This is a genomic window from Bacteroidota bacterium (assembly GCA_008933805.1).
Lineage (GTDB): Bacteria > Bacteroidota > Bacteroidia > UBA8524 > UBA8524 > SB11.
Genome location: WBUH01000006.1, coordinates 1 through 115,343 on the forward strand (window position 1 = coordinate 1; position 115,343 = coordinate 115,343).

A 115,343-nucleotide genomic window follows, 5' to 3' on the forward strand; every position below is an offset into this window, starting at 1 on the left:
CGTTTACACAAGGAGTACTGGTGCGAAGGGTCAAAAACAAACGGTTTCTGCCCGGTTGCATACGGATGGTGTCTTTCTTTTTAGTGCTCGAAGCAATGGTAGCATCGGTACTGTCTTTTACCGACCAGGTATGAGTCAAACCGGGGTAGTTGTTTTTAGCAGGGGTGTAATCTATTGCAACTTTACCGCAGGTTAGTTTTGTTGCTTGAATAGTACCTTTAGGGCTCTCACGCACCGTGATACTGAACGAACGGATAGCCTGACCGGGACGGGGGCAAGCGTCGTCTTTAGCGGTGATGGTAAAGGTATAAGGAATGTTACTTACATCGCTCTCGGCAGGAGTCCAGCATACGGAACCGCCCGCACGTTTGGTAGCACCGTTGTTGTTGCTGAAGGTAGCACGGGGAATACCGCGGTTCCATGAGATACGCACCGTATCATCAGCATCGGCATCGTCGGTAGTTACCGTTACGCACACTTGCTGACCTGAACAGGCTGTTTGGCTTTGTCCGCTGATTTTAGGAACTTTATTATCCGGACAGGGAGTTACGATAATCTGCATATCCCGTCGGGTTACCCCTACAACCGTAGGTGTGCCGTTAATGGTACGCCATTCGGTTACTTCAATTACCATTACGGTAACTTCGTTTTGTTTGGTAGGACGGAAGCTCAAGTCACCGGTAACACTATCCAAACGGAAACCGGCTGGGAAACCCAAACTTGCATTAGGGAAACCTAGGAAGGTAATAGGTTTTTGAGCACTCCATGAACCGCTGTAGGCAATGGTTGTACCTTCAGCACTTAGCGGAGTAATCAATTTATACGACAATGAGTCGCCCACATCAATAGTATCAGAAGCACCGTTGTTAAACACAAAATCCTGACCTACGCAAATAATACCGGCAGGAGAAGATGTGAACTTGGGTGAACTGTTACAAGGAGTAACACATTTGTTGATTTTTGCACTGGTATAAAAGTTTGCACCTGACGCACCGGTGGTAATCGCACCGTTACGGCAACATTGCTCCCAACCAAGGATAACCTCGCAGCAGTTTAGTGAGTTAAGGTTAATAACGCCTTCCCAAACGTGCTCTTCAATACCGTAGGTATAACTACCGCTGCAACGGCTTTGAGTAGGGCAGTTTGAACCGATACCCGTTACATCCGTTACTTTGATTTTGGTAAGGTTGAAAGACGTTGAACCAGAGCCTGAGGCACATTTTGCAGTTAAAGGAGAACTGCTCAACTGAATACCGTTGCAATCGCGGTAAACTGTAACTGTAACCTTGTATAGGCCATTACCCAAGCACTCATAGGTAATATCGCTACCCATTACGTGGGAAGCATCTGCCTCCTTAACAGAAAATAATGCAATGAGTAAAAAAGTTAATAGTAAAAGTTTTTTCATTCCTAATCAGTTTTTTAGAATAGAGAACAATGTTAATTAATTTGTTGCCTCGATTTCCTTTTTTGTGTTTGAATTATACCAAACCCCGAAAATAGAATTTAAAACCCAAAAAAACAACATATTAACATTAATTCCACACCTGAGTCCCCTCAGTGCAATTTTTGCAGATATCTATGTTTTGGCGGCCGCCAAGAATTTGATTTCTAAACTGATGATACTTTTCACCCCTCCATATCTCACTGAAAGTGTTATACTTAAGATCACCTAAACGGTGTGTTGCATCTTTATCAAAGCAACAGGGCACTATCAAGCCATCCCAAGTAATCACGCAACTGTGCCATAACTTCCAGCAATGGTTTATTAATTTATTCTTAATAGAAAACCGTGAGCCCTCTTTTTTATAACGACTGTATTCTTCGTTTTGAGGTATTAAATCATGACCATTTTCGTAGTCATAAATCTGGGCTGTTTTAATACCTAATTCGTCAACGCCGTATTCTTTTGCCAGTCGTTTCACCTCGGGTATCTCGTGTTCGTTGTGGCTAAACACAATAAACTGCCAGATAATGTGCGGGGTGGGACTGTTCAACTCTTTTTTGGCTTTGGCAAGATTGCGCGTACCTTCTAAAACTTTGTCCAACTTACCTCCAATACGGTACTTTTTATACGTTTCTTCTGTTACCCCATCAATCGAAATGATGATGCGATCAAGACCGCTTTCAACTGTTTTGCGGGCGTTTTCTTCGGTTAGATAGTGGGCATTGGTGCTGGTGGCCGTGTAAATGTTTTTATCGTGAGCATACTTTACCATGTTTAAAAAATCAGGGTTCAAGTAAGGCTCGCCTTGAAAGTAAAGAATAAGATACGTAAGGTCTTTGCCCAAATCGTCTAAAATGCCTTTGTACAAATCGCCCTGCAACATTCCCGTAGGGCGACTGAACGAACGCAGTCCGCTGGGGCATTGCGGGCAACGCAAGTTACACGATGTAGTAGGCTCTACCGATATGCTGATGGGGTTGCCCCAGTGCACGGGGCGCTTAGTAATTTTAGCGACAAAATACGAGGCTACAATTTTAGCAGCGTTCCAAAGTCTCCGTAGGGTGAGCTTTGATACAAAGTTTAATCCGTCTCTAACGCTGCGATTCATTCTTAATTAGTCGTATAGTTCAAAGTTAATCTGCTTGCGGCCATAGCCCATCTCTTTCAAACTGTTTTTGGCTTCGCGCACCATATTGCTCCAGCCGCAAATGTAAAAGGTTGCGGGCCTAACATCGGCAAATAATTGTTTGTATATAGGGTGCACATACCCTTTAGCCCCTTTCCAGTCTGCACTTTCCTCTCTTGATAATACAGGGTGAAAATGAAAATCTGAATGTTTGGCGGCCAGTTGCTCAAACTCGCTGCGGTACAAAATATCCTGTTGCGTACGGTTACCAAACACAAGGTGCAGGTTTTTGTGCGGCAGGTTGTTATCGTAAATATATTTCACCATGCTGCGCAATGGCGCTACGCCTGTGCCTGTGGCTATAAAGCAAACGTCGGTATCAATCGTTTCGTTCAGCACAAAACGGCCTTGTGCGGGAGAAACCTGCAAAACACTACCCTCTTTAATATCTTTAAACAAGTACGGTGTGCCTGCGCCATCTTCTTTAAGCACCACGCACAACTCTATCAGGTTACTGCCGTCGGGTGCCGAAGCAATGGAATAACTGCGCGTGGTAAACTCATGCCTGATGGGCAGGTTAAGCATTACAAATTGCCCGGGGGCATAGGTAAAGGATTCTTCACCCTCAAACAGCAAAAAATATCTTTTTACAATGGGGGATTCGTTTACGATACGAACTACGCGGGCTGAAAGAAAGTCATCGGCCATAGCGGGCACAAAGATAGCTACCCAAGTGTATAAAAACCGTGTATTGCACAAGTACTGTTAATATTGTTCTTAAAACGCATTGTGTAAAGGGCTAAATTTGTAAAAAATTTCTTTATTTATGAAAACACGCATTTTACTCCCCGCCCTTGTTTTGCTATTAGTTCTATCCTCTTGCTCAAATATGCGTTTTGGTCATGTACCTAAAGTAAAAGCAAAGAAACAAGAAACTGTAGCCCAAAAACCGACTAAAAAGCAAAAGGTTGCCCAATTGCCGGCCCTTGACGTTAAGCAAGACGGTTTACAAGCAGTTGAACCTGATTACAGCATACAACACCCTGTTGTGGCTTCGCCAATGACTGTTTCTCCTGAAAAAACAACTACGGTGACTACTGAACAAGCCCCCGTAAAGAGCGACAATACAACAACCGTACTTTCGCCCAAAATTCAAAAGAAAATAAAGAAGATTGAAAGCCTAACTGCTACCAAAAAAGTAGAAAAAGGCAGCTGGTTGTGGTTTGTAATTGTGGGTCTTGTGCTGGTACTGCTTGGGGTAATAATACCTTGGGTACTTGGCTGGCTGTTTTATGTAATAGGCGTCATCTGCATCATTTATGGTTTGCTGATGTTCCTGGGCGTCTTCTAACGTTCCTGGGCGTCTTCTAACGATAGTAATAATACAACGTAACCAATAAAAACTGCTCATCAAAGTAATCGGCGGTTTCTAACAACCCCTTTTCATTGTACTTAAACATGGTGAGCAGTTTGCTATTGGGCGTGTCTTTACTTTTTTGTGTAAGGTTACCCTTTTCATCGTAAAAGTACTTTCCCGTCTCTACAATTTTATCGGTAGTATCCTGCTCGTTCCAATATTCGCCAACCTCGGCATCTCGTTGTCCTTTTGCATTGTACACCGTTGTTATTAAATACTTGTATTCGCCGCCTGTATAATCAACGCCCACTTGCGCGGTAATCCTTCCGTGTTTATCCCTTTCATATTCCGCAGTGTACAATATCAACTCACTTGAGTTTCGGTTCACCACCTTTTGCAACACACCACCCTTAAAATAAATCTCATCCAAAAACGATAACGACTCTGATATTAGCAAGCGTTCTTCGTCGGCTTTATAAACCACTGTTTTTGCCAAAATATACTCGCTGGTATTGGTTATTGCCGTTATCCTCCCCTTTTTATCGTACTTAATCAGCAGTTTCATCAGCACATTGCCTTCGTTTATCTGCGTTTCGGTGTATTCAATCACACGGTCTTTATCGTCGTATTTATACTGCAATTTTTGGCCTGCTGTAAACTCATAATGCTCAACCAATCTGCCTTTATCATCAAATGTTTTTACGTCTTCAAGGCAATTTGCCGAGTCTCCGGGCTGCAAGGTCACAAGGTCGCAAGTCATTACCACTACCGTTTTTTGTGGCGAGTTTTTAAGCATTGCCCCTTCACCGTTTCGGTTAGGGTCAAACACTTTAAAATAATTACGCGCTTGGGCTTGGGCGGCAACGGTTACTACAAACAGTAACAGGGTGGCAAGAATGTGTTTCATAAAGTATTGCACCAAATATAAAAAACCTGAATGCCCTAACAAGCAAAAAAGTAAAAGGGCTACTTTTGTTGTATGATTATTAGCCTGATTGCCGCTGCGGGATTGAACAATGAAATTGGCCGAGATAATGACCTACCGTGGAATATGCCCAACGACATGAAGTTTTTTAAAGAAACTACTACAGGGCACTGGGTGCTGATGGGGCGCAATACGTTTGAATCGTTTGGGAAACGACCGCTTAAAAACAGGACTAATATTGTGGTAACCCGCCAAAACGGTTATGTGGCCGAAGGTTGCACCGTGGTAGCTACTATTGAAGCTGGTATTGAGCTGGCAAAACAAGCGGGAGAAACCGAGTTGTTTGTAATTGGAGGCGGTGAGATATACAAACACGCTATACATTTAGCCAACAGGGTGTACCTTACCCGAATTTACCACTCGTTTGATGCTACGGTGCATTTTCCTGCAATGAATGAAACTGAGTGGAAAGTGGTGCATGAGGATAAGAGAGCGGCTGATGAACGCCACGCCTACGATTATACATTTTATACGTTTGACAGAGTAACCGTTTAATGCGGTTTTAATTGATACCCTATGATGGTTTTTACCCGTTTAACCGCTGTTTTTATTTTGATGTTGGCCGCTTTGGGCGGACAAGCTCAAACTTGGCAAACCATAACTACGGATGCCGTCGGCGACGGTGCATCGAACACCACATTGGATGCTACGTTGTTTGAACACGCTTACGATAGTATTGTTGATTCTGTTTATTTCAGGCTGACGGTGAACGAAATGCCCGAAAATCAACAGCAAAACTTTGGGGTACACGTAATGATACGCATGGCAGGCAAACCTGAGTTTACGTTTTGGGGTAATGAAAACAACCTGCGATGGACAAAACTGATAACCGTTAGGGTGAGCGGCACGCCGCCCTCAAACTATGCAGGTACTATAGGCATTTCAGACATTATAGGCATCAATAACAGCGATTACCAAAACCTAAGCAGTAATAAGATAAACATTACTGTAGACACTACTGCTAAAACCATTACCCTTAGCATGAAGCGGGTGGAGTTGGTAACTGATGTTGAAATGTGGGCAGGTTCATCCATGAATATGAAAGTGGCTGCGGCTGTGGGTTCAAGCTCATCATGGAACGATGATATTTTTGATACCACCAAAACCATCACCTTGCGCAAAGTATTGGTTTCTGTGGCTGAGCAAACGAAAAACGCAGTTAATGTATATCCTAACCCTGCCGCTACTGATTTGATTATAGAATTACCCGAAGGCAGGGAAGAAATTACTGCGATAACCCTTATTAATCCTATAGGACAACAAGTAACTATCCCCGTTGTTAGGGAAGGTAATATCGCCCGACTGAACGTAGCAGGACTACCCGAAGGTGTTTATACCGTTTCGGCTGGCGAAATGGGCTACAAACGAGTAGTAATAGCCCGATAATCCTACAATTTTTCTTAAAACTGCGACCCCGGCAAACGTATGGGGCTACTATCCAATAACCTTACCCCGTTGTAATAATAGGCCGTTCCTGACGGTCTTGCCCCTTTTATTGAAGGGGTACTGCCGTCTGTGCTTAAAATCCCCGGTTTCATATTGGCCGTGCGATGAACATCAGCATAGGGCTTATTCTCTCGGTAATACGGGGTTACATGGTTATTGTTTACCTCTTCTTGCGGTAAAGTACAGGTAGGACAAAATGGATTGACCCTTCCTGTATCATACGCGGGTGATTTTGCAACCACCGTTGTATCAGGTGAGACGGCTTGTTTTGCAAGGGTATCGGTTTGCAGAGTTTGGGCAATACTGGTGGTATGCACCAACAACACCCATACTGCGATTGATATGTAATGGGCTGCTTTCATACTATAAAGTTACACCTTATAGTGTTTTGAAAATCAACCCATTGCCAAATTTCGACCAATGTTTGCATACAGGCTACTAACCCGTAAATCACTCATACAAATTCTCTTACGTCTCCATCGTAATCACAACGCCTTCGCTATGGCTGATGGATTAATTATGGTATTAATAGTAACTCAACAATAAACACAGTAAGCCAAACGAATTTTTCATTTTGCCGCAAAGGCACGAAGCCGCTACTATGTTTTGCGACTTCGCGCCTTTGTAGCATTAAATCTTACGTTTTACGGTTCCACGGTAATCACAACGCCTTCGCTGTGGCTGATAGATTAATTTTCCGATTAATAGTAACTCAACAATAAACAAAGTAAGCCAAACGAGTTTTTCATTTTGCCGCAAAGGCACTGAGCCGCTACTATGTTTTGCGTCTTCGTGCCTTTGTAGCATTTACTCTTATGTTTTTACGGTGCTACCGTAATTATAACACCTTCGCTGTGGCTGGTGTATTCAGGAGCGTACATACTTTGCACGGTCGCAATTCCGTTTTGGAAAGTACCTGCTTGCGATACACGTAAGCTGTACTCAAACATCCACTGGCCTTTGGGCAAACGGTCGAAGAAGAAATTCATGCTGGCATCGCGGATGCTTTGGTAATATCCTACCCCGTTTTGCCATTGGTAGCCCGATATAGCCGTAACAGGCTCAAGAGCCGCCGCACGCATATCTTTCAAATACACGTACTCCATATCGTTGTTTGCCTTTAAGAAAATACGAACGGTAAGTTTATCCCCTGCTTTTAATACCGTACCTGCAACAAGCGGAATTTGCACCACACCGCTATCGGTATTTTTTTCAATAAACAGTTGTTTAATCAGCGATAACGGAGTTTGTGCGCGGGTAATTTTATCCAGTTTTTCAAAGTATTGCCAATACAAACCTCCCCAGGCCATCGGCAGGTTTTGGCCTGCTTGAGGTGCTACGGTTACCTTACCCATATCAGCAGTAATTTCATCACCTGTGAACGACTTTTTAAAGTAGCCTGTACCTGCCTCTGTCTTTATTTCCGGGTCGTTTTCAGTATCCAGCGTTTTAGAACCTATTTGTATTGCAGGTGCTTGCGTTTCTTCCAGCCACTCGCTGCCTTTAATCAGCAGGGCATAGCAAGCATCGGCGGTAGAGCGGGTTGTACCCCAGTCGTTCAGTTGTTTTTGCTTTAATAACCATTTTTGGGTTTGCAACAACGCAAAGGTGTCGTTGCCAATATTGCTAAACGCTTCAATAATCAATGACTGGGTTTCGATAGGAGCATCAGTCCAGCCGTAACCGCCCGTCATTTCTTTCCAGTACATTCCGTTGTCTTTGTTCACCAGTGCATTTTGGCGCAAGGCATACAAAATTTTAAACGGCACAACGTCTTCCCCCAAACGATAAAGGGCAAGAGCAATCATCGCTTGTTCCATGCGGCTGCGACCTTTCCAGTATTTGGTAGCTTGCTCGCGCCAGTAATCAAAAGTAGCTTCATAATCAGCCCTGTTTTCGTCCTCGTCCACATCAAAAAAGCTCGTGGCGTATAAATACTGTACTTGGGTAAAACCAAGCTGGTTCTTGCTAAGGTCGGCTTTGTTGCGCACCAGCATATCATAATCGTTTTTAGCCTCACGGTGCAGGTAGGCCAACGAAGGTTGAATTTCTAATTCATACAATTGGTCCCAACTGCCCGTAACAGTTTTTAGCTTACCCATCCCCGCTACAATGTATTGGGTAATGTTGCGATTGGGGTTCATTCCGCCAAACCACGGATATGCACCGTTTTCTTTACGCATGGTCAGCAACTTTTCCCGCGCCTGCTTTTGCGAGTTTGCCATCGTGTTTTCATCAAACAAAAGACCTAACCGTTGTTTGCGCGCGGTTTCGTCTTTGCCTTCGCTCAACCAAGGACTTTCTGTCAACAGAAGAGATTTTAATTCTTCGTTCTTCTCAAGGTTAGACACAAAAGAGCCTTCCTCGCCTTGAGCCGCCGCATTTTTCCACGATTCAAATACATCTTTTATCAGCGGGTTACTGTTGGCTATGTGGCTGGCTAATGCGTTAGCGTAATAACGGTTAAACAATTGCTCTGCACACTCGTGCGGAAACTCCATCATATAAGGTAATGCTTGTATGGCATACCAAGCGGGGTTGCCTGTGAACTCAAAAGTAAGTTTATGGTTTTTAAGGGTGGTTGAAGGTTTGCTTTGCACCAATTTCTTCAACTCGTAGGTTTGTGGGGTACTGCCGCTAAACGCAATGGGCAATGCTTCGGTTACCAAAATCTCGTCGCTCAATACGGGTAAGGTATTGGCTTCGGCATCGCTGTAATTACCGTCGTAGGCTTTTATAATCACTTTTAAAGCACCGTACCCTGAGGGTACGGTTACCTTCCATTTAACCGCCTCGGTACTGCCTGCTGCCATTTGAGTTATTTGTAGGGCATTTATATTGTTAAACTCTTTTATGTTTTTACCGGTGGTAGCATCGTAAACCTCTAGCACAGCGGTTGGATTAAGCGCTTTATCCGAAAGGTTTACCACTTTTGCCGAAATGTATATTTCATCCCCCTGACGCAAGAAACGGGGCATATTGGTTTGCACCATCAGTGGTTTTTGGGTGATGGATGAAAGAGTTACCATACCGCTTTGGGCATCTTCAGTGTGTGCAAACGCTCTGAAATTCCAACCTGTAAGGGCTTCGGGGGCAACAAACTTAACTATTACTGCGCCGCTATCGTCGGTTTGGAAGTGAGGGTAAAAGAACGCCATTTCGCTAAGGTTACGGCGTATTTTTACAAATTGGGGTGCCGTCATACTATTTGCCATAGCCTGCGTAGTGGTCATGTCTTCAGCTTTTTCGACAGCTGCTGCAGGGGCTGCCATATCAAACGCCATGGGGCTTTCTTTGGCCGATGCGTCGCCAAAAGCATAATTTGTTTTGTTACTTCTAAACTCGTAAACGCCGCCACTTCCGCCTGAGCCACCGCCACCGGAACCATATCCTGAGCCTCCTAAACCATGTCCAGAGCCAAAGCCATCTCCGTCCATCCAACCAAACTCACCGTATGTAGTTAAGGGGTCGACAATCCATTTAAAGAATCGCAAACTACCGGGTTTAATGGTTGAAAAAGTTCCGCTGTAAGAAGGGAATAGTTTGAGGTCGATTGAGCTTTGTATATTAGTACTACGTGATGATGGGGACACGTAATTGGGTAGCATATAGTAATTGTTACCCATAAAACTATGCCATGTGTTATCTGTAAATGCATCCAGTGAAGCATCATACATGGATGCCACTACCTCAGCCGATACTTTTTGAGCGTTAGGCCCCGTAATTTTCAGCACCCATTCTTCTTTGCTGCCGGGTATCATTTTATCGCGGTAACTGCTTATTTGTATATCCAGTTCCTTTTTCTCGTAAGGCACCTGTATGTATCTTCTTGCCGAATAAAAACGGTTGTTATGAACAGCGGCGGCAATAATATACATACCACCCCTGTCTGTTTCGACAACAGGTATCTTCACCCTTAACAAACTATTGTTCAGCTTCTCCCACTGCACTTCGGTGGTTTTTCCGCCGCGTTCGATAAAATAGGCCACGTGGGTTTGGGGCATTCGGCAGCTTATCAGTACCTCTATGGTTTCACCGGGTTTTGCAAAGGGTTTCCTAAATTCAATCTCAAGGTTTTTGTGTAAAAAGGCTTTCTTGCCTTTCGGGTCAGCCACCGATAGGATTCTTTCTTCCCTGTACACAATACCTTTTTTATCTGCATACTCAAACAAAACTTGGTATTGACCTTGTTTTAGTTTGGCCGTGTTCCATTGTATCGTTTCTTCGCCTTTGGCAATATTTATTTGTGCTGAGTACACCTCCTGCCCTTTTTGCGGTGCGGAATAGCTGTATGGATATTTACGGTTTGAGAAATAACGTTTTAGTGTTTTGGCATCAATCAGTTGGGTATCGGGCTTGTCCCATAGCATTTCGGTAATAAACTCCGACTCACTTATCTGTTCTGTAATCGTAAGCTTGCCTTGCAGCGGTATGTCAATACCGTTGGCATTTCTTGCAAAAACAGTAATGGTGGCCGGTTCATCAGTATAGGCAACTGAAGGAGTTGTAAGGGTAGCATATACGTTGCGCGGCCCCACGGTTATGGCTTGATATGTGGCTTGGGTTTCACCGGCAATATCGGTTACTGCAATATTTACCGTAAATGAGTAATTACTGTTTGTATCATTATCAGGTATTGCAGCAAACTTTATGGTAAAGTTCCCTTCATCGTCCAACGTTAGCTTGCCTGATGCAAAGGTTTCTTCCTGTGTCCTTTCTTTCCACCAGTAATCGTAGTAAAAATAATCTTGCTGGCGCAATACCGAATATTCAAGGGTTGCCCCGCTGATGGCGTTTCCGGCATACGCCGTTGCATTGCCTGTAACCGTAATTGTGTCGTAAAAGTCAAACGAGGTTTTAATGGTATCGGTTTGTACTTTAAACTTAGGTCGCTTGTATTCTTCTACCAAAAAGCCGAAGTCCCCGTATTGGTCGTGCAGGGTATAATAGCCGGTAAGCCTTCCGTAAGGAATTACAAAGCTGCCCGAGAATGTTCCGTATTGGTTGGTAGTATATTCCTGCGATGCAATTTCTTCGCCGTTGGCATCGTCAAATTTTACAGTGGCTGCTGAGTTTTTAAGTATTTCCGTACGCCCTTCTTTGGGGTACTCTTTTACGCGGTAGCCTTTAAAATAAACGGTTTGGCCGGGGCGGTAGATGCTCCTGTCGGTAACAAAGCGGGTTTGGGGCAATACTTGTGCCGTGCCCTCTTCAAAATAATACATCCCTGCATAAAACGAGTAGCTGCTGCTAATCAGCTGTTCATCGTTTTTGTAGGCGTCAATCTCAATTCCGTAGGAGGTTTCAGAAAGTGTTATTTCAATACTTCCCGTATTATCGGTAATTCCCTCACCTATTATTTTTTTGTTGAGGATTGTAGAACGATCGTTATATGTAGGGGTACTTGCTACCAGTTTCACTCCTTTTACAGGCTTTCCGGTCAGCATATCCGTAATAAAAAAACGATGTGTTTTAGGCCCTGTAGGAGTGGTGTACAACGCATAATCAGTTGACCAAAATGCTACATAGCCTGCCACGTTAGTATCAGCATCAAAGTTTTCGTTGGCTGAGTACAGCAACACATAATGCCCTGCCGCCAGCCCTTTGTGGTACCACTCGGTGCGGTGCTGCATAAAGTTGGTATCAATGGGCAAACTAACGGTTTGGGGGTCTATGTAAGGTTGTTTCAGCAACTCACGCAGTTTGTATATTTGCGCACTATCAGTATTGCTGTATTTGTGGTTGTTAATTGCCTCTAAGGCTTCTTGGCCAATAGGTATATAGCGCAGGTATAATTTCCCGGTATTTTTATAATTGATGCTGAACCTGAACGGCTGTTTCGACTTTACACTATACTCTGTATATACACGAAGAGATTGACTAAGTATTTCGCTTTTTAGCTGACGGCAGTTTATGGTTGCATTTTCCTTGGGATATTTTTCAATGGCCGCATTTAGGTATCGTATAGCTTCAGCGTTTTGGCACAGTTGATTATCCCAACCTACGCCATAGCTGTAATTGTCTGTACAACTCAATAGCTTTGCCAACTTATAAACCGCCTCGTTTACAATGGGGTAATTGCCGTACAGTGCTAATTGGTTTTTGTACCAGTTTATGTGTAATTGCTTATCATACACATCGCCGTATGCAATGGCCGCAAATTCTATCCGCTCAATATCGGTTAGTAGCTGGGCTTCTTTTTTTCCTGTATTAATAAAGCGTTGCAGTAATAATTTAAGGGTATTAAGCCCCTTTAATCGATATGCATATTCGTTATCGGTAAGCAACGGAGTATTCACAAAAATAGTAGCATCAGCAAACAAGGTTTCCGCCTCAAGTACGTCAGTATCTTTTGCAATATTTATTGAGTAATAATTATTGTAGAAACTGTACAAACGCCACATAAGCACATCATACAATGCAGGAAAGTACTCAGCACTCTTTTTTGAAGCATATACCAGTGCCGTATAGTTGCCGATGGGGCTACCGGTAAGTATCTCTGTATTTTGTACTGAAGCTAAAAAATAGCTTTCCGCACGTTTCAAAATAAGGTCTTCGGGCCAAAAAACAGGGTCGTTAGTATCGGGCTCTTCTTCGCCGTCGTAGTAATAACTTTTTTGGTTCAATACCTCCAGCCATGCACTACCGGCTATGCTTTGCAACACGCTTTTATGCGGCTCAGGCATCACTGCTATTTCAGCATCTATTTTCTTTAATTGTTGCCACAGGTTAGTTTCGGCAAGCTGCTTTTCAAGGGTAAGCTTGCGTATTATCACCTTTATTACCTGCGAATGATTTTTGTGTTTTCGTGCCAGCGTTTCAATACTATTCAATTGTTCATTGGCATCTTGGGTAAGCTCTTCGTTTAGCAAGCTGTCTGCTTTTAGCCAAAGTGCCTTGTAACTGGTATCTTTATCCATCGACGAAAACGGGAAGTCTCCCAAATCGAGCCAGCTACTCCAAGAAGTGGTGTCTTGCGCCGCAGCACTTTTAAGACCCAACAAAGCAAACAAAACAATAAGCAGTTTAATTTTCATAATCACAGGCACAAATTAAAAGTTGTAAGATAACCAATTTATCAAAGGTCAAAGTTAGGATAAAGGGCATTTTTCCTTATCCAAATGTTGCATACCCTGGTAAGAAAAAAAGTAAACGGTTAGCCGCTATTTTTTCAAAAAAATATTTCGCGCTAAACCAAATGGCGAAGTTTCATCTCCGCAAGCAGTTTCTCTGGAATGGGCCTGCATGAGCAATGCTCCCTGTGTTCAAGGTGCCATTGTATGCGTTGTTCCGAGGTGGGGTTTTTAGGCATGGGGTGCGCCTCGTGCCATTGCGCATTTAATTTTGAAACCTTTTTAGTCATACTCCAAAGTTAGGGAGTTATTAGGTTTCGGCTGCCGTTTACAATCAAAAATCGGGTACCTTTGCAAAAACGTTTAAACAGAAAATGAACCCTCTTTTCACTTCGCCCCAGTGTATTGATTTTATAAAACACAGCTTGCAGGAAGACATAGGCAGCGGCGACCACTCGTCGTTGGCTTCTATCCCGCAAGGAACAATGGGCAAAGCACGTTTGCTGATAAAAGACGACGGCATTATTGCCGGACTGGATTTAGCCCGTGTTATTTTTAACGAAGTGGATAGCTCCTTGAAGGTAGAAGTATTGCTGGCAGACGGCGACCGTGTGAAAAAAGGAGATGTGGGATTGATAGTTGAAGGCAGTGTACATAGTATTTTGAAATCTGAGCGATTAGTGTTAAATTGTATGCAACGTTTTAGCGGTATTGCCACCACTACTAATAGTATGGTAAAGCTGCTTGAGGGGCTGAACACAAAAATTTTAGATACGCGCAAAACCACACCCGGCTTGCGTTTTCTTGAAAAGTGGGCAGTTACCGTTGGCGGCGGTTACAACCATAGGATAGGTTTATACGATATGATTATGCTGAAAGATAATCATGTGGACTATGCGGGGGGGATTTTAGCAGCAGTTGAACGAACCAAAAAGTATCTTGCTGATAATGAGCTTGATTTGAAAATTGAGGTAGAAACCCGCAACCTTGACGAAGTAAAGCAAGTCCTAGATGCAGGCGGAGTGCACCGGGTGATGTTTGATAACTTTACCCCGCAACTGATGAAAGAAGCGGTAGAATTAGTAGCTGGAAGGATGGAAACAGAAGCATCGGGCGGCATTACCATGGAAACGGTGAGGACGTATGCAGAAACGGGTGTTGATTACATTTCCGTAGGGGCGTTAACCCACTCGGTAAAAAGTTTAGATATCAGTTTAAAAGAATTTGCCTGATATTTGCACGATTTTTGCGGTTGTTTCACAATCCACTGATTTAAAAAGAATTTGACATGAAAAAATATATACTTACCCTTGTAACTATTGCCCTAGTAACTGCACTACAAGCGCAGTTTACAGTAAGCCCGTCAACCAAACACGTTTACGGCCCATCTTCTGATTTTGAATTGATAGGCAAATCATACGTTAAAAATACAGGTTCTAGCAACAAAACATTTGTATGGCGCATGACTGTTGGTAACACTCCTAACGGATGGACCGCTGCTTTGTGTGACAAAAACCTTTGCTGGGATGTAACCGTAACCCGCGCTACGTTTGAATTAGCCCCCGGCGATTCAGGCAATTTGGATGTACACCTTTACCCTGCAAGCAAAGGCGGCGCAGGTAATGTAGATATGTATGTTTTTGAAGAAGGCGATAGCGTAAACGGAAAAACTGCTGCTTTTACTTTTGATGCCTGGACACTTAGCAACGGCAAAGTAGCTAACAGAAGCAACAGCATGGAGATTTATCCAAACCCTGCTACCACCAAGCTTAACATTTCGTTAGAAACTACTAAGCCTGTGAGCATTGAAGTTTACAACGTATTGGGTCAAGTAAAAATGACTCACGTACACAACGGCGGCACCAGCACTTTAGATTTATCAGAGTTGCCTGCCGGTATTTACTTTGTTCGCTATACCAACAGCAACAACCAAATAGTATCAAAACAATTTAAGAAAATACAATAAGCGGCACATTGCCCCTATATAAAAAGCCTTGCTGACTATTCAGCAAGGCTTTTTTATTGTTTTTTAATTGACTTTCAATTACTAAAACTCTTACATTTACAAAAATAATACCCGCAAGTACAACGAATGAAAATTGCCGTATTCAAGGAAACGCGCCCCGCCGAAACCCGCGTTGCCCTTACACCACAGGTAGCCCAACAATACATAAAACAAGGACACGAAATACTGGTGGAAACCGGTGCAGGATTATCCTCATTTTTTAGTGACGAGGCTTATACACAAGCCGGCGCACTGGTTACCGATAAAACTCAACTGGCAAATGCTGATATTTTCTTAAAAGTAAACCAACCCACCGACGATGAAATAGCCTTGATACCGCAAGGCAAGGTGTTGGTTAGCTTTTTATACGCCACCCACAACCGTGAGCTGGCCGAAAAAATTGCAGCAAAAGGCATCAGCTGTTTTGCTATGGATGCTATACCGCGAATCTCACGCGCACAAAACATGGATGCACTAAGCTCACAAAGCAATTTGGCCGGTTACAAAGCCGTGCTGATGGGTGCCAATGCCATGGGCAAAATATTCCCGATGCTGATGACAGCTGCCGGAACGGTTACCCCCTCTAAAGTGTTAATTTTTGGAGTGGGTGTAGCAGGTTTGCAAGCCATTGCTACCGCCAAACGTTTGGGTGCAGTTGTAGAGGCTACAGACGTTCGTCCTGAAACCAAAGAACAGGTAGAATCGTTGGGGGGTAAGTTTGTAATGGTAGATGGTGGAGATGCGGTGAAAACTGAAGGCGGTTATGCCAAAGAGGTAAGCGAAGACTACCTGCGCCGCCAAAAAGAAACATTGCTTAAACACATTTCACAGGCTGATTTAGTAATTACCACCGCACTGGTAATGGGTAAAAAAGCCCCGATATTGATAACTGAAGAAATGGTGAAAGCCATGAAGTTTGGCAGCGTGATAGTGGACATGGCCGTTGAACAAGGCGGTAACTGTGAAATGAGCGAGCTGGACCAAACAGTGGTGAAAAACGGGGTGAAAATTATAGGCCAAAGCAATATACCCGCTTTGCTGCCCCAAAACGCCAGCGATTTATATGCTAAGAATATTTATAACCTGCTTACCCATTTGGCCACCAAAGACGGCCTGAAATGGGAAATGGAGGAGGAAATTACTGCGGGTACATTGGTAGTGCATGAGAATAAAGTATTAAAGTAATTTATTAATTTTTTGACTTGTGGACTTGTTGATTTATGGATGCTGAGGTTCTAAAAAAACGCACAAAACAGTTTGCACTCCGAAATATTCGACTTTTTCGGTCATTACCAAAAACCGAAGAAGCCAGAGTAATTGGCAAACAACTGTTACGTTCAGCTACATCTGTTGGGGCAAATTACAGAGCCGCTTGTCGTGCAAGGTCAAACGAAGAGTTTTATTCAAAACTAAGCATCGTAGTAGAAGAAGCAGACGAAACTTTATTTTGGATGGAATTACTTATCGAAGCTGAAATTATTAAACATGAAAAGATAAAAGACTTAATGAATGAAAATATTGAAATACTGTCAATAATGGCAGCCTCAAGAAAAACGGCTAAAAGGGTAACTAAGCAAGCAATAAAATCAACAAGTCTACAAGTCAATAAATCATAATAATATGGATTCTATACTGAATTTTATTTCCGAAAACCAGCAAATGATATACATGGTTATCCTGATGATATTTGTTGGGATAGAGCTGATAGGTAAAGTACCCACCATATTGCACACCCCGCTGATGTCGGGTGCAAACGCAATACACGGGGTGGTAATTATCGGGGCCATTATTGTAATGGGCGAAGCCGATACTATGGGAGCTAAAGTATTAGGCTTTTTAGCCGTGCTTTTAGGCACCCTGAACGTAGTGGGCGGTTTTGTAGTAACCGACCGTATGCTGCAAATGTTTAAGAAGAAAAAATAAAGTCATTCCGAACTTGTTTCGGGATCTCACTTACAAATATACTGATGAGATACTGAAACAAGTTCAGCATAACGTAACCATATTACAACGCATAAGATGGAAAACAACTTATTAGTTTTAAGCTATTTAATAGGCTCAATAACCTTTATCGTAGGGTTAAAAATGCTGGGCAAACCCGATAGTGCCCGCAAGGGAAACCTTGTGGCCGCCTTTGGTATGGCCGTAGCCATATTCGGTACTATATTTTTATATAAAACCACAGACGGCAAACACCTGCACAACCTTGAATGGATTTTCGGCGGGCTTCTTTTAGGCTCGGTAATAGGTACATTGGCCGCAAAGCGCGTACAAATGACGGCGATGCCCCAAATGGTTTCGCTGTTCAACGGTATGGGTGGAGCGTGTGCCATGCTTATCTCAATCATAGAGTTTGGGCATTTGGGCGAAATATTGAACGCAGCAAACACCCCAACCCAAGAAATTATGGGCGGTGCCATGAATGAGCTTGTACAAACCATTCAAGCGGCTTTAATGGCCTCTATGCGCATCAAACTGCTTATCATTTTTGCAGGATTGATAATCGGTGCTATTTCGTTTGCAGGAAGTATGATTGCCTGGGGCAAATTGGATGGCAAAGTAAAAGACTACGTATTACCTGCCCAGCAGGTAGTCAACATCGGCTTATTGCTGGTGATATTAGTATTGGCAGGGCTGTTTATAGCAGGTACCCTTAGCGGTGCATGGGTATTCTACCTTGTGTTGGCGCTCTCGTTACTATACGGGGTTTTGTTTGTACTCCCCATCGGTGGCGCAGATATGCCCGTGGTAATCTCACTATTAAACTCATTTACTGGCGTTGCAGCCGCTTGCGGCGGTTTCTTGTACGATAACCAAGTAATGTTGTTGGGTGGTATTCTGGTGGGCTCGGCAGGTACAATTCTTACCGTAGTAATGTGTAAGGCCATGAACCGCTCCCTAACCAACGTATTGATTGGCAACTTTGGCGGCAACAAAACAAGTGGCGGCGGTGATGCTAAAACAGCACAGGGTACTATAAAAGAAGTTAATGCTGCTGATGCGGCCATGCTGATGAAATACAGCAAAAAAGTAATTATTGTGCCCGGTTACGGCCTTGCGGTTGCCCAAGCCCAACACACCTGCCACGAGCTGGAAGAATTGCTTGAAAAGGAAGGTGTGGAGGTGAAATATGCTATACATCCCGTTGCAGGACGTATGCCCGGCCACATGAACGTATTGCTGGCCGAAAGTAATGTGCCCTACGACAAGTTGCTGGAAATGGAGGAAATTAACCCTGAATTTTCCACTACAGATGTGGTGCTGGTAATTGGCGCGAACGATGTGGTAAACCCTGCCGCACGCACGGACAAGGACAGCCCGATATACGGTATGCCTATTTTGGACGTTGATAATGCCCAGCATATTATTGTGATGAAACGCGGGATGAATGCCGGCTATGCGGGCATTGAAAACGAACTGTTTTTTGACCCTAAAACCAGTATGTTGTTTGGTGATGCCAAGAAAACCCTACTGGCTTTGGTAAGCGAAATGAAAAATAGTTAATCTCAGTTCAGGGTACTAATAGAGAATATAATCGAATCAATGTGTGGTTGAGAGTCATTCTCAACTTGGTTGGGAATCTGTGCATTGAAAAGAATGAATAAGTTGCAAGCTTATATTCTCAGAGCACGACCTGCGCGACAGACTTGTGGGAGCAAGAGGGTAATATATTGTTGTAACTACACTCTAAATATTATGAGAATAAAAATATTATTTTTAATTCTTTCATGTATATGTTTTTCTTGTACAAAGTATGGAGAAATAACACGAATAGTGATTGCGGATTTAGAATCAAATGCATTTGAAATTAATGATCCAGACTCAATTTTAAATTTAAGGCGTATAATGGATAATCGGTCAAGTACAAAGCGTGTTCCGCTCCGTAATAAAGGACGGGTTGATATCTACCTTTATGATTCATCCGGTAATTATATAATGTGGTTATTTTGTAACACTCCACAATACGGACCATTATTGGTAAAAGAGAATAGTAACAGCACAATATATAAAAATGCGGGATTGGATTCTTTCTTCAAAGAATTTAGAAAGCAAAATCCTACTTTTAATTATTGGTAAGGACGTGGAAAGTGGCTTAAAGGAGTAGTGTTACAATTATCCCTGCCACTCACCGTATACTACAGATTTGCAAGAGTGGGCAGAAGTTAAGTCAACAGCTACTCAAATTATTAATAAATATGAATAATAGCATTAAGAAACTAAATATTATTCTTTTAATTTTACTTCCATATGTGCTTAATGCTCAAATAAGTCGAGATTCTATTTGTCGAGCAATTGATATTGACCTTGAGTGTGCAAGTAAACTTGAATCAATAAAGCTAAAAGAGTATGCTTCTTTTGTCAAAAGGGATGGAGATAGTTTGACACTTACAGAGGGGGGATATGAGAAAATAAAATTAATAAATAATAATAGTGACAATATAGATAGTACTATTTTGTATTACTTCTTAAGTTTTATTGCGTCTAAACATATGTTTATGGTTTATTCCCAGTCTTATGAAGGGAGCTGTGTAATGCTAATAAAATCAGATAATAAAAAGACAATAACTCTTCCTTCACTACCAATATTTTCACAGGATAGTTCGCTTATTGTGGCTTTTAATTTGGGCTTAGGAAATCTAAATGATGTGAACCAAATTGAAATATGGAGAGTATCGGAGACAAAGTGGTTAAATGAGTTTAGCTATTCTAACACTAGCGATGTTGGACCTTTAAGTGTTAAGTGGGTTAATAATAAAACAATTGAAGTAGAGTTGGGAAAATATAATGAGCAGCAATCCGAAGTCGTTTTTTTTAAGACATCAAAAATTATCAAAAGCAATGAGAAGTGGGTTTGGTATTGGTAGCGTTCAAATTATCCCCGCAACTCAACATACACTAAAGACTTGCGAGAGAGCGGGAGCACTGAGAATAACTTAGCAACTACTTATCAAAAAATTAGAAAATGAGGAAAAATAGTATATTATTATTACTTGTTACATCACTGTCACTTTACAGTTGTTCTAATAAGAAAAACAAAGAAGACATCTATCTTGATGAAAGTGTTTTACGCACTCATATTAGACAATCACTTGGTGAAGATAGTACGGATTTATATTTTCTTATATTGAAATCCGATACACTTGAAATTACAAGTAATTTTGAATGGAGCTTTTTTCCATTTGGGATAAAAGAGTTTTCTATTAACAAAATTCAAGATATAAATCATTTTATTTTTCATATATCTTCAGCCACAAGTCAAAGAGGCATGATAACACATCGAATGACATTTAATGAGTCTTATCTTGATGTGGCTGAATTAAGTGATAGTGTAGTAAATGGAGGGTTTGAGAAGTTAGCAGAACATAATTACTCTAAACCTGACAAGTTTTATTTAAGCTCTGCTTTGATTAAGGATAGCCAGATTAAACTAGCATCGAATGTTAAGATTGGAATTAATAAGAGTGATTTTTTCCGAAAAACAATAAAACACTATGATAAAACGATGGATAGTATTAGGGTTTTTATTAACAATGATGTTTTAGGTACAGAGTATGTTCAGGTCTTTATATTCGATGGAGATATTTTGAGCAATGTTTTGATATTCTATCCAGTAGAGTAGTTCACCAATTGTTATTGCACTACGTTATCCACTACAGATTTGCGAGAACGGGGGAACACGAAATATTTAAATTATGAATATGCAGGATAGAAAAATAGAAGTTTTGACAAAGAAGAGACTAAAAAATACCCAAAAATAAGTACATATTTTTATGAATCAAAACACTTATTTATTAACCATTTGGGGTATACTTATTACACCTTTATTTGGGTGCAATTGTTTCCAACAGAAAGATGCACCGCCAAATACTATGAGTGTAGAAATCAACTCCGCTGATAAAAAGGACACGTTGAATAGCGCTGCTCTCATTTCTTCATTGTCAGAATTTGTTTCTGAATATGGACCAGCTGTTTTTGGATACTCTAGAAATCGTGCTAAATTTATTCGACCTTATTGTTCGTCAAAATATGCCCATGACACATTAATAGTTACAACATTGCAAGCAGTAAATGAATGCGGGACTGAAATAGGAAAAATTGAATTCTCAAACGATTCGTTATTTTTATTAACTGAATTTGTAGACAGCGTTGGTTGCTCTTCTGAGGTTTTAAAAAAGTACACTTACTTTATTGTAAAGGAAGATATAAAAAAATATCATATTGTATATTAGAGTCGTGCTCCAAATTATCACCTTTGTATAAAAAAGTTATGGAAGTGCCCCGCTCTCGCAAATCTGTCGAATACTTAGTTCGGTAGGAACTTATGAGAGCAAATATCCTAAGTTTGTAGTTTATTATGAATTCTCACAAGTCGCTGCCACACAACCTGCGCCACAGACTTGCGAGAGCGGGGGCAAAGACTTGCAGGAAGGGGGAAAGAAGAAATTACAAGAAGTATTAGATGTTTTGAAGCCACCACCGCCAAAAAAATAGTTATGTTATCAGATATAAATAATTTAAGAGAATTTTTTAAAAACCTGAAAGAGGCAAGGAAGCCTGACAATGGGCATGAGCTACTTAGTATGTGGCTTGGTGATTATACGGAATTTACTGATACTTATGAAACTGGAGCTGTAATTTTATTTTTTACGAGTATTCAATCCAATTTAATAATTGAATTTTGGTTTTATAACAATGAGCTACAAACTATTAAGATAGATTTCTCAGCTATTGATAAAACCAAGACTACATTGCTTGTAAATCATAATATCGATGAGTTGAAGTTGAATAAACTAATTGATTATTCTTTTTACTCTAAACAGGAATTAACTATTGAGTCAAGAGATCCTAATGCTTTCCAGGTTACCCTTAATAGTAAATATATTTCGATACTATTTAATATTGATTATAATGATTGTGTAAAAATTCATTACTTATATATCAGAATGGTTGAGTGGTAGTGTTCCAATTATCACCTGAACGGTCGTGTTCCAAATTATCACCTTTGTATAAAAAAGTTGTTGAAGAGCCCCTCGTTCTCAAATCTGTCGAATACTTGGTTCGGCAGGAACTTATGAGAGCAAATATCCTAAGTTTGTAGTTTATTATGAATTCTCACAAGTCGCTGCCACACAACCTACGCTACAGACTTGCGAGAGGGAGGACCCGCAAATAATCTTGAGAATCGATAGCTAACACTTCTTCAAAATAGCTTTGTGCCTTTAAACAGAAGGTAAAAAGAGAAAGGAAAATCGCAATCAATAATTTATTTTCATATAGTTTTAGTGTTTTATGATTTTTTGTCGATACGTAAGCTTTGTCTCATCCATAATTTCAATAAGATACCACCCTGACTTGTATTCAGACATTGAGATGTAAAGACTGTTTTCGTCTATACAAACTTGTTCATAAATAACTTTTCCGTATAGATCAATTATTTTTATTTCATACCGCGATGCGTCATTAGTAATAATAAGGGTATTGCTTATAGGAACAAAATACAGGCTTGGGTTACTAAATTCTGGCTTTTGTACAGATAACGCAGTATCAAAATCACACGGAAAAGTATATATCAGAGTGTCACCCCTCATAACTTTTCCAATCCCAAAAAAATGGGGCTCACGTTTTATATTGTTAGGGAATCCAAAAGGAAATAGCTTAGCTGAAATAATATTGTTTAAAACCCCAACACTACTTCCTAAGCCGTCAACCCAATTTACAATGTGTTTTTTAAATTTCACCGAATTATTAAAGGTATAATTACAGCAAACATTGGTTCTTTTCCTCCTACCCGGAATATTGAGAAAAACATAATCGACAGCAACAAAAAGATTATTACTACTATCTATATAATCGATCCACAGTGTATCTCCGGTAGTAGGGTCCGGAAATGAATAATCATACATCAAATATGCTGACGTATCACCGGAATAGAATCCATAAGCTACTTTTTTTGTACTATCCTCTTTTAATCCTCCCATAACAAAAGTGTCTACTGCTGTGTAGGCCATTAGTATCCTAAAGGTATCGTTTTTAAATACCGTGTCTTTATTAGAAAACCTGTACGTGATTGGTTTACCAGTTGATTTGCCGTTTTTGATGTAGTTAAAACATCCTTCCCATTCAAGCGTAGTATCAATCATTGGTATATATGATTGTGAAAATGATTGAAATGGAATGATATAAAACAACAACACAATGATAAGGTTCTTCATACTGTAAAATTATTTGTTTAAAGCTAGCTTGTAAGTTAAATCTTTTTGTTTTCGATTAACTACAAGACTAAATATACTACTTTAAAAACCTGTTATTTAAGGGCCAACGCTATAAATTTAGTTAATGTTAGAGCACTTAATTTGGAGTGAGTGGTGCTTATTTGGGTATAACCAGTAAAAAACCCAATCTTCCGATTGAGCTCTGAATAAAAATTACTCCTTTGCTCCATTGGTCGTGTCCCAAATTATCCCCTTTGTATAAAAAAGTTATGGAAGTGCCCCGCTCTCGCAAATCTGTCGAATACTTGGTTCGGTAGGAACTTATGAGAGCAAATATCCTAAGTCTGTAGTTTATTATGAATTCTCACAAGTCGCTGCCACACAACCTACGCTACAGACTTGCGAGAGCGGGGGGAGCTTCCGAAGGATTTAGTATAGGTCCGTTCGGTCATTCTGAGTCTTTTAATGCAGATAGAGAGGTAAATTATTCTACGACAGATATTGTCTTTGGTCTTGGAGGAAAATCAATAGCACCATTAAATTATGGTAGGTCTGTAACTACTCCTACTTGGAGATTTATAAATTTAGAGGATTAATTATGAATAGGAAATTTTATTTACGTGCACTTATAATTTTTGCATGTTTAACCAGTGCTTGCGAGCGTCATGAAGAATATTGTTATTTGACTGAAGATGACGAAATAAGAAATTTAACACTTGAATTTAAGGGTGTTTTTTTGAAAAAATTTAAAGACAAAAACAATAGAGGTCTGTTGAGTATGGAAATACTAAATGGATCAAAGAAATTCATATTTACTCAATCATATTATTTAGATAGAGCTATTTATGAAGAAATTCAAAGCGGCGACTCTATATTTAAACACAGAGGGAGTATGAATATTCTCTTAAAGAAAAAGGACACACTAAAAGTTTATGAAAACTATTGCGATAAGTTTAGATACAAGTTTGTAAACGGCAGACTAGTTAATATTAAGACTGGAGATACATTGCGGGATAGGTGGTAGGGGTGGTGGGTCGTGTTCCAAATTATCACCTGCGCATAAAAAAGTTATGGAAGTCCCGAGAAATCGGGACTTTTTTGTTTAGCGAGCAGCTACAGCCACTTTCCTGTTCAAATACCTACTGAAAATGGTTACTCCCCATCACTAAAAGTGGAGGTAATATTACCCTCTGCTATTTTTATTAGCGTATCCACCCCAACAGGGCTGCCTTCCAGCGTCCATTCAAAGAGCATCCGCACAATACCGCCCGCAACCATCTGTGCCTTATAATTCAGTATTCTTTTTTGCTCCGTAGTTTTTGAATAATACTTTTTATTGTGCGTGATAATTTTATCGGCTATTATTTCGGTTAATAAGTTCCTCAAATCATAACCTATTTTTAACCCGTTCAATTCTTTTGCAATTGCGTAATATTCAACAAGGTGGTTAAACAAGTATTGCAAATTAATCCCGTAAATAAAACCTTCAGCATCACTCTTAAATTCCACCAAATGTTGCTGAAAATTAATATTGTACAAACAAAGCTCGTCTTTACTCTCATAATGGGCATAAAATGTACTCCTGCCCACGTTTGCCCTGTCGGTTATATCCTGCACCGTTATCGCTTCATACCCTTTCTCAACAATCAACTCTGAAAGCGCCTGTGCCAGCGCTCGCTTAGTCCTTATAATTCGTCTGTCATCCTTTCGTAGTTCTCCCATAATTCTGAACTTTTTTGCGGTTTTGTCCAATAACAGTCAAAGCCCCTTTCTGTGGCTTTTTTTAGAAAATACAGTCCCGATACTTTTGCAAAACAAATATCTGTATGTTTTTGAACAGGCGTTCAGCAATTATAATCAATCTATGAAAAAGTACATGAAAAACTCGCTGCTGGCAGCATTAGCACTCTTACTACTTACCATATTTCACCATGTGTATGGCGCACGAATTTTTGCAACACCGTGGCGCTTGCACATCATTACCCCATCGTTAATCACCTTGTCGGTAATAACACTGTTATACTACTTGTTTCTGCGCACCAAAAACAAAGTGTTCTTCACCTTGTACACCCTAAGCGTGGGAATAACCTTCGGAGTGCTTTTGGGCGGCTTTGAAGGCTTTTACAATCACTTAATCAAAAATCTGCTGTTTTTTTCAGGCACTGAAGAATCGACGATGGAAGTACTCTTCCCCCCTCCTGCCTATGAAATGCCCAGCGACTTCATTTTTGAATTTACAGGAATCATGCAGGCCATTCCGGGGGCCATTATCATTTACTCGCTTTGGAAGGCCGTTAAAATATTCCGTAAGAACACCAATGAGGTTGAACAAAACGGATAAGTATCTTTTCACAACCTGCCTCTGCTTGCTGAAAAGTGAACCGGAATTATGCACCGCTAAGACAAATAATGCGATAGCTAAATGAAACCAACAGGAATCAGCCGACTTTTAACGATTGTAAATGAAGCCTTTAAATTAGATAAAGCTATCACAAAACTCCAAAAAAGTAAATCCCTCAAAATGCTTATTTTTGCGGCATGGTAACAGCGCAAATGGCTGAGGAAACCCTTGCAGCATATAAGCAAGAGGTGATTAATGATTACAAAGTGGCTTTTCAAAGCCGTCAGGCCAGCTTAATTGGCCGGAAGGAAGTGCTAACAGGCAAGGCCAAGTTTGGCATCTTTGGCGACGGTAAGGAAGTAGCCCAACTGGCTATGGCCAAAGCCTTTAAGAAAGGTGATTTCCGTAGCGGTTACTACCGCGACCAAACGTTTATGTTTGCTTTGGGTATGAGTAATGTGCGCGAGTTTTTTGCGCAACTATATGCACACACCAGTGTTGAGGCTGAACCCTGCTCGGCAGGACGCAGTATGAACGGGCACTTTGGTACCCGTTTGTTAAACCCTGACGGAAGCTGGAAAAGCCAAACCGACCGCTATAATTCTTCTGCCGATATATCGCCAACGGGCGGGCAAATGCCCCGTTTGTTGGGCTTGGCAATGGCCTCAAAAGTATATCGCGAGAACAAAGAGTTACAATCGCATACTGATTTCTCTATCAACGGAAACGAAGTTGCCTTTGGTACAATTGGAAACGCCAGTACCAGTGAAGGTATGTTTTGGGAAGCCATCAACGCTGCTTGTGTAATGCAAGTACCGATGGCAATGTCTATTTGGGACGACCAGTACGGCATTTCGGTACCCGCCAAATATCAAACTGCCAAAGAAAACCTTAGCAGCATATTAAGCGGTTTCCAAACCGATGAACACGGCAAAGGCTTGCAGCTATTTACGGCCAAAGGATGGGATTATGCAGAACTGTGCCTAACCTACCAAAAAGCGGTGGCTGTTTGCCGCGAAGAACATACACCCGTTGTAATACACGTAACCGAAGTTACCCAACCGCAAGGGCACTCAACTTCAGGCTCTCACGAGCGCTACAAAAGCAAGGAGCGTTTGGAGTGGGAACAAGAGTTTGATTGTATCAAAAAGATGCGCGAGTGGATGGAAGCCAATGCTATTGCTACGGCTGAGGAACTTGACACGCTTGAAAACGACTGGAAAAAAGAAGTTAATGCTGAGAAAAAAGCAGCATGGGAAGCCTATTTAGGCGATATAAAAGCCGATGTGGCCGAAGCAGGGGTATTGCTTGACGACCTTGCTGCACAAAGCAGCAACGGTGCTGCCATTGCCGAAGTGGCCGCCAATCTTCGCGCAATTAGCGAGCCTATGCGCAAAGATGTAGGCGTGGCTTTAAATACTGCTCTTCGTCTTACTTTGCACGAAAACGGGCCTGCCCGCCAAGCCGTTGCAGAGCATAAAAAACAGTTTACTGCCGATAATTACGAACGTTACAGCACTTATTTGCACAGTGAATCGGAATGGAATGCGTTGAAGGTGCAAGAGGTGAAACCTATATACGGTGCCGATGCGAAGATGATGGACGGCCGCGAGGTTTTGCAAGCTTATTTTGACAGCGCCATCACCCGCGACCCCCGCGTATTTGCCTTTGGTGAAGACGTAGGAAAAATTGGTGATGTGAACCAAGGTTTTGCCGGATTGCAGGAAAAACATGGTGAAAACCGCGTGTTTGATACCGGTATCCGTGAGTGTACCATTATTGGGCAAGGTATTGGTGCAGCAATGCGCGGACTGCGTCCCATTGCTGAGATACAATACCTTGATTACCTATTGTACGCTATACAAATTATGAGCGACGACCTTGCTACCGTGCAGTGGCGTACCAAAGGCGGCCAAAAAGCCCCGCTTATTGTGCGTACACGCGGCCACAGGCTGGAAGGTATATGGCACAGCGGCTCGCCCATGGGTATGATTATTAACTCGCTGCGCGGAATGTATGTGTGCGTACCCCGCAATATGACACAAGCCGCAGGCATGTACAATACCTTGTTGCAAAGCGATGAACCCGGTTTGATAGTGGAATGTTTGAACGGTTACCGCTTGAAAGAGCAAATGCCTGATAACATTGCCGATATTACCGTGCCGTTGGGCGTGCCTGAAACCCTAATTGAGGGCGACGATGTAACGTTGGTTACTTATGGCTCTAGCACACGCATTGCGGAAGATGCCATTAAACAACTGAACGAAGTGGGCATTAGTGTAGAGCTGATTGACGTGCAAACCTTGTTGCCGTTTGATATTCACCATAAAATCATTGAATCGGTTAAGAAAACCAACCGTGTTGTTTTCTTGGACGAAGACGTACCCGGTGGTGCTTCGGCCTATATGTTCCAACAAGTAATGGAAGGCCAACAAGCCTTTAAGTGGTTGGATAGTGAGCCCCGCACCATTAGTGCACAGCCTCACCGTCCCGCTTACGGAACCGATGGTGATTATTTTAGCAAACCCGGTGCTGAAACCGTGTTTGAAGTAATTTATGAAATGATGCACGAGGTTGACCCCGGCAGCTATCCTAAGTTTGCTTGATACACCCCCCTTCGACAAACTCAGAGGAAGCTCAGGGCTTATCGAAGAAAACTATAAACAGTAAGGCTCAAAATAACTAAAAGTATTAGTTATTTTGAGCCTTACTTGCTTTATAAAATCTTGTATGAAAACCGTAAAACCTGTGGGCAATCTTTCACCAAAAGCAAACAGATTGCTTCAAAACTCAAAAGCAGTTTTTAGCAATGACGAATTAAGTAGTTTTATTTAGTTAAGCTTTCTGCGTTTCAATTCGCGCTCAATCAATGTCAATTCACGGCCTGCTTGTCCTGCTACCGATGAGTTTTCTTGTGCACGGCGGGTAAGGTATGGCAATACCGCTTTCACAGGACCATAGGGCACGTATTTAGCCACATTATACCCTGCATTAGAAAGGTTGAAGCTAATATGGTCGCTCATACCTAATAATTGCGAGAAATAGATACGCTCGTCGCTTGGAGCTATCTCGTTGGCTTCCATCAAACGGGCAAGGTAGTAGCAGCTCTCCTCGTTGTGAGTTCCTGCACAAATGCTCACACGGTCAATATGCTCCATGCAAATTTTCAGCGCAGCATTGTAATCTTTGTCCGCCGACTCTTTATCCGGCTGTATAGGTGATAAATACCCTTTTTCTTGGGCACGTTTGCGCTCTTTTTCCATATAAGCACCACGCACCAGTTTAAAACCTGCATGGCAATCGTGCCCAATGGCATTGGCAATACTGCGTTTCAAAAACTCCACACGATCGTGGCGGTATAGTTGCAGTGTGTTGTAAATTATTGCTCGCTCTTTGTTGTACTTGCACATTGCATCCATTGTCATACGGTCAATGGCTTCTTGTATCCACGTTTCCTCAGCATCTACCAGCAAGCGCACCCCTTTTTCGTAGGCATGGGCGCATATTTTATCAAATCGTGCCTCAACACGTTGTTTTTCTGCCACTTCGTCAGGTGTCAAAGGGCGGCTAAAGTTAAGTTTCTCCAACAAAGCAAAACGCCCTATGCCTGTAACCTTAAACACACTGAACGATATATTTTCAGACTCAGCAGCCTTGTCAATCGTTTTTATAATTTCAGTAGCCGTTTGGTCAAACACAGCTTCCTCTTCCGCCCCTTCTACCGAATAATCCAAAATAGTGCTCACGTGTTGCTTCCACAATTGGTCGCTGGCATGTTTGCATTCATCGATATTCTCACCGCCGCAAAACTGAGCAAAAATGGTATTTTTGATAAGGGGTTTTATGGGCAGCCTAAGTGCAAAAGCCGCACTAGTTAGTATCGGTCCGGCAGCAATCAGCCATTTAAAACCAAAAAACCTGAACAATAAATGAGCTTTTTTAAGCTCGGCATCACTTTTAAGCTTAAAAGCAATTTGGGTGTCATCAAATGAAAAGGGCAGGGTTTTTGTCTCTGGCGATGGGTGCGTACTCATATTAAAGGCTAACCGTTTTTATATAACGTTGTTTTTTTAAACTACAGCATTAAACACAACCCTGCAAAAGTAAATAACTGCTACATGCAAACAAACATCCTTCTTTTCCGCCTGCAATTAATTGGTATCCTGCTGGCAGTACTGCTTATAATCGATTTATACAGTTGGCGGGGCTTGCGGGCATTGCTAAAGAAAATGTCGCCCAAAAAAGTACGTGTAATAAAGTATGTTTTTTTTGGGTTGAGTGTAGTAGTACTACTGCAAGTGATTGCCGTTATGATGTTTCCCCAACTTGAGGAAATGCGCAGACTAAGAGCATTTTTCAGCACCTTTATGATTGCTGTAATTAGTGCAAAAGCCAGCTTCTTGTTGTTTGTGGTGATTGAAGACCTATTGCATACCGTACAATGGGTAATCCGCAAAATATGGGGCAAAAAACAACAATTAAAGCCCGCTCCGGTAACTGAAGAAAACACTGACGAGGCTCCCAAGGCTAAAACCATGAGCCGCGCCAAATTCATCTACCAATCGGGATTGGTGGTGGCGGCATCACCCATTTATTTTTTCTCGCGCGGGGCGATGAAAGACGCATACAATTACAAAGTACACCGTATAAAACTTCCCTCGGCCAACTTACCCGATGCGTTTGACGGGCTAAAAATCGTGCAGGTTTCTGATATCCACTCGGGCTCATTTTTTGATAAAGATGCAGTGTACAAGGGGGTGAAAATGATTGTGGACGAAAAACCGGATGTATTCTTTTTTACGGGCGACATGGTGAATGTGTTTGCCCGCGAAATGAACGACTACAAAGACATTTTCTCGCCGATTAAAGCCACCATGGGTAGTTATTCAACATTGGGCAACCACGATTACGGCGATTACGCTCCTACTTGGAAAAGCAAGGAGGAAAAAGCCCAAAACATGGAGCTTTTATACAGCCACCACAAAGATTTGGGATGGAACTTGCTTCGCAACGAACACGTGGTGCTTGACCATAAGGGACAAAAGTTGGGAGTAATTGGAGTAGAAAATTGGGGCAGCAAGGCACGTTTCCCTAAATACGGCGATTTGGACAAGGCTCGTGCCGGTATGCCTGATACACCATTTAAAATACTGTTATCGCACGACCCTTCCCATTGGGACAGCAAGGTGCGCCCTGAACACGGCGACATAGACCTTACGCTTTCAGGTCATACACACGGTATGCAGTTTGGTATTGAAAACAGTCTGATAAAATTTAGTCCTGTGCAATGGATGTACAAACAATGGGCAGGTTTATATACTGAAGGCAACCAACATTTGTACGTGAACAGGGGTTACGGCTTCTTGGGCTATCCCGGCCGCGTGGGCATTTTACCCGAAATTACAGTAATAGAGTTGGTAAAGGCTTAGTGCTGTATGCGGGTAGAGATACTGAAAAGAGTTTGGTAATACTTGCTTATCGCTTCATTAGTTTGGTAAATCGCCGTATATCTTTCGTTTGAATGTCTACAATATAAACCCCATCATTTATGGCACTAATATCATATCCTACTGCATTTTCGGCAGCCTGATAAGAATGTATTAGTTGCCCGGTTAAGTTGTAAATATTAATTACATCAATCGGTTCTTGAGATTGAATGTAAAAGAAGTTGGCCGTGGGATTGGGATAGATAGTAAAGTCAGAGTTTCCCAATGGCAGTTCTTTGGCACTTGTGAGTAAATTGTCCGTTTTAGCTAAAAAGAAACCTTCAGCATTTGTAATAGAGTCGTTTCCAAAAAGGGCATAATCGTATAAAATTCCTGCAATGAGTAAATTACCCTGTGGCAGTAGTTTCATTTCGCTAATATCCGCACCTTTTTCTCCGCTTGGTATCACGCTTAGGCCTGATAAACTTCCATCGTCACCAATACTTCCTAAAAAGATATTCGGAGTATTAACAGCATCTCTTTTTATGTAAGGATAGATGATTTGGTTCTCAACTCGTAAAGAAGTATAAAATATTCCACTAATTATGAGCCTTCCATCGGGTGTGAAACTAACATTTTTTATACCCCCCACACCTGAATAGCGAATGTTCTTTGCCGAAATAAAATCTCCATTTTCTCTAAGTTTTATTATCAAATAACCGTAATTATCAAACACAACAGAGTCAAACTTTATGGAGCCTCCATAATCTCCAAAGAGGTAAACATTATCATCAGCATCTTGCCCTACAGAAGTAAATCTCCCTGTGCCATTTAAGTTTATTGTGCTTTTTATCCATAGTGTGTTACCACTTCTATCAAACTTTACGATATACCCCAAGTTATTTCCGTTATTGTTGAATACAAGAGAGCCGCTTATTAAAGAATCGTAGTACCCGCCACATATATAGATGTTGCCTTTTCTTTCAACAACTATGCTGCTTACTACGCAGCCCACTTTTCTACTCCAACTGATGTTACCATTCTTGTCATATTTCGCTAAAAATCCGGCTGGGCTTTTTTGAAAGTTCAGATTTCTAAGTGTATCAGCCCCAAAAGAGATTTTATTCCCGTTAAAATGTCCTCCAATATATATACCCCCAAGGTGATCTACCTTAATCGTTTCCAGTAGTATTGACCCATCATAACTTTCGGCTGTAGCCCATAACAAGTCTCCGTTAGTATTATATTTTGCAATAAACAGGCCTTTACTGGCAAAGCCATTAGCAATGAGTGTTTTGGGTCCAAATTTTAAATACTTACCAAAAGTTCCCGCGATGTAAACATTTCCCGAAGAGTCTGTACAAAGGGCCTTTGTTTCACTGTGACTGTCCGAACTATCAGCTGCCCTGCCCCACAGTATATCACCATTGGGGCTGTATTTTGCCACGTATAAATGTGAAGTTCCGGAGTATGGTTTTTTCAACGTATCATTTCTCAATATTAATGCGCCATCAGAAAAGCACCCCCCCAGATAAATATTATCCGAAGCATCGGTATCCATTGTCGGGTATGCAAAGTTTGATGTTTGCACTTGTGTAGGAATTTCCTTAGCCCATGCCCATGTAAGAGGTTGAGCCTTTGCAAACGATGAAATACAACAGAAAAGAAAAAGGATTAGTAAGTTTCTCACAGGTCTTTAGTTAAACATCTATTACTAATGTTAATACGTTTATATCTTTAAGAGGGTTGGGGCTGTTTAGAGTATTTCTCTTTTATCTATAACGCGATGTAAGGAATATAGGGACAATTAAACTGAACTTGTTTTTAGGGCTAATAGCGTAATCCAGAAGTTATTAATGTGTAGGAATAATTCAAGATAACTCTTCTAATCCTATCCTGCCTGCTCTTTGCAGAAATTTTCTAGCAAAAACGATTTGATTTTAAACGAAAACACCGGAACAAAAACCGCAAGAAGTAAAACTCGTCTATCTTTAAACATCGACTGAGGGATACAAATGAATGTTTTGTATGCGTAGAAAGCACTTGGTAATCCTACTAGGAATATTATTAGCGGTAGTATAGGCGAAATATTCAAATGAATTTCACCAAAAGGTAAAAACAAACACCCAATAATTTGGAAAACAAACAAATAATTGTATTCATTAGACCCCACTACATTAACATAAATCAAGTAATGATAAAATAATCCAAAAGGTAATAGGAGATAATTAAAAATAGTAGGCTCTAAAAATTTAGATACTATAAAAATAATGCTAAATAACCAAACTCCTATATTGTTCTTAACAACCTTACAGAATATAAATTTCAAATCAACTCCCATTTATTTAAAGTGCCGTTTAGCCTAACTTCTCATTATTCTTGTGGCGTTCGCTGTCGCGGCGGGTTTTCTTTTCCATGTTTTTTGCAAATGCCTCGGTTAGGTTCACTCCTGTTTGATTGGCAAGGCAAATAAGCACCCACATCACATCGGCCATTTCATCGGCAAGGTCTTTATCCTTTTCGCTTTCTTTAAAGCTTTGCTCACCGTATTTGCGAGCCATGATGCGGGCCAGCTCGCCTACCTCTTCCATCAAAATGGCAGTATTGGTAAGCTCATTAAAATATCGCACTCCTGTGGTAGTAATCCATTGGTGCACCTGTTGCTGGGCTTCTTCAATTGTCATACAACAAAGGTATGAATTTATGCCTCGAAGGAATGAAACCATCGTTGGTGATGGAACATTAAACAATCTATCCATACTGGTCTTCCAAAACCTCAACCAGATTATCACTTAGCCCGACGTTCCCAAAATCTCACTACTCCAAAAGGGAAGGGAAATGGGTCCCGTCCAACATCCCGTCATTCCCAACTTGATTGGGAATGACAGGGTGCTTGCAGTGCATCAACTTTCACTTACCCTATTGTGGAGGGTAAGTGCCGGAGCATTGAGCCAATAAACAATCAGGTAAGGGTCTTTCAACAAGCTTAAGAAGCTTGGGGGGTATGTCCGTTTGGTTTGTATAGTACTATAAACCAACACTATGAAACCTTTTTTACTAACCGCAGCATTGCTGGGGGTAATTGCTGCGACTGCACAAAAAGACACTGCGCGCATGCAATTACTGCCCGAGCCCTCAAAGGCTGATTTTAGCATCAGCCCTGATTTTCCCACCCTTCGCATGAGCCTTTTTGACAGTCGCTGGTACAATATGCTGGGCGGTAACGTGCCTTTAGTTAGCTATAAAACCCCTTGGGGTGATGCCTGTGCAGCTACTTCGGGGTATATAGAGCTTCACGATGTGGCACAGCAACAGTTTATGTCGTGGCAGTTGTGGCGGGGTAATTTCGGCCTCGATGTGTATTTCCTGCCTACGTTTGAAAGCACCCGTCATAGTCTTCGGTTAGGTATTAGTGCCCACCACGAAAGCCAGCACGCTACTGATTTTGAATCCTTTTCGGCGTATTGTCTTAAACAACCCGATACTGCTTTCGATAATGGTTCGGCACGGTCGTTTGAATATTACGGATTGGAGGCTCGTGATGAATATACTACGCTAAACGAGGGTTTGATTTTTTATAACCGTGCGCAGTTGCGCTACTTTACTGAGCCGTTGCTATACAATGCCATCCGCCAGCAAACATGGGCTTTTGCGCTTGAGTGCGGCATACGTTTTAGGGTTGCTGAAGAGGACGGGGTTTGGATTTACGCACAAGGGTTTTATGAAGCTATTTATAACAATTTTGTAGGTAAAAACAGCCTGTATAAAAGTAATAGAAATAAAGAACCCTTTAAATACCTGATGTGTGAAGCGGGTTTGTGGTTACGTCCCAAGGACAATGCCCGCAGTTTTAATTTTTTTATTAAATGGGGCACGTTTAACGGGCGAGGACTTGATTTTACCCAACAATACACGGGCACCGGCTTGGGAATACGGTTTACTATGTGAGGGGTGTTTATTATTTTTAACTTCATGAGTAGCTGGCTACTCATGAGGTTAAAATAAAACCTAATATTTTATCGCTTTTGAAATACCAAGCACCACGCCTTTATCTGATTTGAAAGTAAACAATATTAATCCGCTTGGAATGCCATCAAGAGAAATTTGAGTAAGATTATCCGATAACTGGACTTGTTTTAAGAGCACCCCGCCACTGCTATAAATTTCTAACAGGGCATTAGGGTAATCATTCTCAATAGTTATAACGTTTGACCTAATTGGATTTGGATATGTATTAATGCCTTTTACAGGGTCGTAAAGTCTATCATTTCCAAGATTTATTATGCTAATGGTATCAGAGAATGATTCACACATATTATTTGAAACAATCACTTGGTAAAGACCATTACTTGTTGCTGAATAAAAGCTATCGGTTGCACCGTTAATTCTATTACCATCTAAAACCCATTGGTTGTTTTTGTTTGAACTACTGAAAAGTGTAAAACTTAGTCTTTGAATAGTTGGTTTTGCAGGGTATTGATATACATTAATTTGCTGAGGTTGAGTAGAAGTATCGCACCCTTCTGGTGTTTTAACAACTAACGAGTAGACTCCGCTTTGCCTAACAAAAATCCTAGAAGAGGATTCTTGTAATAACGTAGTATCCTTATACCAAAGGAACGAAACATTTGGGCTGGCTGTTGCAATAATTTCAGTGCTGTCGTCCTCACAAAAGGCTGTATCAGAAGCAACAAAAGAAGCGGTCGGGTTCAAAAAAACTTTTACAGGCTTAATAGAGGAGTCCTTACACTGATGAATAGTGTTTACTAGTAATTTAACCGTATAATTTCCGGAAGTATTAAATCTTTTACTTGTTCTTACCCCTGCATCATTACTCCCGTCACTAAAACCCCATAGCCTGCTTGTGCTATCAACATGGGAAACTGTATCGGTAAAAATAAAATTGTTCTTATTGACACACTGTTCTTCTTTATTTATTGAAAATGAAGCCGATGGTGAGTTAAAAACATACACACTATCATACGCAGTGTCTGAACAATATACTCTTCTTGCAATAAGGCCTATATGGTACTTACCCTCCTTTGTATAGCTTTTAGAATATAATGCTAAAGTATCCGTTACCATTGAGTCCCCTGTAAGCCATAACCTTGAATACAAACTGTCTTGACTATCAGAAGAGTCGCTAAACAGAAAAAGATTATTGTTAAAACATTGGGTAGGAGTGTTATTGTTTATTGTTGCTGTCGGCGATTTTCCGAAATGAAATTGTCTTTCAAGTGAATCTTTGCAGCCATCAACAGAAACTACCAGCTGTATTTTAGTGCTCCCTTCTGTTAAATACGACTTTGCAGCATTCAAGGAGGTTGCTGTTGTTCCATCTGAAAACTTCCACAAACGGGATACAGAACCAACAGCATTTTTTATTTTAGAAGTATCTGATAATGTAACATTGTATGGTGTTTCGCAAAATAAAGTATCGTTTGCAGTAAAGCCTACTCCAAGCGTTACATTAGATATTCTTAATAACTGTCCATTATCATCGGCTATTAAGGCAGGATTACTACTTCGTACGCGAACTCTGTACTTGTTTCCGGCAGGTAGATTTGATGGCAATTTTGCAACTATACTGCCACTCCTATTCTGATATGCACTACCAATAATTACCGGGTTAGAGAAACAACCATCAGCGTCACTTAGCTCAACTGTGAAAACATTACCACCGTTAGCTCCATATCTAATACTGTATGGAACGGTTATAGATGTACCGGGACAGTTTAACGTTGTTGAAACATTATTTGTTTCTAATTTATTTTTGATATTAATCCTAAAAAAATTTTTATAGGTGTAATATGGATTAAATGTTGCTACGCCGCTTGTATAAACCTTATCGTCGCTAACAAAAACACTGGCCATATCGTAATCGGGATGAAACTTCATTGGCTCCCATCCCGATAAAACTTTCCCTAGCCCGGTATCAACTGCCGCAAATCCTTTATACGTTTCTCCGCCAACAAAAACCTGAAGCCCAGCGATAAAGATAATACCTTCATATCCGTCAATACCGCGAACTAAAGCAGTTGTATTGGGATTCCAGCTTTTCAAGGCTCCTGTTTTGGTATCAAAGGCCGCAACGTTATTCCTTGTTTGCCCATTAATTGTATTAAATAAGCCACCTACGTATAACACTTCATTATGTATTTTAAGGCATTGTACTGTAGCACTTGAACTCATATTTGCATTCCAGCCGGTAAGTGCTTTTGTGTTCAGATTTAAAGCGGCTATACAATTACGAGTTTGGCCGGCAACTGTTGTAAAACGACCTCCGACATATAATGTGTTATTAAAAGAGGTTATAGCATTAATATAGTTGGAGAAAGATACGTTAAAGGAAGTGAGGCTACCCGAAGATAGATTTAACTCAGCCAAGCTTTTTCTGGAAATACCATTAATAGTAGTAAACCCACCACCCATAAAAAGAGAGTTTCCAATTTTATGCAGAGATGTTACAGTACCATCAAATAAAAGATTCAGACTTTCTAGTTTACCACTGTTAAAATTTAGTGACGCAAAGCAGGTGCGTTTTTCGCCTGCAACTGTATCAAATGAACCTGAAATGTATAAGAAACTGTCATTAACTGCAATTGACGATAATCCATATTTATTTATATATGGACGTAGAGGTAGAACCGCACCCGTTTTAGTGTTAATTGCGGCAAGTTTAGTTCTTTTATACCCGCCAATAGCGGTGAAAAGCCCCCCAACATACACACCCTTTTTACTATCGGCAACAGTAAATGCCTTGTCTAGTACATCTGTCCCCCAATCGACTATTGCGTTTGTTTTAATATTAATAGCTGCCAGATAATTCTTTGTATTACCATTTACTTTATTGAAACTACCGGCAAAGTAAAGAGTGTCTCCATGCATTGCTATTTCTGATACAATATCATTAATGAGAGGTGGAGAAAAATTTGTTACTGCTGTGGTATTAATATTAATTGAAGCAATACTTCTTCTGCTTACACCCCCTACAAAACCGAACTTTCCGCATAGAAATAATGTATCTCCTACACCAAGCATATTATAAACAGTACCTGAAACTTGGGGATTCCATGAAGTTAACAAAGTTTTGGATGGAATATCAAAAGCTTTTAGCTTACCGGCATACTCTGCTACTATTAATTTGTCCTTGTTAACATAGAAAGTAGTAATCGAGCTTGAAAGCACCTCGGTCCAACCGGTTTCTTTTCCTGTAGAAATATCTACTTCGGTAAAGACATCGGAAGTACCGCCAGAAAAACCCTTTAACAGATATGCTCTATTTCCACTAAGCTCTATCTGGCTTTTAACATTTAACGGATGCCAATCTAAGAGCTTGTTTTGTTTTAAATCAACCGAATAGGCACTATTTCTCGGAGCACCGCCAACAGTAGTAAAACTACCGCCAATAGCAATTTTGCCGTTACCAACAATAACTTTGTAAACCCATGGAAAATCAGCTCCATATTCATGAGCTGTAATATTCTTAGAGAAAAAATCGTATTGTGCTGTATAGGCATTTACGGATGCGACGCATCTCACTTTATTACTTCCTACACTATCAAAAAATCCACCGATGATTAATGAGCTATCAACGAATGACATAGAAGAAACCGCTGCGTTATGACTTAAATTAGCATTCCATGGTAATAAAGCATAGGTTGTCGGGTCAAAAACTGCAATGCCGTTTCTTATAGTGTTGAAGTTTGACCTAAGAAATTTTCCGCACACATAAATCTTATTATCCTTTACTGCAATATCATATACATCGTCGCTCAGTCCTAAAATAGCTACTCTATCCAGCATACCTGTGCTTAGGTCATAGCTTACTAAACGGTTAAAGTTGGTTGCGTAAACATATCTGAAAGCACCCCCAACATATAACATATTATTCCAAACACATAAGGCATGAATGCTTTCTATCGGATCTGGAGTCCATGATGTTGCTGAACCGTTTGACAAACTAACTTGCGCCAAATATTTTCTATTTTGTCCTCCTATGGCAGTAAAGCCTCCTGCAACAATAGCGGTGTTGTTGTAAAATGCAATTTGATTCACCGGAGCATTAGGGGCAGGATTCCACGATTTTAATAATCCTGTGTTTAAATCAACCGCTACTAAGTATTTTCTGCTCTGTCCAAAAACTTTGCTAAACCAGCCACAGATGTATGCTGTATTATTATGAATTTTAACAATATTTACTCCCGAATCTAATTGAGGGTCCCATGCTAATAAGTTCCCTTCACAGTCAAGTCGGGCAATGTATTTTTGCTCCTTTTCGCCCACCTTAGTAAATGAGCCAACTACAAACCAACCCCCATCAGGTTCAGGATATATATCATAAACTGGCCCATTAAATGTTGGCACATTTGCACTAATTTTCTTCGTTTGAGCATCAAAAAGAGCAAACCTATTTTGCTGGTACTGCCCTACTATAGAGAAATTTCCTGCAACATAAAGAGTATCATTTCTAAGCGCAAAATCGGATATACTTCCATTTGTGCCATAGTTACTTAATAGCGATGTTACCTTTCCGGAACTATCAATGTGAGCGACATTATTTCTAACTGAATCCCCAACTTTGCTGAAAGATCCGCCTATAAAAAAGCCATCGTTTCCATCAGAAATAACTTTTGATACTGCTCCGTTTGGCTTGGGCCATGTTCCGTTTACTCCGGCATTATTATGAGCGACTAATCCGCCAAAAGTACTGCTACTATCACCCCCATACACCTTTGAAAAATTTCCTCCAATAAAAAGAGTATCTCCCTTTTTTGCATATGTTGAAATCGTCCCGTCAGTTTGAGTAAAATCAAGATCAACCGTTTGTGATTTTAAACTATTGCTAACTAAAGATATAAGAAAAACAAAAGGTAATAGGTATTTATTCATGTGTAATTTAAACCCGCAAATTAGCTAAATTCTTAAAAAGACTTTTCGTTTATCGATGAACGAACAGCATATGATGTGTTAAAGGATTGCCCAATTTTTCTAAACAATTAATGCCTGTTTTAATTGATACAAATAATAGCCATCTCTTAATAACGTAGGGTTTATATACCCGACGATGGGTACAGTTTAACTCACCCCAAAGTGTTAGAAAGACAATAATTACCCAACTTTTCCCTCTCTACATTTTAGAGAGGGCCGACTATTGGCTTTGGTCAGAGTGCTGGTACTCGAGGGGAGTTAAAACACGGCACTTAACTTCTCCAAAAACCCCCTTGTGTTTTTTACCTCCTCATTTTTAAAACGTACAATAGTCAATCCCATTTCGGCAATTATTTTATCGCGGTGTTTATCATAATCTTTTTGAAAGTCATGGATAGTGCCATCTAACTCTATCACTAACTTTTTATCCGCACAATAAAAGTCAGCAATGAAAAACAATTTACGGGTATCATAATTTCCGTATATGATAGGGTATTGTCTCAAAAACTTTAGCCCCATAAATTTACGGTTGCGCAATAATTCCCAAACAATCTTTTCGGAAGGGGTGCTACGCTTTCTTAAATCCCGACAAAACTCTTTAATAGATTTCGCTTGCTATCCATTGTGTTAATTGATAGCGTTAATTCTTTTAACTCACCCCAAAGTAAAAGTTAGCAAGACTCACCCAACATTCACCCTCTCTAAATTTTAGAGAGGGCCGACTATTGACTTTGGTTAGAGTGCTGGTATTCGAGGGTGAGTTAAAACAAGGATTAATATTTGGCAAAGATTTAGTTTCCCGTTTCAGTATTATTAAATGTTGTATTACCAGACACGGTAGTGAAGTCATCTGTTTGGGATTTATTACCGTCGTAAATTATTGATACACCTTTTTCAGAGATGATTCCACTGTGTTTTTTTGGAATATCTTTTATAAGAAAATACTCTTCTTCGCGCTTTGTTACTTTAACATTCTTAATATCTTTTTTCAATTTATGTACTGCCTTTTCAAATTCTTCAAAAAAACATTCTAATACTAATATTATTTTACCGTCTCTCTCATTTAAATGATCTTTTTGAGAAGCATTACTTATCTGCATAGATGTTAAGTAAAACTTGTCACCGGGTCGATATTGATGAATTAAAGGGCAACGTAAATCGGCGTATAATAATTTATTATTTGTTTTATACCAGTTTTTATTAAAATATTTCAATCCATTTTTAAATCTTATTTCAGACATTCTTTCTTGACTGAAATTCTCCGTATCTTTAAAGCTCCCTAAAAATTCTATCCCAATAACCAATACAATAAAAGCCACAAAATCGTTATTGCTTTCTAATAGTCCTTTAATATCTGTAATAATTGTATCAAGATGTTCAGGGGAAATTGTGATAGAGGTGGTTTTACTTTTCATAGTAAAAATTAATTATCAAAGATAAATGTTAAAAACAATTTCTGATATACAACCAAAAAGTACAATCAACTATTTTTAACTCACCCCAAAGTAAAAGTTAGCAACCATTCCCCAACTTCCCCCTCTCTAAAATTTAGAGAGGGGCGACTGTAGGGCTAGGTTAGCGTACCGATAATCGAGGGTGAGTTAAACAAATCTCCAAATCAAAAATCTCAAATTCCCAATCCCCCAAATCCCTACCTTTGCTTCATTATGCAGTTTCCGTCGCAAACACTTGAGCAGTTGGTGAACCAGTTTGCAAAATTCCCCGGCATTGGCAAAAAAACAGCCCTGCGCATGGCGTTGTTTATGCTGAAGCAACCCGATAACGAGGTGCGGGAGATGGGCGAGGTAATCTCTACCCTGAAAGAAAATATTAAATACTGCCAAGAGTGCGGCAATGTGAGCGATAACGACATTTGCGAAATATGCGCCGACCACCGTCGCGATCATACAACCCTTTGTATTGTAGAAGACCTTCGCGACGTGATAGCCATTGAAAACACAGGCCAGTACACAGGCATCTACCACGTGCTGGGCGGCATGATTGCCCCCGCTGACGGTATTGGTCCCGACGACCTAAACATGAATAGCCTGCCCGAACGTATTGCCAAAAACGACGTCAAAGAGATAGTGATGGCACTTAATGCAACCGTTGAAGGCGATACCACCGTGTTTTATCTAAGTAAAAAACTAAAAGGCACGGGTGTAAACATCAGTACGCTTTCCAAAGGCATTGCCGTGGGCGGCGAACTGGAATATGCCGATGAGATTACACTCGGTCGCTCTATACTTAACCGTGTGCCTTACCAAATTTAGTATCTTGCCTGCGTGAAGTTATCCGTTATCATCGTCAACTATAACGTAAAGGCGTTTTTAGAGCAGGCTTTGCTAAGTGCGCAAAAGGCTGCCCAAAAAGTGCCTACCGAAATATTTGTGGTGGATAACGACTCGGTGGATGGGAGCGTGGAGATGGTTCGCGAAAAATTTCCCGATGTAAAACTCATCGCCAACAAAAAGAACGTAGGATTTTCAGCAGCTAATAACCAAGCCATAGTAGAAAGCACGGGCGAATACGTGCTGTTGTTAAACCCCGATACCGTAGTAGAAGAAAGCACTTTTGAAAAGGTAGTGGCCTTTATGGATGCTACCCCCGATGCGGGTGGATTGGGTGTGCGCATGATTGACGGCAAAGGAAAATTTTTGCCTGAATCAAAACGCGGATTGCCAACTCCGGCAGTTGCATTTTATAAAATGTGCGGCTTATCGAAGATTTTTCCGAAATCGAAAGTTTTTGGCCGTTACCACCTGAAATACCTGAGCGAACACGAAACCAATGAGGTGGAAGTGCTGGCAGGGGCTTTTATGCTGATACGCAAAACCGTATTGGACAAAATAGGCCTGCTGGATGAAACTTTTTTCATGTACGGCGAGGATATAGACCTTAGCTACCGCATCACGCTGGCGGGGTATAAAAACTACTACTTTGCCGATACTACCATCATTCATTACAAAGGCGAAAGCACAAAAAAAACCAGTGTAAACTACGTGTTTGTGTTTTACAGGGCCATGGTAATCTTTGCCCAAAAACACTACAAAGGCGGCAACGCACAGCTGTTTAGCTTGTTTATCAATGTAGCCATTTGGTTCCGTGCTGCACTGGCCTTGTGCTGGCGGTTTTGGCAACGCAGCAAGTATGCTGTAATTGATGCCCTGATACTGTTTATAGGCCACTATTACGCCAAAGAGTATTGGGAAAACAACCACAAATACGTGCTGGGCGGCGAATACCCTTTAAAATACTTGTACTTTAACGGCGTGCTGTACGTTGCCCTGTTTGTGCTGGGTATGTACCTAAGCGGGGGATATCATCGCAAACACACGCTTAAAAACATCTTACAGGGCTTGTTTTGGGGCACCATCATGATAAGTGTGGTGTATGCCTTTTTGCCCGATTCATTGCGTTTCTCACGTGCGCTGATAATACTGGATGCCCTGTGGGGAGCAGTGTTCTTGTGCGGCTGGCGTTTGCTGCTGCATTCGGTACGGTTTCGCAACCTTAACTACGGGCAGCAATTTGCCTACAACACCATTATTGCGGGCGAGGAGGAAGAAGCCTTGCGTGTGTACGACCTGCTTAAAGAAAGCAATGCGCCGCACACGTTTAAGGGTTTTGTGTCGGCCAACGGGCCGTTTAAAGATGGTAGCCGCTATTTGGGCAACATGAACCACCTGAAAGAAATTTGCGAGGTGTTTGATGTGACGGAAGTGATTTTTTGCGCCCGCGATATTTCTGCCGAGACCATTATGGGCTGGATGAGCCGCATGGACAATGAGCAGGTGAATTTTAAAATTGTGCCACGCAACAGCTTTTATATTATTGGCAGCAACAGCAAAAACACCAACGGCGAATTATACACCGTTGATTTGAAACTGAACATTGCCGAGCCGGCTTTGGCAGCCAACAAGCGGGTGTTTGATATTATTGCTTCCGTGGTGTTGGTGGCTTTGTTTCCGGTGTTGGGGTGGTTGATGAAAAAACCTGCCCGCGCTTTTGGCGGATTGCTAAACGTTATCGGGGGTACACGCTCGTTGGTGGGGTATGCTCCTGCCGAAAACATGAATACCTTGCCCACCATAAAGCCCGGTTTGCTTTCGCCGTTAGATGCGCTAAAGGGCAATACCCACTTTATTTCTGCCGAAAAACTGAATTTCTTTTACGCCAAAGACTACTCGATTGGCAACGACCTAAATATCTTGGTGAAGGGGTGGCGTAATCTTACTTTTTGATTTGTTGATTTATTGATTGGGGGATTGTTGGGGTTATTTCTAATTTGTTTTGAATGCACTACTTTGGAATATTCTTCAAGCTTGGGTTTTCTTTTGTATAATATTCTCCAACAACTAGGTTACTATTATTTAACTCCGCACTTATATATGAAGTTGTATAAATGATTTGGTAAGATTCTGGGGCATAATTAAGGACTCTATTAATAAGCAGGTTTTGAAAATTTTGTGCTCTTGGCATTTCAATTCCCTTATCCTCCATATTATCCGCAAAAATAAACCGTGGAAATCTCATACTATCTATAAATAGTGATGCTAAAAAAATTGAAAACCTCGCAGAAACTTTTAGGTAAAAATTTGAACTTGCTGAATATTTTGAAAATTTATTTGATAAGAAGGTCATGTTGTTAGAATAATCAATAAAAAAGTCGTTAGCATTTTTAAACTCATCTTGTCTATCAAGGTCATTGTTAAGTAAATAAACCCCTTCTTCCCTTACCTTTTTATTAATTTCTTCTTTCAGTTTTTCCTGTTTACTTTCTGTATTAAAGATATAGGATTTTAAGAATTTTATTTCCTTCTCTAGTTGAGATTTTTTTTGAATAAGCTTATCATATAGCTCAGCTTTTTCAAGCATTGTTCTGTATTGAAGAATCTCCCCTTCGATAAATCCCTTCATACTATTCAGGTTGTCAACTGTTTCTTCATTAAATGACTTAACGTCATTTAATGCGTCATTTATACGCTTTTGGGTATCCTGTAGCTTACCAAGCTCAGCGGTGTATTTCGCCTCAAATTCTAAAAGAATTCGTTTATTCGTTTCCAGTAGCTTTTGTGATTCATTAATTTGAAAGCCAATTTCTAATTCCATTCTTCTAGCTTGAACCACACCAAAGGACTGATCGATTGGCTCTTTACAAAGCTTACATTTTGAGTGGTCTTCACTTTGTTTAATTTTGGTAAGGCATTCGGGACAATACTCTAAAGGAAGATTACCTAGAAATTCTCTAGTATTAATAGAGTTTTTCAGTGCTTTTATTTTCTTGTTTAAGGTTTCAATAAAAAAAGAAGAATCTTCAATTTCGTTGTTTAAAATATTAATATCCTTTTCTATGTTTAAAACTTTTTTCCTTTGCTCAATAGACTCATCTGTTAACTTTTGAAACAATAGTTTTGAATTCGTTTCATACTTAATTTCTTTTTCCTTATTTCTAATTGAAACGATTTCATCCTGTATTTCAGAAATTTCTTTTTCCTTGTTTGCAATTACTGTAGCAATATGCTCTGGGTTTAAAAGATGTTCGTCTGAAAAAAAATGACTTGCGGCTTTTATTTCGGTTTTTATATCATCTAGTTCCTTTTCAGCAACTATTAATCGTTTTTTATTTTCATATAATTCTTCATTATAAACGCCCAGTAGTAAATCAGAAACGGTTTCTCTAGTCAGTTGACTATCAAAATGTTCATAGTAGAACAATGAATTTGTCGGCGAATCTTGGTCAATATACAACAGCCTTAGAATTTGATGAAAAGTAATATTACTATCACCTTTAACGATAGGCAAGCCTAGTAGTTCAAATAAAATATTTGAAAAACTCTTCTTGTTTTCTGTGGTTTTATAGCCAAATTTTTGCCACGTTTTATCCACAGGAGGGTTAAGACTTTCATCCATAGAGCCCCAAAAAAAGTATAGGGGTGCTTGGGCGATTATTTTCCCTTCTCCATCTTTCTCTATGTACCGTTTAATGGTTAAAACCGCTGAATTTACTTCAACCTCCGCAGTAACGTGAGAGCATTTTCTTGCTTCAGGGACAAAGTCATTAAATGCTCCACCTAAAACAAAAAAAATGAAATGTGTAATCGTTGACTTCCCGCTACTATTATCCCCCCGAATGATGTTTACACCTTTATGGAAAATCTCGTCATAAGCAATCCTGTCATTTTCTGCAATAATTCGCAGCCTTCTTAGAAACAAATTATTACGCGTCATACTTGCTTTCCATTAAATTGGTTCTACTCTTTAGACCATCAGTTCCAAATAATGACATATTATTAAATTGCGAAGTCATTAATGCTATGACGTTTTTCTCTTTAGGGGACAAATCTCCAAGCTTATCAACAAAATCTACCAAAATATTTTTACTTATAATTAGTATTCTTTGTTGATTTAAAAAAGATTTTTCAATTATTTCATAAGAGGCAATACAGTTAAGCGCCGCTAATTGATAGGGCTTTATTTTTTCAAATATTTTTCTGTTCTCCGTAATCCTCTCATAAGGATTATTCGAATCCTTTATAAATTGTTTTCTTATTTTTCTTATATCAGACTCATTTTGTTTTAATCTTATTTCATGAATTTTACTTGGAAAAAGAAAATAGAAATCCCAAATTCTTATTCGTTCAATTTCAATAATATCTTCATTATTAAATTTATTTAAAAAATGAAGCAATCTAAAAATTGTATGATATAGGTCAAAAGCTTGATTATATACTATCATAATTTTTCCAGTTTAAATGACATTGGCCAGTGAGATAATAAACCATGCCAAAAATGTCATCTGCGTTATAGTTTAATACGTCGTCATTTTCGCCTTCAGTATTTATTAAATCAAGTACAGGCTGAATAACTTTAATGGTTAGCTCTTTAAAAACCTCGTCCTTTAATGCCCCATTATTAATTAGAGGCATTACATGCGCCTCAAAGTCCATTTTTATTTTACTAAATAATTGACTGTCTATCCATTGTGCCGATTCGTAAAATTTATTTAACTCTAAACGCTTAGCATATTTTTGCTTTTTTATAGTTGCCTCAATTATTTCACTTTCCTTAAATCCCCCATCTTTTAGTTTTGTAGGCATATCTATACCGTCTCTACTCGTAAGATATAGTTTTAGGGATTCCATTATACCATTATATCTTGCATCACATGCAACCTCCTCATTTAATTTTGCAAACCTTTTTGCAAACCTTGTATTTTTAACCAAAAAAATTGCCCCCTCATTGTTTGCAATGTTTAATTGGTTAGTAATTTCGTTTTCCTTGTTTTCTACGTTCATCTAACAAATTACATTTGAATATTTCCTTTATTATCTTGAATATTTATTTGCTTTTGAATTTGTCCATTATTGTTAATGTTTTGTTGGTTTTGTGCATTTAGCGTTTGATGTGCATTATTAACAGCATTTTCAAGTTCTTGTTTAAATGTTGGATCCTCATTTATTTTTTCCACTAACTTTTGAATAAGTTCTTGCTTTCTGATACTGTCAGTAATATCATGCACCAACTCTGATTCTTTCTGATTTACGAATGGTCTCTTAATAAGCTTCCAAATATCTTCTCCAACATTCTCAGCTATTTTTTCTCCTGCTTTTAATATGTAGGGCATAACTAAAGTTATAGCTGCCGTTATTAGCGTAACTGGTTCCATATAGATAGTATTATTTTCTAGCCGTAAATATAGTTAATACTTATTTAGATTACATAACCACTAATTCCAATTATATAACACCCTTGTTTTTTGACACGCTGAAAGATTGTATTTGTAGATAAAAACCCGCAAACCCTTGTGCTGTGCGTAAAAAAATAACCGCATCACACAATAACAAGATACCACCGTAACAAGATGATACAACTGTCCCGCTTTGTCCCACATGTTTGGGACAGGGTTTTAATCAGTAAAAATTTAAAAACCAATGTTTTATAAGTAAATTTTGTCTGTCCCACGTGTCCCACCTATCCTTCAACTAACTCAGGACTTCGCCTACGCGCAACCCCTTGAACGACGAACGAATTTTAATAACTGCTGCTATTGTGGGTACATGAGCCCATGCGGTTGTTCCCCTCCTTAGCAAAGCGTCAATACTGAGCCTGTCGAAGTATGTGCGTAGGGCAAGGAGGGGTTAGGGGTGGTCGGCAATATTCAGCGACAGGTACGCAGACCTGCCGCTATGGATAGAGTGCCCAACCTTCTATCAATAGCATCGGGATTTATTCCCGATGTTAAGAAGCAAACACACCTCCCTCTGTCCATCCTTAGCTAGGAGGGAAGCCACGCGCATGGCCAATCACAGACGAACGAGTTTTAATAACTCTTCCTATTGTGGGTACATGAGTCCGTGCGGTTGTTCCCCTCCTTAGCAAGGCATCAATACTGAGCCTGTCGAAGTAGGCGCGTGAGGCAAGGAGGGGTTAGGGGTGGTCGAAGTGCTCGGCGACAGGTACGCAGACCTGCCGCTATGGATAAAGTGCCCAATCTTCTATCCATAGCATCGGGATTTATTCCCGATGTTAAGAAGCAAACACACCTCCCTCTGTCCCTCCTTAGCTAAGAGGGAAGCCACGCGCATGGCCATCCACAGACGAACGAGTTTTAATAACTGCTGCTATTGTGGGTACATGAGCCTGTGCGGTTGTTCCCCTCCTTAGCAAGACAGCAATACTGGGCCTGTCGAAGTATGCGCGTAGGGCAAGGAGGGGTTAGGGGTGGTCGAAATGCTCGGCGACAGGTATGCATACCTGCCGCTATGGATAAAGTACCCAACCGTCTATACATAGCATCGGGATTTATTCCCGATGTTAAGAAGCAAACACACCTCCCTCTGTCCCTCCTTAGCTAGGAGGGAAGCCACGCGCATGGCCATTCACAGACGAACGAATTTTAATAACTGCTGCTATTGTGGGTACATGAGCCCGTGCGGTTGTCCCCTCCTTAGCAAGGCATCAATACTGAGCCTGTCGAAGTATGTGCGTAGGGCAAGGAGGGGTTAGGGGTGGTCGAAGTGCTCGGCGACAGGTACGCAGACCTGCCGCTATGGATAGAGTGCCCAACCTTCTATCAATAGCATCGGGATTTATTCCCGATGGGTTTTGTGGAGGTCGGAAAGTGAGATTCCCAATCAAGTTGAGCATGAGGTTAACCGAAACAAGCGTGACTTGATACAACAAAAAAGCCGACCCCTAATTACATTAGAGTCGGCTTATGTATTATTTGTTCAACGGCTTATGCGCCGGCGGCACTGTCGCCGTTAATAGCAGCAATACCGGGCAGCTGTTTGCCTTCAAAATATTCAAGCAAAGCACCCCCGCCGGTTGATACGTAGCTTACGTTATCAGCAAGGTTAAACTTGTTAATAGCCGCAGCACTGTCTCCACCGCCAATAAGGGTAAACGCGCCGTTATCAGTAGCTTTTGCTACCGCATTGGCTACGGTTTTAGTTCCATTTTCAAAACTGCTCATTTCAAAAACACCCATCGGGCCGTTCCACAATACGGTTTTGCTGTTGGCAATCACCTCGGCAAATTTTGCAGCAGCATCTGGGCCGATATCTAACCCCATCCAGCCTGAAGGAATACTCTCGTTGGCAGCAGTTTGGGTAGCGGCATCGTTGGCAAATTTATCGGCAATAATGCTATCGGCAGGCAGGTACAAATTCACCCCTTTTTCTTTGGCTTTTGCCAAAATATCCAAGCAGGTTTGCAAACGGTCGGCTTCGCAAAGCGAGTTACCTATATCCATTCCCTGGGCTTTGAAAAAGGTATAGGCCATACCACCGCCAATTATCATATTATCAACCTTGTCCATCAGGTTTTCAATAATCAGCAACTTGTCTGATACTTTTGCGCCGCCCATAATGGCCGTAAATGGTTTTTGAGCGTTGTTCATCACCTTTTCGGCATTGGCTACTTCGTTGGCCATTACATACCCAAAGTATTTTGCCGATGGGAAAAACTCAGCAATAATGGCGGTGCTGGCGTGTGCACGGTGTGCAGTACCAAATGCATCGTTTACGTATACATCGCCCAGTTGTGCCAATTTCTCAGCAAACTCGCGGTTTCCTTTTTCTTCTTCTTTGTAAAAACGCAGGTTTTCAAGCAATAACACCTCTCCGCTTTGCAACCCTGTACTTAGGGTTTTAGCATCTTCGCCAATACAATCAGCCGCAAACTTTACGGTGGTATTTAGCAAGGTACTTAGGTGGTTTACCAAGTGTTTTAGCGAGTACTTTTCAGTTGGACCTTCTTTTGGCCGACCCAAGTGCGACATCAATATCACGCTTCCGCCATCGTTCAAAATCTTTTTAAGCGTTGGCAAAGCGGCAGTAATGCGCGAGTCGTCGGTGATGTTATAATTCTCATCAAGAGGCACGTTAAAATCTACGCGCACAAGGGCACGTTTACCCGAAAAGTTCAGAAGGTCAATGGTTTTCATCAGCTAAAATTTGCCGCAAAGGTAGGGTTTCATTCGGGTATTTTAAACATACCGTTTTGTTATTGTGCATCCTGTTTGGGCATAATCTTCCATAAAAAACCTTTGTTGGTGCGCTCTTGCCAGTGCCCTATATTCATTGGCTGCGGCACAATGGGCGCAACGCAATACTCAAGCGAGGCAATGCTGTTTTTTTGTAGCACAACCCCTCCTATTTTATCTGTGTAAAGAAAAAAGGTCCCGTCGACGGCTGTATTCATTTCGTTTTGCTTCACAAAGCAACTATTGCAATACCTGAAAAAGTTCATTTTTAACCCGCAATCAAACGGGTCTTTCTCAGCAAAAACAATTTTAGTGTTTTTATGAGTGTTATGAACGATGTAAAACGCTTTGAACAACGCCTCACGCTCACTGGCGGGCTTTATTAGCGAAATAGCCATTAATGCTATATTGAATGCAACAAGCCCTTTAACAGAGTACTTAATCACTGAAGGGCTGAGGTTAGAAAGTCTTGATTTAATTCCAAGCAATCCCTGCACACACAAGTAGGGCATAAGAGCAACCATAGGAAACATAAACCTGAACTCTTTGTGTGCTACTGCACTGTGTGCCACCACAAAGGCAACCAACACCCATGTGTAGGGGCTCTTACGGCTTGTCCAAAGCCCGAAACACATCAGCACCAACAAAAGAAGGCTAAGGGGTGGTGCAGCTATCTCAATAAACATGGTTATATAGCTATAAAACGGGCTGGTACCGAAGCTTGATGCTTTATCGGCCACTATGTTTTGAAAGAAGTAATTATAAGGTGTGCATACCCATTGATTGTATAACCAATAATCGGTTAGTGTGCCTATTGCTGCTGCGATAACCCCGCCCGACACTAGTAACGAAAAGGACGCAGGGGTAAATTTTTTATACCGAAAAGCCCATGCTACAAACCCTACAATGGCAAACGCCATTTGAAAGCGGAAATAAAACGACAACCCCATAAGCAAGCCGCCCAACAACCAAGAAAGGTTTACTTTGAGGATTTTCGGAGGATATAAAACCACATAAAGCCCCGCAAAAAACAATAAACCGCCCCAACTTTCGCTAGAATAACGAACGTGTAAATAGGGCAAAAACCATAAGCAGGCACTAAACAGCAACAATGCTTTTTGCATAACTGTGTCTTTGTGTTCCTGCTTCCATTTGTTGTAAAAAGCCCACGTTAATACCCACCACAGTAAACCTGTTAACTGGCGCAAAATTGCCGTAAGCATAAACGGTGAATACGCATCAGCGGCAATCATGGTTTTGCCTACAATCCATCCCAGCATAATTTGCAACCCGGGTCGTATCTTATCCGTAAACTCCCAAGCAAGGTCGTTTGGCCCATAAAAGCCCAGTTTCCAACCCAACGGCTCTAATAACTGGAAATGCTCGTCGGCATGGTGAAACCCTGTACTGGTAATAGCTGCAAGTATGTGCGTAAGCAAACTAAACAGCATAAAAGAGTTTGCATAGCCGTTTTGGGTAAAAAAACCCTTCGGTAATATTGTTTTCATAGTTTGGACTTCAAAACTATTTCACCGCAAGGGATAGCCGTAATTGATTTTTGCAAGAACCAAAGATTGTTTTTGCAGATTTTGCAATACGTTTAACGGGATACCTATATTTGAAACAATGGCCGAAAAGTACACTTGGTATAAGATATACGATTTTAAAACCCACGGTAACGAGCCGCAGGAACTGTTCTCATTGAGAGCCATTGAGGCCGACGGAAAACGATTGGTACTGGTGCGCAACCAAAAGGGATATTATGCCGTGGATGATAAATGCCCGCACGCAGGCTATCCGCTCAGCCATGGCAAGTGCTTGCAAGACGGCACATTAATGTGTATTTACCACCGTTACCGTTTTGATTTGGAAACCGGTCAAAGTGGCTCGGACTTTGTACAAACTCATCCTGTGCGGGTGGATGATGTGGGTGTATTTATTGGATTAAAAAAGAAAAAATGGTGGTTGTGGTAATACCTGCCTAACCGCTCATAAAACAAATGCAGGCTGCTGAAACGATAAAATACCGACTGTTGGCCTTGAGTATTGTAGTGGATGTATTGGGTATGCTTAGTTACTTAATCCCTGCCCTTGGCGAATGGACAGACATTGCAATGGCCGTGCTTACTGCCTTGGCAATTTTTAAAGGTTACCACAGTTACGGATGGGCGGCATTTGGATTTTTGGAAGAGATTTTGCCGTTTACGGATATTATTCCCTCGGCCACACTGGTGTGGATTTATAGATTTGTTATTAGGAAGCAGACATACAAAGCATAATTGTTATGGAAATTAAACATCATTTTGAAGGCAGCAAAGGCGAATTCTATATAGAAGAAAACGGCCACGTAGTGGCTCAATATGCCTATACCATGACCGACGACACTACTATGCTGGCTACCCATACCGGAGTTTCACCGCGCCTGCGGGGACAAGGTATTGCCATGAAGTTGGTAGAGGCTGCCGTTGAGTACGCCCGCGCTCATAATTATAAAATTGCTCCTTCTTGCTCCTACGTGCGTTGGGCGCACGAAACCCGCCCTGATTTGGCCGACGTGATACGTTGATTATTCTTTTAGCAGCAACCTGCTTTCAAAAACACCTTCATTATTAATTTTTACAAGGTAGGTACCGCTTTGTAAATAGCTAATATCAATATCTTGGTTAGGCAAAAACGGTTGATTAGTAATTACACAACGGCCTGTTAAGTCAAATACTTCAACAGTTGCTTTTTCAGCGGCATTTTTAAGTTTTATTTTAAATGATCCGTTGGCGGGATTGGGATATAATACTAATCCAATTTCTTCACTTTCGGCAAATTCATTTTCTTGTACAGATAATAGCGGGCTTCCGCCTTGATTAGTGCTTCTGTATAAAAGAGAGCCTGTTAAAAACATCAAATCAGGTGTTATAATTTTTATAGCATTAAGAGAAGAAGGGGGTGGTCCTGGCAGTTCTTGACTAAAAAATGTTCTACCACCGTCCACCGTTTTAAAAGGTTTTAACCGATCTTTTATTGTTATCCAACCAATTTTATTGGTTACAAAAGCTAAGCTTGTAATAGACGCAACAGGTTGTCCATCATTTAAGCAAAACCATTTTTCCCAAGTTTGACCCCGATTAGTAGTTCTATACACGCAACTATTGTTGCTGCCAATAAACCCTGTATCCTTTGATACAAAAAACAATGTTAATGGCTGCATATCCTGAATAGGAGCGCCCACAGAATCCCACGTTTTACCGCCATCAGTAGTAGAAAATAGTTTAGTGTTGTTATATATTGTTTCCCACCCGATAAAATAACCGTTCAAACTATCTATAAACTGAAAGGCATAATGTGCTCCAACAAAAAAATTATCTTGGCGTTGCCAGTTTTTACCCTCATCAATCGTTTTAAACAAATTGTTCGATAGCATAAAGCCACTGTCTTCAGTAAAGAAATGAGCTTCAGGTCTCCTGTAAGGAAGTTGAACATGCTGCGTACGATTTGCACCAATATCGAAAATGGTATCAACATCCAATGTTGAAGTATCAAGACGGCAAATGTGTGATGGAGCAAAAAGTAAAAGGGAGCCTTCTTTGTGATACTTTAACTGTTTAGGAGAGGTACTAAATTGTAAGTTAAAAAAACAACCGTTTAAGTCTCCAGTTTTGTCCGGCGTTGTAGGTAACAAACAGTTTTGGGTCGCCTTCAATATTCTCCATCAAAAAGCCCACGCCATTACCTTTTGAGAAAGTCACTAGCCCTGTATTGACAATCTGAGAAAACTGATCAACTGATTTACTTTCTTTCCATTGACAAAAGGTGAAGAAAGGAAAAAACAAAGAACATAAAACGAATACTGTTTTCATTTTTTACTCTTGAGGCTAATTTAAACATATTATACGTCGTAGAGGCTCAAAAGGTTGCAATCCTTGCAGTCTTTAACACTATGGATATATTACGTATGTATATCATACTAACAAAATTTCAAACCCTTACCTTTGCGGGGTACTTATGCCAAAAAAAGCCGTTATAGCCGCGCTAACTGCTTCAGTTATTTTATTTGCCGCCTTTTTACCGCAGGCTGAACCAACAGTTCCGCAAACGCCTGAGCAATTGGGCGAAATGCTGTTTAACGATAAAATACTTTCGGGCGATTATACCCTGAGCTGTGCAAGTTGTCATATTCCCCAGTTTGCCTTTGCCGATACCGTAAAATTTAGCAAAGGAGTTGGCGGTAAACTCACCGGACGCAATACACCAACGGTAATGAATGTACTATCACGGGAATCGTTTTTTTGGGACGGCAGGGTGGCAACGCTGGAAGAACAAGCTTTGCACCCCATCAGCAATCCCGATGAAATGAACCTGCCGATTGAAGAAGCTGTGAAGCGGCTGAGCAACGACGAGAATTACCGCAATTATTTTACGACGATATACGGCCAGCTGCCAGACAAAACCACTTTGGGAAAGGCCATTGCAGCTTTTGAAAAAACACTGGAAACTGCTTCGACCCGTTTTGACCGCTACATGAACGATGAAGTAATGTTTACCGAAAGCGAAAAACGCGGGCAAACGCTGTTTAACAACAAAGCCAAATGTTTTGATTGCCACTTCTCGCCTGATTTTACGGGCGATGAGTTTAGAAACATCGGCTTGTTTGATGGTAAACAACTAAACGATTCGGGCAGGTATAAAATCACCCAAAACCCTAAAGATTTAGGTAAGTTTAAGGTGCCCGGCTTGCGTAATGTGGCAATTACAGCCCCCTATATGCACAACGGGATGTTTGCAACCCTTCGCGAGGTGATTGATTATTACGACAATCCCGCTGCAACAGTGAAGTATGCCCAAAACCGCGATGAGCTGTTAAGTAAGCCTTTAAACCTTACCGAAGAAGAGAAAAAGGATTTGGAAGCATTTTTGCTTACCCTTACCGACGATAATTTTGTAAAAAAGTAAGCTTACATAACAAAACATACTGATGGTATAAGTGTTGTAACTTACTGTAAACGATTGCATTATTTTTGCAGCACCCTGTGCTTAGTTTAATGGATTTTTGAACACACGAATGATAGAGGAAGAAGATTTTAATTTAGAAGGTTTTATTGAAGACCAGCAAGACAGCGAGCTGTACGAACACCACCGCATAGTGGTTGACCCCGGACAATCGCTATTGCGAATTGACAAGTTTTTGATGCATCGGTTGCAGAATGTAAGTCGTAACAAAATACAATTGGCGGCAATTGCCAACAGTATTTTGGTGAACGACGACCCTGTGAAATCAAACTACAGGGTGAAGCCCTTGGATGTAATTACCGTTGTGCTGCCCACTCCGCCGAGGGATACGGCCATTTACCCTGAAAACATCCCCTTAACCGTTGTTTACGAGGACGATGATTTGATTATCATCAATAAAAAACCCGGCATGGTGGTGCACCCCGGCTTTAATAACTACACGGGTACGTTGGTAAATGCTTTGGCCTGGCATTTTGAGGGGCAGAACATCGACCGTAAAGAACCTACCCCCTGTTTGGTGCACCGCATTGATAAAAACACCAGCGGGCTTATGGTGGTGGCTAAAAATGAAACCGCAATGGCCGGCCTTGCCCAGCAGTTTTTCGACCACAGTATAGAACGCACTTACAATGCCCTTGTGTGGGGTGATTTTGAAGAAGACAGCGGCACCATACGCGGCAACTTGGCTCGTCACCCCAAAAACCGTTTAGAAATGACGGTGTTTGAAGACGGCAGCCACGGTAAAGAAGCCGTTACCCACTACCGCGTTTTAGAGCGTTTTCACTACGTTACCCTTGTTGAGTGTAAGCTTGAAACAGGCCGCACCCACCAAATACGTGCCCACATGCGCTACATAGGTCACCCCATTTTTAACGACGATACCTACGGAGGCGATAAAATTATAAAAGGCACTACGTTTAGCAAATACAAACAGTTTATTGATAACTGCTTTGAGCTGATACCCCGCCAAGCACTGCACGCAAAAACACTGGGTTTTATACACCCCGGCACCCAAGAAAAAGTGTTTTTCGACAGCAACCTGCCCGAAGATTTTATGAATGTACTTGATAAATGGCGCAGGTACATTGCCCACAAAAAAGACTTTGAAGAATAGGCCGTCTTCAGCTGGACAACTTTAGTCTTTAATAACTTCCCGCAAGGCTTCCCGCCTCGTTAAGGAGGGTCTGATGGAGCTATGCCAGCACCCCGTCATTCCCAACTTGATTGGGAATCCCTTGTTTCGACCACTCACAAACCATCGGGAATAAATCCCGATGCTTTTGATAGAAGGTTGGGCACTCTATCCATAGCGGCAGGTCTGCGTACCTGTCGCCGAGCACTTCGACCACCCCTAACCCCTCCTTGCCGTACGCGCATACTTCGACAGGCTCAGTATTGATGCCTTGCAAAGGAGGGGAACAACCACACAGGCTCACCTGCCCAATAGCAGTAGCAGTTGCTAAAAACTGATTCGGCGCTCAATGGGTAGCGCGTGGTTCCCTCCTAGCTAAGGAGGGACTGAAGGAGCTATGCCAGCACCCCGTCATTCCCAACTTGATTGGGAGTCCCTTGTTTCGACCACTCACAAACCATCGGGAATAAATCCCGATGCTATTGATAGAAGGTTGGGCTCTCTATCCATAGCGGCAGGTCTATGCACCTGCCGACCAAAGCCCCCCTTCCGTCATTCCTGCGCAGGCAGGAATCTCACCCCCCTTTATTTCTCAAACCCCCTCCAACGCCATCACTTTTCTCCGTCAGTATCCCGTTTAAATATTTTAGTAATTGATTTTGCCCCTTGGGTAATTTGGTTCATACCCTTCTCAATCAGTGCACCGTCGTAATCCGTAGAAAATTCGCTAAATTCCTCGTGGGCGTTTACTTCAGGATGTACCAGCACAAAACTGTAGTCTGTAAAATGTTTGGCCATTTTTTGCGGAATACTGTTTTGCTGGCTTTGGAACGATACGCCCCCTTTACGCGGCAAAATCACCATCATCAAATCATTAGGTTCAATATCCCGCGATAAGATTAAGAAATCATCCCAATCACTAAACTCTTTATACTCAACGGCCGCAGTAAACTTATTTTTAGCAATGTATTGCTGCATCGCATCGCGGGTATTGGGTGTGGCGTACAACGTGCAGCTTAAACTAAGCCTTTCGGCCAACAGTAAAACACTGCCGGGCCATTTATCAAACCCGTATTCCTTCTCCACATACGGGGGGCATATCAGTACAATTTTACGGTGAATATTAAGCGGCAAAGGCAAGTTGCATACAAAAACGGTTTGGTGCGTTTGCTCCACAATGTTTTGCATGGTTTTGCCAAACAAAATATCCGTCCAGTTTTTGCGCTGCGAAAAGCCTACTACCACCTCGGTAGCAAACATTTCTTTCGATACCCGCTTAATACCGCTGGGCACATTTTGGTCGATAGTGGTAATCACCTCTGCCTTTTGGTCGGCTGCCGCAGCGTGGGTCAGTGCTTTTTCAAGCATTTTTTGCGCCTCAATCAGCTTGGTTTGTGAAGAAGCATCGTCTTCCACAACGGATAAACACATCACGGGGAAATGGTTCTTCGGTTTCTTAATCGTAATGGCAAAATCCACCAGTTTCTCCATCAACGCCGGATTAGATATCGGCACCAGTATTTTTTGTTCGTTACCGTTCACCTTATCCACGTCAAGGGTGTCCTCGGCCAAGGCAACCTTCTTCGCAGCATTTTCGGTAACAAACGAAGCCACAAGGCAGGTAAACAAAATCAGTATAATGGTACCGTTCAGTATATTTTCGTCAATAATATTCATGCGGTAACCCACCAAAATCACCGCTAATGTGGCGGCAGCGTGCGCACTGCTCAGACCGAAAATAAGGTTACGAAACGATGGCGGGTATTTCAAAATCAACGCAGTAGTCCAAGCCGCCAACCATTTTCCGCCCAAGGCCACCCCTGTAAGCGTAAACGCCACAATAAGTGCCTGCGGACCGTTGGTAAGCACGCTCACGTCTATCAACATCCCCACACTTATCAAAAAGAAAGGGATAAATAGTGAGTTGCCCACAAACTCGATACGGTTCATGAGTGAGGAGGTGTGCGGGATAAGTTTATTTAGCGACAGTCCGGCGGCAAACGCCCCGATAATGGGTTCAAGTCCGGCCAGCTCGGCCATAAATGCGCAAAAGAACACTACCGAGAGTACAAAAATGAAATGCGAGTTTTTTTCGCCTTCAAGTTTCCTGAAAAACCATGCTGAAAAGCGGGGGATAACAACCACTACCACAAATAAAAACACAGCAATAGATATACCCAGCCGCGCCCAAAACTCATTGGTAAGCACCCCTTGTGCTGAGGCTGAAATAACGGCCAATATTATCAGTACGGCGGTATCGGTTAGTATGGTGCCGCCCACAGTTATAGCAACTGCTTGGTTTTTTTGTATGCCCATACGGCTTACAATGGGGTAGGCCACCAGTGTATGTGTAGCAAACATACTGGCAGTAAGCAAACTGGTATTAAAACTATAGCCCAGCAAATACATACAAACGGGCAAGCCAATGGCCAAAGGCAGCATAAACGTTAAGAAACCAAAAACAAAACTCTTGTATTTGTTTTTGGCAAACTCTTTCAAATCCAGCTCTAGGCCGGCAATAAACATAATATACAGCAAGCCGATGGTTGAGAAAAGATTAACGGCGGAGTCTTTTTCGATAAGAAAAAACCCGTGCGGCCCTATGGCAACTCCGGCAATAATCAACCCGATAATGCTGGGTATTTTAAACCTTCGCAGAATAATGGGCGATAATAAAATGATAAATAATATAACAGAAAATATCAGCACCGAGTTGTGAAACGGTGTCTGAAATTCATGCGACAGTTTATTTAGGAATTCATTCATAGGCAGCTACCTCAATATAGCAATAATTGGGCAAAAAACCGTGCTTTTTGTATTAAGGTGTGCAGATTGACAGCATATTATGCTTTCAGCCCCTTGTTTTATAGCCCGTTACGGCAACTGAAATTCTTTTAATAAAAAGGCTGCGGTGGGCTTGATAACCCTTTCTTGCCAACCCGTTCTCCTCTTGGATTGAATTTGTAGCGTATCCCCAAATCCAAACCTTGGTAGCTGTTTGCCAAAGAATACCCGTTTGCAAAAAAGGTAGTTTGGCGGCAATAAATGTACTCTACAAACAAATTAATTCGGGGTGAAGCATTAATTTTTAAGCCCATAGGGAAATACCACCCAAAATTGAACGTGGGTTTATAAAAATCAGCATGCTCTTTATAATAAACCGAATCTGAGCCGAACTGTCCTATAAACCTTGTTTGTAAAGTGGATGACTTACTATTAAAATTAGTACTGATAATCTTTCCTCCGTACAGACCAGCTCCAGCGTAAAATGAAAAAAAACTGAACAACGCCGGTGTTTGTAGTGTATACAGCAAATCTAAACCCACAAAGCTGTTTTGCAATTCATACCAAGTTATGTACATGGACTTAGCCATACCTGAATTAAAAGTACTATCACCGGTAATACAGTAGTCATTGTTATAGCTTCCTGCACGAGCTCCTGCCGAAAACTCACTGTGTCGGGGTATAAAACCCGCCGTTGTATCAGCTGTTTTAAAAGTAAACCTAAGTACAAAATCGTTTTTTTGGTCATCGATTGGCAAAAGGTAATAGGGTTTAAAACCACTGACGTGCTTATTATCAGCAGCAAACTTTTCTTTGGCGTACGTTGTTGAAGCGGTGTTTTCAAACACCTTCCAATAATTTGTTTTATCCAACGTATAACTCTCACCAAAAGAGACACCAATCCCCGCAAGTTTCATTTGCCGGAACCATTTTTTGGGCGTTGGCACTGTATCGGTTACCTGCCCCTGAACAAATACAGGGATTAATAACAATACATTCCAAAAAACCCTAAAACAGTCACTTTTTTTCATACAATCCGGCATAGATACTTGCTTACTTTCAAAATAAATTAATAAAAAGGCTGCGGAGGGCTTGATAACCCTTTCTTGCCAACCCGTTCTCCTCTTGGATTGAATTTGTAGCGTATCCCAAATTCAAACCCGGTGTAATAATTTCCGAAGGAATAGTTATTTTTATAGAACGTAGTTTGGGCTAAGAAAATATACTCGGCAAACAGATTTATTTTAGGCGAAATATTCATTTTTAACCCAATGGGTACATATACCCCGAGCATATAGGCAGGCACATAGAATTGCCTATGCCCTAGCTGATAAACAGTATCAAAATCAGGAGGGATAAAGAAGTTAGACTCGGTGCTTATATAGTACCGGGAATCTCCTGTTGAAGTCCATTCTGTGAAACACACCCCGGCATTTAAAGTAGTCCCCGCATAGAACGAAAAGAAATCAAAAAAAGCAGGGGTTTGTATTGTATAAGAAACATCCAGTCCGGCAAAACCCATATCTTGACTACACGAAGCCCGATATGCTGCTGATTTATTGTTAGCCATTGCGCTATCCCCGCACAACACATACTCGCTATGGTTGTACATTGTCCTTAAACCTACGCCAAATTCACCAAAACGAACCCAATAAGGAGCTAAAGTATCTTCGGATTTAAGCGTAAACCTAAGGTTAAACGTTCCACCGCTATTATAGTCCACCCTCACTCTGTTGCTTTGCATGGCTAACGTGTTTTTAATGTCTTCGTCGTATTTATGGGCTCCTTCTTTCTTCACAGTGTTTTTATATACGCGCCAATTTCTTGCATCGTCAATAGGTCTGTAACCTCCAAAAGCAACACCAATTCCTGCAAGTCTCATTTGCTTGAACCATTTTTTGGGCGTTGGCATTGTATCGGTTACCTGCCCCTGAACAAATACAGGGATTAATAACAACACGCTCCAAAAATCCCTAAAACAGTCGCTTTTTTTCATCCATTCGGGCATATAAACTACCTCCCTATCAATACGCTAAAATAGGCTTGTTTATGATGCTCGATGTTTAAACTTTTTTCCTTAAAATTTGAGTATCTTTGCAGGCTTATTTTTCACAGTCATGTTAGATAAATTAGAGGCCATAAAAACCCGCTGGAAAGAAGTGGAGAACATGCTCAGCAGTCCTGATGCAATGACGGATATGAAACGTTTTGCTCAACTGAGTAAGGAGTACCGCGACCTTACCCCCATTGTGGAGAAGCTGGCTGACTATAAATTACTGCTGGGAAATATCTCAACGGCAAAACAAATATTAAACACCGAAAAAGACGACGAGCTACGCGAAATGGCCAAAGAAGAACTTGCCACCCTTGAGGAGCAGCAAGAACCTTTGGAGGATGAAATTCGCTTGATGCTGATACCCAAAGACCCGCAGGACGATAAAAATGCGATGGTGGAAATACGTGGCGGTGCAGGCGGAGACGAAGCCGCAATTTTTGCAGGTGATTTGTTCCGTATGTACCAAAAATTTTGCGACAGCAAAGGCTGGAAGATAGAGGTAATAGAGATGATGGACGGTACAGCGGGCGGTTACAGCAAAATTGTATTTAACGTATTGGGCGCAGGCGTTTACGGTATTTTGAAGTACGAAAGCGGTGTACACCGTGTGCAGCGCGTACCGGCTACCGAAACCCAAGGCCGTGTGCATACCTCGGCGGCATCTGTTGTGGTATTGCCTGAAGCCGATGATATTGACGTGGAATTGAAAGAAAGCGATATCCGCGTAGATACCTTCTGTTCATCAGGCCCCGGCGGTCAATCGGTAAACACTACCTATTCAGCCGTTCGCCTTACCCACGTTCCTACGGGTATCGTAGCACAGTGCCAAGACGAAAAATCGCAGATTAAAAACAAAGAAAAGGCTATGAAGGTGCTTCGCGCCCGCCTTTTTGAGTTGGAATATAATAAGTGGTTGGAAGAGGTGAGTAAAAAACGTAAAACAATGGTGAGCACGGGCGACCGTAGTGCCAAAGTTCGTACGTACAATTTCCCTCAAAGCCGTTTGACCGACCATCGTATCGGCCTTACTCTTTACAGCTTAGATGCTGTAATGGATGGCGAAATAGAAAACATTATCGACCAGCTTCAGTTGGCCGAAAATGCCGAACGCCTTAAAGAAGGTATTGCGGCTTAATTACACTGCGTTTTAAACGCTCCCTATTTTCTTCTGTTTACTTCTTGCTTGCATAGGGTATTTATTGCCTTAAGTTTTTTATTTTTGATATACCCTAACCGTCGGCAAGCCTATGAAAAACTGTACTAAAATTTTTAGCGTGCTATTTTTTGCTCTATTAGCACTAAACACCTTTGCTACTACCAACAACGAGGACATTTTTAAAAAAGCCCTCGACGAGTACGATAACGTACTAAGCCAAAACAAGAAAATAAAGGGGGAAGGTGACAAGGCTGACGACATAAGAAAAATAACCCGCGAGCAATACAAAGAACTAAAAATACTGATAGATAAGGCTATTGACCTTTTTGACCAGTACACCAGAATAGGCACCAACGATGCCTCGAAAAAAGCATCCCGGCATTACATATTGGTGCTAAAGAAATATGATTTTACGTATAAAAACGATTTAGGCGAGTTCCGCGATAACTTTAATAAAATCAGTTCGCTGGAAAGTGAAATGGCTACATTAAATGGCTATTATTATCCCTTGCGATATTCTGCCGGCAGCAAAAACTACATTATTGAAGCCGATAAAAAAACCTCGCTCGAAAAAGGCCTTTTGGTAGAATTTGCCGAAGTATGTACCAATCTTAGCAAAGGTGCTGAAACCATTAAATACAGCAAAAAAGCATACCCCATGTACGATTATGGCGACTATAATCTTTGGTGGTGCGCCCATCTGTGGTATTTTTATGCCAACAAACTGGGCTATACGGGCTATGAAATGGTAGAGCCCGCGGAAAAGATTATCTACGCAATGGGCGGGCTAAAACGCAGTGATATTAAAAAGATAAAAGACAGCGGTTGGGTAAATTATACCCAAGCCTATAGCAAACTAAATACCCTATTGGCCTCTAACCCTTCGCTTAGCCGCAGTGGTGAAGTATGGGCAAAGGCCGGAGAAAACTTTGAAAAGCTTGACGAGGAAAAATGGGCGCTGGAGTATTATGACAAAGCGTTGAAAGACGGCTACGGCGACCGCAGTTTTTTGCTGAAAATGATGGAGAAAGGCAAAAGCAAAAAGGATAAAACCCTGATAAAAACCGCAGCCACAATTTATGATACAAAGAACCTATACGGTTATGGTGTTTGCTATGACTATAAAACCATTGCCGATTATTTTGAAGCAGCCGATGAAACCACAAAAGCTAAAGAGCTGACGGATAAATACAATACCTGCCAAAAAGAGCAAACCAAGCAGCAACGCCGTGCTGAACGTGGCGCGCGCTTTTTTGTATCGTTTGCACCACTTCCGCTACTTTCGGGTAATATACAGGGCAGTGTACAAATTGGAGGCAAAAGGAAATTACACGAGTTTGGCATCAGGCAGGTAAATGAACAAAAAGACAGAGGACTGGATATGTGGGGTATATCAAACAAAAACCCCGAGAATATGATTTGGAGCGGTATGTCGTATTATTATACCTACAAAAAAATGTCTGCCCGCGACCTTTACTTCGGGTTTCAGTTCCGCTATACCAACAAGGTGTACGAAACCCAAAACGCTACGGTAACTAATGCAAACAACAATAGTTATGTAGGGAATTTTCTATTCAACCCCACTGAAAAACGGTATGATTTTACCCTGAACTTTGGATATATGATGGTGGGCAAATACCTGCACTTTGAAATGTATTATGGTCTGGGTTTGGGATTTTCTACATTTGACGGCGGCCGCAATGAATGGAATAATGGCGCGTACAGGATAATCGACAATACTTTTTTATCAGAACGAAAAGAAACCCGAATAGGGTTTACGCCACGTATGGGCATGAAAGTGGGTCTTAATTTAATAAACAAATAGAAATGCTTACCACTGACCACTATTACAATAATTACATCAATGTAGTAAAAGATTTTCCGCTGCCAATGGCACTACAACAAGGCCATGATCGGTACCGTGAATTGTTTGACGAACTTACCGAAGAACAATGGGGCCACAGGTATGCACCCGGTAAATGGAGCATTAAAGAGGTAGTGCAGCACGTTATTGATGCCGAACGGATATTTACCTACCGCGCTCTTTGTTTTGCAAGAGGTGAGCAACAAAACCTGCCCCCGTTTGAAGAAGACGATTATGTTGCAAACAGCCGCGCCGATGCACGGACAGGAAAACAAATAGCCGAAGAGTTTTCATTAGTAAGACAAAGTACAATAGCTCTTTTCAGCAGCTTTGATGCCATAGCCCTTGTATCAGAAGGAGTGGCAAACAGCACCCAAGTAAGTGTAACCGAGATAGGATATATACAAGCGGGGCACTCGCTGCACCACTTAAAAGTGATACGGGAAAGATATTTGTAAGCCCAAAATTACTTACATAAAACAAAAACGCCTTTGGCAAATGCCAAAGGCGTTTCTTTTATACAATCAGTATGCTGTTATGCATACAAAGGAAATCCTTGCATCATGGCGTTTACACGCTTGCGAACGTCGGCAATCACCGTTTCGTTGTCGTGGTTCATCAATACCTCGTCAATCAAATCCACCACTTTCTCTACGTCGCCTTCTTTCAAACCGCGGGTAGTAACCGCCGGTGAGCCTATGCGCATACCGCTGGTAACAAATGGTGATTTATCATCAAACGGCACCATGTTTTTGTTAATGGTAATATCGGCTTTCACAAGGGTGTTCTCGGCCAATTTCCCGTTCAAATCCTTGCTGCGCAAGTCAATCAACATCATGTGGTTGTCAGTACCGCCTGAAATTACTTTATAACCTTTAGCTACAAAAGCAGCAGCCATAGCGCGGGCGTTCTTAATCACCTGCTCGCAATAGGCTTTGTAATCATCGGTTAGCGCTTCGCCAAAAGCAACTGCCTTAGCAGCAATCACGTGTTCCAATGGGCCGCCTTGCGTTCCGGGGAAAACTGCGCCGTCCAAAATGGCACTCATGGGTTTAATTTCACCTTTAGGCGTAGTCAATCCCCAAGGGTTATCAAAATCTTTACCCATCATAATCAAACCACCGCGAGGGCCGCGAAGGGTTTTGTGGGTAGTAGTAGTAACAATGTGGCAATGAGGTAGCGGGTTGTTCAAAAAGCCTTTCGCAATCAAACCGCTTGGGTGTGATATATCGGCCAGTAACAACGCTCCTACTTTATCTGCTATTTGGCGCAAACGGGCATAATCCCAATCGCGGCTGTACGATGAAGCACCGCAGATGATTAGTTTAGGCTGCTCGCGCTCGGCAATTCCTTCAATTTTATCAAAATCAATACGTCCCGTAGCTTCTTCAACTCCGTAAAACGAGGGCTTGTATAGCTTACCTGAAAAGTTAACGGGTGAACCGTGTGTTAAGTGCCCGCCGTGAGAAAGGTCGAAACCCAAAATCTTATCACCGGGTTGCAAAACACCCAGCATTACAGCCGCATTGGCTTGCGCACCGCTATGGGGTTGCACGTTGGCCCACTCAGCACCAAACAATTGTTTAATGCGGTCTATCGCCAAATTTTCTACCTTATCCACTACCTCGCAACCGCCGTAATAGCGTTTGCCGGGCAAGCCTTCGGCATATTTATTAGTAAGCACGCTGCCCATGGCCTCCATCACCTGCTTGCTCACAAAATTTTCAGAAGCAATCAGTTCAATGCCATGTTCTTGGCGGTTCAATTCCTCATTAATAAGGTCAAAAATTACGTTATCGCGTTTCATTGCTTGTGTTGCCATACGGCTGCAAGATACAACCCTGTTTCAGCTTTGACAAATTTTAGAAATACATCAAAGCGTGAGTGAATTTGAGTATTAAAATAGAGTATATTGCTATCTAACGAACGTGAGTTCGGGATAATAAAATCGATTAAATTAACTGCTTGAGGGTGTGCGGAGGTAAGTCATTCCCATTTAAAATGGGAATCTGTGCGGCTGGCAGTCAATATTGCAGTCCCACCCGCAGATTCCCAACCAAGTTGGGAATGACAACCCGCCGCACTCAATAGCCATGAAGTTAGCGAAGGTTCTTTATCCCGAACTCATGTTAACGAAACAAATTGCCTTATGAATAATGAAGAAGCAAAAAAATTTGTAACATCCGTTTTTGATAAAATAAAAAATGCTAAAACATTGGATGAAATTCAGAAAATCCCAAAGGAATTTAAGGAGTTGAAAGATCCAAAAAATAAATTTGACGAATCAAAATATCCTAAAATTAATTTTACTATCACAGAAAAAGAAATAGACTCGTTAAAAAAAATTGATGAAAAATATGTTTTACAGCCAAACGATCCAGTCTTGAAGCTATTGTATGCGATGGTTTGGAAACAAGGTGATTTAAAGAAAATTGACAGAATAATTGAGGGGATAAAGAATGAAAAATCAAATATTGGCAATAGTGTAGTCTTTTATCAATTTGGGAAACACCTTGCAAACCCAAGTGCAGAGCCAATAATAGACCAGCACGTTATCAGAGCGTTTTCCGTATATGAAACAGACCAATCTGATGAGAAAACAATAAATAAATTACGTAAAAAAAAGACCTTAACAAGCAAAGATTCTACAAGTATCAGCAATTATAAAGAATGGCTGGAAAAACATATTCAAAAAGACCCTAAGGAGCAAAAAGAGTGTCTTTACTATATTGACAAAATACTTTTTTCGACGGGCAAGGCAATTAAACTGTAAAGTAACTCATGCTTTAGAGCATCCCAATCAACCCTGTATCAGCAAACAAACGCTGTCTTCGTTTGCTTCCACCGCATGCAACAGCCCAACGGGTATGCCCAATTGGCTAAATTTTTTCAGGGTAATATTCTCTTCGGCCACGCTGTAAGTAATCTCACCCTCAAGCACCAGCAAAGTAGTTGGCGTATTGGTTTTGTGTTCCTTCAACTTCATGCCTTTTTTAAACGCCAATACCAGCGTTTTGCAATTAGCATCGTTGTGTACAATTTTAGCCACGGGATGCGTGGCGTGTTCCAGTTCTTTCAATGCAGCTTCAATAACCATAACCCTTATATTTATTACCCACAAAACTACCGGAAAATCAATCCCTTTACTATGAGTTGCATCAGTTTTACGCAGAAACTTATTGCACTTTACACAATGCTTTGCTAATTTATACGGCGAGTACGTGTTTAAAAATTCAACTTTATGAATGAAGTGTCGATTATAGCAAAGTTTGAGTCGGCAGAAGCTTTGCGCCTTGACTTTATCGACGGGCTTGCTGCGGGGTTTCCTTCGCCCGCCCGTGATTACATGGAGGAAAGTATTGATTTGAATAAGGAGCTGATTAAAAACCCCAACTGGACGTTTATAGGCAGGGTAAAAGGCCAGTCGATGCGCGATGCGGGGATTTCACAAGGAGATTTGGTGGTGATTGACCGCTCGTTGGATGCCGTGCACGGACGCATTGCCCTGTGCGCGCTGGATGGCGGGCTTACCATTAAACGCCTTCACAAAACGGCGGATGCCATGTACCTGATGCCCGCCAACCCTGATTATAAGCCCATAAAAGTAAGCGAAGAGCAAAACTTTAGCGTGTGGGGTGTAGTAACGTATGTAGTGAAAAAGCTATGATAGCACTGGTAGATTGTAATAATTTTTATGCCTCGTGCGAGCGGGTGTTTCGCCCTGATTTGCTTGGAAAACCGATAGTGGTATTATCTAACAACGACGGCTGCGTGATAGCCCGCAGTGCCGAAGCCAAAGAACTGGAGGTGCCGATGGGCATCCCGGCCTACCAATTAGAGCCGATGATAAAACAGCACGGCATAGAGGTGTTTTCTTCTAACTATGCTTTGTACGGCGATATGTCGCGGCGGGTGATGGCTACCCTATCGATGTTTACCCCTGAAATTGAGGTGTACTCTATCGATGAGGCGTTTTTAAACCTCAACGGCCTTGATTTTGTTGATTTACCTGCCTATTCCGCAGAAATTGTAGAAAAAACAACGCGGTGCACGGGTATCCCTATTAGTATTGGCGTGGGGCCTACTAAAACGCTGGCAAAAGTGGCCAACCGTCTTGCCAAAAAGAACCGCGCCAGCAAAGGAGCATTGGTAATCCCTGATAACGCTGATGCCATAGCTGAGGCATTGCAAAAAGTACCCATCGGTGATGTATGGGGCATTGGCCGCAGTCATAAAAAGTTTTTGGAGAACCACGGGGTAGAAACAGCGTACGATTTTACCCAAAAGCCCCGCCAATGGGTAAGCCGAAACATGAAAGTGGTAGGCTTACGCACGTGGGAAGAATTGCGGGGAAATCCCTGCATCGGCATGGAGCAGGAATTGGAAGAGAAACAGAACATTTGCACCTCGCGCAGTTTTGGTGAATTGCTGAATGATTACGCATTATTGGAAGAGGCAATCACCTTTTATGCTACCGCCTGTGCTGCCAAACTGCGTGCACAAAACAGTTGCGCGGGTGCCGTGTATGTGTTTGCCTATACGCACCCCAACCGGCAAGATTTACCCCAATACAAAGCCCGTATGTGGTATGCCTTGCCCACAGCCACCAACAGCACGTTGGAGATTGTGAAATATGCCTTACACTGCCTGCGCACGGTGTACAAACAGAAAGACCATTTGGGCCGACCTATTTATTACAAAAATGCCGGGGTAATCGTATCGGGTATTGTACCGATGAACGAAATACAGGGTAATATTTTTACCGCCCCGACGGACGAAAAACACCAGTTATTAATGGAGGCGGTTGACCGTATTAATAACCTTGTGGGCCGCGAAAAGATAACCCTTGCCACGCAAGGCAGCAGCACCCGCTGGAAACTGCGTTGCGAAAAACTATCCAACCGCTACACCACCCGCTTAGACCAAGTGGTGGAGGTGGATTAATTTTTTTAACTTGCTCGAAATATAAAGAAGGGCTATGAACGATAGTATTGTGGAGTTATTGCAACAAGCCGGGCAGTTAAAAACTGATTTAGACAATCTACGGCCTTTGGATAAAGAGCGGGAAGCTATTGTATTACAAAAATTACGATTGGATTGGAACTACCACTCTAACCACCTTGAAGGCAACTCATTAACGTTTGGCGAAACCAAAGCCTTGATATTGTTTGGAATTACTGCACAGGGAAAACCCTTGCAAGACCATATTGAAATTACGGGGCACGACGAAGCGATAAAATGGATTGAAGATGTGGTGAAAAAGCGGGAACCGCTTACCGAAAGTTTTATCCGTCAACTACACACTCTTCTATTAAAAAAACCTTACAAAGTAGATGCCATAACAACCGACGGGCAGCCAACAAAAAAGCTAATAAAGGTGGGTGAATATAAAACCACACCCAACCATGTAGAAACAAAAACGGGAGAGATTTTTAGGTTTGCTTCGCCTGAAGAAACCCCGGCCAAAATGTACGACTTGCTGGAGTGGTTTAAAAAAATGGAAGCCGATAAAGAAACCAACCCTATTTTGTTTGCGGCTGATTTTCATTACAAGTTTATACGCATACACCCCTTTGACGACGGGAACGGACGTATGGCCCGTATGCTGATGAACTTTATTTTACTGCAATACGGCTACCCTCCTGTGATTGTGAGAACGGGAGAAAAAGCCCAATACATTGCAGCACTTGAACAAGCCGACGCGGATATTTTTGACCCTTTTATTGAATTTATTATAACCAACCAATTACGCAGCCTTGAAATAATGCTGAAAGGCGCGCGCGGCGAGAGCATCGAAGAACCGGATGATTTGGATAAGGAATTGGATCTATTAAAGCAAAAGTTGAATGCCAAAAAGAAAACTTTTGAAGAAATAGACACCTCATTTTTTATTAAAAACAACCTTAGCCCCTTAATTTTAGAAGCCTACAAGAATAGCTTAAAGTTTGAGCCTTTTTTTTCTATACGAACTTTAAAAATTAGTTTAACCTTTAACAAGGAATTTCAAGATTATGGAGCAAAAAGATCTTTTAGTTTAAATTTGGTAGGCTCCTCAAATGAAATAATAGATAAGAAAATATTGTTATTAAAACAAAAAATTGAAATTTTTGATATTAAAACTATCCACCATATAACCATAAAACTCTCGTTCAATGGTTTTTCACTGCCAAAAAAACTTCAAAAAGGATACTCGAAAAGCTGGAAACTCTCTTTTAAGGATAAACATTACAGCACTTATGAAGGAAGCAGGTTATTATATAGCGAAAGACCACTTTATAATTCGTTAACTTCTCAAGAAATAGAAAAAATTATTTCTTCTTTTTCCATCGCGTTAAAGAATATTTTATCAAAAAATATTTGAGGGTGTCGTTTCGGCTTCTTTTGAAGAAAATATTATCCTAAAAATCAGCTTCTTACAGTCGTTTAAAAAAATTTCTCTTGACAGCAATCCTACTTTTTGCATTACCTTTGCACCAGTTCTTTAAACAACCGCTTATCCAGAAAGACTGAGGGAATGGCCCGATGAAGTCTTAGCAACCCTGTTGGCGACGGTCAACAAAAGGTGCTAACTCCACCCCGAAAGGGGAAAGATAAGTTAGTCGAGATAGACACATAACGTTTTCACGTGCAACGATATACAAAAATCTCTTCTGACTTTTCAGGAGGGATTTTTTTTTGCACTCTTATTTCGTGGTCGGCATAGCCGAACGGGAACTTAGAGTGCAATATGCCGACTTTCGTCGGCATCTCAATGCCAATACATTGTTGGCATCTCCAAAAAATCCTTTCTGAAAGTCCGCGCTTCATTGGCTGCTGCGCACCTCTCCTTCTGCCTAAGCGTTGTAACCCGTTTTTTTAACCCTTTTAAAACATTACAACCATGCAAATTGAAACTCAAATTATCCAGCAATTACCCATAGACGAACTTACCGGAGCCGTTTCGGTGCCCATTTACCAAACCAGTACCTTTGTGCAAGAAGCACCCGGCGTACACAAAGGATTTGATTATGCCCGCAGCAACAACCCCACCCGCAAAGCGTTGGAAGATGCCCTTGCCCGATTGGAAGAAGGCGCGGCAGGTTTTGCCTTTGCCAGCGGGCTGGCGGCCATTGATGCCGTATTGAAACTGCTGCAAACCGGCGATGAAATACTGGCCGTAGATGACATTTACGGAGGTTCGTTCCGCATATTCACCCACATTTACCAAAAATTTGGGGTGAAGGTAACCTACACCGATGCTACGGATGCAGCCAATATTGCCAAAAACATTACCCCCGCCACCCGTTTTGTGTGGATAGAAACCCCCACCAACCCCACGCTAAAAGTATCAGACATTGAAGCCATTGCACAAATAGCCCACGCCAACGGCTCATTGCTGGTGGTTGACAACACCTTTGCCTCGCCCGTGCTGCAAAAGCCGCTGTTGCTGGGTGCTGATATTGTGATACACAGTGCCACCAAGTATTTGGGCGGTCACAGCGATTTGATTGCCGGAGCCGTTATTACCAAAACCGATGAATTGGCCGAAAAAATTAAATTCATCCAAAATTCATCGGGGGGAATTTTAGGGCCTTTTGACTCATGGTTAGTTATTCGCGGGTTGGAAACATTGCCGTTGCGTGTTGAAAAGCATTGTACCAACGCCCAAAAAATAGCAGATTTTCTGGCCAATCACCCACAAGTGAAAAAGACATTTTATCCCGGTTTGCCTTCACATCCCAACCACGAAATAGCCAAAAAACAGCAAACCGGTTTTTTTGGCGGAGTAATCTCCTTTGTGCTTGAAAACGACACCGTACAAGCTGCCGAAGCCTTTGTAACCAATACCCGCTACTTTAAACTGGCCGAAAGTTTGGGCGGAGTAAAAAGCCTTATTTGTCATCCCGCACAAATGACCCACAAATCAGTACCCGAAGCACAGCGTTTGTCGGCAGGTATTGCCTCATCGTTGATTCGTCTTTCGGTAGGCCTTGAAAATGCCGACGATTTAATTTCCGATTTAGAACAAGCATTTATCGCCGTAAAAAATATCGGACAACGGGCAACAGCATAACACACCCTTCGACTGGCTCAGGGTAGTCGTGAGCCCCCGAGCTACGTCATTGCGAGGTCTTCCGAAGCAATCCCAAAGAAACGATACAGAAAGATTGCTTCTAAAGCCGAAGACGTCTTTCTCGCAATGACGATAATCCAAAAAATTAGTTTCAAACGATTAAAATTAGTAAACCCATGACAAACAAAAGCACAATAAAATTAGGTGTATTTGGTTTTGGCTGCGTTGGCGGCGGATTGTATGAAGTACTGCACAAAACCGGAGGTATAAAAGCCCATATTGAAAAAATATGTGTGAAAAACAGGGACAAAAAGCGCAGCCTGCCCGAAGAGTTTTTTACATACGATAAAAACGATTTGTTATTTAACGATAACATTGATGTGATAGTTGAGTTGATAGACGACTCAGAGGCAGCCTTTGAAATTGTTTCAACAGCTTTGAAGAATGGGAAAGCGGTGGTAACTGCCAACAAAAAAATGATTGCAGAACATTTTGAAGAATTATTGCAATTACAGCAAGAATATAATGTGCCGTTGTTGTACGAAGGGGCTTGTTGCGCCAGCATTCCCATTATCCGTAATTTAGAAGAATATTACGACAACGATTTACTAACCGCGGTTGAAGGTATTTTTAACGGCTCTACCAATTACATTCTTACCAAAATATTTGATGAGAATTTAGATTTTGATACTGCACTAAAACAAGCGCAAGAAGCCGGTTTTGCTGAAAGCGACCCGCGTTTGGATGTGGAAGGTTTTGACCCTAAATACAAATTGGATATTATTCTTACCCATGCGTTTGGTGCCACCGTAAACCCCATCGATATTTTTAATTACGGAATTACCCGCCTTTCGCCGTTTGATATACAGTATGCCCGTGAAAAAGGTTATCGTATTAAGCTGGTAGCGCAGTGCCGTAAAGCAGGCGATAAAATTGTAGCTACGGTGTTTCCTAAATTTATTACTCCTTCCGATAAATTATACACCATAAATAACGAGTACAACGGAATTGTGATTGAGAGCATTTTTGCCGAAACTCAGTTTTTCAGCGGGAAAGGTGCAGGCGCTTACCCCACTGCTTCGGCGGTTCTGTCTGATATTTCAGCCCTTACATATAATTACAAATACGAGTATAAAAAACTACTGCAAAATCCTGCTGCCCGTATTTCAAATGATTTTTTGGCAGAGGTATTTGTGCGTTTTTCTGACGGTAGCGGACTAAAACCCACAGATTTTGAAACGGTAAAAGAGTTCTACAGCAGCGGAAATAATAATTTTATTATCGGTGAAATTAATTACCAAACATTGGTAACCTCAAACTGGATTAAAAGTAACGAGGTGAGTGTAATTTTTACTGCATCGCCGTTAAAAGTTACCGACCCCGTTGAAGAGCTTGCAGCGTTGGCCGAGGCGTAGGTTATATAAAAGGGTGAATGTGCCTGGGTGTTTTAGAGTGTGAAGAACGCTGTTGTCGTCATTACGAAGTCTCCAGAAGCAATCCGTAACATAAGCGAAAGATTACTTCGTAAGCCGGAGATGGCTTTCTCGTAATGACAGAACAAGGATTCTTCTATAATTAAATACATCCGGCACATTTTATTATTCTCACCATTACCGCAATGGGTTTGCAAGCGTGATGGTAGTACAGATATTTTGTATATTTAAGGTTTGAAACTGTTACTGTATGGATCGCAAAATCACAAAAAAATATACTAACGGTGAAGTTACCGTAGTATGGCAACCCGATAAGTGTATACACTCAACCCTTTGTTTTACCGGACTGCCGCAGGTGTTCAACCCGCGTGAGCGTCCGTGGGTGAAGCCTGAAGGGGCAGCCACCCAACAGATTATTGACCAAGTAAAGAAATGCCCGAGCGGTGCTTTGAGTTATTTTATGAATGATGAAGAAAACAAAGAAGAAGCACATCTTGAATCGGTAATTGAAGTGCTGTCTAACGGGCCATTGTTGATATACGGCACCCTTAAACTAAAAGACAAAAACGGCGAACAAACATTGGAGAATAAAACCACTGCTTTGTGCCGCTGCGGACAAAGCAGCAACAAACCATTTTGCGACGGTACACACGCGAAGGTAAATTTTCAAGGATAAACAGATTTTATTTCAACGGGTTGAAACCCGTTCCTGTTAAAATTACACGGCGAAGCAGGACTTAAGTCCTGCTTCGCCGTGTAATTTTATAGAGGTGGATTTTAATCCGTCGAGAAAATCAGGCTTTGCTTTTCTTCCAAAGCTTCCAGTAAATATATCCTCCAACAGCCAAAATGATAATGGCTATAAACTGCGAGTGGGTAAGCAAGCCGTCAAACAAAAATCCGCGTGCCTCATCGCCCCTAAACTCTTCGGTGATGCTGCGTCCTACTCCGTAGATAAGGGCATACAACAATATTAATTGACCATGGAATTGCTTGCGGTTGTGCAACCAAATAAGTAATAGGGTTATGCCTAACACCATGCCTGCATCGTACAGTTGTACCGGGTATAGCGGTTGACCAAGCGGCTCGGCAGCGCTTTTTGGGTGAGTAAACACCACGCCGTGTTCAGGGCTGCACACGGTACCGTGACAGCATCCGGCCATAAAACAGCCCAGCTTTCCAAAACCGTGTACCAATGTTCCGGCCACGGCTACAATATCAAACGTTTCTAAAACCGGTAATTTATTTCGTCTGAAAAACCAGATAAACGTAGGGACGGCAAAAATAAACGAGCCGTAAAACACAAAGCCGCCACCAAGGTTTTTAAACATTTTTGAAGGCTCTTTCAGGTATGTTCCTATGTCTTCAAAGTAAAAAAACACCTTGCCGCCCACAAATACAGCAATAAAAGCCCAAATAAAAAGCTCACTGGTTTTGTCAAGATTCAGTCCCAGTTTCTTCCCACGCCACAAGCAATACAGGAAGCCCAATATCACCCCTACTAAAATCATAAAACCATAGCTGTAGATAACTATGTAAGGGCCGAAAAGGCCTTCTAAAAAACCGGGGGACTTAAATCGTAGTAACTCTGGGTACATAGTGAGTGCTTTAAAAACGAAGATATTGTTTTTGGGCGAAAGATGCGGAAGCAGTTATGAAAACAACTGCCTCACAATAGCCGCAGAATAAGGCCCCGCCACTTGTGCAATAAATGCCGGAAAATCGATGTGCGAATTATCATCGGCAACATCCGATATGATACGGATAATATTGAATGGCAATCCATACTCATGGCATACTTGTGCCACTGCTGCTCCCTCCATTTCAACACACAATACATCGGGCAAATGTTCTAACAACTCGGTTTTGTGTTGCGACAAGCTAAAAAACTTGTCGCCGCTGGCAATATCGCCCACACGCACCGTTGGAGCAGTAATTCCGTATTTGTTAAGCGTTTCTATGTTTAATGATGCTTCAAGTTGCTCAATGCTCAACAAGTTTTTCACCCGTTCAAACGCTTGTTCACGTTGAGTTTGGTTGGTTTCAAAATAGGTTTTCCCCAATAAAGGTATTTCAAATCGCTGCATTAACGGACGGGCATCCATATCGTGTTGGTACAACCGATGCCCTACCACTACATCACCGATAGACAATAAAGGGCTAACGGCTCCTGCCACCCCTGTAAACAGTAATTGTTTAACTTGGTATTGGTGAATAAGGTGCAGGGCGGTTGTGGCCGCAGCTACTTTACCCCACCGCGAAAAAACAACCACCGCCTCACGGCCAAACAACGTGCCGCTATAGTAAGTGCGCATTCCCGCATTATGTTGTTGCACACGCTGCATTTGCTCCACAAGCGAATCAATCTCTTCGGGCATAGCGCCCATAATACCTATCATACTGCGAAGATAACAGGTGTCTTGTTTCATCGGGAATAAATCCCGATGCTATTGATAGAGTGCTGGCACTTTATCAATAGCGGCAGGTCTGCGTACCTGTCGCTGAAAGACCCCTACCCGAAATATCCTTAGCCCGACGTTCCCAAAGTCGCCTTCCCCTGTAGGGGAAGGGAAAGTTAAAGCTGTTTGCAAAATAAATAGTAGGATGGGGTGAGTTAAAACTCTTTTCACTACCACCGCTAACCACCAAGAATAGAATCCCATTTACTTATTAAAGAGTTATTTAATTAATAGGGTGCCCTTTGTTCATTTCAGCAAAAGGATTATTACATTTGATAACCTACACCGCCATGAAAAAGCTCCTTTTTATCCTGTTTTTTTCAGTCTGTTTTGTTATAGCCAATGCGCAAGACAGCCTTAAATACCCGCTGGCAGATAAATATTACCAACTTTCAGAACAAGCTTTCACCGATGAAATTTATGACACGGCGTGCAAATATGCCGACTTGCACCTTGAAGTAGAGCTCGGTTTTCAAGCCCCGCGAAGCAGCAAAGTGTTGGTTTCTTACATTACTAAAGCGTTTTGTGAGTTTAAGGACGGCAACTATAAACAGTCCATCGAAGTATATAACAAGGGCATCAAGTGGATGGATAAAAGTGGCTCGGCAAAGTTTGCCAAGTCGTTTTTTGATTTTATCGACTTGTGTTACACCATGATGGAGGCCAACGATAAGGTATATTTTGAATACTCAGACAAAGATTACCGTAAAACGTTTCTCTTTAGGGTAGATGAAGTCTTATGGCGAAAAGGAACAAAATTCAGGCTACGGATAAACGCGGGGTTAAATGACGGTTTGATAATGGGTGCAGTAGCATTCCCTATTAGTGCCCCATTGCCTGATAGCGTCCCCGAGCGGTTATTTCAGTTGGGCAAAGGCGAAGTGGTGGATATTAGCCCGTGGAGTGCTGAGGTTGAGGTAGACATTTACGACTCAACCGACACCTATAATTGGGTGCAAGAAGGCGATATTATTGAAACCCGCATCTTTAGTAAGTTTAAAGAAGAAACCATCATTTACGAGCTGCTTTCAAAAGATGTTTCGTTCATAGATAACAACCGCGAACGGATGTTAAACCCCCGTTATATCATTCACTACGACAGTAAGGAGTTTAAAGAACTGTTGCTGTTATTGATGGCCGACCAAGTGTTTGATACCGAAGAATTTACCCGCGAGGGCGATATTTTTGTGAACCCTGCCGTAAAAGGCCAAAATCAAGGTAAATCCATCCACGATTTGTTTTTAGACCCCGACACTTCTGACATTGAAGATTACTTGGAGTTTGTGGCCTACTTCCCGCGTAAATACATGGGCAAGGATTACAAAGCCAACGAAACGTATGCCACATGGTTGCTCAACAATTCGCCATCAACTCCTTATGTAATACTTGATAGCTTGTTGGTTGAAAACGACCCTTTGAGAAGAGTGCAGATTTTTGAATTTAACAAAAGCGACCTTACCGACGATTTTTATGAAAAATGGGCCGAAAAAGCCACTACCTATGCCGATAAGCAGGATTTTAATTCAGCACTAAAAACCCTTGATTTGGTTTTTGAAGCCGGCAGTTTTTTTAATAACAAAAAAATAATGGTGCACGGCCTCTATAAAAAAGGCACCGTGCTTGGCGAGCAGAATATGTATGAGCAGGCTATTGCCAGCTACGATTCAGCTTCAAAACTATACCTGCTGCTTAAAGACACCATAGAACACATCCGCTCTATTTATAAAATGGCTGATATTTATGGTGATTGGGCGCGCTATAAACAAGCCGAGCAATACTTTGATATCGCTCAACAAAAATTAAGCAAAAAGATAGGCAAAAACGGCACTTATGAAGAGAATGAACTGTTGGCCTACATTCTTTGGGATAAAGGCTATAACGTGTCGCAAAGAGGCGATTACGATGGTGCTTTGAAGGCTTATGATGAAGCCGAAAAAATATTAGACCGTATAGGCGGCTCAAAAACCGACAGGGCAACTATTTATCGCAACATGGCCTATGTGAGCAAGCAAAAAGGCTTGTATCAGCAGGCAGTAGATAAATACAGCCAATCGATGCAGCTGTTCTTAGAAGCCGGAAACCAAAAGAAGTTTGCCACCCTTAACGATGATATTGCCGACACTTATTTTAAAATGGGCAAATACCGCGAGGCCATTGTTCATTACCAAAAAGCTTATGAAATTAAATTAGGGTTAGACGATAAATCGGGTGCCGGTTTCTCAAAATCAAACATCGGGCAGGCATATTGGAACCTGGGCACTTACGATACCGCTATTATGGCTCACCGCGAAGCAGTAAGCCTTAATACCGAAGCAAACGACATTGTGGGCATTGCTTACTCGTATGAAAAAATCGGTGATTTGTGGAAGGAAAACGGAAACTTAGACAGTTCTGTGAGCTATTACTTCAAGGCTGAGGAAAACTACATTGCCAACAACGATACTACCGATAAACTGGCCGCTTTGAAGGTGCTTTTCGGCGATTTGTACCTCAAAATGAAAAACTATGATTTGGCCATTTATTACTACAAACGTGCGCAACAGATACACGCAAGCATACAAAACGATTTGGGAGTAGCCAATGGTAACTACAACATAGGGATGGCCTACTACAACATGAAATCGTATGTGCAGGCCAAAAACTACATGGGCAAAGCCAGCGTTACCTACACCAAAATTGAAGACAACGGGGGCATGATGAACACCCAGGTGTTGTTGGGTTTGATTGCCTACGACAGCGAAGGAAACGGAGCTGAGGCCGAAAAGCTGCTGAACAATGGTCTTAACTATGCCAAAATAAGCAACAGCTATATAAACCTTGCGTGGGTATGGGAAAACCTAGGATATATAAACACACAACAAGGTAAGCTGGATAACGCCAAAGCCTATTATGATTTGGCCTTGGATGCCTACACCAAAGCCGAAAGTTACTCGGGTATCGGCGGGGTTAAATTGCGCATAGGCCGCTATTTTATTGAGAAAGGCGAATTTGCAAAAACCCGCCAGATATACTGGTCGGTGATAAACGATGCCCTAGAGCGTAAAAACTTTTATTTAGCTTCTGACGGATTTGTAGAGCTTGCCCACTATTACAACCTTGTGGGCGAGGCCGACAGTGCGAAAAGCCTTGCCTATCAATCGCTGGAGATTAACAAAACTCTTCGCAACGATTACATACAAGCCAGTGCCTACCTTATTTTGGGTAACACTTACAATGCCCTTACCCAATACAACACCGCTATTGAGCATTACCGCACGGCAGATAGTATTTACCGCAGCATTGATGATGTGATAAACCAAGTGGTAGCCAAAAACAACATAGGCACCATCTATTTTGCCCAAGGCGAATACTCAAGTGCTATCCGCATTTTTGGCTCGGTACTCGAAGATTTGAACCGCATAAAATACGAAGGGGATTTCTTGGTTTCTGCCTTATTGAACTTAGGTGAAACTTATTTGGAAGACGGCTTTTGGGCTGAAGCAGAACGCTGGACTAAGGAAGGGCTTGCAGTAGCTATTAAACAAAAAAACCGCCGACAAATAACCAGTGGAAACCTGTTACTGGGGCATCTATTCTTAAACATGAAGAAATACCCCGAAGCAAAATCACACCTGTTTAATTCGTATAAAGACTATTTGGAAATTGGTGAGAAAGACCGGATTTCAGAAGCCAATACCCTAATCGGTAAACTGTATGTTGAAACGGGTAAAAACGATTCGGCAAGGATATTTGTAAACAAAGCCATCGAGATTGCTACCCAAACAGGCAACAACTACTACCTGTGGGAGCCGTTGTACCTTTCATCTACCCTCTACATTAAAAAAGGAGACACCACAAACGCTGTTGCCGACCTTAAAAAATCAGTTGAGGTGGTTGAAGGCATTAAGCGCAACATTGCAGGCCGCAGCAACAAAATGGTGAGCTTTAGCAAGGCAAAAGATAAATACAAAATATACCTGAATTTGGTGGATTTGCTGGTATCTCAAAACGAGGTGAGCTTGGCCTTTTACTATCAGGAAAAATCAAACATTGCGGGCTTAATGGAGCAAACAAGGGGTGATAACGGCCCCACCCGCACCAATGATTTGCTGGATACTGAAACCGAAACTACTGCCAAAGAGTTGGAGTTGAAAGTTGATGGATATTTAGCCGAACTGATAAAAGAACGCAGCAAACCCAAAGAAAAACAAAGCACCGAAAAAATTAAAAGCCTTGAGGGATTGTTGGACGTGAGCCAAACCAATTACAACACGTTTATCGACTCGGCAATGAAAACCACTGGTGATGACCATGCAAATTTTGCAAGCACCATAAATCCCCGCGACCTTGACGACGCACGTAACAGCCTTCCCGATGGCGATGTGGTAATAGAATACCTGGTTACTGAAAATCAACTGATAATCTTTGTAGCCACTAACAACACGTTGAATGCCCGTAGGGTAGCCGTAAAACAAGAAGAGCTTGAAAAAGCTGTGAAAGAGTTTTACTCGCAAATAAGCACCTCAAAAACTGACATCAAGCTTGTATCGACTAACAGTGATAAATTATACCAAATTTTTATCACCCCGATTACCGACCTTATTGAAGGCCAGCAACGTATTGCACTTGTTCCTACAGGCATTTTATACTCGCTACCTCTACAAGCACTGGGTAAGCTTGAAGACGGAAAAATGCAATACCTGATAACAAAATACGATATCACCTACATTAACAACACCAAGTTTATTTATCAGGCACAGCCCAACGGCGAAGTAATAGTAAAAGGTATCCTATGTTTTGGAAATGCCGACAATACGCTTAGTAATGCTGAAAAAGAGGTGAATGAAATCTCAGCGTTATTCCCTTCAAAAACATTTGTACGCGACAGTGCCTCTGAAGACAAAGCCAAAACGCTGATGAACAGCTACACCATTGTGCACTTTGCAACCCATGGCCGCTTAGACCCTATAAAATTCGAAAACAGTTATTTAGTATTGGCTCCTAATATCCTTATGGGCGACGATGGTAAGTTTACCATGAATGAAATACGTGAGTTTAAAACACTAAGAGGCATCCGCTTAATGGTGCTTTCGGCGTGTGATATGGCAGCTAATGAAAACACCAAGGGCTGGATTAATACCCCTGCAAATGAATTTGTGATGAAGGGAGTTGGCTCTGTAGTGGCACCCCAGTGGAAAGTACACGATGAAGCCACCAGTGTATTGATGATTGGTTTTTATGAAAATCTTAAAAACGGCATGGGTATTTCTGAATCACTTAAAACATCGCAAATAGCATTGGCGCAAAGTGCTAATTTCTCGCACCCGTATTACTGGGGAGCCTTTGAGGTTATAGGCAAATGGTAGCCTTTAAGAAATATGTATTTTGTTTTATAATTTGTTGTACTTTGCGTAATAATATTATGCTGCTGTTTGTGCACAATGGTAGTGACTGAAAAAGTACATACAACTATAAATTACACACTGCATCAACTGATACAACAAAACCCACAGCTAACAGGATTTGTTATAGAGGCGTTTGAGCTGCTGATGTATCAAAACGAGGAATTAAAAAAAATCGCCTCGAAATACTCGCACGATTTACGCTCGCCTGTTACCAACATCAACATGTTGTTGCAACTGTATGATAAATCGGAAAACGATGGTGATAAACGTTTGTATGTAAACAAAATCTCTAATTCACTCGATAGGCTGCAAGACGGCTTTGAGCAACTCTCACACGACAGAAAAATATCTTTAAAACGTATCAGTGAGCAAACCTTGGTGCAATTTGATAAGGTTTTTGCCGATATAAAACTTCAATTGCCTTCAAGTACTTCAGTTATCACTGAGTTTGATGCCGGAAACGAAACCTGGGCGCACCCTCGTTATTTTTATAATGCATTTTGCCTGTTGTGTATGATTGCCAATGAGGAAGGAAGTATTGCCGTGCAAACTAAAAAGGGCTGGGAAGGTTTACAATGTGTTATTACCTATCCGGCATTTATGAATTTGAACGGCGAGGCCAAAACCGACGATAAAGAAACACAAAACGGCTCAACTGCTACACCAACAAATAGTTGGTTTTATTATTTTGCACAACTGTTCTTAGGTGCTACAGGTGCATCTTCGCATATAGAGGAAAATGAGGGCGAAGGTGTAAGCAAAATAGTTATTTCATTTTCGCAAGCTAACTGAGATGATAAAAAATATTTGGATTATTGACGATGACGAAATTTTTCAGTTTACGGCCCAGAAATACCTTGAACTAAAAAAAGCGGCTGATAAAGCTACTTCGTTTACAAACGGCCACGAGGCCATGAACCACCTGCAACAAATTGTTCACGACCCTGATGATTTGCCGGATGTAATTTTACTAGACATTAATATGCCTGTTTTTGACGGCTGGCAGTTTATTAAAGAATTCAGCAGGGTACAAGAGGCTCTTAAAAAGAAGGTTTTGGTATTTCTTACCACTTCATCTATCGATCAAGCAGATTTTGAAAAAGCCCGCGAAATAAGCATCATAGCCGGCTACATTGTGAAGCCTTTGAACGAGGAAAAAATTAACGACATCTTAAGCCAATACAATGGCTTGCAAGCCGTTTAGTTTTCATCGGGCTGTATCGCCTTTTCTGCTTCCCTTTTTATTGTAGTTCCAATCTGGTCAACAATTTGGTTGCTATTGGTCATTATCAGTTTGTCAACAAACTTATCCTTACTGCTTTCCTTCACTTTAATCACAATGTTATACAAGCCTCTGCTGTAGCATTCCCTAAAGTCACCTTCGTGGAAATAATAACCAAAGCTGCGCGGTACCACAAAGCTAAAGCCGTCAAGCTCTTCGCCGCGTAAGTTGTTATAATACTCGGCATAGCCTGCGTTCGATTTATTAATGGGCGCATTTCGCAAACTCAGGTAAAACTTGCCCAGCTCCATGTTGTTAAACAGGTTGCCTTGCTTGTTTACGTAGTTGGTAGTAAACGTGATTTCAAAATCAAGGTGCAGTTTCTCGTCCTCTTTCTTTTGATACAAAGTCCAAGGCATATACCAGCGGCTGCTTGATACTTTGGCTTTGGCGTATCTAACCTCAATACTGTCAAGCCTAAGCTTAAAAAACGAATTATTAAAGATATCGTACACGCCCATGCTATCGGTTACTATTGAAAAACGAGCAACAATAGCCGTATCGGTTTTTCCTTCTTTATTTGTAAAAGTACGTACAAACGTAAAACCGCCAAACTGCATCCCGATGGGGTCAAACGCGCTTTTAATAGACAGCTGATCATAAAAAAACAAACCTGTTAAGCCGCTTTGATATTCGGCTGTATATTTTTTGTTCTCATTGGCAATAAGCTGCTTTACCGCATTTGCCCCCAACGAAACTGCTTGGGTAACCAACCCCGCCGTGATAATACCACGGTCGCGGTCATTAGCTATACGGTTTGATACCGTAGGAATTTGCTGCTTTTCAAGTTGGGCATAGTTAATCACCTCACTCCGTTGGTCAATGGCCATTTTCACCTTCTCTTCTTTACTCTTATTAGAGAGTTTAGAAGTAGCACAACCTGCCAGCAGTATTGCACCAACTACTATGTATCCTGTTTTCATATCAATTCCTTTATTCGTTTATTATCTTACTCTTTTCAGCGTTTGTAAAACCACTTCAAACCTCCCTCAATCCCTCCTTACTTAAGTTGGGAAGCCCCGCATACAACCCTTGTAACGCCGCCCGTTTTTTACAAGGCTTGTGCCTTTGAGCTATTGGGTTTTGAGGACTGTCTCACTTTTGCACTATTTGACGAATCTCTCCAACCTCCCTCTGTCCCTCCTTGTCTAAGGAGGGAAGCCTTGCGCACAACCCTTGTAACGCCGCCCGAGTCTAAAAGCCTCGCTCGTGTGAACTATTGAGCCTTGCGGGCTGTTTCCCCTCCTGTTCTTAGGAGGGGATTAAGGGGGAGGTCAAAAAGGCTACAACTGCCTGAAACTTCCTTCAATTTCTTTCAATACGTTTGCTAAATCACTAAACACTCTCTCATTTTCAAATCTTAAAACAGTATATCCAAGCTCTCTCAGTCTCAAATCCCGTTCATAATCCATTTGCCTATTAATGTAATTATTATGTATCTCCCCATCCAATTCTATCACAACCTTTTCTTTCGAGCAATAAAAGTCAACAATATAATTTTCAATACTATGCTGGCGCCTAAATTTCTTGCCATCAAAACTGTGAGCCTTCAAAATATTCCAAAACCTTATCTCTGCCGGTGTTGATCGTTTTCTTAACTCTCTTCTCCTTTCTAGTAAACACTCGCGGTTATGTACCCTGTTTCTATTCATAGTTAAATATTTTAAACCGCCCTCAATCCCTACTTATCGGAGGGAAGCCTCCGCACACAGCCCTTGTAACGCCGCCCTTTTTTTACAAGGCTTGTGCCTTTGAGCTATTGGGCTTTGAGGGATGTTCTTCCGTTCTGAGCCTGCCGAAAGACAACTATTTATCCATTAACATCACACAAAGGTAAATACAGCACCAATTTAGTAAATTTGCACTTCTTTAAACTTTATCTCCCTGTGCAATTCCAACTTACTTCAGAATATATACCTACGGGCGACCAACCCACGGCCATAAAACAATTAGTAGAAGGCATTAATCGCGGCGACCGCGCCCAAACTCTTTTGGGGGTTACAGGCAGCGGTAAAACCTTTACCGTGGCCAATGTAATACAGCAAGTACAAAAGCCCACGCTTATCATCAGTCACAACAAAACACTGGTAGCACAGTTATATGGTGAATTCAGACAGTTTTTCCCTGAAAACGCCGTTGAGTACTTTGTTTCGTACTACGATTACTATCAGCCAGAAGCATTTATCCCCACCACCAATACCTACATTGAAAAAGACCTTAACATTAACGAAGAGATAGAAAAAATGCGGATAAAAACCACCGCCTCTCTTCTTTCAGGTCGTAAAGATGTGATAGTGGTTGCATCAGTATCATGCATCTACGGTGCCGGTAATCCCTACGATATTATGCAAAGTGTGGTGCGGGTTGAAAAAGGCCAGAAAATATCGCGCAACACACTATTATACTCATTGGTAGACGCACTTTACTCACGCACCACGGCTGAGTTTAAGCGCGGAACTTTTCGCGTTAAAGGCGATAACGTTGATATTTATGGTGCCTATACCGATGTGGCCTTTAGGGTAAGTTTCTTTGGCAACGAGGTGGAAGATATTTCGGTTTTTGACCCCACTACCGGGCAAACGCTTGAAAAACTGCCCAATATTGCCATTTATCCCGCCAACCTGTTTGTTACTCCAAAAGAGCGTCTGAATGCAGCCATGCGCGTAATTCAAGACGATATGGTAGCACAAGTAGAGTATTTTAAAAGCATTGGCCGTGTATTGGAAGCTAAACGCTTGGAGGACAGGGTTACTTTTGACCTTGAAATGATGCGTGAACTGGGCTATTGCAGCGGTATTGAGAACTACAGCCGCTATATGGACGGCCGTAAACCCGGCGACCGCCCGTTTTGTTTGATTGATTACTTTCCCGATGATTTTTTATTGGTGATAGACGAAAGCCACGTAACCATGCCACAAGTTCGTGCAATGTACGGCGGCGACCGTTCGCGTAAAGTAAACTTGGTGGATTATGGTTTCCGTTTGCCTGCGGCATTGGATAACCGCCCGCTAAAGTTTGAAGAGTTTTATACAATGGTGCCCCAAACGGTGTATGTGAGCGCAACACCGGCTGATTTTGAGATACAGGAAAGCGAAGGGATTGTAGTAGAGCAAATTATACGCCCTACAGGCTTGCTTGACCCTGTGATTGAAGTACGCCCATGTGGCAACCAAGTGGACGATTTGCTTGACGAGGTGAATGAGCGTATTAAAATGGGCGACCGTATTTTGGTTACTACCCTTACCAAACGGATGGCGGAGGAGCTTACCAAATACATGACCCGATTGGGCATTAAATGCCGTTATATACACAGCGAGGTGAAAACCCTTGACCGAGTGGAGATATTGCGCGGCTTGCGTTTGGGTGAGTTTGACGTGTTGGTGGGTGTGAACTTGCTGCGCGAAGGACTGGACTTGCCCGAAGTTTCTTTAGTGGCAATTTTGGATGCGGATAAAGAAGGATTTTTGCGCAGTCAGCGCAGCTTAACGCAAACTATTGGGCGTGCTGCCCGTAACGAGCGCGGTAAGGTAATTATGTACGCCGATGTGATGACAGACAGTCTTACCAGAACTATTGAAGAAACCGACCGCAGGCGCGAGAAGCAGATTGCGTATAACCAAGAACACGGTATTGTACCCAAAACGGTGCGCAAAAGCCGCGAGGAGATATTTAAACAAACCAGCGTGGCCGATGCCAAAACGGGTACTATGCAAAAGGCTTATGTAGAGGAGGAAGAAGTGAACATAGCCGCCGACCCTGTAGTACAATACATGACCAAGCCGCAGCTTGAGAAAGCCATTAAAGAAACCGAAGGAGCCATGCATAAAGCCGCCAAAGAGCTTGACTTTATGGAAGCGGCTCGCCTACGCGATGAGATGATGGGTTTGAAAAAACTAATGGAAGAACGCTACGGCAAGGATTAATAATTGAACCTGACGATAAAAAATCATCGGGAATAATCCCGATGCTATGGATAGTAGGTTGGGTATTCTATCCATAGCGGCAGGTCTGCGTATCTGCCGCTGACTATTTGACCACCCCTAACCCCTCCTTACCCCTCGCACATACTTCGACAGGCTCAGTATTGATGCCTCGCTAAGGAGGGGAACAGCCGCACAGGCTCACCAACCTATCAAGAGCAACAGTTATTAAAACTCGTTCGTTGTTCAACGGCCATGCGCGTGGCTTCCCTCCTAGCTAAGGAGGACAGAGGGAGGTGTGTTTGCTTCTTAACATCGGGAATAAATCCCCATGCTATGAATAGAGTGTTGAGGACTGTCTGCACCCCGTCATTCCCAACTTGATTGGGAATCTCATTTTCCGACCCATCCCTATCCTACACACATACTCCGGCAAGCCCAGTATTGATGACTAACTAAAGATTAACCAATCTCAAGTAATTCTATTTTTTCGCATTGCACTTTTAGATAGGCATCGTCATTAAATAAAAACACTATACAACAATTTATATCGAAGTGTTTTTCTTCAAGTAACCAGCTTAAATCATTGTCTTCAATCTCCTTATAACCAATTAATTCAATATCCTGAATACTCTTAGAAAAAAGACCCCTGCAGTCAAAATAAGAAATATTTAAAAAAGACATTCTAAAATTAAATGGACGTCCGTCTAAAAAACACTCTTCTGCTTTTTTGAAACTGATGCTAATGGTTGACTGCCCATTTTTAGTATTCATTTCAAAATCAATCAAACTATAACAATTATGCACATCTAAGTAAAAATGATTACCCTCAAGGGCAACACCATTGTCTATAACAAAGTTCTTCTGCATATTATAAGTAGCTGGTAAAGTTTAGCCAATGTGTGTAACAGATCCCTTAGAAAAAGAGTCTCAAATTAGGTAAAATGATCACCCTAACCCTACAGCTTACTCCTCAGATAATCGGTAATATTCATAATTGCTTTCAAGCAAGAATCCTTAGTATCACACCCCAAAGGCTCAGGAATAGAAAACTCCTTAATTAAAACTCCATTTTTTTTATTTATAAATCTAAAAATTAACTCATTTCTTGTCACCCCGCACTTATGAATTCCGTAATCACCTCCAGCTGCGTTAATTCTTTCAAGTCCTTCCAAAGTTAACTGATCGAAACTTTTGCTTAAATTACTGTCAAGTATCTCTGCCTTATTTATTGAAGACGCATCATAAGTCATTATAGAATCTTGATTTTTTAGAAAGAACAAAGTGCCATTTAATCTGGAAAGACCATTAATCTGAATATTAATATTCTTTTCATAACTATCATGATACACATCTATTTTATAAAAATAAACCACCACATTTACTTCATCCATTTTGCTCCGCTCTTTCAACGAACTTGAACAAGACAAAAAAGAATATAATAACAATAAAAAAATAAATTGTTTCATGCTTTGTAGTAGAAGAACTCTCACCCACCCTTCACTGCTTTAGGCCAAAAAGCACGGCCTATATCACCCATAGAGCGAATGTTTAGCGGAAATTCTAACGCCACGTGCAGCAGGCTCATGAATGACAGAATTAAAAACCCTGTTTTATAATCCATCATGCAAAGGGCAACCACAAATACCCATATCCCTGTAATAAATGATAAACGCACTTTTGATACCTCGTGCCATTTAATAACCGAAGTTTTAGAAAACCAATTGAAATAATGGTAGGTGTATGCAAACGCTATCAAGCTCATTACCTTTAGCGGACCTTGCCCTACAAACACATCGCTAAGCTGAGTAAATGTGCCCCACCCGAAAGCCTTTACCAGGGCTGCATTAAGTGTGGCTAATGGTAATATGTACAACTCCTTTGCCTTATCGCTTACTGCATAATGAGCGAAACTGTATTGGGGTAACATGATAAGCAGGATACAGCCGATAAAAACCAATACCGAAGCATACTCAGGCCACGTTTTGTTTTTCAAAGCGCCGCTCAATAAAAACAGACCGGTAAACACCAGTACATGTATTATGGTAGGCAAAAACACTCCAAACAATATTACAAACGAGTAATTAGCTGCCAAGTCGAAATATACCGCCGCAAAAAACACCCCGAAAAAGTAGGCAAGATTCACCCAAAGCGATTTATGGCGTATCAGCCCGATGGCGTAGGCGAAAGCCCCCATTATAGCGGGTATCTGATACGGTACCATGCCCGATTTTTTATCTATTGAGGGCAGCATTAATAATATTGCCAGCACTGCCAACACCGCTACATTCCATTTTGAGATGGAAAAGAAATTGCGTTTTTCTAACCAAGAAATCTCCGTTAAATAATGCAACGGACCCAAAACAATGATGGAGAACAAAAACAATTCAAACGGAAACAGTAATGCCAGCGCGGCGCTCAATACCATTAACCCGATGTTTACATAACTTATTGTGGCGTTTGCCTTCATCGTGGCAATTTAGTAAACAAACCCTAAAACAAAATAAACACCCGCTCCACAGCTCGGATATACAAAAGAACCCCAAAACTATCGGGAATAAATTCCGATGCTATTGATAGAAAATTGAGTCCACTATCCATAGCAGCAGGTCTATGTACCTGTCGCTGAATATTGCCGACCACCCCTAACCCCTCCTTTTCCCACGCGCATACTTCGGCAGGCTCAGTATTGATGCCTTGGAAAGGAGGGGAACAGCCGCACATGCACACCAGCCCAACAACAGCAGCAGTTATTAAAAATCGTTCGTGGTTCAAAGGACTGCGCGTGGCTTCCCTCCTTGCTAAGGAGGGACTGAGGGAGGTGTATTGCGCCAAACCATCAGGAATAAATCCCGATGCTATTGATAGAGTGCTGGCACTTTATCCATAGCGGCAGGTCTGTGTACCTGTCGCAGACCCCATCCCGATTAATCATTAGCCCGACGTTCATAAAGTCACCTTCCCCTGTAGGGGAAGGGAAAGTTAAAGCTGTTTGCAATATAAACAGTAAGAAGGGGTACTATCTGTCCAACCCTAAAAAACTTGTCAGCTTTTCATCATTGGGCACGTACACTCTTTCGTAAGCCACGGTTAATTTTTCCGTATCGCTGTTAGCAACAAACCCGTATTGTTCTTTCACAAAAGGAGTAATGTCTTCAATCTTCTCAACCATCTCGGTACAAAAAGCCTTTAATATTGCTCCCTTCATGCCCAACTGTATCGCTCGGCGTTCCAGCGAATTTCCGTAAGGGTCATGGTCCGGATCCCATTGCAAGCGCACTTCAGTTGTAGCAAGGTGCTGTTTCCATTCTTCATGACTCGTATATATCCCTTGTTTGTATGAGGAATATGCTGCCTTTGACAGAATGTAGTCAAAGTCGGTTTGCTTAATCCAAATAGCCAGTACGTATTGCTGGTGTTCTTTTTGAGCCCAGCCGCAACGATACATCATCCATAAAAAATTGGGTTTAATCCAGCTCATACGGTTAAAGCTATAAGCCCCTCCGCCAAACTGTTGATTTTGTATAGCATAGTTTGCAATAAGAGGATTAAATGCCTGATAAACCACCACCATGTTGTTGGTTTGTTGGGCCAAGATGTGCTGCCCGTTTTGCGGAATGTTGTTTTGATAGGCAGGATAGTTTTCTGTAATTAAATTCATCGTCATATTCTACTCTTTAATATACAAAAAAATCATCATAAAAACAATAGCCCTGTAGCTTACATGGCCTACTAAATAAGAATCAATAGTTACTATTTTACAAAAGCTGAAACCGTAAAAACCCGTAAACTTGTGCATGGAAAAAGTTTTCAGTACCCGCAGGGGGAGCGGACAACCGTTGGTATTGGTTCACGGTTTTTGTGAAGATACCCGTATTTGGGAAACCATTGCCCCGCAATTAGCCAGTTTTTGCGAAGTGGTTTGTGTGGATTTACCGGGCTTTGGACAAACACCCTTGGCAGAAAACGCAAACCCTGAAACCATTGAGGACATGGCTGACCGCCTTGCCCATACATTACGTGCTGAAGGGCTTGAAAAAAGCATTGTTATCGGCCACTCATTGGGTGGTTATGTAACACTTGCAATGGCCGAACGTCATCCTGAGTTATTAAGCGGATTTGGTTTATTTCACTCAACGGCATACGCCGATACCGACGAGAAGAAACAAAACCGTCTGAAACAAGCCGATTTTGTAACAAACAACGGAGTAGTACCTTTTGTAGAGGTATTAATTCCGGGGTTGTTTGCTAAAAGCCAACCACACGATGAGTTGCTGGTGCAAAGCCTTGCCATTGCTAAAGAGTGTAGCCCGCAAGGAATAATAAACGCTTTATTAGCTATGCGTCTGCGCCGCGAACGGCTGGATGTGCTGCAAAATGCCAAAATCCCCGTGTTGGTGATTGCCGGTGCAGAAGATGCTTTAATTCCTGCCGAGGTATCCAGCTACCAAGCCTCTTTGGTTGAGCGTTGCCAATTTACCTTGTTTGAAAAAAGCGGACACATGGGTCAACTGGAAGAACCTTTGAAAAGTATAGCAACCATTAAACAGTTTGTTGAGTTTTGCGCAATAGCAAAATAGGTTTTAGAACAACGGCTATGAGTAACAAACTATCTAAACGGCTTGTTGAAATTGTGGATGCGTTGCCTTTGAAAGAGGGGATTAGAGTACTGGAAATTGGTTGCGGCCCCGGAGCAATGGCCCGTGAATTATCCAAACGAATAAAAAACGGTTATGTGCTTGCCATCGACCGCTCATCAAAGGCGATTGAACAGGCCGTTTCAAGCTCAACTGAAGAAATAAAAACAGGAAAGCTGCTTTTCAAACAAGTGGCCATCGAGTCGTTTGAACTTGACAGCAGTGAACCGCCGTTTGATATTGCTGTAGCTATAAGAGTGGGCGCACTGGATGGCAGACACCCCGAAATTGAAAAACAGTCCTTGCAAAAAATCGCTAAAGCCCTTTCTCCCCAAGGACGCTTGTTTATTGACGGTGGAAGTCCGCTAAAAGAGGTTTTGTTGGATGAGCATCGATCGTTATAAATCAGCGTTGAAACTAAACAAGCTGGTTTAATTGGAATACATTGTATTATTTTGAGAAGCAAGAATTAAACGTGTTTAACCCCTAATAAATTATATCTACAGTGATTGGCTCTTTCTTCGGACTCCGTAAACTTCAAGAAAAACGAAATAAACCTGAAACCTTTAAAAATTATAATGCCCTTAAAGGATCTGTAAACAAACATTCGGGAAAAGAGGTCGAACTTGATTTAACTCCATTAAGCGATGAACAACAACGCGAAATACAGCATAAACTGTTGCTTCAAAAGAAAAAACAGAAATACACGGCTTTGTTATATGTAGTGATTGTATTGGCAGTTTTATCGAGCCTGGCGTGGTTCATTAACAATTATATGAGCTCAATAAAAGAGCGGGAAGCGGCACAAAAACTTGCAGAAGAAGAGCAAGAACAAGCTATTGAAACGCAGAAGCGAAAAGAAAACCATAAAATGTATTTAGTTTACGCTGAGGAGCATTTTGCAAAGAAAGAATACAAGAACAGCATATACCAGTATACGGAGGCCTTGAAAATAGATCCCGAAGACTCTGTTGCCATTATTGGGCTTACCCGGGCTTATGTTTACTATTGTGTTGCGGAAAACGAAAACTGTACAGAAGCGGCCGAATTCGTCAGCAACATAAGCAAACACAGCTCAAACAAAACGCTGCAAAAAAATCTAAGTGATACCTTAACTCTTCGGTTAGTAAATTAAAGCCGTTATTTTATTAAACGATTTCTTCACTATCTGTTCTTCCGCTTCCATTTTAAGCCGCCTAACACGCGCAAAATTTTCCAAAACGCCCGCCAAATCTTACCTTTGACCCAAATGAAGTTTACTGCCCCAACAGAAACCGATTTGAAACCTGTGGTTGAACACATAGTTTCTCTAAGCAAAAAACACAAAGTGTTTGCGTTTATAGGTCATTTGGGTGCAGGAAAAACAACACTGATAAAACAATTTTGCCGTGCTTTGGGTGTAACCGGCACTGTTTCAAGCCCTACATTCAGTTTGGTAAATGAGTATGCAGGGACGGAAGAAACCATTTACCATTTTGATTTTTACCGACTGAATAGCCCCGACGAGGCTTATGGCATTGGTTTTGAAGAATACCTGTATAGCGACAGTATTTGCCTGATTGAGTGGCCTGAGATGGTTGACGGTTTGCTGCCCCCAACCTTTGTGCTGGTAAAAATTATTGTTTCAGCCACAGGTGAACGTGAGCTTGAAATTAATGAGGCCCGCACCTTAAATTTGTAACTAAACAATAGCGTATGCGTATAAAAACTACTTTCTTTTCACTGCTTATCCTACTTGTTATTTCAAGCTGTGTGGGCACAAAGTTTACCTCTCCTAATTTTGATATAAAAACAGTTAAACACCGCGTGATTGCAGTATTGCCGTTTGAAATGGTGTACACCGGAAAAATGCCTGATAACATGACCGCTGCTGATATTGAGAAAATACGGTATGCTGAAGCAATGGCATTTCAAAAAAGCTTGTACGACAATATTCTGCGTGAGTCGGGCGGTGGCAAAAAGGATGTGAAAATTGAAATACAGCCGATTGAGAAAACCACCAAAATATTGCAAGACAGCGGACTAAACTATTTGGCTCTTAGCACCACCATGCCTGAGGTTTTGTGCAAAAAGCTGGGTGTTGATGCAGTGGTATATTCTAAAATTGAGAAAGAAAGGTTTTTATCGGATTTAGAGTCGTTTGGTATCTCTATTGCGCAAGATGTATTGGATAAAATCAGGCTGAACAATCCTACAATTGACCAAGCCTTGCCAATGATGCCCGGTAATGTGGCTCGTACTTACAATATCAAAGCCGATTGCCAATTAAAAAACAGCGAAGACGGCTCTCTTTTGTGGAAATATGCGATAGAAACCGATACCGATTGGCAAACTCCCGCTAATGAAGTGATAGGAATGCTAAACCGCCGTTTCTCTAAGAAATTCCCTTATCGCAACCGCCGTTACGAATACGGTAAATATTAAGCAAAAAAATTGTAGTATCTTTATAGCCTGCACAAAGCAAGCCCATGGCTGATATTATTAAATCTCCCTTTCATGAGCTGGCTAAACAAGCCAGCATGCAGCCGCAAGAACAACTGCTTGAGTTGAAAAAAGGCGACGAAAAGTTATACATAGGTATCCCGAAAGAAATTACCTATCAGGAAAACCGTGTGCCACTTACTCCTGCTGCCGTGCAACTGTTGGTAAACAACGGGCACGACATTGTTATTGAATCTAACTGCGGAAAAAACGCCAATTTTTTTGACAAAGACTACAGCGATGCCGGTGCTAAGGTAGTATACAGCAAACAAGAGGTTTACAAAGCCGATATGGTGGTAAAGGTTGACCCCCCCACCAAAGAAGAAATTGATATGATGAAGAAAGACCAGCTTCTTATATCGGCATTGCAGCTTACCAACGTTTCTGAAACTTACCTGAAACAACTGATACAGAAAAAAGTTACGGCCATTGGCTTTGAATACCTGCGCGACCCGCAAGGAACGCTATCGGTAATACAAACCATGAGCGAAATTGCAGGCAGCACTTCTATTTTGGTAGGTGCTGAGTACATGAGCAATTCAGGCGGCGGTAAAGGCGAATTACTTGGCGGTGTGGCAGGTATTCCACCATCAGAAGTGGTGATTATAGGTGCCGGTACTGTAGGCGAGTATGCTGCGCGTGCTGCCATAGGTTTGGGTGCTATTGTAAAAGTATTTGATAACTCTACCGCACGCTTGCGCAGGTTGCAAAACAACCTTAACCAACGGGTATATACCTCCATCATTGTTCCGAATATATTGGCAAAAGCCTTGCGCAGTGCCGATTTAGCAATCGGGTCCTTACGCCACGACGATGGCTCAAGCCCTACTATTGTTACTGAAGCAATGGTGAGCCAAATGAAGCCCAACAGTGTGATTGTAGATATTACCATTGACCACGGCGGCTGTTTTGAAACCAGTGAGGTTACCAACCATACCAATCCTATTTTCCGCAAGTACGACGTTATCCATTACTGCGTACCCAATATTACCTCGCGGGTATCGCGCACAGCAAGTTATGCGCTTAGCAACATCCTTACCCCTATTTTGTTGGGTATTAGCGAATCGCACGGGCTGAAAAACTACCTGCAATGGGAAAACCAAGCCATGCGACAAGGCTTGTATATTTACAAAGGTGTGTTGGTAAAGGCCAGTCTTGGCGAGCGTTTTAAACTCCCCAGCAAGGATATTGATTTGCTGCTGGGCGCTAATTTTTAACTCCCTACCCTTTTAACGAAAAGTACTCTTTAATGGCACGAAGAAGTAAAGACGACGACCCCCTTGAAGGCTCGCCACATGCTAATCGCACCAGTCAAAAAACAAGGCAGGGAAGTGCAAACGACCCCGGTATAGGCCAATCTTTCAGTAAACGTGCCACCCAAAAAACAATCAACCCTGATGGGTCTTTCAATGTAAAACGCATAGGGTCAAACTCGTTTCTGATAGATATATACCACTACCTGCTGCAAATCACTTGGGGGCGGTTCATGCTCTTTTCCATGCTGTTCTATTTCAGCATGAATATATTGTTTGCAACCATCTATTTTTTAGTAGGTGTTGAGCATCTTAACGGTGCCAATACTGAAAGTACGGGACGCTCGTTCTTAAGTGCATTCTTTTTCAGTGCGCAAACATTTACTACCGTAGGCTATGGCGGAATATCGCCTAAAGGCGTTTTAACCAGTTTTGTTGCCGCCGGTGAGGCATTGGTAGGTTTAATGAGTTTTGCAATCATTACGGGCTTGGTTTACGGTCGTTTTTCTCGGCCTACGGCCAAAATACAGTTTAGCAAAAAAACCTTGGTAAGTCCCTATGAAGAAGGGCGTGGCCTGATGTTTAGGATTGCCAATAAACGACGGAGCGAAATAATTGAATTGAGTGCTACGGTAATGATGGTTTCTACCGATAAAACGGGCACAGGATACAGCCGTAATTTTGACCGTTTAGAGCTTGAGGTGGACTCAATTAAGTTTCTACCTATGAACTGGACGATTGTGCACCCTATTGACGAAAAAAGCCCGCTTTTTGAGAAAGATAAGGATTGGTACGAAGACCACGATGTGGAGTTTTTAGTATTGATACAAGCCTTTGACGATACCTTTAGCCAAACCGTATATTCCCGCTACTCCTACAAATGGGATGAGGTAGTTTGGGGAGCAAAGTTTGTGAAACCTTTTTATGTGGATGATGAAGGAATGGTTGTGATGGACTTGAACAAGCTGGATGATTTTGATGATATAGTGCTTCCTCAATAGTTATTGCACTACGTGTATCATCTCTTTACAAAAGCTGTATTCATGCGGCTGGTTGCTGGCTACCAACACTAATCGCTGCGAGGTGTATTGCTCAACAAGGTTTAAATACCAGTCAATCCCTTTAGTATCAAAGTTTGTGCAGGGCTCGTCCAACATCAGCACAGGCACATCGCTAAACACAGCAAGAGCAATCTTTACCCGCTGTTTCATGCCCGATGAAAAAAACTTCAACTGTTTGTTTGCAGAGCTAACCAACCCGGTAATTTCAATAATCTCCTCAGGATGTTTAATAAACGCCTGCTTTTTCATCTTGAAATGAAAATCTACGGTTTCTTGAAGGGTAAACTCTTCTATTAGCTCTAAAAAGGGGGAGGCAATAACAAGGTGTCGGTATTTTTCATCCTCTTCAATAAGGCGACCGTCTTTGCTAAAGTTTATTTTGCCTTTAGAGATGGCCATATACCCCGCTATGCACTGCAACAGCGTTGATTTGCCCGACCCATTGGGCCCTAATACGGCATAGGCATTACCCGAAGTGAACGAGTGATTAAAATCCTTGAAAATCCAGTTACGGTTAAATTTCTTGCCGCAGTTTTCAAGTACTATTTCAAACAAGATGGTTAGCGGTTATAGTTATAGCCCTTCATGATACCGCGGTCAGAATCGCGGATAAAGCTGATAATTTCATCACGTTCTTTAGTAGCCGGCATTTCACCCTCAATAAAAGCCATTGCTTTTGAGTTGTTGTAGCCACGTAGATAGATGATGCGGTAAATTTCCTGTATCTCGTTAATCTTTTCGGTAGTGAAACCGCGACGACGCAAGCCGATAGAGTTAATCCCTTCGTACGAAAGAGGCTCACGAGCTGCTTTGGTATAGGGAGGAACGTCTTTACGAACCAATGAACCACCTGAAATCATAGCGTGTTGACCGATGTTTACAAACTGGTGCACGGCTGAAAGTCCGCTAATAATGGCGTAATCGCCAATATTAATGTGTCCGGCCAATTGCACCGAGTTACCCAAAATTACGTTGTTACCAATATTACAATCGTGGGCTACGTGAACGTAGGCCATTATCAGGCTGTTTTGGCCAATAACGGTTTTTCCGGCAGCTTCAGTACCCCTGTTAATAGTGGCACATTCGCGTATGGTGGTATTATCGCCTATGATTACAAGGCTCTCTTCGCCATGAAATTTTAAATCTTGAGGAATTGCTGAGATAACCGCTCCGGGGAAAATTTTACAGTTTTTTCCGATACGCGCACCCTCCATAATGGTAACGTTGGGGCCTATCCACGTTCCCTCACCAATTTCTACATTCTTGTCAATGGTTACAAACGGGTCTATTACAACGTTATCGGCAATTTTAGCCTGCGGGTTCACGTATGAAAGGGGCTGTATCATCAGGGCGTATAGTTATTGGGCAAATTAACGGGGTATTTATTGTTTTATCAAAATCTTACCCACGAAAGCTTCATTTATTCGTATGAAACGTTAATTATTGAGGTTTTTGTCTTTCACAATCTGAGCCATCAATTCGGCTTCAGTTACCAACTTATCGCCAACGTATGCTTGTCCTTTCATCAGACAAAGCCCCCTGCGAACAGGAGCAATAAGATCAAGACGCATTACCAGTGTATCACCGGGCACTACTTTCTCTTTAAACTTCACGCTTTCTATCTTCACAAAGTAGGTGCTGTAGTTTTCAGGATCGGGCACACGGCTCAAAATCAAAACACCGCCTGCTTGCGCCATTGCTTCAATTTGCAATACGCCGGGCATAATTGGGTTGCCGGGGAAATGCCCTTGGAAGTAATATTCGTCGCCGGTAACGTTTTTAACTGCCAACACATGGGTAGCGCTAATTTCCATTACCTTATCAACAAACAAGAAAGGGAATTTATGAGGCAAAAACCTTGTGATATCATTGATATCATACACGGGTTTTTTATTCGGGTCGTAAACAGGAACACCCGCAAGGCTTTTCTTTTTCTTAATCAGTTGTTTGATTTTTTTACCAAAAGCAACGTTAGCGGCGTGTCCGGGACGTGCGGCCATAATTTGTGCTTTTAGCGGCATACCTATTAGGGCAAGGTCGCCAATCAAATCAAGCAGTTTGTGGCGCGCAGGCTCGTTTTGAAAACGTAGGTCAACGTTATTCAAAATACCTTCTTTCTTCACCTCAACTTTTGGCTTATTAAATAGTTGTGCAAGGTGGGCAAGTTCTTCTTCGCCTACATGCTTATCAACTATTACAATAGCGTTGCTAAGGTCGCCACCTTTAATAAGGTTTTGGCTCAACAACATTTCCAACTCGTGCAAAAAGCAAAAAGTACGGCTGCTGGCAACCTCTTTCCTAAACTCTTTAAGGCTGGTTACCGATGCGTGTTGGCTGCCCAATATAGGCGAGTTATAATCTACCATTACCGTTAGGCGGTAATCATCCACAGGCATGGCTATCATTTCTACACCTTTGTCAGGCTCTAAAAACGATACGTTTTGCGGAAGGGTAAAATATTCACGTTCAGCTTCTTGTTGCTGTATACCTATTAATAATATCTCGTTTACGAAAATCTCGGCACTACCGTCTAAAATAGGAACTTCGGGACCGTCTAACTGCACAACGCAATTGTCAATTTCTAAACCGGCCAAAGCTGCCATAGCATGCTCAACGGTGGCTACACGAGCACCATTAAACTCAAGCGTAGTTCCGCGTGAAGTATCTACCACTAGGTCAACGTCAGCATCAATTATTGGTTGCTCAGGTAGGTCAACCCTTTGAAACTTAATACCGTGATTTTCAGGGGCTGGTAAAAAAGTCATGTTCACCATTTTGCCTGTATGCAGACCAATGCCAGACACCTTTACGGGACCCTTTATAGTAGTTTGTTTTTCGTTCATCGTTGTAATTTAATCAGTCGGCAACCGTATGGTTGTCAAAATGCGGGGCAAAGATAGCCCTTTTTTAATGCAGCCGCTTTAAATTATTGTTTGCTTTCGTGCACGTCAAGTTGTGCAATAATCTTCTCAAGCTGGTTGATTTTCTTTTCTAAGTCGGGGAGGTTACGGAACATAACCTGCGATTTTAGCCAACCTTTCAAGTCAATAGCCGGAGACCCGTGCCATTGTTTATTTTTATCGGTAATGCTTTTGCCAATACCTGCTTGCGCGCCAAATTGTGAACCATCGGCTATTTGCAAGTGGCCGGCAAAACCAACCTGACCGGCTACCACGCAATATTTGCCTAGTTTGGTACTGCCCGAAATGCCTGTTTGCGCTGCTATGGCAGTGTTTTCGCCAATCTCAACGTTGTGGGCTATTTGTATAAGGTTATCAAGTTTTGCACCTTTTTTAATAATGGTGCTACCCATGGTTGCACGGTCTATTGAGCAGTTTGAGCCAATCTCAACGTTGTCCTCAATAATTACATTACCCGTTTGGGGTATTTTCATGTAAGTGCCGTCGCCTTGTGGTGCGTATCCAAACCCGTCAGACCCGATAACAGTGCCGGCATGCAGGGTGCAATTGGCGCCGATAACGCAGTATGAGTATATTTTTACGCCTGAAAACAGGATGGTGTTATCACCGATGTGCACATTATCTCCCACATAGGCATTGGGATATATTTTTACATTATCGCCAATGGTTACGTTTTTGCCTATGTATGCAAAGGCACCAATGTATGGGTTTGCACCAATTTTAGAATTTTCAGAAATGTAGCAAGGTTGCTCAATGCCCGATTTGTGTTGGTCGGGGTTAAAGTATTTGCTCAAAACCTGCGTAAAAGCAATGTAGGGGTCGTCAACCTTAATCATGGTAACGGCAACCTCTTTTGCAGGCTTAAAATTTTTGTTGATTAAAACGGCCGTAGCCTTAGTATCGTATAGATAGGCTTCGTACTTAGGATTTGCCAAAAAAGTTAAAGCCCCCTTTGTTCCCTGTTCAATCTTGCTCACTGTGAAAATCTCGGCGCTTGCATCGCCTTCAATTTCACCACCGAACATCTCCCTTATTTCTTCTACGGTTATAACCATTGTGTGTGGGTGAAAATAATCAGCTAAAATAATACTATTTAGGATAACACAAATAAAATTTCTCTACGTCGCGACTCATTGATGAAATGCTGTAGTTATCACTCACCTTGCTCACGTCGTTCACTTCTCCGTTTTTCTGCAAAATATTAATACTTACTTGGGTGTCACTGTAGGCATTATTATGTACTGAACCTGAAAAAACGTAGTAGTTTATTTCGTTGTCTGTTATTCCTTTATGTTGTTTAACTTCTTCTTTTACTTTATTAATCTCGTCAACGCTAAACGCAGTGTTCTGAAAAATAATTTTGGGCAACCTGCGGTTGATAAGACTTTTTGAAAGGTATGAAAGTGTTTCATCAGGGTGCTGCATCCATACTTTTACCGATGCGGTAATATCAAAATCATCCAACAGCGCATATTGCTCTAAGTTATTTTTATCTGTAAAGAAGTTCTCGTTACTGATGTTTTGTGATAAGAAGTGGTTAAATGCTGGAGTTGCAAATAACTGCTCTCCTTTCATAACCAATTCCTTAGCTCGTTTTAGCAAAAGCAGCAATTGAATTTCAGCCGCAACCACCGTTTTGTGCAAATACACTTGCCAATACATAAGCCTGCGGGCTACCAAAAACTTTTCAATAGAGTAAATGCCTTTTTCTTCTACCACCAAACTGCCGTTGGCCACGTTCAGCATTTTTATAATACGGTCGGCACCTATCACCCCTTCTGAAACTCCGGTATAAAAACTGTCGCGCATCAGATAATCCATGCGGTCCATGTCTAACTGGCTGCTTACCAGTTGGTGCAAGAATCCTTTGTGGTAAGTGCCCTTAAACACCTCAATGGCAAGGGTAAGTTTGCCGTTAAACTCTTCATTCAATCGCTGCATAAACAGCAACGATATTTCTTCGTGGTGAACGCCCTTTACGATGGCTTCTTCAAGTGCGTGCGAAAAAGGCCCGTGGCCTATGTCGTGCAAAAGAATAGCGGCGCAGGTAGCCTCTGCTTCGGCATCGGTAATTTCTACGTCCTTAAATCTAAGATTTTCTATGGCCTCAAGAGTAAGCTTAAGGGCGCCTAAAGCGTGGTGGTAACGGGTGTGCAAGGCCCCGGGATATACCAAGTGGCTCATGCCCAATTGTTTTATGCGGCGCAACCGCTGAAAGTACGGATGCTCAATTAAATCAAACAACCAACCGTAGGGTATGGTAAGAAAACCATACAAGGGGTCGTTTATTATCTTCTTTTTATTTGTCATTAAAAGTAGCTGCAAAGCTACGCAAATGTGTATGCAAACGGTGGTTGTTTTTGCTTGGTAATGGTTTGTTAAAAAAAGTTAACTCCCGCCCAAAGCAGGCTTAGGCAGGAGTTACGATTATTTTTACTGATTAAATCACTACCGATGGTGTTTTGCTTGCTAAGTCTACTCGGTTTTGCCCTTAAACGCGGCATAAATTGCCATTGCGTGTCCGTGCCCCAAGCCAAAATCGGCTTTAAGCCATGCTACTATTTCTCCTGCTTTGGTACTTGGGTTCAATTCTCCTTCTTTCATAAAGCCTTTTTCTTCGGCTATTTTCTTAAAGTCGGCAGTGGTTTTACCTGTTTTGGCTTCAATATTATCAAGGTCTGCTTGAAACGACATAGCGGTTATTAGTTTTCTAGTTTATCCTTTAATTGTTGCAGGCTGAATTCTAAATCCTTGCCCAGCAATTTCTCCATGTTCATAAACAGCAGCATAATATTCATAGGGTAATTCATTGAGCTTGACATTCCCCACGTTACTCTGGTTTCGTTCACTTCAACAGCCTCAGTTGTAAATGGGGTTTTTGCCACTGCTGCAAACGGACGAATAAAAGTCACTTCAATATCCAGTTTCCTGTTTTCTACAATGCCTTTTATCTCTTGCTCACCTTCGCCCGCTTGTTTGTTCCCGTTCCAAGCATACACAAAACCCACAGTACCATCGGTACCTCTGTACTCCTTTTTCATGTTGGGGTCCATTTGCACCCATTTGCTAAACTGGTCTTGGTTTTTTATGTGTTTCAGGTAATCAAAAACAACATTCACGGGGCGGTTAATTAAAATGCTTCTCTCTATTGAGTAGCTTTTTTTGGTAAACAAGGCCAGCACAAAAGGCAGTGCTATTATGGCAACAATAATTATAACAATAGTCATGGCAGTTAGTGTTTATTATAGAGTAATATACAATTATTTACGCGCTTAAAAATTGTTTAATGTGCATTAGTCGTTTCCACAAAAAGTAAGGAATGAACATTACGCCTAAAGCAATAAGCGGGAAGGCTGTTTCGAAAAAACCGTCGCCCACAAACGCACGTGATGCAAAAGCCCCGATAAAGTTGATGGTAATGCCTGCAAAGGCCCACTCTTTAAGGGTAATAAATTTGTTTTGCAACAAGGCAATAACCGCCAGCAGCTTTGCAAAACCGGCAATACTTAGCAAATACATAGGGTAGCCTAAATGTCTCATTACTTCTTGCCCTCCCTCTTGGCGGGTAATGCCGCCAATTGCATCAAGCAGCAATAAAATTGCGAAAAAGATGGTAAACACCCAATACAGGGTTTTTGTTGTAGTTGTTTTCATAGTTTTAAAAGTTTGTGATTAATGTTGGGGGTTGCTATAATTCAGCATCCAAAAAATGCCGTATTTATCCTGCAGCATCCCAAAGTATGCTCCCCAAAATGTTTTATTAAGTGGCATTTCAACTCTGCCGTCTGCCGATAGTTTTGCAAACAATGTTTCTATCTCGGTTTCACTCTCGCCTTGTACACAAATATGAAAGTTGTTGCCAACGATAAATTTTTGCTCCATTATTTCAAGCATATCCGTTGCCATTATCACCACGCCATTATTCATCTCCAGCGAAACGTGTATTAGTTTTTCCTGAGCCTCGGGGGGCATTTTCTCCCCTCCGGGCACATCTTTATAGCGCTGAAAGATGGTGAACTTGCCGCCGAATACCGATTTGTAAAAAGTCATGGCTTCTTCGGTATTGCCCATAAAATGCAGGTAAGGATTTGTGCTTAACATATTTGTGTTGTTTTGTAGAGGCAAAATTATTGGCTTAAAACCAAAGTTAGGGTGTGTAAATGCGGCATTATAGGGTGGTTGATTGCGTCAAAATTGCGGACTACTTTTGTAGCATTATTACGATAACCATATCCATATTAACCCTTAGAAATGCAGTGTTGGCCTCGGTGGCCGATGCCCGTTATGTATTTAGCAAGGTAAACGACTTTTTAGCTGAGGCGGGTAAACCGCCTTTGTTTAAGGTGCAATTAGTAGGCCTTGCCAACGAAGTGAAGATTAACAACGGGTTGTTTGTTGTGCAACCTGATTTGGTGCTGCATGAGGCCGGAATTAGCGACCTTATCATTATCCCTTCAATGTTGGGTGATATGATGAGCAGTACCCACATGAACAAAGAGTTTGCCCATTGGATTGCCCAACAATACAAGAACGGAGCGGAAGTGGCCAGCCTGTGTACAGGTGCTTTTTTGTTAGCATTTTCAGGGGTATTAAAGGGGCGACAATGTACCACGCACTGGCAATACGCCAATGAGCTGAAACACTATTACCCGACGGTTGAGGTAGTGGATGAAAAGGTAATTACCGACCAAAACGGTCTATACTCAAGCGGGGGAAGTAATGCCTACTGGAATTTGCTGCTGCACTTGGTGGAGAAATACACCAACCGCGAGATTGCCATACGTACGGCCAAGTATTTTGTGATTGATTTGGATAAGAACAACCAATCGCCGTTTATTATTTTTCAGGGATTGAAAGACCACGAGGACGAAGGCATTAAACACGTGCAAGAGTTTATTGAGCGTTCGTATCAGGAAAAATATACGGTGGATTTTTTGGCTGATAAATTCAGCATGAGCCGACGGACATTTGAACGCAGGTTTAAAAAAGCCACCCGCAATACGGTTACTGAATACATACAACGGGTAAAAATTGAGGGGGCCAAGAAACAACTGGAAATTGGCCGTAAATCAATTGCTGAAATAATGCTGGATGTTGGCTACTCTGACGTGCAAGCCTTCCGTGAGGTTTTTAAGCGCATTACAGGCATGACCCCCAACGATTACCGGAATAAGTTTAACAACGGCTAGCTAATCCATTACAAAACTTAAACAGTAGTATCTTTGCGTTATTGCAAAAAACATGAAGCGATTCATTTCTTTTAAAACAGCCGTTACTGCAACCGTAATTATTTTATTGCTGGTTACTTTGTTTAACCTTTTTATATTGCTTGGCGTAGCGCCATACACTATTGTTTGGGGCGGCCGGCTTGAAAGCCGTGAACAAATGGTAGTTTTTGAATTGGTTTCTATTCTGATTAACCTTTTTTGTTTGATTATAGTGCTGGTAAAAGCCCGTCGTTTCTTACCCCGCCTTGGCAAAACTGCCGACATTGTTGCTTGGCTGTTGCCGGTTATGTATTTCTTTGGCATACTGGGCAATGTTGCATCAACATCGGCAATTGAGCGCGCGCTGTTTGTGCCGGTTACTGTTGTATTGTTTGTTCTTACCCTTCGCATAGCTTTAGAGAAGAACAGCCAGTAAGCAGCACTTTGTTTTATTTAGCCGGCAAAGGCTTGTCTAAAAAAGTCTCTATAATTTTTACGGTTCCCATATAAGTATTTGCACCGCTGCTAAGCGTGCACACCTCACCGATATACTCTCCGTGGCCGCCAGGAAATATTGCAATACTACCGTGCGGCAATAAGCGGTATAATGCTGCTGCGTGCTCAGGTGTTGCAACGTCGGCATCAGAAATCACTACCATCGTTGGGGCTTGTATGGTTTTTATAGCTTCGTCGGGTATATCTTCAAAACCAAGTACCCGGTCTACACATTTATAGTGCAGTTGTTTAAGATTGGCCGTATCGGGCGCTGCTTTTTTATACGCCTCTTGTAATTCCACAGGCATCGGGCTTTGTTTGGCCTGTTTCATAAAATCCCAAAACTGCGGAAAAGTGCCGTCGCGACGGTATATGGCCGAAGCAACCACAGCTTTGCGCACCAACTTGGGGTGGCGGATAGCTATTTGAAGCGTAGTTGTTCCCCCGTTGCTAAAGCCAAAAAAGTCGGCATTATCAATTTTCAGGTATTGCAAAAGCGCGGCCACATCATCGGCATCTTGCTCAAAACTTAGCGGTCGGTCTATGTCTTCAGTATGTCCGTGGCTTTGCAGCTCCATGGCTATTACTTTTCTAGTCTTCGCAAAACTGTCAATCACTCGCCCAAATGTACTTTCAATGGTAGAGCCGCCGCCGTGTATCAGTACCAGGGGTACACCTCCTTCGCCCCTTACTTCGTAATACATCTTAAATCCATTTAGCGGCGCATATCCGCTTACTACTGTATTTTCAGTTTTCATAGTTTCAATCATTGGTTTTGTTGTGTGTGTTGATTTGCATGCGACACACAGCAGCGTGAGTATCACCCACGCTATTTGCAGATAATTTGTTTTCATAGTGTGTTAGTTATTTACGATGCGTAGGTTAAGACGCTCAAACATTTGCAGCCAGCTTGGGTATGCCCCTGTTTCTTTGGCCAATGCCTCGTTTACCGTTTGGGTCAGTACCATTTTTGTTTTACCGTTTTGTTCAGTAAACGTAACAGTAACAAGAGTTTCGGCAGGCCAATCGGGGTTCATGCCGGCACTTTGCGGGTCGGTTAAGTTGCCCTCTTCATCCGCTACCGATAACGTATACACCAGTTTTTCAGGGTAAATGATTTCTTTATACATTCCCAAGGCCCAGCACTCGCCGTATTCCGGGTTATTTACACACGAGTGGAAATATCCGCCCACCCGCACATCCAAGTGCTTAAACTGTATGGTACAATTATCAGGGGCGTGCCATTGGGGCAGCCACTCGGCGTCTGTCCACGCTTTAAAAACCAATTCTCTTGGTGCATCAAAAAACTGTGTTATGCTAACTTCCTTTTCCATCGTTTGTTATTGGTCTTTGTTTTGTACGGTTTGTAAAAACGTATCCAGCTTAGTAAACTTCTGTTTCCATAATTTGGTCGATTGTTCCACCCAATCCGTTACCTCCTCCAGCTTTTCCAGCTTTGCCTCACAATAGCGCTCCCTGCCGTGCTGCTTAATGTTTATTAAACCGCACTCGTTCAATATTTTTATGTGCAACGAAATGGCCTGCCGGCTCACATCAAACTTTTCGGCTATGGTGTTTAGGTTCAATGGCTCGCCGGCAATCATGTTAATAATTTGCCTGCGGGTAGGGTCGGCAATTGCCTGAAAAACATCTCTTCTGATTTCCATTACTCAATATGCAAGTATCTGCTTGCAAATATATACGCAAGTATTTGCTTGCGCAATAAGAATTTTTCAAAAATCTAAAAGAGATGTTAAGGCGTTTGTTTTACCTTGTTTTAGCGTTGTCAGAGCGGTTTTTTCATCAAGATATCGGTTTGTTTATCATCGCCTAACCAAAACGGATGGCTGCCAAACGCTACAAATCCGTTCTTCTCATAAAAGCGAATAGCACGCGGGTTTTCCTCCCAAACCCCCAGCCAAATGTACTTACATTGCATTTTCAGCGCGCTGCTAACAGCAAAGTCAATAAGCAGTTGACCTGCAGCTTTACCATAAAAATCTTTAACTACATATATCCGCTCAATTTCAAGCGCATCACCGTCTTTAATGTCGGTTTGTGCTTGCCCAGTATTCAACTTCAAATACCCGACAACCCTTTCGTCAAGTTTAGCAAAATAAAAATCCGAATTATTGTTTTGTAGTTCTTTACTAAGAGCCTCCAAGCTAAAACTCTTATCCAGATATTGATTCATGTACTCGGCATCGTTCGTTTCCCAAAATGCCTCAATAAACGTTTGCCGGCTGATGGTTTGCAATTGGGCAATATCTTGAATAGTGACTTTAACAGTTTCAAAAACGGGTGTCATAGTGCCGAAAATTAGTACTTTGTAACACCAAATTGATATTAAATGAAAGTAGATTGCTACGATTTTGAGTTGACTGAAAGCATTGAGGAGAGAAAAAGCATAGAAACCCGTTATTTAACCAAAAAAACGATTGGCGAAAAACCGTTGCTGGACAAACTGATTGAGACGGCTTACCACATCCAAAGCAGCAGGCAACTTACGGATGCCGACCTTGCCCTTTTTGAGGAGGCCCTGCAAAGAACAGACATTAGGGTAATGTGTCATTATTCGGGAAAGCTGATGTGTTCGCTATCGTTTTGCGATAACAGGGCAGGGGATTTGTTTTTGAAACTGAGCGAACACCGCTCTGCCACTGTGCGGAAAAACATCGTCCTTAATATGTTGTATGAACCTGTAAAACCTGTTATGGATGCTGTTTTAGAAAAGGGGTTGGAAGATAAAAGTGCAGTGGTGAGGCGAAAAACAGCCGATGTAATAGGCCGTAATGATTTAGTGTACTTTGAAGAAAAGCTAAAGACTGCTATTGAAAAAGAAACCGACGAAAAATCTAAGAGTGAAATGGAGTTTTGTTTGTATTGGTTAGTAAACGACTATGAACTAACAAAATACGAATGGGGCAACAGATATAGTCTTACTGTAAAGACTAAGACTGGAAGTATCGGTATATCAGTAGATGAAGAAGAACTTGTGAATTTGGAAAGTATAGTTGCCGATTTAAAAACACGCTAATTTTTACCTAACAACATCCTCGGTGAAAGCGAATACACTATTCATAAATACGCTCAAGCAATCACTGAAGTCAAGCACACTACAGCAACGGACGTTGTGGATTGCGCAAATTGTTGATGAGGAGATAGACATAAAAGAGCTTTGCGACCTGTTTTTGTACCAAGACCGAACCACCGCGTTGCGCTTTTCTTGGTTCTTGAGCGAAATCGGCATGTATAAATCAACAGCTCTGCTTGCTGTTTTGCCGTATTTGTTTGAACGCAGGAAACAAACCAGCATTAAGGATTTTACTTACTCGTTTGTTAAATATTGGCGAATTGCCGGTGTGCCTCAAGAGAACAAGGGGGATGCCATTAACCTGTTATTTGACTGGCTAATCGACCCAGCGACGAGTGTTTCGGTAAAAACGCACGCTATGGAGGTATTGTTTGGTTTAACCAAAGAGTTTCCCGACTTAAAGAATGAGTTAATTACCTGCATTGAAGACCAAGTGGACAAAACCAAGGTTTCGTTCGGGATTAAAGCAAAGGAGATTTTGAAGGCATTGAAGAAAGACAGATACTGATTGATATGCCTCAACGATAAATCCCTTATATTTTCAAACTATTTACAACAAAACTATGTTAACAGCTATTTGCCCTAAACTGCCCATGCGCGATAAAAGCGCAACCAAAGCTTACTATTTAGACCGACTTGGCTTTGAAGAGTTGGGAGATTACGACGGCTACCTGATGGTTAAGAAAGACTCGGTTGAAATTCACTTTTTTGAGTTTAAAGACCTTAATCCTGCTGAAAACTACGGGCAGGTTTATATACGATTGGATAACATTAGTGCCTTTTACCAAACGTTGCTGGATGAAAAAGTCCGCATACACCCAAACGGCCTTTTACAAGTGAAACCTTGGGGGCAAAAGGAGTTTGCGTTACTTGATCCGGACAATAATTTATTGACTTTTGGGGAACCGTTGTAAAATTTCAAATAGGGTTGAAACCCTATTCTGTCGAAATTACGGTTTGCGAACGGACTTAAGTCCGTTCGCAAACCGTAATTATAAAAGCCACGGATTTAAATCCGTGGTAAAAAGTCAGACATTATGAGGCGACAACCTTAAAACAAAAAAGCCATCCCGAACTGAGATGGCTTTGATTTTTGCTCCCCGAGCTGGACTCTAACCGTCCCAAATAAATTCGGTACTGATTAAACTAATATATCGGGTAATAATTTTTCTAAATACTTTGGCAACGTTTTAGGTAGGATTAATTGCCCGTTTTCAATTGAAAAAACATAGCTTGGTTCGGAACCATAAACGGATGTATCAAACAAATCAATAGAATCAAAAAACTTGTAGTTCAAGTTTAAGTTGTAAAAACCTTCATAGTACCTTTTTTCGATTTCATAATCAGGCACAAAGTGCCCGCCATTTTGAACCCTTATAGCAACCCTCCTTTTCGCCTCCTCAATTGAGTTTAATGAAAAAAACACCATCCGAAGTTCATAGCCATTGTCTTTAAAAAGTTTTGGCCAATGTAAAGGAGTATGGTTAAAATTAGTTTCGTAACAAAAATCCTTATTTGCTAAAATAGCGTTCTTTATCTGATTTTCTAATTCTTCAAAAGCCATATTATGAGCCATCGTCTCGCGCAGTTCAGACTCAATAATTCCTTCATAAAACTTCAGAAAGTGCAAGTCATAATCAAAGGGAACAAGACCGGAGGGAGAAAGTAATTTTGAAAAGGAAGATTTCCCGGCACCGTTGCATCCGGCAATTACCAACAAAACGGGTTTAGGCATTATTAAATTGAGGGGCAATTTTTGGCTTAATCAATTTGCCGGATTGGATATTTTTCTCGTAAACCTCAATTTGCCTCTTTATTTCGGGCATAGCCTCTTCCATCCTTTTAAGATAAGAATCAACTCGCTTATTAACCTTTAGAGACATTTTCATATTACAAATTTACGAAACTTATGTTACTATACACAGGCAATAGATGTTTCTTGGCTACCTAAACCAACATAAACAAAAAAGCCATCCCGAACTGAGATGGCTTTGATTTTGGCTCCCCGAGCTGGACTCGAACCAGCGACCCCCTGATTAACAGTCAGGTGCTCTAACCGGCTGAGCTATCGAGGAATTTTTTGTTTAACGCTCCTTGCCAGCCTTTGGCTTATCAAGGTTTGTTACCGGTTGTCCTTTCAAAAAAGGACTGCAATGATAGGATTTAAGATTTAAAAACGCAATATTTGCATAAAAAATTTTTAAAAAATCTGATGAGTTTACTTGTAATCGGCTCAGTAGCATTTGATGCCATCGAAACGCCATTTGGCAAAACCGACAAAATTATTGGTGGTGCGGCTACCTATATCAGCCTTAGTGCTTCCTATTTTACCAAAGATGTTAACTTAGTGGCCGTGGTGGGCGAAGATTTTCCCAAAACTGATATTGCGATGATGCAACAACACGGTATTAATACTGACGGTTTGCAGATTAAGCAAGGCGAGAAATCGTTTTTTTGGAGCGGAAAGTACCACAACGACATGAACAGCCGCGATACGCTGGTTACTGAGTTGAACGTATTGGGTGATTTTGACCCTATTATTCCTGAAAGCTACCAAAACTGTGAGTTTTTGATGTTGGGTAACCTTACCCCAAAGGTGCAGGAAACGGTAATTAACCGTTTGGCAAAACGTCCTCGATTGATTGTTATGGACACTATGAACTTTTGGATGCAGATTGCAATGGATGATTTGCGCCAAACGTTGAAAATGGTGGACGTATTGACTATTAACGACGAAGAAGCCCGCGAACTTTCAGGCGAATACTCGTTAGTGAAAGCTGCAAAAAAGATAATGGCGATGGGCCCTCAGTTTTTGATTATCAAAAAAGGAGAGCACGGTGCCTTATTGTTCCACCAAAACGAAGTGTTTTTTGCCCCTGCATTGCCGCTTGAAGATGTTTTTGACCCAACAGGTGCAGGCGATACCTTTGCGGGTGGTTTTATCGGTTATTTAAGCCAAACTGAAGACGTGAGCTTTGAGAACATGAAACGCGCTATTATTTATGCTTCAGCGATGGCTTCTTTCTGCGTAGAGAAGTTCGGAACTGAACGTTTGGTAAACCTTAGCCAAAAAGAGATTAACGACCGCGTACAGCAATTTAAAAACCTGTCTCAATTTGATATTGAGCTGGTTGAAACTGCGTAAGCTGTACCGGCTATAAAACATAAAATCCCCCGAAAGAGTACTTTCGGGGGATTTTTATTTTAGGCCAATGCTAGCCCTAAGCGTTAATCTACTATCCCCAATTGTTTTACCAGTTCAGCCTTTTTGCCGGTTTGAGGGGCAAGGCTTAAAAAGAATTTCGCGTTGGCCTTGTTTTGCGACTGCTTGATGAAAAACTCAAGCGTGCTATATGCAGGGCCTGCCAAACGGCTGTTTTGAGCAGCAGCGGCATCTAAAAGATTGTTAAACACGTTTTGATTAAACAGGTTCAGGCGTTTCAAAGCTTCAAACGCATTCAACCTTGTACGGAATTCATACCCCGGCCCGGCAAATGCTGTTAATTGCATCCAGTATTCGGGTTTGGCAGTGGCCACCATGCTGCCCGCAGCTTCAAGCCATTTAATGCGCATGGCATTGTTCATCCCCAAAACATCTTTAGTTGCCTCTAAAAAGCGTTCTCGCAAATCGGGATAGTCTTTGCACAATTTGTCAAAAACTGTTTCAATCACCACGTACGATGAGTCTTTTAGCAACGCCTCCACCTCAAACAATAACTCAAAAGGCACTTTGTTCATGGCGCTAACGGTTGCTTTGCGCACATTAACGTTTGCATCTTTTAATGCTTTTACAATGTGTTTGGGGCTTGCAGTATCGTTTGCCAACTGGGCAGCAGCTTCAGCACGGAGACCGTAAAAAGCAGCCTCGTCTATTACCTTATGCAGCAACGCACGTTTCTTTTCAATATCGGTAGTCTTCAGCTCAAGCAACGCCAAATAGCGGTCAATAGGCTCATTTGCTCCCAGTGCTTGTCGTTCCAACTCGTTGTAAGAACGCGTATAGGTAAGATTTTTCAGCACCTTGTTACCCGCATCAAACACCACAAAAGCCACCTCGTCGTTATTGGCATTGGGTATGTCAAACGTTTCGTCTTCTTTCTCTACCCAAACACGTTGGCGGGTATGGGTGCCGTTTTGGTAATACACTTCAATATCAAAGTGCATTTTAAACAAACCAATCACATCGGTTTGGCGGTGTATTTGTTTCACGTGAACGCGGGTAGTACGTCGTCCGTTTCCACCCTCAAGTTTCAAATCTTCCCACTTCACGCTGTAGTGGGGTTCTCCGCCTTTGTATAACCATTGCTCAAAAAACCACGAGGGCGAAAGTCCTAAAACGTCTTGTATTGCTTGGTATAAATCGTTGGTTTCAACGTTTTTATAGGCGTGTTTGGTTAAGTAATGGTTTAAGGCACGGTTAAAATCAGCTTCACCTAGCTCGTCTTTCAACATCCCGATAATTACAGAGCCTTTGGGGTACATCCTTGCTGAACCACCCATTGAGTGACGTACCGGATAGCTGTCTTTTTTGCCGGCATCCAACGCCCTGTCCATTTCACTTTTCAACGCCCATTGGTAAGGGGCTACGCCTTCTTCACGAAGCACCCATAGTTTTGGGTAATAGGTAGCGTAACTTTCGTGCAACCACATTTCGCTGTGGCTGCGGTGGGTGATATAATCGCCGAACCACTGGTGGGTGAGCTCGTGGCAGTTTACACCTACATAGTTACGGTCTAAGAAAGCTCGGTTATCTACATAAAAGAAATCGCCAAAGATGGTGGCCGTGGTGTTTTCCATTGCACCGTACAAAAAGTCTTGCACCATAATCTCGGCATAGCTTTCCCAAGGATAAGGGATGCCGGTTTCTTTTTCCAGCAAGTCAAACATCTTTTCGGTATAGCGGTAGGTAGGTTCTACCCACTCTTTCAAATCAGGATAGTACCAAAAGTAAAGAGGTGTTCCCCTTGATGTTTTACTTTGACGGATTTCATACTCACCAATACCTAACATTAACAGGTAACCTGCATGGGGCTTAGTCATAGCATAATGCCACGTTTTAGTGTTATTCCCGTTGTCTTTTTCAGTCAGTTTGTTTCCGTTCGAAAGCACTTTGTATTTCTTATCAAACGTCACAACGGTCTCGGTAATAAACTTATCGTTGGCATCGTCGTACATGGGTATCCAGTGGCGGTTGTCTATGCCCTGTCCTTGTGTCCATACTTGCCTGCGTATTCTCCACGGGTTAGTATTAGTAGGGTCTTCGGGTTGGTCCCAACCAATAAAATAAATACCGCGTTTTGGAGTTGCTTCGTACACAAACACCAAGTCGTAGGCTTTATTGTCTTTGCTGTATGCTAAAGCGGGGCTTGGGAAAACGGTAACACCGTCGCTATTGGTAGTAAACTTAACGTCCTTACCGTTCAGTTGTGCCGATTGTATTTTTATTCCTGGCGCATCAAAAAAGATAGAATCAACCACGCTGCGTAACGGGATAAAAGTATGGGTAACCTTGCCTTTTACCAGTTTTTTCTCAGGTTCAAAAGACACTTCTACCTTCATGCGAGTAATATCAACGGGATGCTCACGGGGTGCCAGCTTATCATCGTGGGGGTGGCACACAAAATCTTGCTGTGCGCTTGCGGCCGTAACGACAAACAGGGTGAAAAACGAGAGTACTATTTTCTTCATGCTGTTATGATTGTGTAATCGACAAAAATATGAATTTGACGTACCCCTTCCTAACTATTTGCAAGGGGTGTGTTTACCCTCTTCCTAAATCTCTGTTTTGTCTCAATTTTTTCTTCCCTTTGGCGTGAAAGAGGGCTGACAAACCATCAGGTAAGGGTTTGGGGCAAGCTCAAAACCTCTGCCTTTTACTTTTGGGCGATGGGAGGCATTAAACTTTTTTGTAATTTGTCGGTATGAAAAAATGGCTGCTGTTTTGGGTTTTTATTTGTTTATTCAGCTTTTCGTGGGCAAAAGAAGCCTACAACATAAAAGTTAAAATTAACGGATTTCCTTCGGGCTCAATAAAGCTTGCCTATTACTATGGCGATAAGCAATACATTAAACAAGAAGGAATTACAGACGATAAAGGCCAAATTGTTTTTAAAGGCGATACAGCCCTGCCAACAGGTGTGTATATCGTTTTCTTAGAAAACGAAACCTACTTTGAGATTTTGGTAGAAGAGCAGTTTTTCTCAGTAGAGGCAGACTATGTTGCCGACAAAACACTCTCAGTAGCTAAATATACAGAGACACTAAAGGCAGAGAAATCACCACAAAACAGCCGCCTGTTTGCCTATAACTTGTTTATCAAACAAAAACGGGAAGAGACTGAACCCTTAAACAAGCTGAAAGAGATTTACCTGAAAGACCCTGCCAAAAAAGCCGATGCGGATGATATTGACAAAAAGCTGGTTTTAATAGATGCGGAAGTAGAAACCTATCAAAACAAGATAATAGCGGATTTTAAGGGTAAGATGATTTCAAAACTTCTTTTGGCTTCCCGCAGGCCTACTATCCCGGAAACAATAACGGATGACAATGAAAGGTTCTACTATTACCGTGCTCGTTTTTGGGATGACTTTGACTTTAATTTTCCGGGGCTTATTTACACACCTATTTATCATCAGCGCATAAAAGAATACATGGATAACCTAACGGTATCTCATTACGATTCGGCATTTGTATCTGCCGACCTCATAATACAGTTGGGAAAAAACAACCGCGAATTCTTTAAGTATAACGTCACTTGGTTTTTAAACTACTACGCAGCCTCCAAAACCGTTTGCTTTGATGCCGTGTATGTAAAGCTGGCAAAAAAATACT

The 115,343-nt window shown here is 41.7% G+C and carries 106 protein-coding genes, 1 tRNA gene and 1 riboswitch (1 of these 108 running past the window's edge); of the genes, 55 read left to right on the forward strand and 52 right to left on the reverse strand.

Features of this window, described 5'->3' with window-relative positions:
• The 3 genes from F9K23_07420 to F9K23_07430 form a co-directional block, all read right to left on the reverse strand.
• Positions 1-1,408, reverse strand: a 1,408-nt coding sequence (locus F9K23_07420) for a hypothetical protein (protein KAB2916426.1), incomplete at its 3' end; no start/stop codon positions are given.
• A 127-nt stretch (positions 1,409-1,535) separates the two neighbouring features.
• Entirely contained in the window at positions 1,536-2,555 is a 1,020-nt protein-coding gene (locus F9K23_07425; protein ID KAB2916427.1) for a radical SAM protein, read from the reverse strand.
• Between the two features lie 6 nt (positions 2,556-2,561).
• On the reverse strand, positions 2,562-3,281 hold the full coding sequence (locus tag F9K23_07430; protein ID KAB2916428.1) for an oxidoreductase: 720 nt from the start codon (positions 3,279-3,281) through the stop codon (positions 2,562-2,564).
• Positions 3,282-3,399: 118 nt separating this feature from the next.
• Between F9K23_07430 and F9K23_07435 the strand changes: the two genes are divergently transcribed.
• Positions 3,400-3,924, forward strand: a complete 525-nt coding sequence (locus tag F9K23_07435; GenBank protein ID KAB2916429.1) for a hypothetical protein — start codon at positions 3,400-3,402, stop codon at positions 3,922-3,924.
• Positions 3,925-3,940: 16 nt separating this feature from the next.
• Here the strand turns inward: F9K23_07435 and F9K23_07440 are convergent, their stop codons facing one another.
• Positions 3,941-4,837: a hypothetical protein gene (locus F9K23_07440; GenBank protein ID KAB2916430.1), complete on the reverse strand. Its 897-nt coding sequence runs from the start codon at positions 4,835-4,837 to the stop codon at positions 3,941-3,943.
• 75 nt (positions 4,838-4,912) lie between these two features.
• Between F9K23_07440 and F9K23_07445 the strand changes: the two genes are divergently transcribed.
• Both F9K23_07445 and F9K23_07450 read left to right on the forward strand, forming a co-directional pair.
• The gene (locus tag F9K23_07445; GenBank protein ID KAB2916607.1) at positions 4,913-5,410 is read left to right on the forward strand and encodes a dihydrofolate reductase; all 498 of its coding nucleotides are present in this window, start codon (positions 4,913-4,915) and stop codon (positions 5,408-5,410) included.
• Between the two features lie 21 nt (positions 5,411-5,431).
• Positions 5,432-6,301 carry a T9SS type A sorting domain-containing protein gene (locus F9K23_07450; protein ID KAB2916431.1) on the forward strand — a complete coding sequence of 290 codons (870 nt, stop codon included), beginning with the start codon at positions 5,432-5,434 and terminating at the stop codon, positions 6,299-6,301.
• A 14-nt stretch (positions 6,302-6,315) separates the two neighbouring features.
• On the opposite strand, the gene F9K23_07455 is transcribed toward F9K23_07450, so the two are convergent.
• Both F9K23_07455 and F9K23_07460 read right to left on the reverse strand, forming a co-directional pair.
• The gene (locus F9K23_07455) at positions 6,316-6,723 is read right to left on the reverse strand and encodes a hypothetical protein (protein ID KAB2916432.1); all 408 of its coding nucleotides are present in this window, start codon (positions 6,721-6,723) and stop codon (positions 6,316-6,318) included.
• Positions 6,724-7,182: 459 nt separating this feature from the next.
• Positions 7,183-13,398: a hypothetical protein gene (locus F9K23_07460; protein ID KAB2916433.1), complete on the reverse strand. Its 6,216-nt coding sequence runs from the start codon at positions 13,396-13,398 to the stop codon at positions 7,183-7,185.
• A 410-nt stretch (positions 13,399-13,808) separates the two neighbouring features.
• On the opposite strand from F9K23_07460, the gene nadC reads away from it, so the two are divergent.
• From nadC to F9K23_07515, 11 genes are all read left to right on the forward strand, one after another.
• The gene (gene nadC, locus F9K23_07465; protein KAB2916434.1) at positions 13,809-14,666 is read left to right on the forward strand and encodes a carboxylating nicotinate-nucleotide diphosphorylase; all 858 of its coding nucleotides are present in this window, start codon (positions 13,809-13,811) and stop codon (positions 14,664-14,666) included.
• 56 nt (positions 14,667-14,722) lie between these two features.
• Positions 14,723-15,400: a T9SS type A sorting domain-containing protein gene (locus tag F9K23_07470; protein KAB2916435.1), complete on the forward strand. Its 678-nt coding sequence runs from the start codon at positions 14,723-14,725 to the stop codon at positions 15,398-15,400.
• A 126-nt stretch (positions 15,401-15,526) separates the two neighbouring features.
• A complete protein-coding gene (locus tag F9K23_07475) occupies positions 15,527-16,624 on the forward strand; it encodes a Re/Si-specific NAD(P)(+) transhydrogenase subunit alpha (GenBank protein KAB2916436.1) in 1,098 nt (365 codons plus the stop codon).
• A 35-nt stretch (positions 16,625-16,659) separates the two neighbouring features.
• Entirely contained in the window at positions 16,660-17,055 is a 396-nt protein-coding gene (locus F9K23_07480) for a four helix bundle protein (GenBank protein ID KAB2916437.1), read from the forward strand.
• Between the two features lie 4 nt (positions 17,056-17,059).
• Entirely contained in the window at positions 17,060-17,362 is a 303-nt protein-coding gene (locus F9K23_07485) for an NAD(P) transhydrogenase subunit alpha (GenBank protein ID KAB2916438.1), read from the forward strand.
• Between the two features lie 96 nt (positions 17,363-17,458).
• Complete coding sequence (locus F9K23_07490; protein ID KAB2916439.1) at positions 17,459-18,943, forward strand: NAD(P)(+) transhydrogenase (Re/Si-specific) subunit beta; 1,485 nt, start codon at positions 17,459-17,461, stop codon at positions 18,941-18,943.
• Between the two features lie 192 nt (positions 18,944-19,135).
• Positions 19,136-19,516 (forward strand): hypothetical protein, encoded by a 381-nt coding sequence (locus F9K23_07495; protein ID KAB2916440.1) that lies wholly within the window; start codon positions 19,136-19,138, stop codon positions 19,514-19,516.
• A 119-nt stretch (positions 19,517-19,635) separates the two neighbouring features.
• Complete coding sequence (locus F9K23_07500) at positions 19,636-20,304, forward strand: hypothetical protein (protein ID KAB2916441.1); 669 nt, start codon at positions 19,636-19,638, stop codon at positions 20,302-20,304.
• A 98-nt stretch (positions 20,305-20,402) separates the two neighbouring features.
• Positions 20,403-21,059, forward strand: coding sequence for a hypothetical protein (locus F9K23_07505; GenBank protein KAB2916442.1), 657 nt, complete (start codon positions 20,403-20,405; stop codon positions 21,057-21,059).
• A 151-nt stretch (positions 21,060-21,210) separates the two neighbouring features.
• Entirely contained in the window at positions 21,211-21,669 is a 459-nt protein-coding gene (locus tag F9K23_07510; protein ID KAB2916443.1) for a hypothetical protein, read from the forward strand.
• 168 nt (positions 21,670-21,837) lie between these two features.
• Complete coding sequence (locus tag F9K23_07515) at positions 21,838-22,398, forward strand: hypothetical protein (protein KAB2916444.1); 561 nt, start codon at positions 21,838-21,840, stop codon at positions 22,396-22,398.
• A gap of 321 nt (positions 22,399-22,719) precedes the next feature.
• Here the strand turns inward: F9K23_07515 and F9K23_07520 are convergent, their stop codons facing one another.
• The gene (locus tag F9K23_07520) at positions 22,720-23,652 is read right to left on the reverse strand and encodes a T9SS type A sorting domain-containing protein (GenBank protein ID KAB2916445.1); all 933 of its coding nucleotides are present in this window, start codon (positions 23,650-23,652) and stop codon (positions 22,720-22,722) included.
• A gap of 598 nt (positions 23,653-24,250) precedes the next feature.
• On the opposite strand from F9K23_07520, the gene F9K23_07525 reads away from it, so the two are divergent.
• Positions 24,251-24,676, forward strand: coding sequence for a hypothetical protein (locus tag F9K23_07525; protein ID KAB2916446.1), 426 nt, complete (start codon positions 24,251-24,253; stop codon positions 24,674-24,676).
• Between the two features lie 128 nt (positions 24,677-24,804).
• Here the strand turns inward: F9K23_07525 and F9K23_07530 are convergent, their stop codons facing one another.
• On the reverse strand, positions 24,805-25,374 hold the full coding sequence (locus F9K23_07530; protein KAB2916447.1) for a TetR/AcrR family transcriptional regulator: 570 nt from the start codon (positions 25,372-25,374) through the stop codon (positions 24,805-24,807).
• Positions 25,375-25,516: 142 nt separating this feature from the next.
• Between F9K23_07530 and F9K23_07535 the strand changes: the two genes are divergently transcribed.
• Positions 25,517-25,993 carry a hypothetical protein gene (locus F9K23_07535; GenBank protein ID KAB2916448.1) on the forward strand — a complete coding sequence of 159 codons (477 nt, stop codon included), beginning with the start codon at positions 25,517-25,519 and terminating at the stop codon, positions 25,991-25,993.
• Between the two features lie 197 nt (positions 25,994-26,190).
• Positions 26,191-28,599 (forward strand): transketolase, encoded by a 2,409-nt coding sequence (locus tag F9K23_07540; GenBank protein ID KAB2916449.1) that lies wholly within the window; start codon positions 26,191-26,193, stop codon positions 28,597-28,599.
• A gap of 225 nt (positions 28,600-28,824) precedes the next feature.
• On the opposite strand, the gene F9K23_07545 is transcribed toward F9K23_07540, so the two are convergent.
• The gene (locus tag F9K23_07545) at positions 28,825-30,027 is read right to left on the reverse strand and encodes a proline dehydrogenase (GenBank protein KAB2916450.1); all 1,203 of its coding nucleotides are present in this window, start codon (positions 30,025-30,027) and stop codon (positions 28,825-28,827) included.
• Between the two features lie 84 nt (positions 30,028-30,111).
• Between F9K23_07545 and F9K23_07550 the strand changes: the two genes are divergently transcribed.
• A complete protein-coding gene (locus F9K23_07550; protein KAB2916451.1) occupies positions 30,112-31,422 on the forward strand; it encodes a metallophosphoesterase in 1,311 nt (436 codons plus the stop codon).
• A gap of 46 nt (positions 31,423-31,468) precedes the next feature.
• On the opposite strand, the gene F9K23_07555 is transcribed toward F9K23_07550, so the two are convergent.
• The 3 genes from F9K23_07555 to F9K23_07565 form a co-directional block, all read right to left on the reverse strand.
• On the reverse strand, positions 31,469-32,980 hold the full coding sequence (locus tag F9K23_07555; protein ID KAB2916452.1) for a T9SS type A sorting domain-containing protein: 1,512 nt from the start codon (positions 32,978-32,980) through the stop codon (positions 31,469-31,471).
• A 330-nt stretch (positions 32,981-33,310) separates the two neighbouring features.
• Positions 33,311-33,760: a hypothetical protein gene (locus tag F9K23_07560; protein KAB2916453.1), complete on the reverse strand. Its 450-nt coding sequence runs from the start codon at positions 33,758-33,760 to the stop codon at positions 33,311-33,313.
• A 16-nt stretch (positions 33,761-33,776) separates the two neighbouring features.
• Positions 33,777-34,103 (reverse strand): nucleotide pyrophosphohydrolase, encoded by a 327-nt coding sequence (locus tag F9K23_07565; protein KAB2916608.1) that lies wholly within the window; start codon positions 34,101-34,103, stop codon positions 33,777-33,779.
• 358 nt (positions 34,104-34,461) lie between these two features.
• Between F9K23_07565 and F9K23_07570 the strand changes: the two genes are divergently transcribed.
• Positions 34,462-35,367: a hypothetical protein gene (locus tag F9K23_07570; protein KAB2916454.1), complete on the forward strand. Its 906-nt coding sequence runs from the start codon at positions 34,462-34,464 to the stop codon at positions 35,365-35,367.
• Positions 35,368-35,427: 60 nt separating this feature from the next.
• Here the strand turns inward: F9K23_07570 and F9K23_07575 are convergent, their stop codons facing one another.
• The 3 genes from F9K23_07575 to F9K23_07585 all read right to left on the reverse strand — a co-directional run bounded on the left by F9K23_07575 (position 35,428) and on the right by F9K23_07585 (position 41,765).
• The gene (locus F9K23_07575; protein ID KAB2916455.1) at positions 35,428-40,311 is read right to left on the reverse strand and encodes a PQQ-binding-like beta-propeller repeat protein; all 4,884 of its coding nucleotides are present in this window, start codon (positions 40,309-40,311) and stop codon (positions 35,428-35,430) included.
• 297 nt (positions 40,312-40,608) lie between these two features.
• Complete coding sequence (locus F9K23_07580; GenBank protein ID KAB2916456.1) at positions 40,609-40,953, reverse strand: endonuclease domain-containing protein; 345 nt, start codon at positions 40,951-40,953, stop codon at positions 40,609-40,611.
• Positions 40,954-41,141: 188 nt separating this feature from the next.
• Positions 41,142-41,765, reverse strand: a complete 624-nt coding sequence (locus tag F9K23_07585) for a hypothetical protein (protein ID KAB2916457.1) — start codon at positions 41,763-41,765, stop codon at positions 41,142-41,144.
• 252 nt (positions 41,766-42,017) lie between these two features.
• On the opposite strand from F9K23_07585, the gene recR reads away from it, so the two are divergent.
• The gene (gene recR, locus F9K23_07590) at positions 42,018-42,623 is read left to right on the forward strand and encodes a recombination protein RecR (protein ID KAB2916458.1); all 606 of its coding nucleotides are present in this window, start codon (positions 42,018-42,020) and stop codon (positions 42,621-42,623) included.
• 12 nt (positions 42,624-42,635) lie between these two features.
• Positions 42,636-44,594, forward strand: a complete 1,959-nt coding sequence (locus F9K23_07595; protein ID KAB2916459.1) for a glycosyltransferase — start codon at positions 42,636-42,638, stop codon at positions 44,592-44,594.
• A 58-nt stretch (positions 44,595-44,652) separates the two neighbouring features.
• On the opposite strand, the gene F9K23_07600 is transcribed toward F9K23_07595, so the two are convergent.
• The 6 genes from F9K23_07600 to F9K23_07625 all read right to left on the reverse strand — a co-directional run bounded on the left by F9K23_07600 (position 44,653) and on the right by F9K23_07625 (position 52,347).
• Positions 44,653-46,581, reverse strand: a complete 1,929-nt coding sequence (locus F9K23_07600) for a hypothetical protein (protein ID KAB2916460.1) — start codon at positions 46,579-46,581, stop codon at positions 44,653-44,655.
• Positions 46,571-47,089 (reverse strand): hypothetical protein, encoded by a 519-nt coding sequence (locus F9K23_07605; GenBank protein ID KAB2916461.1) that lies wholly within the window; start codon positions 47,087-47,089, stop codon positions 46,571-46,573. The genes F9K23_07600 and F9K23_07605 overlap by 11 nt, the downstream gene beginning before the upstream one ends.
• Positions 47,076-47,648, reverse strand: coding sequence for a hypothetical protein (locus F9K23_07610; protein ID KAB2916462.1), 573 nt, complete (start codon positions 47,646-47,648; stop codon positions 47,076-47,078). Before F9K23_07610 ends, F9K23_07605 begins: the two co-directional genes overlap by 14 nt.
• 8 nt (positions 47,649-47,656) lie before the next feature.
• The gene (locus F9K23_07615; protein KAB2916463.1) at positions 47,657-48,019 is read right to left on the reverse strand and encodes a hypothetical protein; all 363 of its coding nucleotides are present in this window, start codon (positions 48,017-48,019) and stop codon (positions 47,657-47,659) included.
• A 1,572-nt stretch (positions 48,020-49,591) separates the two neighbouring features.
• Positions 49,592-50,800 (reverse strand): phosphoglycerate kinase, encoded by a 1,209-nt coding sequence (locus F9K23_07620; protein KAB2916464.1) that lies wholly within the window; start codon positions 50,798-50,800, stop codon positions 49,592-49,594.
• A 59-nt stretch (positions 50,801-50,859) separates the two neighbouring features.
• Entirely contained in the window at positions 50,860-52,347 is a 1,488-nt protein-coding gene (locus F9K23_07625; GenBank protein ID KAB2916465.1) for a hypothetical protein, read from the reverse strand.
• A gap of 118 nt (positions 52,348-52,465) precedes the next feature.
• Between F9K23_07625 and F9K23_07630 the strand changes: the two genes are divergently transcribed.
• Genes F9K23_07630 through F9K23_07640 form a run of 3 tightly spaced genes read left to right on the forward strand, consistent with a single transcriptional unit; the run spans position 52,466 to position 53,405 of the window.
• A complete protein-coding gene (locus F9K23_07630) occupies positions 52,466-52,813 on the forward strand; it encodes a Rieske 2Fe-2S domain-containing protein (protein KAB2916466.1) in 348 nt (115 codons plus the stop codon).
• Positions 52,814-52,839: 26 nt separating this feature from the next.
• Positions 52,840-53,118 carry a hypothetical protein gene (locus tag F9K23_07635; GenBank protein ID KAB2916467.1) on the forward strand — a complete coding sequence of 93 codons (279 nt, stop codon included), beginning with the start codon at positions 52,840-52,842 and terminating at the stop codon, positions 53,116-53,118.
• A gap of 5 nt (positions 53,119-53,123) precedes the next feature.
• Positions 53,124-53,405, forward strand: coding sequence for an N-acetyltransferase (locus tag F9K23_07640; protein ID KAB2916468.1), 282 nt, complete (start codon positions 53,124-53,126; stop codon positions 53,403-53,405).
• Here the strand turns inward: F9K23_07640 and F9K23_07645 are convergent, their stop codons facing one another.
• Positions 53,406-54,359 carry a T9SS type A sorting domain-containing protein gene (locus F9K23_07645; protein KAB2916469.1) on the reverse strand — a complete coding sequence of 318 codons (954 nt, stop codon included), beginning with the start codon at positions 54,357-54,359 and terminating at the stop codon, positions 53,406-53,408.
• 100 nt (positions 54,360-54,459) lie between these two features.
• A complete protein-coding gene (locus F9K23_07650; GenBank protein ID KAB2916470.1) occupies positions 54,460-54,690 on the reverse strand; it encodes a hypothetical protein in 231 nt (76 codons plus the stop codon).
• Positions 54,691-54,835: 145 nt separating this feature from the next.
• Between F9K23_07650 and F9K23_07655 the strand changes: the two genes are divergently transcribed.
• Positions 54,836-55,783 (forward strand): c-type cytochrome, encoded by a 948-nt coding sequence (locus F9K23_07655; GenBank protein KAB2916471.1) that lies wholly within the window; start codon positions 54,836-54,838, stop codon positions 55,781-55,783.
• Positions 55,784-55,892: 109 nt separating this feature from the next.
• On the forward strand, positions 55,893-56,954 hold the full coding sequence (locus tag F9K23_07660) for an RluA family pseudouridine synthase (GenBank protein KAB2916472.1): 1,062 nt from the start codon (positions 55,893-55,895) through the stop codon (positions 56,952-56,954).
• A gap of 630 nt (positions 56,955-57,584) precedes the next feature.
• On the opposite strand, the gene F9K23_07665 is transcribed toward F9K23_07660, so the two are convergent.
• The 3 genes from F9K23_07665 to F9K23_07675 form a co-directional block, all read right to left on the reverse strand.
• Positions 57,585-59,738, reverse strand: coding sequence for a cation:proton antiporter (locus tag F9K23_07665; GenBank protein ID KAB2916473.1), 2,154 nt, complete (start codon positions 59,736-59,738; stop codon positions 57,585-57,587).
• Positions 59,739-59,866: 128 nt separating this feature from the next.
• Entirely contained in the window at positions 59,867-60,787 is a 921-nt protein-coding gene (locus F9K23_07670; GenBank protein KAB2916474.1) for a hypothetical protein, read from the reverse strand.
• 38 nt (positions 60,788-60,825) lie between these two features.
• A complete protein-coding gene (locus tag F9K23_07675; protein KAB2916475.1) occupies positions 60,826-61,752 on the reverse strand; it encodes a hypothetical protein in 927 nt (308 codons plus the stop codon).
• 121 nt (positions 61,753-61,873) lie between these two features.
• Here F9K23_07675 and prfA point away from each other — a divergent pair, with 121 nt between their 5' ends.
• The 3 genes from prfA (at position 61,874) to F9K23_07690 (ending at position 65,290) form a co-directional block, all read left to right on the forward strand.
• A complete protein-coding gene (gene prfA, locus F9K23_07680; protein KAB2916476.1) occupies positions 61,874-62,947 on the forward strand; it encodes a peptide chain release factor 1 in 1,074 nt (357 codons plus the stop codon).
• Between the two features lie 112 nt (positions 62,948-63,059).
• The gene (locus F9K23_07685) at positions 63,060-64,793 is read left to right on the forward strand and encodes a hypothetical protein (GenBank protein ID KAB2916477.1); all 1,734 of its coding nucleotides are present in this window, start codon (positions 63,060-63,062) and stop codon (positions 64,791-64,793) included.
• A 2-nt stretch (positions 64,794-64,795) separates the two neighbouring features.
• Entirely contained in the window at positions 64,796-65,290 is a 495-nt protein-coding gene (locus tag F9K23_07690; GenBank protein ID KAB2916478.1) for a DinB family protein, read from the forward strand.
• A 77-nt stretch (positions 65,291-65,367) separates the two neighbouring features.
• On the opposite strand, the gene F9K23_07695 is transcribed toward F9K23_07690, so the two are convergent.
• Entirely contained in the window at positions 65,368-66,639 is a 1,272-nt protein-coding gene (locus F9K23_07695) for a serine hydroxymethyltransferase (protein KAB2916609.1), read from the reverse strand.
• Positions 66,640-66,981: 342 nt separating this feature from the next.
• Here F9K23_07695 and F9K23_07700 point away from each other — a divergent pair, with 342 nt between their 5' ends.
• A complete protein-coding gene (locus F9K23_07700) occupies positions 66,982-67,605 on the forward strand; it encodes a hypothetical protein (protein ID KAB2916479.1) in 624 nt (207 codons plus the stop codon).
• Between the two features lie 27 nt (positions 67,606-67,632).
• On the opposite strand, the gene F9K23_07705 is transcribed toward F9K23_07700, so the two are convergent.
• Positions 67,633-67,929, reverse strand: a complete 297-nt coding sequence (locus tag F9K23_07705) for a hypothetical protein (GenBank protein ID KAB2916480.1) — start codon at positions 67,927-67,929, stop codon at positions 67,633-67,635.
• A gap of 144 nt (positions 67,930-68,073) precedes the next feature.
• Here F9K23_07705 and umuD point away from each other — a divergent pair, with 144 nt between their 5' ends.
• The 6 genes from umuD to F9K23_07735 all read left to right on the forward strand — a co-directional run bounded on the left by umuD (position 68,074) and on the right by F9K23_07735 (position 74,994).
• Complete coding sequence (gene umuD, locus F9K23_07710) at positions 68,074-68,499, forward strand: translesion error-prone DNA polymerase V autoproteolytic subunit (protein ID KAB2916481.1); 426 nt, start codon at positions 68,074-68,076, stop codon at positions 68,497-68,499.
• Positions 68,496-69,776, forward strand: coding sequence for a Y-family DNA polymerase (locus F9K23_07715; protein KAB2916482.1), 1,281 nt, complete (start codon positions 68,496-68,498; stop codon positions 69,774-69,776). Before umuD ends, F9K23_07715 begins: the two co-directional genes overlap by 4 nt.
• A 34-nt stretch (positions 69,777-69,810) precedes the next feature.
• Positions 69,811-71,193: a Fic family protein gene (locus F9K23_07720; GenBank protein ID KAB2916483.1), complete on the forward strand. Its 1,383-nt coding sequence runs from the start codon at positions 69,811-69,813 to the stop codon at positions 71,191-71,193.
• Between the two features lie 129 nt (positions 71,194-71,322).
• Positions 71,323-71,429: riboswitch (SAM riboswitch) on the forward strand.
• A 283-nt stretch (positions 71,430-71,712) separates the two neighbouring features.
• Positions 71,713-72,885: a PLP-dependent transferase gene (locus F9K23_07725; GenBank protein ID KAB2916484.1), complete on the forward strand. Its 1,173-nt coding sequence runs from the start codon at positions 71,713-71,715 to the stop codon at positions 72,883-72,885.
• A gap of 176 nt (positions 72,886-73,061) precedes the next feature.
• Positions 73,062-74,300 carry a homoserine dehydrogenase gene (locus tag F9K23_07730; protein KAB2916485.1) on the forward strand — a complete coding sequence of 413 codons (1,239 nt, stop codon included), beginning with the start codon at positions 73,062-73,064 and terminating at the stop codon, positions 74,298-74,300.
• A gap of 268 nt (positions 74,301-74,568) precedes the next feature.
• Complete coding sequence (locus F9K23_07735) at positions 74,569-74,994, forward strand: hypothetical protein (GenBank protein ID KAB2916486.1); 426 nt, start codon at positions 74,569-74,571, stop codon at positions 74,992-74,994.
• A gap of 118 nt (positions 74,995-75,112) precedes the next feature.
• Here the strand turns inward: F9K23_07735 and F9K23_07740 are convergent, their stop codons facing one another.
• Together F9K23_07740 and F9K23_07745 are read right to left on the reverse strand one after the other, a co-directional pair.
• The gene (locus tag F9K23_07740; protein KAB2916487.1) at positions 75,113-75,916 is read right to left on the reverse strand and encodes a prolipoprotein diacylglyceryl transferase; all 804 of its coding nucleotides are present in this window, start codon (positions 75,914-75,916) and stop codon (positions 75,113-75,115) included.
• Between the two features lie 54 nt (positions 75,917-75,970).
• Complete coding sequence (locus F9K23_07745) at positions 75,971-76,747, reverse strand: 5'-methylthioadenosine/adenosylhomocysteine nucleosidase (GenBank protein KAB2916488.1); 777 nt, start codon at positions 76,745-76,747, stop codon at positions 75,971-75,973.
• 320 nt (positions 76,748-77,067) lie between these two features.
• On the opposite strand from F9K23_07745, the gene F9K23_07750 reads away from it, so the two are divergent.
• The 3 genes from F9K23_07750 (at position 77,068) to F9K23_07760 (ending at position 83,365) form a co-directional block, all read left to right on the forward strand.
• Entirely contained in the window at positions 77,068-82,122 is a 5,055-nt protein-coding gene (locus F9K23_07750) for a tetratricopeptide repeat protein (GenBank protein KAB2916489.1), read from the forward strand.
• Between the two features lie 75 nt (positions 82,123-82,197).
• Positions 82,198-82,953 (forward strand): hypothetical protein, encoded by a 756-nt coding sequence (locus F9K23_07755; GenBank protein ID KAB2916490.1) that lies wholly within the window; start codon positions 82,198-82,200, stop codon positions 82,951-82,953.
• A 1-nt stretch (position 82,954) separates the two neighbouring features.
• Positions 82,955-83,365 (forward strand): response regulator, encoded by a 411-nt coding sequence (locus F9K23_07760; GenBank protein KAB2916491.1) that lies wholly within the window; start codon positions 82,955-82,957, stop codon positions 83,363-83,365.
• Here F9K23_07760 and F9K23_07765 read toward each other — a convergent pair.
• Positions 83,362-84,366: a hypothetical protein gene (locus F9K23_07765; protein ID KAB2916492.1), complete on the reverse strand. Its 1,005-nt coding sequence runs from the start codon at positions 84,364-84,366 to the stop codon at positions 83,362-83,364. The two genes, F9K23_07760 and F9K23_07765, sit on opposite strands and share 4 nt — an antisense overlap.
• A gap of 360 nt (positions 84,367-84,726) precedes the next feature.
• Entirely contained in the window at positions 84,727-85,095 is a 369-nt protein-coding gene (locus F9K23_07770; protein KAB2916493.1) for a DUF559 domain-containing protein, read from the reverse strand.
• A 234-nt stretch (positions 85,096-85,329) separates the two neighbouring features.
• Here F9K23_07770 and uvrB point away from each other — a divergent pair, with 234 nt between their 5' ends.
• Positions 85,330-87,366 (forward strand): excinuclease ABC subunit UvrB, encoded by a 2,037-nt coding sequence (uvrB, locus tag F9K23_07775; protein KAB2916494.1) that lies wholly within the window; start codon positions 85,330-85,332, stop codon positions 87,364-87,366.
• A gap of 459 nt (positions 87,367-87,825) precedes the next feature.
• On the opposite strand, the gene F9K23_07780 is transcribed toward uvrB, so the two are convergent.
• The 3 genes from F9K23_07780 to F9K23_07790 all read right to left on the reverse strand — a co-directional run bounded on the left by F9K23_07780 (position 87,826) and on the right by F9K23_07790 (position 89,833).
• Positions 87,826-88,233, reverse strand: coding sequence for a hypothetical protein (locus F9K23_07780; protein KAB2916495.1), 408 nt, complete (start codon positions 88,231-88,233; stop codon positions 87,826-87,828).
• 89 nt (positions 88,234-88,322) lie between these two features.
• Positions 88,323-88,832: a hypothetical protein gene (locus F9K23_07785; GenBank protein KAB2916496.1), complete on the reverse strand. Its 510-nt coding sequence runs from the start codon at positions 88,830-88,832 to the stop codon at positions 88,323-88,325.
• A gap of 20 nt (positions 88,833-88,852) precedes the next feature.
• Positions 88,853-89,833 carry a hypothetical protein gene (locus F9K23_07790; protein KAB2916497.1) on the reverse strand — a complete coding sequence of 327 codons (981 nt, stop codon included), beginning with the start codon at positions 89,831-89,833 and terminating at the stop codon, positions 88,853-88,855.
• A 162-nt stretch (positions 89,834-89,995) separates the two neighbouring features.
• Here F9K23_07790 and F9K23_07795 point away from each other — a divergent pair, with 162 nt between their 5' ends.
• Entirely contained in the window at positions 89,996-90,253 is a 258-nt protein-coding gene (locus F9K23_07795) for a hypothetical protein (GenBank protein ID KAB2916498.1), read from the forward strand.
• A gap of 129 nt (positions 90,254-90,382) precedes the next feature.
• Here F9K23_07795 and F9K23_07800 read toward each other — a convergent pair whose 3' ends face one another.
• Positions 90,383-91,024, reverse strand: coding sequence for a DUF4291 domain-containing protein (locus F9K23_07800; GenBank protein KAB2916499.1), 642 nt, complete (start codon positions 91,022-91,024; stop codon positions 90,383-90,385).
• Positions 91,025-91,160: 136 nt separating this feature from the next.
• Here F9K23_07800 and F9K23_07805 point away from each other — a divergent pair, with 136 nt between their 5' ends.
• The 7 genes from F9K23_07805 to F9K23_07835 all read left to right on the forward strand — a co-directional run bounded on the left by F9K23_07805 (position 91,161) and on the right by F9K23_07835 (position 96,735).
• Positions 91,161-91,943, forward strand: coding sequence for an alpha/beta hydrolase (locus tag F9K23_07805; GenBank protein ID KAB2916500.1), 783 nt, complete (start codon positions 91,161-91,163; stop codon positions 91,941-91,943).
• A gap of 17 nt (positions 91,944-91,960) precedes the next feature.
• Positions 91,961-92,404 (forward strand): class I SAM-dependent methyltransferase, encoded by a 444-nt coding sequence (locus F9K23_07810; GenBank protein KAB2916501.1) that lies wholly within the window; start codon positions 91,961-91,963, stop codon positions 92,402-92,404.
• 101 nt (positions 92,405-92,505) lie between these two features.
• Complete coding sequence (locus tag F9K23_07815; protein KAB2916502.1) at positions 92,506-93,135, forward strand: hypothetical protein; 630 nt, start codon at positions 92,506-92,508, stop codon at positions 93,133-93,135.
• A 114-nt stretch (positions 93,136-93,249) separates the two neighbouring features.
• The gene (gene tsaE, locus F9K23_07820; GenBank protein KAB2916503.1) at positions 93,250-93,681 is read left to right on the forward strand and encodes a tRNA (adenosine(37)-N6)-threonylcarbamoyltransferase complex ATPase subunit type 1 TsaE; all 432 of its coding nucleotides are present in this window, start codon (positions 93,250-93,252) and stop codon (positions 93,679-93,681) included.
• 14 nt (positions 93,682-93,695) lie between these two features.
• A complete protein-coding gene (locus F9K23_07825; GenBank protein KAB2916504.1) occupies positions 93,696-94,424 on the forward strand; it encodes a hypothetical protein in 729 nt (242 codons plus the stop codon).
• A gap of 44 nt (positions 94,425-94,468) precedes the next feature.
• Positions 94,469-95,698, forward strand: coding sequence for an alanine dehydrogenase (locus F9K23_07830; protein KAB2916505.1), 1,230 nt, complete (start codon positions 94,469-94,471; stop codon positions 95,696-95,698).
• A gap of 32 nt (positions 95,699-95,730) precedes the next feature.
• On the forward strand, positions 95,731-96,735 hold the full coding sequence (locus tag F9K23_07835) for a hypothetical protein (GenBank protein KAB2916506.1): 1,005 nt from the start codon (positions 95,731-95,733) through the stop codon (positions 96,733-96,735).
• Here the strand turns inward: F9K23_07835 and F9K23_07840 are convergent, their stop codons facing one another.
• The 9 genes from F9K23_07840 to F9K23_07880 all read right to left on the reverse strand — a co-directional run bounded on the left by F9K23_07840 (position 96,736) and on the right by F9K23_07880 (position 103,817).
• Positions 96,736-97,350 carry an ATP-binding cassette domain-containing protein gene (locus F9K23_07840; GenBank protein ID KAB2916507.1) on the reverse strand — a complete coding sequence of 205 codons (615 nt, stop codon included), beginning with the start codon at positions 97,348-97,350 and terminating at the stop codon, positions 96,736-96,738.
• Between the two features lie 5 nt (positions 97,351-97,355).
• Entirely contained in the window at positions 97,356-98,141 is a 786-nt protein-coding gene (gene lpxA / locus F9K23_07845) for an acyl-ACP--UDP-N-acetylglucosamine O-acyltransferase (protein ID KAB2916508.1), read from the reverse strand.
• A gap of 90 nt (positions 98,142-98,231) precedes the next feature.
• Positions 98,232-99,638 carry a bifunctional UDP-3-O-[3-hydroxymyristoyl] N-acetylglucosamine deacetylase/3-hydroxyacyl-ACP dehydratase gene (locus F9K23_07850; GenBank protein ID KAB2916509.1) on the reverse strand — a complete coding sequence of 469 codons (1,407 nt, stop codon included), beginning with the start codon at positions 99,636-99,638 and terminating at the stop codon, positions 98,232-98,234.
• Positions 99,639-99,721: 83 nt separating this feature from the next.
• A complete protein-coding gene (lpxD, locus tag F9K23_07855) occupies positions 99,722-100,771 on the reverse strand; it encodes a UDP-3-O-(3-hydroxymyristoyl)glucosamine N-acyltransferase (GenBank protein KAB2916510.1) in 1,050 nt (349 codons plus the stop codon).
• A 34-nt stretch (positions 100,772-100,805) separates the two neighbouring features.
• Entirely contained in the window at positions 100,806-102,026 is a 1,221-nt protein-coding gene (locus tag F9K23_07860; GenBank protein KAB2916511.1) for an HD domain-containing protein, read from the reverse strand.
• Between the two features lie 165 nt (positions 102,027-102,191).
• Positions 102,192-102,410, reverse strand: coding sequence for a DUF4287 domain-containing protein (locus F9K23_07865; protein KAB2916512.1), 219 nt, complete (start codon positions 102,408-102,410; stop codon positions 102,192-102,194).
• Between the two features lie 8 nt (positions 102,411-102,418).
• Positions 102,419-102,943: an SRPBCC family protein gene (locus F9K23_07870; GenBank protein ID KAB2916513.1), complete on the reverse strand. Its 525-nt coding sequence runs from the start codon at positions 102,941-102,943 to the stop codon at positions 102,419-102,421.
• 37 nt (positions 102,944-102,980) lie between these two features.
• A complete protein-coding gene (locus tag F9K23_07875) occupies positions 102,981-103,370 on the reverse strand; it encodes a DoxX family protein (protein ID KAB2916514.1) in 390 nt (129 codons plus the stop codon).
• 18 nt (positions 103,371-103,388) lie between these two features.
• Complete coding sequence (locus F9K23_07880) at positions 103,389-103,817, reverse strand: VOC family protein (GenBank protein KAB2916515.1); 429 nt, start codon at positions 103,815-103,817, stop codon at positions 103,389-103,391.
• Positions 103,818-103,876: 59 nt separating this feature from the next.
• Here F9K23_07880 and F9K23_07885 point away from each other — a divergent pair, with 59 nt between their 5' ends.
• Entirely contained in the window at positions 103,877-104,905 is a 1,029-nt protein-coding gene (locus tag F9K23_07885; GenBank protein KAB2916516.1) for a helix-turn-helix domain-containing protein, read from the forward strand.
• A 52-nt stretch (positions 104,906-104,957) separates the two neighbouring features.
• A complete protein-coding gene (locus F9K23_07890; GenBank protein KAB2916517.1) occupies positions 104,958-105,359 on the forward strand; it encodes a hypothetical protein in 402 nt (133 codons plus the stop codon).
• Between the two features lie 13 nt (positions 105,360-105,372).
• On the opposite strand, the gene F9K23_07895 is transcribed toward F9K23_07890, so the two are convergent.
• The 4 genes from F9K23_07895 to F9K23_07910 all read right to left on the reverse strand — a co-directional run bounded on the left by F9K23_07895 (position 105,373) and on the right by F9K23_07910 (position 107,726).
• Positions 105,373-106,176 carry an alpha/beta hydrolase gene (locus tag F9K23_07895; GenBank protein KAB2916610.1) on the reverse strand — a complete coding sequence of 268 codons (804 nt, stop codon included), beginning with the start codon at positions 106,174-106,176 and terminating at the stop codon, positions 105,373-105,375.
• A 102-nt stretch (positions 106,177-106,278) separates the two neighbouring features.
• Positions 106,279-106,752: an SRPBCC domain-containing protein gene (locus F9K23_07900; GenBank protein KAB2916518.1), complete on the reverse strand. Its 474-nt coding sequence runs from the start codon at positions 106,750-106,752 to the stop codon at positions 106,279-106,281.
• Positions 106,753-106,758: 6 nt separating this feature from the next.
• A complete protein-coding gene (locus F9K23_07905) occupies positions 106,759-107,085 on the reverse strand; it encodes a winged helix-turn-helix transcriptional regulator (GenBank protein ID KAB2916519.1) in 327 nt (108 codons plus the stop codon).
• A gap of 119 nt (positions 107,086-107,204) precedes the next feature.
• A complete protein-coding gene (locus F9K23_07910; GenBank protein KAB2916520.1) occupies positions 107,205-107,726 on the reverse strand; it encodes a GNAT family N-acetyltransferase in 522 nt (173 codons plus the stop codon).
• Positions 107,727-107,768: 42 nt separating this feature from the next.
• Here F9K23_07910 and F9K23_07915 point away from each other — a divergent pair, with 42 nt between their 5' ends.
• From F9K23_07915 to F9K23_07925, 3 genes are read left to right on the forward strand one after another with little or no spacing between them, the layout of a single operon-like run.
• Entirely contained in the window at positions 107,769-108,455 is a 687-nt protein-coding gene (locus tag F9K23_07915; protein KAB2916521.1) for a hypothetical protein, read from the forward strand.
• A 22-nt stretch (positions 108,456-108,477) separates the two neighbouring features.
• On the forward strand, positions 108,478-109,020 hold the full coding sequence (locus tag F9K23_07920) for a hypothetical protein (GenBank protein KAB2916522.1): 543 nt from the start codon (positions 108,478-108,480) through the stop codon (positions 109,018-109,020).
• 55 nt (positions 109,021-109,075) lie between these two features.
• The gene (locus tag F9K23_07925) at positions 109,076-109,426 is read left to right on the forward strand and encodes a VOC family protein (GenBank protein ID KAB2916523.1); all 351 of its coding nucleotides are present in this window, start codon (positions 109,076-109,078) and stop codon (positions 109,424-109,426) included.
• A gap of 227 nt (positions 109,427-109,653) precedes the next feature.
• Here F9K23_07925 and F9K23_07930 read toward each other — a convergent pair whose 3' ends face one another.
• Both F9K23_07930 and F9K23_07935 read right to left on the reverse strand, forming a co-directional pair.
• The gene (locus tag F9K23_07930; protein ID KAB2916524.1) at positions 109,654-110,247 is read right to left on the reverse strand and encodes a hypothetical protein; all 594 of its coding nucleotides are present in this window, start codon (positions 110,245-110,247) and stop codon (positions 109,654-109,656) included.
• Between the two features lie 263 nt (positions 110,248-110,510).
• A tRNA-Asn gene (locus tag F9K23_07935) sits at positions 110,511-110,587 on the reverse strand.
• A gap of 137 nt (positions 110,588-110,724) precedes the next feature.
• On the opposite strand from F9K23_07935, the gene F9K23_07940 reads away from it, so the two are divergent.
• A complete protein-coding gene (locus F9K23_07940; protein KAB2916525.1) occupies positions 110,725-111,657 on the forward strand; it encodes a sugar kinase in 933 nt (310 codons plus the stop codon).
• Between the two features lie 83 nt (positions 111,658-111,740).
• Here the strand turns inward: F9K23_07940 and F9K23_07945 are convergent, their stop codons facing one another.
• Positions 111,741-114,200, reverse strand: a complete 2,460-nt coding sequence (locus F9K23_07945) for a hypothetical protein (protein KAB2916526.1) — start codon at positions 114,198-114,200, stop codon at positions 111,741-111,743.
• Between the two features lie 233 nt (positions 114,201-114,433).
• On the opposite strand from F9K23_07945, the gene F9K23_07950 reads away from it, so the two are divergent.
• Positions 114,434-115,343: the 5' portion of a DUF5106 domain-containing protein gene (locus F9K23_07950; protein KAB2916527.1), read on the forward strand. Its footprint extends 497 nt past the window's final position; 910 of the gene's 1,407 nt are visible here — the first part of the coding sequence; the start codon lies at positions 114,434-114,436; the stop codon falls past the right edge of the window.

Coding starts and splice junctions, on each gene's coding strand:
- F9K23_07705 (KAB2916480.1), bottom strand. CDS start 67,929: ATGGTTATTGAAGCTGCATTGAAAGAACTGGAACACGCCACGCATCCC.
- F9K23_07475 (KAB2916436.1), top strand. CDS start 15,527: ATGAAAATTGCCGTATTCAAGGAAACGCGCCCCGCCGAAACCCGCGTT.
- F9K23_07530 (KAB2916447.1), bottom strand. CDS start 25,374: ATGGGAGAACTACGAAAGGATGACAGACGAATTATAAGGACTAAGCGA.
- F9K23_07905 (KAB2916519.1), bottom strand. CDS start 107,085: ATGGAAATCAGAAGAGATGTTTTTCAGGCAATTGCCGACCCTACCCGC.
- F9K23_07890 (KAB2916517.1), top strand. CDS start 104,958: ATGAAGCGATTCATTTCTTTTAAAACAGCCGTTACTGCAACCGTAATT.
- F9K23_07615 (KAB2916463.1), bottom strand. CDS start 48,019: ATGGAACCAGTTACGCTAATAACGGCAGCTATAACTTTAGTTATGCCC.
- F9K23_07925 (KAB2916523.1), top strand. CDS start 109,076: ATGTTAACAGCTATTTGCCCTAAACTGCCCATGCGCGATAAAAGCGCA.
- F9K23_07470 (KAB2916435.1), top strand. CDS start 14,723: ATGAAAAAATATATACTTACCCTTGTAACTATTGCCCTAGTAACTGCA.
- F9K23_07585 (KAB2916457.1), bottom strand. CDS start 41,765: ATGAAAAGTAAAACCACCTCTATCACAATTTCCCCTGAACATCTTGAT.
- F9K23_07560 (KAB2916453.1), bottom strand. CDS start 33,760: ATGGGAGTTGATTTGAAATTTATATTCTGTAAGGTTGTTAAGAACAAT.
- F9K23_07435 (KAB2916429.1), top strand. CDS start 3,400: ATGAAAACACGCATTTTACTCCCCGCCCTTGTTTTGCTATTAGTTCTA.
- F9K23_07425 (KAB2916427.1), bottom strand. CDS start 2,555: ATGAATCGCAGCGTTAGAGACGGATTAAACTTTGTATCAAAGCTCACC.
- F9K23_07910 (KAB2916520.1), bottom strand. CDS start 107,726: ATGACACCCGTTTTTGAAACTGTTAAAGTCACTATTCAAGATATTGCC.
- F9K23_07690 (KAB2916478.1), top strand. CDS start 64,796: ATGCTTACCACTGACCACTATTACAATAATTACATCAATGTAGTAAAA.
- F9K23_07810 (KAB2916501.1), top strand. CDS start 91,961: ATGAGTAACAAACTATCTAAACGGCTTGTTGAAATTGTGGATGCGTTG.
- F9K23_07770 (KAB2916493.1), bottom strand. CDS start 85,095: ATGAATAGAAACAGGGTACATAACCGCGAGTGTTTACTAGAAAGGAGA.
- F9K23_07870 (KAB2916513.1), bottom strand. CDS start 102,943: ATGACTATTGTTATAATTATTGTTGCCATAATAGCACTGCCTTTTGTG.
- F9K23_07460 (KAB2916433.1), bottom strand. CDS start 13,398: ATGAAAATTAAACTGCTTATTGTTTTGTTTGCTTTGTTGGGTCTTAAA.
- F9K23_07715 (KAB2916482.1), top strand. CDS start 68,496: ATGATAGCACTGGTAGATTGTAATAATTTTTATGCCTCGTGCGAGCGG.
- F9K23_07510 (KAB2916443.1), top strand. CDS start 21,211: ATGAATCAAAACACTTATTTATTAACCATTTGGGGTATACTTATTACA.
- prfA (KAB2916476.1), top strand. CDS start 61,874: ATGTTAGATAAATTAGAGGCCATAAAAACCCGCTGGAAAGAAGTGGAG.
- F9K23_07660 (KAB2916472.1), top strand. CDS start 55,893: ATGATAGAGGAAGAAGATTTTAATTTAGAAGGTTTTATTGAAGACCAG.
- F9K23_07730 (KAB2916485.1), top strand. CDS start 73,062: ATGACAAACAAAAGCACAATAAAATTAGGTGTATTTGGTTTTGGCTGC.
- lpxA (KAB2916508.1), bottom strand. CDS start 98,141: ATGATACAGCCCCTTTCATACGTGAACCCGCAGGCTAAAATTGCCGAT.
- F9K23_07860 (KAB2916511.1), bottom strand. CDS start 102,026: ATGACAAATAAAAAGAAGATAATAAACGACCCCTTGTATGGTTTTCTT.
- F9K23_07430 (KAB2916428.1), bottom strand. CDS start 3,281: ATGGCCGATGACTTTCTTTCAGCCCGCGTAGTTCGTATCGTAAACGAA.
- F9K23_07750 (KAB2916489.1), top strand. CDS start 77,068: ATGAAAAAGCTCCTTTTTATCCTGTTTTTTTCAGTCTGTTTTGTTATA.
- F9K23_07755 (KAB2916490.1), top strand. CDS start 82,198: ATGGTAGTGACTGAAAAAGTACATACAACTATAAATTACACACTGCAT.
- F9K23_07620 (KAB2916464.1), bottom strand. CDS start 50,800: ATGAAAACCATTGACCTTCTGAACTTTTCGGGTAAACGTGCCCTTGTG.
- recR (KAB2916458.1), top strand. CDS start 42,018: ATGCAGTTTCCGTCGCAAACACTTGAGCAGTTGGTGAACCAGTTTGCA.
- F9K23_07785 (KAB2916496.1), bottom strand. CDS start 88,832: ATGAAACAATTTATTTTTTTATTGTTATTATATTCTTTTTTGTCTTGT.
- F9K23_07495 (KAB2916440.1), top strand. CDS start 19,136: ATGAGAATAAAAATATTATTTTTAATTCTTTCATGTATATGTTTTTCT.
- F9K23_07740 (KAB2916487.1), bottom strand. CDS start 75,916: ATGTACCCAGAGTTACTACGATTTAAGTCCCCCGGTTTTTTAGAAGGC.
- F9K23_07865 (KAB2916512.1), bottom strand. CDS start 102,410: ATGTCGTTTCAAGCAGACCTTGATAATATTGAAGCCAAAACAGGTAAA.
- F9K23_07640 (KAB2916468.1), top strand. CDS start 53,124: ATGGAAATTAAACATCATTTTGAAGGCAGCAAAGGCGAATTCTATATA.
- F9K23_07940 (KAB2916525.1), top strand. CDS start 110,725: ATGAGTTTACTTGTAATCGGCTCAGTAGCATTTGATGCCATCGAAACG.
- F9K23_07450 (KAB2916431.1), top strand. CDS start 5,432: ATGATGGTTTTTACCCGTTTAACCGCTGTTTTTATTTTGATGTTGGCC.
- F9K23_07535 (KAB2916448.1), top strand. CDS start 25,517: ATGAAAAAGTACATGAAAAACTCGCTGCTGGCAGCATTAGCACTCTTA.
- F9K23_07930 (KAB2916524.1), bottom strand. CDS start 110,247: ATGCCTAAACCCGTTTTGTTGGTAATTGCCGGATGCAACGGTGCCGGG.
- F9K23_07520 (KAB2916445.1), bottom strand. CDS start 23,652: ATGAAGAACCTTATCATTGTGTTGTTGTTTTATATCATTCCATTTCAA.
- F9K23_07525 (KAB2916446.1), top strand. CDS start 24,251: ATGAATAGGAAATTTTATTTACGTGCACTTATAATTTTTGCATGTTTA.
- umuD (KAB2916481.1), top strand. CDS start 68,074: ATGAATGAAGTGTCGATTATAGCAAAGTTTGAGTCGGCAGAAGCTTTG.
- F9K23_07670 (KAB2916474.1), bottom strand. CDS start 60,787: ATGAAAAAAAGTGACTGTTTTAGGGTTTTTTGGAATGTATTGTTATTA.
- F9K23_07875 (KAB2916514.1), bottom strand. CDS start 103,370: ATGAAAACAACTACAACAAAAACCCTGTATTGGGTGTTTACCATCTTT.
- F9K23_07505 (KAB2916442.1), top strand. CDS start 20,403: ATGAGGAAAAATAGTATATTATTATTACTTGTTACATCACTGTCACTT.
- F9K23_07800 (KAB2916499.1), bottom strand. CDS start 91,024: ATGAATTTAATTACAGAAAACTATCCTGCCTATCAAAACAACATTCCG.
- F9K23_07685 (KAB2916477.1), top strand. CDS start 63,060: ATGAAAAACTGTACTAAAATTTTTAGCGTGCTATTTTTTGCTCTATTA.
- F9K23_07915 (KAB2916521.1), top strand. CDS start 107,769: ATGAAAGTAGATTGCTACGATTTTGAGTTGACTGAAAGCATTGAGGAG.
- F9K23_07630 (KAB2916466.1), top strand. CDS start 52,466: ATGGCCGAAAAGTACACTTGGTATAAGATATACGATTTTAAAACCCAC.
- F9K23_07760 (KAB2916491.1), top strand. CDS start 82,955: ATGATAAAAAATATTTGGATTATTGACGATGACGAAATTTTTCAGTTT.
- F9K23_07835 (KAB2916506.1), top strand. CDS start 95,731: ATGGCACGAAGAAGTAAAGACGACGACCCCCTTGAAGGCTCGCCACAT.
- F9K23_07675 (KAB2916475.1), bottom strand. CDS start 61,752: ATGAAAAAAAGCGACTGTTTTAGGGATTTTTGGAGCGTGTTGTTATTA.
- F9K23_07635 (KAB2916467.1), top strand. CDS start 52,840: ATGCAGGCTGCTGAAACGATAAAATACCGACTGTTGGCCTTGAGTATT.
- F9K23_07825 (KAB2916504.1), top strand. CDS start 93,696: ATGCGTATAAAAACTACTTTCTTTTCACTGCTTATCCTACTTGTTATT.
- F9K23_07885 (KAB2916516.1), top strand. CDS start 103,877: ATGCGGCATTATAGGGTGGTTGATTGCGTCAAAATTGCGGACTACTTT.
- F9K23_07720 (KAB2916483.1), top strand. CDS start 69,811: ATGAACGATAGTATTGTGGAGTTATTGCAACAAGCCGGGCAGTTAAAA.
- nadC (KAB2916434.1), top strand. CDS start 13,809: ATGAACCCTCTTTTCACTTCGCCCCAGTGTATTGATTTTATAAAACAC.
- F9K23_07570 (KAB2916454.1), top strand. CDS start 34,462: ATGAAACCTTTTTTACTAACCGCAGCATTGCTGGGGGTAATTGCTGCG.
- F9K23_07695 (KAB2916609.1), bottom strand. CDS start 66,639: ATGAAACGCGATAACGTAATTTTTGACCTTATTAATGAGGAATTGAAC.
- F9K23_07765 (KAB2916492.1), bottom strand. CDS start 84,366: ATGAAAACAGGATACATAGTAGTTGGTGCAATACTGCTGGCAGGTTGT.
- lpxD (KAB2916510.1), bottom strand. CDS start 100,771: ATGGTTATAACCGTAGAAGAAATAAGGGAGATGTTCGGTGGTGAAATT.
- F9K23_07665 (KAB2916473.1), bottom strand. CDS start 59,738: ATGAATGAATTCCTAAATAAACTGTCGCATGAATTTCAGACACCGTTT.
- F9K23_07880 (KAB2916515.1), bottom strand. CDS start 103,817: ATGTTAAGCACAAATCCTTACCTGCATTTTATGGGCAATACCGAAGAA.
- F9K23_07565 (KAB2916608.1), bottom strand. CDS start 34,103: ATGACAATTGAAGAAGCCCAGCAACAGGTGCACCAATGGATTACTACC.
- F9K23_07480 (KAB2916437.1), top strand. CDS start 16,660: ATGGATGCTGAGGTTCTAAAAAAACGCACAAAACAGTTTGCACTCCGA.
- F9K23_07555 (KAB2916452.1), bottom strand. CDS start 32,980: ATGGATACCGATGCTTCGGATAATATTTATCTGGGGGGGTGCTTTTCT.
- F9K23_07850 (KAB2916509.1), bottom strand. CDS start 99,638: ATGAACGAAAAACAAACTACTATAAAGGGTCCCGTAAAGGTGTCTGGC.
- F9K23_07545 (KAB2916450.1), bottom strand. CDS start 30,027: ATGAGTACGCACCCATCGCCAGAGACAAAAACCCTGCCCTTTTCATTT.
- F9K23_07945 (KAB2916526.1), bottom strand. CDS start 114,200: ATGAAGAAAATAGTACTCTCGTTTTTCACCCTGTTTGTCGTTACGGCC.
- F9K23_07625 (KAB2916465.1), bottom strand. CDS start 52,347: ATGAAAACAATATTACCGAAGGGTTTTTTTACCCAAAACGGCTATGCA.
- F9K23_07655 (KAB2916471.1), top strand. CDS start 54,836: ATGCCAAAAAAAGCCGTTATAGCCGCGCTAACTGCTTCAGTTATTTTA.
- F9K23_07500 (KAB2916441.1), top strand. CDS start 19,636: ATGAATAATAGCATTAAGAAACTAAATATTATTCTTTTAATTTTACTT.
- F9K23_07700 (KAB2916479.1), top strand. CDS start 66,982: ATGAATAATGAAGAAGCAAAAAAATTTGTAACATCCGTTTTTGATAAA.
- F9K23_07790 (KAB2916497.1), bottom strand. CDS start 89,833: ATGAAGGCAAACGCCACAATAAGTTATGTAAACATCGGGTTAATGGTA.
- F9K23_07485 (KAB2916438.1), top strand. CDS start 17,060: ATGGATTCTATACTGAATTTTATTTCCGAAAACCAGCAAATGATATAC.
- F9K23_07490 (KAB2916439.1), top strand. CDS start 17,459: ATGGAAAACAACTTATTAGTTTTAAGCTATTTAATAGGCTCAATAACC.
- F9K23_07540 (KAB2916449.1), top strand. CDS start 26,191: ATGGTAACAGCGCAAATGGCTGAGGAAACCCTTGCAGCATATAAGCAA.
- F9K23_07895 (KAB2916610.1), bottom strand. CDS start 106,176: ATGAAAACTGAAAATACAGTAGTAAGCGGATATGCGCCGCTAAATGGA.
- F9K23_07605 (KAB2916461.1), bottom strand. CDS start 47,089: ATGATAGTATATAATCAAGCTTTTGACCTATATCATACAATTTTTAGA.
- F9K23_07830 (KAB2916505.1), top strand. CDS start 94,469: ATGGCTGATATTATTAAATCTCCCTTTCATGAGCTGGCTAAACAAGCC.
- F9K23_07440 (KAB2916430.1), bottom strand. CDS start 4,837: ATGAAACACATTCTTGCCACCCTGTTACTGTTTGTAGTAACCGTTGCC.
- F9K23_07575 (KAB2916455.1), bottom strand. CDS start 40,311: ATGAATAAATACCTATTACCTTTTGTTTTTCTTATATCTTTAGTTAGC.
- F9K23_07600 (KAB2916460.1), bottom strand. CDS start 46,581: ATGACGCGTAATAATTTGTTTCTAAGAAGGCTGCGAATTATTGCAGAA.
- F9K23_07805 (KAB2916500.1), top strand. CDS start 91,161: ATGGAAAAAGTTTTCAGTACCCGCAGGGGGAGCGGACAACCGTTGGTA.
- F9K23_07725 (KAB2916484.1), top strand. CDS start 71,713: ATGCAAATTGAAACTCAAATTATCCAGCAATTACCCATAGACGAACTT.
- F9K23_07745 (KAB2916488.1), bottom strand. CDS start 76,747: ATGAAACAAGACACCTGTTATCTTCGCAGTATGATAGGTATTATGGGC.
- tsaE (KAB2916503.1), top strand. CDS start 93,250: ATGAAGTTTACTGCCCCAACAGAAACCGATTTGAAACCTGTGGTTGAA.
- F9K23_07610 (KAB2916462.1), bottom strand. CDS start 47,648: ATGAACGTAGAAAACAAGGAAAACGAAATTACTAACCAATTAAACATT.
- F9K23_07735 (KAB2916486.1), top strand. CDS start 74,569: ATGGATCGCAAAATCACAAAAAAATATACTAACGGTGAAGTTACCGTA.
- F9K23_07780 (KAB2916495.1), bottom strand. CDS start 88,233: ATGCAGAAGAACTTTGTTATAGACAATGGTGTTGCCCTTGAGGGTAAT.
- F9K23_07650 (KAB2916470.1), bottom strand. CDS start 54,690: ATGAAAACAGTATTCGTTTTATGTTCTTTGTTTTTTCCTTTCTTCACC.
- F9K23_07550 (KAB2916451.1), top strand. CDS start 30,112: ATGCAAACAAACATCCTTCTTTTCCGCCTGCAATTAATTGGTATCCTG.
- F9K23_07900 (KAB2916518.1), bottom strand. CDS start 106,752: ATGGAAAAGGAAGTTAGCATAACACAGTTTTTTGATGCACCAAGAGAA.
- F9K23_07455 (KAB2916432.1), bottom strand. CDS start 6,723: ATGAAAGCAGCCCATTACATATCAATCGCAGTATGGGTGTTGTTGGTG.